The following is a 96,225-nucleotide window of genomic DNA, read 5'->3' on the forward strand; positions in this document are numbered from 1 at the left end:
GACAGCCTGGGCGTGTACCGCCTGCTCAGCCTGGTCCCCGACTCGGCCGAACTGACCAGCTTCATGCGGGAGACCCTCGGCGAACTCGCGAGCCGCGAGGACGAGGAGACCACCGATCTGCGCACCACCCTGGAGGTGCTGCTCGACACCAACCTGAACGTGGCCGAGACGGCCCGGATCCTGCACTTCCACTACAACACGCTGCGCTACCGGATCGGCAAGCTCGAACGGTTGCTCGGCGCGTTCACCACGGATTCGCATCTACGGCTCAACATCATGCTGGCGCTCCAGGTGCGCCGCATGCGCGGGCTGTAGCGTAGCGCGCACGTACGGAGAGACCCTTGGTTGTTCATCCATACGCCGAGACGAGTCGGCAACAAACCTTGGGTGAATTTCACAACACCACCAGGCCGGATCTGTCAGCTATCACCCAAGCCGCAGTGTCCGACCCGTCCATAACCTTCCCCCAACCTCGTGGCGAGAACGGCGAACATCACCGGATCGCGCTCACCGTGCCGGGTCGTGCGACAACGAATCGCCCTCGCACCCCCCTACGCCTGGAAGGCGGCTGAACATGGCACTCGGCTTGGGATGGAAGCTCTACGGGGACGGCAGCACCCCACCTCCGGGTGAGGTCGTACGCCCCGACGAACGACTCTCGTGGGGTCGGACCATCGGTCTGGGCGCACAGCACATCGTCGCGATGTTCGGCGCGACATTCGTATTCCCGGTGGTCATGGGTCTGGACCCCAACCTGGCGATCATGATGTCGGGTCTGGCCACGGTGGTCTTCCTGCTCATCGTGCAGGGGAAGATCCCCAGCTACCTCGGCACCAGCGCCGCGTTCGTCGGCGCGGTCGCCACCATCCGCGCCTCCGGCGGCTCCAGCGCGACGGTGACCGGAGCGATCCTGGTCGCCGGCGCGGTACTCGCGCTCGCCGGCGTGCTGATCCACCTGCTCGGCGCCGAACTCGTCAACAAGGCGCTGCCGCCGGTGGTCACCGGCGCCGTGGTGCTGTTGATCGGCTTCAACCTGGCGCCCGTGGTGGCCGAGGTGTACTGGCCGCAGGACCAGTGGATCGCCATCCTGACGATGACCGCGGTGATCGCGATGACCGTGCTGCTGCGCGGCTTCTGGTCCCGGATCGCGATCTTCCTCGGCCTGGTCTTCGGCTACGCGATGTCGTGGCTGTTCGACAAGGGCTTCGGGCAGATCACCTCGGCCCAGCCCGGTCAGCACGACGGCAAGGAGTTCGCGCACGACCGGGTCGACTTCTCCGGTGTCACCTCCGCCGACTGGTTCGGGCTGCCCTCCACGCACGCCCCGGACTTCAAGACCTCGGCGATCCTGGTCGCGCTGCCCGCCGTGATCGCGCTGATCGCGGAGAACGCCGGCCACGTCAAGGCGGTCTCCGAGATGACCGGCGCCGACCTGGACGGCAGCCTGGGCAAGGCGATCACCGCGGACGGCCTGGGTACCGTGATGGCCAGCGCGGTGGGCGGCTCGCCCACCACCACCTACGCCGAGAACATCGGCGTCATGGCGGCCACCCGGGTCTACTCCACCGCCGCCTACTACGTGGCGGCCGCCGTCGCCGTGTTGTTCGGCCTGTGTCCCAAGTTCGGCGCGCTGATCGCGGCCACCCCCGGCGGCGTGCTCGGCGGCATCACCGTCGTGCTCTACGGCATGATCGGCCTGCTCGGCGCCAAGATCTGGATCGAGAACAAGGTCGACTTCGCCAACCCGATCAACCTGGTCCCGGTCGCGGCCGGCGTGGTGATCGGCATCGGCGGCGTCGCGATCAAGTTCAACGACGACTTCACCATCGAGGGCATCGCGCTGGGCACCATCGTCACCCTGGTGATATACCACGCCCTGCACGCCCTGGCCCCCTCGCACATGCGCGACCCCAAGGCCCCCGCCGACGTCGAACTCGAGGGCGGCACCGCGCTGTCCCTGGGCACCGTGGAGGAACACCGGCCCGCGGAGCAGCCGTTGACCGGCTCCACCGCCGCCGCTCCGCCGCCGAAGACGCCGTCCAGCTGACGCCGACACACGAGGCGCACCACCGCACGCGACACCAGGAGGAGACGACACCGTGAAGCCGCCGGCATTCCGATATCACGCACCGACCGATCTGGCCGAAGCCCTCGACGTCCTCGACGGCGTCGGCCACGACGGAAAGGTCCTCGCCGGCGGCCAGAGTCTGATCCCGATGCTGAACATGAGACTCGCGGCCCCGGCCAACCTGGTCGACATCAACGGGCTCGCCGAACTCTCCTATGTCCGCACCGACCCCGGCGGCGTCGCGGTGGGCGCGCTCGCCCGGCACGCCGAGGTCGAGGCGGACGAGGCCGCACACGCGGTCGTCCCGCTGCTGCGCCAGGGCCTGCGCCTGGTCGCCCACCCGGTGATCCGCAACCGGGGCACCACCGTGGGCAGCCTCGCGCACGCCGACCCCTCCGGTGAGATGACCGCCGTACTGGCCCTGCTCGGCGGCTCGATGACGCTGGCCCGCAAGGGGGCCACCCGCACCGTGCCCGCCGAGGACTTCTTCGTCGGGCCGCTGGAGGCGTGCATCGAGGCGGGCGAGCTGGCCGTGGCCGCCTACTTCCCCCGGCTGCCGGGCCGTACCGGCACCGAGTTCGTGGAGATCGCCCGCCGACACGGCGACTACGCGATGTGCGGCGTCGCGGCGGCGGTCACCGTCGACGACGACCTGCGGATCGTCTCCGCCCGGGCCGCCTACCTCTCGCTCTCGCCGGTGCCGCTCGTGCTCGACCTGACCGACGCGCTGATCGGCCGTACCGCCGACACCGCCGCCTGGCAGGACGCGGCGACCCTCGCGTCCTCGAGTCTGGAACCCGAGCCGGACATCCACGCCACCGCCGAGTACCGCGCGCAGTTGGCCGGCGTACTCACCGTCCGTGCGCTGCGCACCGCCACCGAACGCGCGGCCCTGGTCGACCCGAACCCCAACGCAGCACGCGACACCGGCACCAACGAGCGGAGCGCCCGATGACCGAGACGCAGATCCCCACCGAACAACGCCTCGACATCCGGCTCAGCGTGAACGGCGTGCTGCACACCACCCCCGTCACCCCGCGCCGACTGCTCTCCGACTGCCTGCGCCACGACCTGGGCCTGACCGGCACCCACGTGGGCTGCGAGCACGGCGTGTGCGGCGCGTGCACCATCCAGGTCGACGGCAAGCCGATGCGTGGTTGCCTGATGTTCGCCGTCAGCGCGCAGGGCCACGAGATCACCACGGTCGAGGGACTGGCCGACGCCGACGGCACCATGCACCCCGTGCAGCAGGCCTTCCGCGAGTGCCACGGACTCCAGTGCGGGTTCTGTACACCCGGCTTCCTCACCGTCGTCTCCGCCTTCCTGGAGGAGAACCCGACGCCGACCGAGGAGGAGGCGCGCGAGGCGATCTCGGGCAACCTGTGTCGCTGTACCGGGTACCAGAACATCGTGAAGTCGGTGCTGCGCGCCGCCGAGATCACCAGCGAACGCCGGGCCGACGAGCAGTCCGAGGGGGACGCCCGATGACCACCAAGATGTTCGGCGCACCCGTGCAACGCACCGAGGACCTGCGCCTGTTGGTCGGCAACGGCCGCTATCTCGACGACCTGGGCGAGGGCTCCTACGAGGCCGCGTTCGTACGCAGCCCGCACGCCCGCGCCAGGATCACCGGGATCGACGTCACCGGCGCGCTCGACGTCGACGGCCTGGTCGCCATCTACACCTACGAGGACCTGACCGGCCGGGTCGCCGAGCCGCTCCCGCTGCTCATCCCGCACCCCGCGCTCACCCACGGCCGTACCGCGTACCCGCTGGCCAAGGAGTTCGTCAACCACGTCGGCGAGGCCGTCGTGATGGTCGTCGCCCGGGACCGCTACCTGGCCGAGGACGCCTGCGAGCGGATCACCGTCGAGTACGAACCGCTGCCGCCCGTGGTCGGCATCGAGAACGCCTTCCGCGCCGACCGCCTGGTGCACGAGGACGTGCCCGGCAACTGCGCGGCGCACTTCGTCCAGGAGGTCGGCGACGCGCCCGCGGCGATCGCCGCCGCGCCGAACCGGCTGGAGTTGAAGCTCGACATCGAGCGCAGCGCGTGCATGCCGATGGAGGGCCGCGGGGTCTACGCCCGCTGGGACGCCGCCGACACGAGCCTACGCGTGTACACCTCCACGCAGACCTCCACCGGCGTGCGCGCGGCCGTCGCGGCCAAGCTGGACCTGCCGCTGGACCGGGTCGAGTGCGTCACCCCCGACGTCGGTGGCGGCTTCGGCGTCAAGATCGTGCACCCGTGGCCGGAGGAGATCCTCGTCCCGTGGGCGGCCCGACTGCTCGACCACGAGGTCAAGTGGACCGAGGACCGCCGCGAGCACTTCATCTCCGCCGCGCACGAGCGCGGGCAGTTGCAGACCGTACGGGTCGGCTTCGACGACGACGGCCGACTGCTCGGCCTGGACGTGGAGATCCTGCACGACAACGGCGCCTACACGCCGTACGGGATCATCGTGCCGATCATCACCTCCACCCAGTTGCTCGGCCCGTACAAGCCCGGCGCCTACCGGGTGGACTTCCGCAGCCTGTACACCAACACGGTGATAGTGACCCCCTACCGCGGCGCCGGGCGTCCGCAGGGTGTGTTCGCGATGGAGCGCGCGATGGACGCGATCGCCGACCACCTGGGTCGCGATCGCACCGAGGTGCGCGCGGTCAACTTCATCAAGCCCGAGGAGATGCCCTACGACCACGGCCTGCTCTTCCAGGACGGCCGACCGCTGATCTACGACTCGGGCGACTTCCCCGGGTCGTTGGAGGCGCTGAAGAAGCTGGTCGGCTGGGACGAGTTCGAGGCGTACCGCGCGCAGGCGCGGGCCGAGGGCCGCCGGGTCGGAATCGGCGTCGCGTGCTACGTCGAGGGCACCGGCGTGGGTCCGTACGAGGGTGGTCACGTCCAGATCGAGACCACCGGCAAGGTCAACGTCGCCACCGGGTTGACCAGCCAGGGCCAGGGCCACCAGACGGTGTTCGCGCAGATCGTCGCCGACGAACTGGGCGTACCGCTCGAGGACGTCACGGTGACGACCGGTGACACCCGCCGATTCCCGTACGCGGTAGGCACGTTCGCGTCGCGGGCGGCGGTGATGAGCGGCAACGCCATCGCGCTTGCCGCGCGCAACGTCAAGGCCAAGGCGCTGCGGATCGCGGGCGAGGCGCTGGAGGCCGATCCGCGCGACCTGGAGATCGTCGACGGTCGGGTGCGGGTCAAGGGCAGCCCGGGCTCCTCGGTCGCGCTCGGCACCGTCGCGGTGTTGTCCAACCCGCTGCGCTACGCCTTCGACGAGGCGTCCCAGGCGGCCACCCAGCTCACCGGCGCCGCCGACTTCTCCAAGCTGCCGGTCCCCGAGGGCGAGGAACCGGGCCTGGAGGGCCGCGACTACTACTCGCCGCCGACCGCCACCTTCGCCAACGGCATGCACGCGGTGATCGTGGAGACCGACCCCGACACCGCCGAGATCCGCATCCTGCGCTACTGCGTCGTGCACGACTGCGGGCACCTGATCAATCCGATGATCGTCGAGGGCCAGGTGCACGGCGGCGTCGCGCAGGGCGTCGGTGGCGCGCTGTACGAGCGCATGGAGTACGACGAGCACGGGCAGTTGGTCAACGCCTCGTTCATGGACTTCCTGATGCCGTACGCCAGCGAGGTCCCCAAGATCGAGATCGACCACCTGGAGACGCCCTCCCCACTCAACCCGCTCGGCATCAAGGGTGCCGGGGAGGCGGGCGTGATCCCCGCGGCGGCCGTGTTCGCCTCCGCGATCGAGGACGCCGAGGGCTTCCCGATCGTGCGGATGCCGATCCAGCCGTCCGAACTCTTCCACCTGCGCAAGCGGTTCGCCGCCGGCGAGATCCCGGCCCTGCGCCGCGGCGCCGACCATGCCGCCGGCACCCACCGTTAAGGAGCACGTCGCACCATGAAGGTCCAAGGAAACGCCATCCTGAACGCGCCGGCCGACAAGGTCTGGGCGGCGCTGAACGACCCGGCCGTGCTCACCCGCACCATCCCCGGCTGCGAGAAGCTCGAGGAGACCGGCCCCGACGCGTACCGGATGACGGTGACGATGGGCGTCGCCTCGATCAAGGGCACCTACCTGGGCAACGTGCAGCTCACCGACCAGGTGCCGCCCGGCTCGTTCATGCTCAAGGCGTCCGGCTCGGGCGGCCCGGGCACGGTCAGCGCCGAGGTCAAGGTCACCCTGGAGGACATCGACGGCGGGCGGACCCGGCTGGAGTACGACGCCGAGGCCGTGGTGGGCGGGGTGATCGGCGGGGTCGGGCAGCGCATGCTGACGGGTGTCGCCAAGAAGACGGCGGGCGAGTTCTTCAAGTCGGTCGACAAGATCCTGACCGGGCAGACGCCGCTCACCCCGGTGCCCGCGGCGGTCAACGGAACCGCCGTGGTGGCGCAGGCCGATGGCACCGTCGCGGCCGCGCCGGCGGGCGGGTACGCGGCCCCGGCGGCGGCCTCGTCGTTCGGCGGCGCCGACTTCGCCAAGGGTGCGCTGTTCGGCGCCGCGGTGGCGCTGCTCGGCGCGATCGTCGGCGGCGTGATCGCCCGTCGTCGCTGATCCACTGATCGGGAACCGATCGCGAACCGATCGGGAAAGGGAGTTACCATGCGTGCGTTCACGGCGGCGGCCGTCCAGGTCGTGCCCCGGCCGGGACCGCTCACGGCGGCGGTGGTCGAGGCGAACATCGCCCACGCGCTGGACTGGGTCACCCGCTGCGTCGAGTCCACCGGTGCCGAGTTGGTCGTACTGCCGGAGAGCGTGACCACCGGCTTCACCCCGGCGCTGAGCGCCGAGGAGTTGTGGGACCTGGTCGACGACGTCCCGGGCGCGCTCACCGAGCCGTTCCAGGAGCGGGCCCGGGAGTTGGGCGTGCATCTGGTGTGGGGCACCTACGAACGCGGGGACGACCGCGGGGTCGTGTACAACTCGTCCGTGCTGGCCGGGCCGGACGGTCGGGTGCTCGGCGTCTACCGCAAGACCCACCCGTTCGGGCCCGAACTGCGGTCGCGCGGCGGGTGGGTCACGCCGGGCGAGTACGTCAGCGTGGTGGAGACCGACCTCGGTCGGATCGGCATGATCATCTGCTTCGACGGCGACTACCCGGAGCTGAGCCGGATCCAGGCGGTGCACGGCGCCGAGGTGATCTGCCGCCCATCGGCCCTGCTGCGCTCCGCCGACCTGTGGGAACTCACCTGCCGGGCACGGGCGTACGACAACCACGTCTACGTGATCGGCGCCAACGCCACCGGCAGCGACCCGGCCGGTGTGCTGTACTTCGGCAACTCGATGATCGTCACCCCGGGCGCCGAGGTGATCGCGCGCGGCTCCTCGCACGAGGGTTGGGTCTCCGCTCGTCTGGACCCGGAGCGGGCGTTGGCGTCGCTGACCCCGGGGTCGAACGTGCCCCAGGTCTTCGACCACCTGGCCGACCGCAACCTGGACCTGATCGCCAACTACGCGGACGACCTGGTCCGTCCGGCGAAGACCACGTTCCCGCACGGCTGATCACCGCACGAACACGATGCCCCGGCCCGGCGGATCGGGCCGGGGCATCGTGCACGCGGTGCCGCGCGCTCACCCGGCCGCTCGCCCGGGTGTGCCGCCCGGCGCCGACGGCGGCTACTTGCCGAATCGCCGTTCGCGACTCGCGTACGAGCGCAGCGCGCGCAGGAAGTCCACGTGCCGGAACGCCGGCCAGTAGCAGTCCACCCAGTGCATCTCGGCGTACGCGGATTGCCAGAGCAGGAAACCGGACAGCCGCTGCTCTCCCGAGGTGCGGATGATGAAGTCGGTGTGCGCGGCGGTCGGCGAGTACAAATGCCGGGAGATGTCCTCGATATCGAACCGTTCGACCAGTTCGGCCGGGTCCCCACCGGCCGCGATGTGTGCCTCGAAGGCGCTCTTCACCGCGTCGACGATCTCGCGTCGGCCGCCGTAGCCGACCGCGACGTCCACTCTCAGCCCACCGCGCCCCTTCGTCGCGGCGGTGGCCGTCTTGAGCACCCGGGCGGCGGCACCGGGCAGCATGTCGAGCGAGCCGATCACCCGCACTTCCCAGGGCCGGCCTTCGGCCGTGATGTCCCGGACGGTCTCCTCGATGATCTCGATCAGCGGGCCGAGCTCTTCCGCGGGTCGGCCGAGGTTGTCGTCGGAGAGCATGAAGAGGGTCACGTGCTCGATTCCCGCGGCGGTGCACCACCCCAGGAACTCGGTCGCCTTGGCGCCACCCGCCCGGTACCCCTCCCGGACGTCCGCGTGCCCCGCCTTTCGGGCCCAGCGCCGGTTGCCGTCGAGCATGATCCCGACGTGCCGTGGGCGCGGCAGACCTATCAGGGTGGCGGCCAGTCGGCGTTCGTACACCGCTTCGATCGGCCGCCGCAGGAACAGCGGGAGCAGCTTCATGCACCATCTCCATCGCGTGGCAAAACCCTCGGCGGACCCTACCAGGGACGTTCTCACCGGGTCGGCGAGCGCGCTCAACGGCTTTACCACTCGGGCCACTTGCACACCGGTCGCCGCTCCGGGCCGCCGTGTCGCAGGAGCGGCTTCGCCCCGGCGCCCCGCCTGTGCCGGGGCGCCGGGGCGAAGGGACCGCGTTCAGCCGGTGTTCTCGCGCCGCCGGCGGCGGAGGACGACGGCACCGCCCGCGAGTACGAGTGCCGCGCTCGAACCGCCGACGATCAGTGGCGTCGCCGACGACGAGTCGTCCGCCGTGTCGGCGGTGGTGTAACCGCTGGACACGCCGTTGGTGTCGTAGTCCGAGCCGGGCAACTTGTCGGCGTAGCGGGCCTTGACCAGCTTCTGGTAGTCGCCGAGCGAGAGTGAGGACTGCCCGCCCAGACCCTCCTTGGCCTGGTCGTTGAGTGGCTCGACGGTGGTGACCTTGAGCCGGTACCACGCCTGCAGCTGGGGCTCGGTGAACACCAGGGCTCCGACGCCGGCCTTACCGGCGTACGTGGTGTCGCTGTCGCCGTCGCGGACGGCCGCCAGGTGCCAGCCGCCGCCCTGGGTCGGGGCGAGCATGACGGTGGCATTGCGGCCGTTGACGGTGACATCCAGCGAGGACACGAGATGGCTCAGCGCGATCGCCTGGGTGGCGATCGGCAGGGCCGTTCCCGCGACGAAGCCCGGCGTGATCTGGTTCACCACCAGAGGGTCCTTCACCGTGAACGCCGGCAGGCCCTCGCAGGGATCGGCCTTGTCCGGAATCGTCACCGGCGCCGCCCCGGGGCCGCCCTCGGGCAGCGGCACGCCGAGGAAGCGACAGACGGCGTCGTGCACGCCGGCCGACTTCACCAGATCGAGCGCGGCCTGCTGATCGGGGATGTCGACCGCGCCGGCCGGGCCGATGGCGGTGAGCAGTGCGGATGCGCTCACCGCCACAACGGTGGACAGGCGGGAGAAACGATTTCTCTCCCGTGTGGTGGACGTGCCTCGGTTTTGCATGTCGCCCGCCTTCTACTGGGAGATGTTGATCCGGGAGTGGGTCCACTTGAACGAGTTGTTGCTCACGTAGTCGTTGTAGTTCCACCACGTGTAGGTGGTGGTGTTCGGCCACGGGTCGCCGACGGCGATGGTGTTGTTCGACGTGTCGTAGCCGTAGACGACGTTCATGTGGCCACCGCCGGACGCCCACCCGATGCGGGCGCCGATCGGCCGGGCCGCCTTGACGTCGGTGCTCACCTGGTTGAACGAGGCGGCGCTGGAGAGGCCGATGCCGGTCTGCTTCATGCCCAGGCTCGCCCAGCCGTTCGCCATGTCCTGGAGCGTCGCGGGCTGGTTGTCGCAGCTCAGATTGCTGTTACGCCCGGCGGCCCGAGTGCAGAAGTCCGTTTGGGTGGTGCCGTAGCCCTGGTACTTGGCGATGGTGAGCCCGGAGGCGACCCAGCACCACTGGCTCTTCTCCTGCTTCAGCATGGTGATCTGGTCGTAGTTGGCTTCCGCCCGGGCCGTGCCGCTCGCGGCCAGAAGCAACCCCGAAGTCGTCAACGCGATGGCCGATGCGGTTTTCGCAAACCCGAATCTGCTCATACTCCTGCTTTCCCGTGTGGATACGACGAGTTTTGAGCGATCTTGCAGCTGCATGACAGCGCAAAATGATCACCTCGCCCGGGAGCCACTCGGAAAGCATTCGGGAACCACCCTGAAGGAAGGAGTCGGCGTATAAGCGTAGAAATATCCCCATGATTCCCTGCGCGGCAATGACTCGCCGTGACGGGATAAGCGTCCCGAGGCAGCCGTGGGGTCGATGCCGTGCACCGGGTCGAGGGCGGCACGGGTTGATCGACAGGGCGGGCGGGCTCCCGTACTGTGCGTGCCGACGACGGCGTGACTCATGGGGGATCGACATGGAGTACCTCTTCTATTGTCGCGACAAGCCGGGAACCAGGGCCCTGCGTGACGAACTTCAGGAAGCCCATTGGTCGTTCATGGACGAGTACGCCGAGGGGATGATCGCCCGCGGGCCGACGTTCGCCCCCGACGGGGAGACGGTGACCGGCAGCGTCCACATCGTCGACCTGCCGGACGCCGAGGCCGCGCGTGTGTTCGCGTTCGCGGAGCCGAACCACCGGGCGGGCGTGTACGAGGCAGAGGTGCTGATCCGGCGTTGGCACAACACGCTCGGCCGGAAAATGTGGGATTTCGAAGGGAGTTCGGAGGGCCACCCGCGATTCCTGATCCTCGGCCACGCCAAGGCGGGCATGACCGCGACCCGTGACCGACTGCGGGCGGAGCAACTCCGCCGGCTACTCCACGGCGACTACCGGGAAAACCTGATCGTCTGTGGGCCGTTGCTCTCCGACGACGACGCCCAGGACTGGCTGGGCACCGCGATCCTGGCCGAACTACCGGACCGCGCCGCCGCGGAGGACCTGTTGGCCCAGGGACCGTACGCGCGGGCCGGCCTGTACCGGGACATCGAAGTCCACGACTGGTGCTTCGGCGGCCGCTCGGAGGACTAGGTCCCGTCCGAGTCCGGGGTCCGTCGCTCCGGTCGAGCGGTCCGGTGCCGAGGCCGAGGTCGGCGCCGACGCTCGCCACATGCCGCCGGCCACCGCCCCGGGACGAGGGGGCGGTGGCCGGTGGAGGGGTTGCGGGGTGGGTCAGTCCATCCGCACGATGGCCGCGACCGGCCCGCCGCCGGAGGGGCCCTGGTGAACGGCGGCGACCGAGACGAACACGGCCGGGTCGCCGGTGACGGACGCGGTCACGCCGCCGACGGTGGCCTTGATCTGCCGGTGCCAGTGCACGTCCGAGTCGTCGAGCATGATGTTGCGCCGCCCGCGCACGCTGCCGCTCGGGTCCGCCTCGCACTTGAGGAACACGTTGACCAGCCGGTCGCCGAGGTCCGAGGTGTGCGGGCGCTCCGGCAGGTCGATGCCGGCCGAGCGGATCGCGGACCAGATGCCGTCCGCGTCCAGCGCGTCCTTCATCACGTCGTGGCCGACCCGGAACGGACCGCCGACGCCGCGCACGTTGCCGACCACCACGATCTGCGCGCAGTCCAGCTCGACGCCGGAGGAGCAGGACGCCACCGACGAGTACAGCGACAGGTCGCGGTGGATCTGCTCGGCGGTCGGCAGCTCGATCTCGCCGAGCGCCACGGCGATGCCCAGCGCGGTGGTGGAGTTGGAGACGTCCATGGACTTGAGGGTGTCCTCGGTCCACACGTCGAACCCGCGCGCCTTCGCGTCGTTGATGGTGTCCAGCACCAGCAGCGGCGTCTTGGTCTGCACGTAGTGCACGTCGGCCGGGTCGGTGATGCCCGCGACGGACATCGCCTTGCGTACGCCCGCGGCGACCTTCTCCACCATCGGCACACGGCCGATGTCCTCGGGCAGGATCTGCTCGCTCATCGCGACGCCGACCGACACGCGCGGCTCGTCGGTGGGCTGGTAGCGGTTCTCCGGCGCGTACGCGAAGACCGTCGCGTGGGGGGAGATCACGCCGTCGGTGCCACCGGACCACACCAGTGGGACCTGCTGCGCTTCCTCGGCCGAGCGCTTGCCCTTGGCGACCAGCACCTCGCGGAAGGCGCGGTCGGCCAGAATGCGGGTGTAGTCGTTGACCCCGCCGTTGCCCTCGGTCTTCCCGATGACGGCGAGCACATCATCCGCGGCGAACACGCCGTCGTCGATGAGCTTGGCCAATCCGGACGCGTCGGTGACGCTCTCGATGGCGACCTTGTGAACCTCGATCGGCCTGGGCACTCGTTCCACCTCGTTCATTGGAGTTCGTTGAGTTCTTTGTACTTCGTCGACCACGTGGGAAACCGCCGACGCCCCGTCAGGCGCCCGGCTCCACGACCGTCCCGGACTCGCCCGCCACCGCGGCGGTGATGCGATCCAACGACGTGATCACCGAGCGCCGGCCGCCCTTCTCGACGAAGCGCACCGCCGCCTCGACCTTGGGCCCCATGCTGCCACCGGCGAACTGGCCGGCCGCGGCGTGCGCGCGCAGTTCCTCGGGGGTGACCCGGCCGATCACCCGCTCGTTCGCGGTGCCGTAGTCGAGCATCGCGTTGGGCACGTCCGTGGCGATCACCAGCACGTCCGCGTCCACCGACGCCGCGAGCAGGGCCGCGGTGAGGTCCTTGTCCAGGACCGCCTCCACGCCGCGCTCGGCGCCGTCCGCGTCGCGCACCACCGGGATGCCGCCGCCACCGGCCGCGACCGTGACGAAGCCCGCCGCGACCAGGGTCGAGATGGCCGGCGCGTCGACCACCTCCAGCGGATCGGGCGAGGGTACGACCCGTCGCCAGCCCTTCGCGCCCCGGTCCTCCCAGTGCTGGCCGAGCGCGACGAAGCGTTCCGCCTCGGCCTGCGGCAGATGCCGGCCGACCGGCTTGGTGGGGTGCTCGAACGCCGGGTCGGCGGCGTCCACGAGCGTGCGGGTGACCACGGCGGCCACCGGCGCCGCCTGCCCGCGGCGGCGCAACGCGGCCTCCAACGCGGAGACGATGGTGAAGCCGAGGGTGCCCTGCGTCTGCGCGCCGCACCAGTCCAGGGTCACCGGGGGCACGACGTGCGCGGTGAGTTCGTTCTTGACCAGCAGGTTGCCCACCTGTGGTCCGTTGCCGTGGGTGAGCACCACCTCGACGCCGGAGGCGATCAGGTCGGCCACCGCTTCCATCGCCACCGCGACGGCGGCCCGCTGGGCGTCGGGAGTGGCACTCCCATCGGGTCCCGTCATGGCGTTTCCGCCGAGGGCGATGAGTACTCTCCCGGTGCGGGGAGTTGGCATGTGTCGAACTCTCCTGTTCCTGTCGTACGCGGGAGTCCCGGCCGTCCCGTCCGGGACTTGGGACTCTAAGCGGGTGACCAGGTCGATGGCTTGGGAGCTTGTTGACCACAAAACCCAATCGATCTGGCAGAACTTGCCGAGCGGTACGCACCGCCCGCGGGCCTCAGCAGCCGAGCCGCGCGTACCGTCCCAGCCGTGCCGCACGCCGCTCGACCGTCGGTCGGCGCAACAGTCCGACCAATTCGTACTCCAACACCTGGGCCAGTCGGGCCAGGAACGCGACCGGCTCGTCGGCCGCGTCGGGCCGCTCGGCCACGATCCGGTCCACCACCCCGTCACGCAGCAGGTCCAGCGACCGGATGCCCTGCGCGGCGGCGATCTCCGCACCCCGGGTGGGGGTGCGATAGCGCAGCGCCGACGCGCCCTCGGGCGGCAGCGGGGACAACCAGCCGTGCTGGGCGCACAACACCCGGTCGGCGGGCAGCAGGGCCATCGCGCCGCCGCCCGCGCCCTGCCCGAGCAGCAGGCACAACGTCGGCGTGGGCAGGGTGACCAGTTCGGCCAGGCACCGGGCTATCTCGCCGGCCAGCCCGCCCTCCTCGGCCTCGCGGCTGAGTGCCGCGCCGCCGGTGTCCACCACGCTGACCAGCGGCAGGTCGAGCTCGGCGGCCAGCCGCATGCCGCGTCGGGCCACCCGCAGACCGGCCGGGCCGAACGGGCCGTGACTGGATTGCCGGGCCCGGTCCTGGGCCAGGACCACGCACGGCGCGCCGCCGAATCGGGCCAGCGCGAGCAACAGACCCGGGTCGCTCTCACCTTGACCGGTGCCGTGCAGCGGCACCACCGCGCTCGCCGCGTGGCGCAACAAGGCGCGGGCACCCGGGCGTTCGGCGCGACGGGAGAGTTCGACCGAGGTCCACGCCGGAACGTCGGCCAGATCCTCGACCGGCAACGGTGCGACGTCGGGCAGGTGTTCGCGCGGCGCGGTGACGATGTCGAGGACGCGTGCGGCCACTTCGCCGAGCCGATCGGGCTCGACGACGGCGTCCACCAGACCGTGCGCGTACAGGTTCTCCGCGACCTGGACACCCTCGGGGAAGGGTTGCCCGTGCAGAGCCTCGTACACGCGCGGGCCGAGGAAACCGATCAACGCGCCGGGTTCGGCGGCGGTGACGTGGCCCAGCGAGCCCCACGAGGCGAGCACACCACCGGTGGTGGGCCCGCGCAGGTAGACCAGATACGGCAGACCGGCGCTCTTGTGCGCGGCGACCGCGGCACTGATCCGGACCATCTGGAGGAAGGCGACGGTGCCCTCCTGCATCCGGGTGCCGCCGGAGGTCGGCGACGCGACGAGCGGCAGCCGCTCGGCCGTGGCGCGTTCGACCGCGGCGACCAGGCGCGAGGACGCGGCCACCCCGATCGAGCCGGCCAGGAAGTCGAATTCGCAGGCCACGACCGCCACTCGGCGGCCCTGGATGCGTCCCTCACCGGTGACCACCGACTCGTCCACGCCGCTCTTGGCTTCGGCGGCGCGCAGTTCGTCGACGTAGCCCGCGTCCAGGCGCTCCGGGCGATGCGGTGCGGTGTCCCAGCTCGTCCAGGTGTCGGGGTCCAGGACCAGGCCGATCAGCGCGTGCGCGCCGACGCGGGTGCGGCGGGTCGGTGCGGGTACCGGTGCGGGCGTGGACGCGGTCGCCGGCACGGGCGCGGTGCTCATGCGCGCCGCGCGGCGTGCAGGGCGCGGGCGTCCTCGGCGTCGAGCCACGCCTGCACGCTGTCCGTGTGCTGGCCCAGCGTCGGCGGCGCCTCGTGCCGGCGCCGACCGCCGTCCGCCGTGTCGCCCGCTCCGTCCAGCCGAATCGGCGGGCCGGGCAGCGTGATCGGACCGAGGGTGCTGTGCATGACGTCGAGCAGCAGACCCTGCGACTTGGTCTGGTCCCACTCGTAGACCCGGTCGATCGTGCGCACCTCGCCGGCCGGTATGCCGGCGGCGGCCAGTTCCGGAAGCAGCTCGTCCACGGCGCGCTCGCCGAACGCGGCGTTGATCGCGTCCGCGAGTTCGGCCCGATTGACCACCCGGTCGGCGTTGACCGCGAAGCGCGGGTCGTCCACGGCCAGGCCGACCATCGGCGCGAACTTGGCCCACAACTTCTCGCTGCCCACCGCGACCTGGATGATCGCGTCCGCGCAGCGGTAGGAGCCGTACGGCTGGAGCGAGGGGTGCAGGTTGCCCTGCGCGTGCCCGACCTGGCCGGCCACGGTGTAGTTGGTGCCCTGGAAGGCGTGTACACCGACGATCGCGGCGAGCAGCGAGGTGCGCACGACCCGGCCCAGGCCGGTGCGCTCACGCTCGTGCAGCGCGGCGACCACGCCGTAGGCGCCGTACATCCCGGCCAGCAGGTCGCCGATCGGCACGCCGATCCGGGTGGGGTCGTCGGGACCGGGGCCGGTCAGACTCATCAGGCCGGCCTCGCCCTGGGCGATCTGGTCGTAGCCGGGCCGGCCGCCCTGCGGGCCGTCGTGGCCGAAACCGGTGATGGACAGCACCACCAGGCGCGGGTTGAGCCGGGTCAGCTCCTCCATCGGGAAGCCGAGTCGATCGAGCACGCCGGTGCGGAAGTTCTCCACGAGCACGTCGCTGTGCCGGATCAATCGGGCCAGCGTCCGCCGGCCCTCCTCGGTCTTCAGGTCGAGGACGATCGACTCCTTGTTGCGATTGCAGGACAGGAAGTACGTCGACTCCCGTGCGTCCTCGGCCCCCACGAACGGCGGACCCCAGCCGCGGGTGTCGTCCCCACCGTCCGGGTTCTCCACCTTGATGACACGGGCCCCCATGTCGCCGAGCATCATCGCGGCGTGCGGGCCGGCGAGGGCGCGGGAGAGGTCGAGCACGACGAGGTCGCAGAGCGGTCCGCTCACGTCGAAACACCCCTTTCTGCAGGTATGCGGCGTTGCGCGTCCGTCCATCCGGGCATCCGTGCGGTGTACGGGTGTGGTGCGTGACGCGTGGTGGCAGTGCGTATGTCGGTGCGTGTATGCGGTGAGTGCGGTGCGTGTGCGCGAGGCGGGTGTGCGGTACGTATGGCCGAGCGTGGGGCGCGGTGCGATCTGCGCTCCGACTCCGAATGCGTCCAAGCTAGGCCGCTCGCGGGCGTTGCTCGCCGTCAGTTACTGCCCAACGAATCGCGCTCACTTGGCAATACTTGGTGTTGGAAGCCCGGCGCGTAGTGCGCGTCGTCGGGCCCGAACACCCGGCGGGCGAAGTCCGCGAAGCGGGTCGGCGCACGATCGAGCAGCGCGGCGAGGGTGCGCGGGTTGCCGGTCAGGCCGTGCCGGTCGTAGAACGCGAACATCGCGGTGAGGGTCTCGAGCGGGTAGCCGGACAATCCGCCGGCACGGGCCTCCTCGTACCAGTCCCGCGGGTCGATCCGGCGCGCGGTCACCGGGCGACCCAGCACCTCGGCCAGGTGCCCGGCGATCAACCGAGGGGTCAACGCCTCCGGGCCGGCCAGTTCGTACACCGCGTCCTCGTGGCCGTCCTCGCACAACACCACGGCCGCCGCCTGCGCGACATCGCGCAGGTCGACGGCGGCGAACGGCGCGTCCACCCGATACGGCACGGCGAAGTCGCCGATCCGCACGATCGCCTCGCGCGCGTCGAGCGTGTTCTGCTGGTACGGCCCCGGCTGTAGCACGGTCACCGCCAGGCCCGACTCGAACAGCGCCTCCTCGACCCGCGCCTTCGCCTCGTGATGCGGCATCGCGCGCAGTTGCGGGCGCAGCACGGAATGGAAGACGAATCGCTCCACGCCGGCCCGCTGCGCCGCCGCGATCACCGCCCGGCCGATGGCGGGTTCGTCCGGATGTACGTTCGGCGCGATGTGGTAGATCGCCGAACACCCACGCAACGCCTCGTCCAGATCCGCCGGCTCGCCCACATCGCCCACCACGGTCTCGCTCGCCCCGGCCGCGACCGCCACCGCGACCTGCTCCGGCCGCCGCACGAACGCCCGCACCCGAGCCCCACGCTCCGCCAACGCCCAGGTCAGCGCCCGCCCGGTCTTCCCCGCCGCACCAGTGATCACGATCATGCACTCACGCTAGGCAGCCGACCCACCCCCATCACCGTCCGCCCTCGCCAACACCCACCCCCGAAATCGGGCACATCCTGCCGAAGGCAGAGTCCCCCAGCGAGTCGAGCACAACGCCCGCGCCCCTCACGCCGTCGATCGCCAAGTGAACCCTTACAGCCAGGGAATCCCGGACCGGATCACTAGACTGCGCACCTGGATCCCGGCGAATCCGGACATGCTCCCGACGTCCACGACCCCGACTACATCGCCTTCGTCGCCGGCCGCATTCTCGACCACGTACGCGAGGTGCCGGAGCTTGCCGCGTTGTCCGAACCGGTGACCTTCGAGTCGACGCCGCACGGCATCGTGATGATGACCGCTCCCGACGCGCCGCACGGTGACATTCTGGACGACCTGCGCACCTTTCTCACCGGCCTGCCCAGACACGGCACCACCGCCTGGGCGTTGCGCGAGAACACCTCGGTGGAAGTCGGTGCGTCAGAGCGCACCCCGGACCTGGTCGTGTTCGATCCCTCCCGTCGCGTCCTGGTCAGAGCCGGCAGGGCCATGTCCACCACCGGGATCCTCCTGCTGGCCGAGGTGACGACGAACTCCACCCGGCGCGAAGATCTCGACCGTGACGACCCGGCCGCCAAACCACGCCAGTACGCCGCCGGCGGGATCCCGCTGTACCTGGTCGTCGACCGTCGCAAAGCCGAGGTGCTGCTCTTCCGGGACGCGACCAACGGCGTCTACCCCGAACCCGCAGTCTTCCGGGTCGGCGAACCGGTCTGGCTTCCGAAACCCTTTTCCGCGGCCTGGCCCACCGAATTCATGAAAGAACTCCTGTAGGCAGCCGGCCGGCGAGTACTGCGACACGCCGGGTCGGTCAGGTCGGGTGCGGGCCTCGGGTGGTCAGGAGGGCTCGGGCGGTGAGAGCCGCGCGCAGGGGGCCCTGGCGGTCGGGGGCGTCGGGGCTGACCCGGAGGAGGGATTCGATCAGGGCCAGGCGTTGGTGTACCGACTGGCGGCGCAGGAACAGGACGCCGGCGGTTTCGGTCTTGGAGCAGCCGCAGCGCAGGTACGCCTCGAGGGTGTCGACCAGGCCCGTGCCGCGTGTGGAGTCCGAGGCCAGGAGGGGGCCGAGTTGGTCCTCGACCAGGTCGGCGAGGTCCTCGGGGGTGAGCCGGTCCAGCACCCGTTCCAGCGCCCAGGCGTCGGCGAGCACGGTGTCGGCGACGGGCTCGGGGCGCACCGACCGGACCCGCCGGGCCAGCCGCAGGGTGTCCCGCGCGGCCCGCAGGCTGTGCCCGACCCGGGCGACATCGCGCACCAGCGGCCCCAGCGCGGCGGTCGGCTCGTCCCCCGTGGCCGCGGGCAGACCCAGGCGGGCGGCGAGTTCGGCCACGTGCGTGTCCCGGTCCAGCGCGATCAGCGCGTACGCACCGTCCGGCCCGTCGCTGACCAGCCCCCGGCCGCCGCACGCGCGCAGCCCCTCGTACAGCACCGTCACCGCACGCACCGGATCCGGCAGTTTCAGCGCGACGCTCGCCCAGGCCGCCGTACCGGCGGGGACCAGGCCGCACACCGTCAGTCGCGCCGCCACCTCGCGCGGCGGCAACGCGTCCCGCAGCAGTCCCTCCACGAGTTCGCGCCGCTCGCGCCCGACCCACCCGTCCCGATCGGCCAGCCGCAACAGCGCCGGCGCGAACACCCGCGCCGCGTGCTCGGCCACCTCGTCCGCGAGCCCGATGGCCGCGCCCGACCACGACCGGACGGACGCGCGGTCCTCGGCATCGTCGCCGGTCACCCCCGCGGCACCGCCGGCCTGGGGAGCGACACCCGTCCACGCCGCCGCGCCGGATCCGGTCGGCCCCAGCAACAACCGCCCCCACAACGACCCGCGCAGTTCGACGCCGGCGCTCGCCGCCGGCCTCGCCGCCACGTGACCCGGGGTGTCGGTGCCCGCCCACGCGGTGATCGTGCCGTCGATGCCCGCGAGCACCACCGGTCGGTCGGTGAGCCGGGCCAGGGTGCGGGTCAGTTCGTCCACGCCCGCGCCGCGCGCGAGCACGCCGGACAACACCCGGACGATCTCGTTGACGTGCCGCAGCCGGGTCACCGCCGAGTCCAGGATGGCCGCGTTGACCGCCTCGGCGATCTCCACGAACGGCACGATCCCGCGGAGCACGACCAGCGGCAGTCCCACCTCGGCGGCCACCCGCAACACGTCCGCCGGCACCTCACCGAACGTACGTCCGACCTCCAGCGCCACCCCCGCGACCCCCGCCTGCGCGAGGTCGACGACATAGCGCCGGCGCTCGCCGGCGTCCCGCCCGGCCAGGCCCAGACCGGTGGTGAGCAGCAGCTCGTCGCCTCGCAGCAGCGGCGCGATCTCGTAGATCTCGCTGGAGTGCACCCAGCGCACCGGCCGCTCCAGATCCGCCCCCGGGTCCGGCACGACCGGGTCGGCTCGGCGCATCACCGGGTGGTCGAGGACCTCTCGTAGTCCCAAGGTCATGGACACTCCGTCCGGAAGATGCGCCAGTATCCCGGTCACCGTGTCCGTTGTCACGACCTCCCGGGCCGAGGAACCTTCGGTGATCACCCCACATCACCGACCCGTCCCATCCTCGACACCGCCCCACTCCAGCCCACCGCCGTGCTCCGCTCCGCCCCACCGGAGGTCTCCGTGGCAATCCTCGAAGAACCCGCGCAACCGGCCCGACCCACACCAGCCGTCGACCACACCCAATCCCTGGAACCCGTGCCCGACGAGGCCCGCGACTCGACCCCCGCGCACCAGTTCTGGATCTGGGCGGGCGCCAACATCGCACCGATCAACTGGGTGCTCGGCGCGCTGGGTATCGTGCTCGGCCTCGGTCTGCTCGACACCGTCCTGGTCCTGGTCGTGGGCAATCTGGTGGGCATGGGCGTCTTCGGCCTGTTCGTGCTGATGGGCCAGCGCACCGGGGTGACCCAGATGGTGCTGGCCCGGGCCGCCTTCGGCCGGCGCGGCGCGTATCTGCCCGCCGCCGTCCAGGGGGTGATCTCGGCCGGCTGGTGCGCGATCAACACCTGGATCGTGCTGGACCTGGTAATGGCTTTGCTGGACAGCGTCGGCTACGTCGGCGGCAACGGCACCAAGGTCGTGGTCGTGCTGGTGGTGATGGCCACCCAGATCGCGATCGCCGCGTCCGGCTTCGGCGCGATCGCCGACTTCGAGCGCTGGACTGTGCCCGCGACCCTGGTGGTGCTGGCCGCGATGACCGTGGTGGCCTGGACCCGGCTGGACATCGACTGGGGCCACGCGAGCACGTTGAGCGGCGGTGACCGCTGGTCGGCGATGAGCACGGTGATGACCGCGATCGGCGTCGGCTGGGGCATCACCTGGTTCGCCTACGCGTCGGACTACTCCCGCTTCGTGCCCCGCGCCACCTCACGACGCAGGTTGTACGCGGCCAGCGTGCTCGGCCAGTTCCTCCCGGTGGTCTGGCTCGGCGTGCTCGGCGCCTCGCTGGCCACGGTGAACGCCAAGGCCGACCCGGGACGGCTGATCGTCGACTCGTTCGGCGGCCTGGCCATCCCGGTGCTGCTGCTCGTCCTGCACGGACCGATCGCCACGAACATCCTGAACCTGTACAGCTGTTCGTTGTGTGCCCAGACCCTGGACATCAAGGTCTCCCGGCGCGTGTTGTCCTGTCTGGTGGGCGCGTTCGCCACGGTCTTCACGCTGTTCCTGGTGTTCCGGGCGAGCCTGGCGCACACCCTCGACACCTGGCTCGCGGGCATGGTCACGTGGGTCGCGCCGTGGGCGGCGGTGATGCTGGTGCACTTCTACGTGTTCGCCCGGCAGCGCATCGACGTGCCCGCCCTGTACGCCGAGCCCCGTCGCGGCCTGTTCGCCGACGTGCGCTGGTCGGCGATCGTCGCACTGGTGTGCGGAATGGTCGCCACCTGGTGCTTCGAGTACGGCGTGCCGCAGGCGCTGCGCGGCCCGGGAGCCCGGGCGATCGGCAATGTGGACCTGTCCTGGCTGGCCGGCGCACTGGTCGCGGGCGGCCTGTACCTGCTGCTCGGCCGCCGCGAACGAGCAGCGCGCCAACCGAATCCCGCCGAACGCTGAACTCCTGGAGCGATCCGACATGCAGGACAACACCCTCACCGTGACCGACTGCCGGATTCCCGGCCGCACCGAACCCGTGGACATCGCGGTCGACGCCGGCGTCGTCACCCGCATCACCCCCACCGGAGCCACTCCCCCGGTCGGACCCGTGCTGGACGCGGCCGGCGCCCTGGCCACCCCGCCCTACGTCGAGCCGCACATCCACCTCGACACCGCGCTGACCGCCGGACAACCCCGCTGGAACATCTCCGGCACGCTGTGGGAGGGCATCGAACGGTGGGCCGAGCGCCGGGCCCTGCTCACCCGCGAGGACGTACTGGCCCGTGCCGAGCAGGTGTTGCGCTGGCAGGTGGCGCACGGCGTACTGCACGTGCGCAGCCACTGCGACGTCACCGATCCCGAACTGACCGCCCTGCACGCACTGGTCGAGTTGCGCGAGCGGGTGCGGGACGTGCTCGACCTGCAGATCGTGGCATTCCCGCAGGAGGGCATCGTCTCCTGTGCCGGCGGTGAGCGCCTGATGGCCCGTGCCGTCGACGCCGGCGCCGACGTCCTGGGCGCGATTCCGCACTTCGAGGACACCCGCGAGGACGGTGTGCGCTCGTTGCGGATTCTCTTCGAACTGGCCGAGCGGCACGGCCTGTTGGTGGATGTGCACTGCGACGAGATCGACGACGAGCAGTCCCGCTTCGTCGAGGTGGTCGCCACCCTGGCGCACCGCACCGGGCTGGCCGGCCGGGTGACCGCCAGCCACACCACCGCGATGGGCTCGTACAACGGCGCCTACAGTCGCAAGCTCCGCCGGATCGTGGCCCGTTCGGGCATCCACCTGGTCTGCAACCCGATGGTGAACCTGACCCTGCAGGGCCGCTTCGACGACTATCCCAAACGACGCGGCCTCACCCAGGTCAAGGAGATGCTGGCGGCCGGGGTCAACGTCGCGTTCGGCCACGACGACGTGATGGATCCGTGGTTCCCGCTCGGCACGGCCAACCCGATCCAGGTCGCGCACGCCGGCGTCCTGGCCGCGCAACTCTCCGGGCAGGACGAGATGGACGAGGCGTTCGCGATGGTCACCGAGCGGGCCGCCCGGGTGCTGAACCTGGGCGAGCGGTACGGCCTGGCCGTCGGTCGTCCGGCCGCCTTCCTGCTGCTGCCCGCCGATTCGCCCTTCGACGTCCTGCGCCGCCAGGTGCGTCCGAGCCACGTGATCTCCCGAGGCCGCGTGGTCGCCGAGACCCCCGCCGCGCCGACCCGGCTGACCTGGCCGAACCGCGCGCCCGAGGACGTCGACTTCACCCGCCGCTGAGGACACACCCGAACCACCGACGGCACACGACGAAAGGCCGCGCCTCCCGATCGCGAGGGAGGCGCGGCCGGTTCGTGTGCCGCTACAGCAGGTCCACCGCCGGGTAGGCCTCCCCGCCGGACAACCGCGCGTAGCCGGGACCCCGGTCGAAGAACGGCTCGACCTCGGGCCGCGCCGCGCGCACCGACGCCCGCAGTGCGGCGGTCGCCGCCTCGTCCACCGCGAGGTCGTCGCCCTCGCCGGTGAGCACGACGCCGTAGTCGTCGGTCGCCGCGCCGCGCGAGACCTTGCCCCAGCGCACGTCACGCAGCACCGACTCGGTCTTGCGGTCCAGCGGGTCGCCCCAGCCGCCACCGCCGGTGGTCCGGATCCGGATCACCTCGCCGGCCTTGACCGGTTCGTCGTCGACCAGGCCGTCCATCTCCCGCTCGTTCGGGCCGCCCGGGTCGATCACCACTTGGAAGGAGCGCCCGGCCTTGCCGCCCTTGACACCCCAGCAGGACAGGATCGAGCGGTCCGCGATGGACATGAAGGACGCGTCGAGCAACATCCGGATGTGCTTCTCGTAGCCCAGGCCGCCGCGGAACTGTCCGGGGCCGCCCGAGTCGGTGGCCAGACCCAGCCGCTCGACCAGGAACGGGAAGCGCGACTCGGTGAACTCGGTGGGCAGGTTGCGCGAGTCGGGCACCACGTGGATGGTGTCCTCGCCGTCCGCGTAGTAGCGCCCACCCGAGCCGCCGCCGAGCACCTCACGCATCAGGTACGAGCGGCCGTCCGCGTCGTGCCCGTACACGCCGGTGTAGCGGATCGTCTCCTGGTCGGCGGGCATCTTGCCGTCCACCGCCTTGGCCAGCACGCCGGAGAGCACGCCGAGCAGGCGCAGGATGACGAACGTACGGGCGTTGGTCGGAGCCGGGAAGATCGGCGTGAGCAGCGTGCCCTTCTCCGGGAACTTCATCTCGATCAGCGGCACCACGCCCTCGTTGACGTCGAGTTCGGCCATCCGCTCGGGGGTGTCCGCGAGGTTGCGCAGGATCGGCGCGAGCCACTTCTTGAGGAAGTTGCCGTCCGCGTAGTCGCCGCAGTGGTTGATCGGGCCCTTGGCCTGCTTGGACGTGCCGGTGAAGTCGATGACGATCTTCTCGGGCGTCTTGGTCAGGGTGATCCGCTGCGTGTGCAGCATCGGCTCGTCCACGCCGTCGTGTTCGGCGTAGTCCTCCCACACGTACTCGCCGTCCGGGATCTTGGCGAGGATCTCGCGCCGGTAGGTCTCGGTGGTCTTGTCCAGGATCGCGTCGAAGCACGCCTCGACCGTCTCCCGGCCGTAGCGCTCGAAGAGTTCACCCAGTCGTCGCGAGCCCATCAGGCACGCCGAGCACTCGGCGTCCAGGTCGGCGGCGAGCGAGTCGGGCATCCGGGAGTTGCGGGTCATGATGCGCAGCGCGGCCTGGTTCGGCACGCCCTGGTCCCACAGCTTGATCGGCGGGACCATCAGGCCCTCTTCGTACACGCTGGTCGCGCCCGAGGGCATCGATCCGGGGCAACAACCACCGATGTCGTCGTGGTGACCGAACGCCTGCACGAAGGCGACCACTTGCCCGTCCGCGAAGACCGGGACGGTGACGCACAGGTCGGGCAGGTGGCCGATGCCGCCCTCCGACTCGTAGACGTCGTTGTGGAAGAACACGTCTCCGGGACGCATCGTCTCCAGCGGGAAGTCGCGGGCCACCGGGTGTACCAACGCCGAGTACGAACGGCCGGTGAGCTTGCGCAACTTGCGGTCGTGGATTCCGGCGCGGAAGTCGTGCGCGTCGCGGATCATCGGCGAGCGGGAGGTGCGACCGATCGCGGTCTCGACCTCCATCTCGACCGAGGCGAGCGTGCCCTCGACGATCTCCAGGAGCACGGGGTCCACACCGTGCAGCGCGTCCTGCGGGGTGGTGGCGGTACCGGCGCTCATGTCAGGCCCCCTTCGAGGTGGTGTCGCGGGTGACCACGACGTTGCCGTAGGCGTCCACGCGGGCGGCGAAGCCCGGGTGGATCGGGATGGTGGAGCCGAACTCCTCGATGATCGCCGGGCCGGCGACCAGGTCGCCCGGAGCCAGTTCGGCACGGGCGTACACGGCGGTGTCCACGTAGCCGTCGCGGTCCACGAAGCAGACCGGGCGGGTGCCGGTCCGGGCCCGCTCGACGTCCTTGTCGCGGGCGGGCAACTCGCGCAGTTCCGGGCGGCGGATCGGGCCGACGCCGGTGACCCGCAGGTTCACCCATTCCACGGGCTGGCTCGCGTCGCCGCGGAAGTTGTAGCCGTACAGCTGTTCGTGCGCGGCGTGGAACGACTCGGCGACGGTGTCCGCGAGCGCGGCGTCGAACGGGCCGTCCGGCACCGGCACGCGCACCTCGAAGGCCTGGCCGAAGTAGCGCAGGTCGGCGGTGCGCACGTAGCGGTGGTCCTCGGCCGCGAAGCCCTCCTTGTCCAGGGCCTCGCCCGCCTTGCCCGCCAGTTCGGCGAAGATGCCCGCCACCTTGGCGTGGTCGAGATCCGGGTGCCCGCCGACGGCGGTCTGCACGTAGTCGCAGCGCACGTCGACGGTGAGCAGGCCGAACGCCGAGACGTTGCCCGGGTCGCGCGGCACGATGACGCCGGCGAGGCCGAGGATGTCGATCAGGCGGCACAGGAGCAGCGAGCCGGAGCCGCCGAAGGTGGCCATCGTGAAGTCGCGGACGTCCAGACCGCGCTTGACGGTGATCTGGCGCAGCGCGTTGGCCTGGTTCCAGGCGGAGATCTCCAGGATGCCGGTGGCGCACTGCTCGACGCCGATGCCCAGTTCGGCGGCGAACTTGGTCAGGCCCTCGCGAGCCGCGTCCACGTCCAGCGGAATCTCGCCGCCGAGCAGGTGCGGGGGGATCCGGCCGAGCAGCACGTGCGCGTCGGTGATGGTCGGCTCCGTGCCGCCCTTGCCGTAGCACAGCGGGCCGGGGTCGGCGCCGGCCGAACGGGGCCCGACCTTGAGCGTGCCCTCGGGCGAGATCCAGGCGATCGAGCCGCCGCCGGCGCCGACGGTGACCACGTCGATCATCGGGATCTTGGACGGGAAGCGGCCGATCGAGCCCTCGGTGGTCAGCGTCGGCTCGCCGCCCAGGACCACCGAGACGTCGGTGGAGGTGCCGCCGCCGTCGCAGGTGAGGACCTTGTCGAAGCCGGCCTTCTGGGCGATCAGCGCGGCACCGAGGGCGCCGGCGGCCGGGCCGGACAAGACCGTGGTGATCGGCTGGTGCACGACCTCCTCGGCGGAGAGCACGCCGCCGTTGGACTTCATGATCGCGAACGGGACGCGGCGCGCGGCCTCGCCGTCGGTGGTGAACGCGTCCAGGCGGCGACGGATGCCGCCGACGTAGCGGGCCACGCGCGGCTTGACGGCGGCGTCGACGAGGGTGGTCATCGAACGCTCGTACTCGCGGTACTCGCGCAACACCTCGGAGCTGATCGACACGATCGCGTCGGGGTGCTCCTCGCGCAGGATCTCGCGCATGCGCTCCTCGTGCGCCGAGTTCGCGTAGGAGTGCAGCAGACAGACGCCGATGGTGAGGATGCCCTGGTCACGCAGCCGACGGGCGGCGACCCGGGCGCCCTCCTCGTCGAACGGGCGGACCTCGTTGCCCTTGTGGTCGAACCGGCCGCCGACCGTGTGCACCAGGTCGACCGGCACGATCCGGTCCGGCTTGACCCAGAAGTAGGAGTTGCCGTAGCCGTCCGGGACCGCTTGGCGGGCGATCTCCAGGATGTACTCGTAGCCCTCGGTGGTGATGAACCCGAGGCGGTCGATCTTGTCCTCGAGGAGCTGGTTGGTGGCCACCGTGGTGCCGTGCGCGACGGCGGTGACGTCGGCTCCCGTGCAACCGAGCAGGCCCAGTACCTTGTCGATGCCGTTCATGAAGCCGTCCGCCGGGTCGGCGGGAGTGGACGGCGTCTTGGTGGTGACGAGCTCGCCGGACTCCTCGTCCAGGGCGACCACGTCGGTGAAGGTTCCGCCGGTGTCGATACCGATCCGGATCCGTCGGCGGGGTCCCGCCGTCGCGGCAGGCGTCATCAGCGCGCTCCAATCGGAAGGGGCAGGGAAATCGCGTTCGCGGAGGGCGGGTCGCCCGGCTGCTGACAGCGATTCAACTTCGCAGCGCCATGCCACGGAATCGGCAACATCTGCCAAGGGACTCGGCAACACTTGGTGATTCCCGTGAGCAGGCCCGGCAGGTCCGGGTACGACCCTCGCCCCGGGCCCTGCGAGCCCGGGTACCGCCCGCCTTCGGAAGGTCTGGACCAATCCACCGATTCCCTCCCGAAGAGCGGTTCGCTGCGAATCGAACTCATGGGTAGGGAACGGAAGTTGCCGGAAATCGAGGAAGGCTCGGATAGGGTCGGCGCACACGGATGTCACAGCGGGTGACTCCACGACACCGCGATCGAGGGGCAGCCGTGGGTGAGCGCGAGCAGGACGAGTGGGGCTTTTCGGCCCCGCCGGCGGGCGAGTCGCCGGAGGATTGGGCGCCCACCGGCATCGATGTCACGGTGCCCAGTGTCGCCCGGGTCTACGACGCCATCCTGGGTGGCAAGAACAACTTCGCGGTGGACCGGGCGATCGCCGACGAGGCGCTCCAGGACCTGACCAACGAGGGCGCCTGGGCCAACCGGCACATCCTGGCTCGGGGTGTGCGCTACATGGCCGCCGAGGGCATCGACCAGTTCGTCGACCTCGGATCCGGGCTGCCGACCGTGCAGAACACGCACGAGGTGGCCCAGTCGGTCAACCCGGACGCCTCGGTCGTCTACGTGGACAACGACCCGATCGTGCTCGCCCACGGCCGCGCGCTGCTCGCGGAGAACCACCGCACCCGCGTGGTCACCGCCGACCTGCGCGACCCGGCGGACGTGCTCGCCCGCCGGGAGCTGCGCGAACTCGTGGACCTGAAGCGGCCCGTCGGCCTGCTCCTGGTGGGCGTCCTGCACCACCTCGGCGACCACGAGGACCCGGCCGGTGTGGTCCGCGCCTACCGTGACGCGCTGCCGCCGGGCAGTCACATCTTCATCACCCACTTCTGCGACTCCACACCCCAGGGACGCGCCCTGGAGAAGATCTTCCTGACCCGGCTGGGCAGCGGACGCTTCCGCGCCCTGGAGGAGATCGAGGGGTACTTCGAGGGCCTGGAACTGATCGAGCCCGGCGTGGTGCTGCTGCCGCTGTGGCGTCCGGACGCGCCGGTGACCGAGCCGCTCACCCCCGAGGGCCACCTGTCGGTCGGCGGCATCGGCCGACTGCCCCGATAGCCTCGCCCCCTGGGCCCATCGCCGCAGCCGCGCGGCTCGATCCCCTCGGGAGCACCATGAAGATCGCCGTCCTCGACGACTACCAAGACGTGGCCCGGGGCCTGGCGGACTGGGATTCGTTGGGTGCCGAGATCCGCGTGTTCACCGAGCCGTTCGCGGGCGAGGCGGAGGTGGTCGAGGCGCTGGCCGGCTTCGAGGTGATCGTCGCGATGCGCGAGCGCACCCGGTTTCCGGCACGGGTATTGGCAGGACTGACCGGCCTTCGGCTCCTGGTGACCACCGGACCGGTGAACGCGGCCATCGACGTGGCCGCCGCGCGTGAGCTGGGCGTGGTGGTGTGCGGGACCGGATACGTGGCGTATCCGACCGCCGAGCTGACCTGGGCGCTGATCCTGGCCGCCGCCCGCAACCTTCCGGCCGAGTGGGGCTCGATGCGCGCGGGCGGCTGGCAGGTGGGCCTGGGTGTCGGGCTGCGCGGCAAGGTGCTCGGCCTGCTGGGCCTGGGCCGGCTGGGCACGGAGGTGGCTCGGATCGGGCAGGCGTTCGGGATGGAGTGTGTGGCCTGGAGCCACAACCTCACCGCCGACCGGGCCGGCGAACACGGCGTGACCGCGGTGGGGCGAGAGCAGTTGTTCGCCCGCGCCGACGTGCTCTCCGTGCACACGGTGCTCAGCCGCCGTACCCGGGGCCTGGTCGGCGCCGCCGAACTGGCCCTGATGAAGCCCTCGTCGATCCTGGTCAACACCTCGCGCGGACCCGTCGTGGACGAGGCCGCGCTCGTGGCCGCGCTGCGCGCGAGATCGATCGCCGCCGCGGCGCTGGACGTGTACGACATCGAACCGCTGCCCGCCGATCACCCGCTGCGCGACCTGGACAACGTCGTACTCACCCCGCACATCGGCTATGTCACCCGCGAGTTGTACGAGATCTTCTACCGCGACGCGGTCGAGGACATCGCCGCGTTCCGCTCCGGCCGGCCGATCCGGGTGCTCGGATAGGCCGACACGGCGGTTCGGTCACCCGGCCCGGCGGCACCGGCTCGATCACCCGTCGGCCCCCTCGGCCGCCTCCGCCGCCTCGATCACCGCTCCCGTCCCGGGTCGTCCGGATCGATGGCTCGATGGTCGGGAGCGTCGGTGGCCCGAGGATGGTACGCACGGGTCCACCCGTGTACGTGGGTGGGATGCGCCCGGTGCGGCACATGCCCGGCGCCCGCACCGTCCCGGCGCCACCACCGCAGATAGGCGAAAACCCCGATCACCGACAGCGCCGCCACCGTGACGTAGATGGCGGCCGACGCGACGATCAGGTCTCCCCCGAGCACTGCGGCGACCAACAGTCCGAGCGCGGCGCCGGACAGGCCCACGGCTGTCCACTTCGATATCGCCGTCCAATCGGGTGCGCGGATACCGACGCGACGGCGGCGCCGATCCGGTTGCGGTATCGGGTCCTCGAAGACGCGCAGCAGTTCGGCCAACTGCTCGTCCTCCGCGAGGGATTCCTCCAGTCGCGCGAGGGTGCGGCGTTCCCGTCCCGAAAGCGACGGTCCGTCCACGACGTCCACCTCCCACCCGGGACCGCGGAACGGGGCCGAGAGGCGAGGTGCGCCGGGCGATATCCACCGAGGCGAACCGTTCGCCGGTGGGACCGACCGGCGGCCCGGTCTTGGGTTCGGATCACTCAGACTTCGGATGACTCGGATCGGATCACTGATTGATCGGATCGCTGGTTCGAATTGCTCGGATTCGGATCGTTACAAGCGGCGCAACCCGACGACACCTCGCAGGGCGAGGATGAGTGCCATCAGGCACGCCACGCCACCCACGATCACGTTGCTGGTGATGGTGCGGGTGGTGTCGACGGCGCCGGTCACGGCCCACGGCGCGACGATCGTCCAGGCGCCGATGCAGAACGCGGCCCAGCTCATCGCGTGCGTGCGTTCATAGGCGGAGACGAAGCCGCCCATCAGGAACGCGAGCGCGACACCGGTGATCAGGTTGGCCGTCGCCAGGGTCGTGAAGTTGTTGAACCCGACGATCCACGGGGAGGCCGCCAGGTAGACACCGCACAGGACACCGAGTGCTTCCGCCACCTGCGCCACCGGGCCGCTAGTGGCCCGCTCGGAGCGAGCTCGCAGGTCCATGAGGTCGGGGTGCTTTTCAATCGATGACGCTGTCGACGAGGACACGTCCACCACCCTCTTTCCAAGGAATCGCGGTCCCTTGGTTGATAGCCGTCGCACCTGTGACTAACCCGCATATTCCCGAATATTTACCGCATATTTCTCCGACTGTGCGCCCGATCCGATCGCGGGTTGACACGGTCCTCACATATCTAGAAAACTAGATCCGATTCGCATCGCATCCGCACCGTGTTCGCACCACACAGGGGCTTCGCACACCCCGGGAAGGCAGCCCCGTGGACCCGCTGGCCGTACACAAGGCACTCGCCAATCCGGCCAGGCTCCGGTTCATGCACTGGCTGAAGGACCCGGCGAAGTACTTCGACGAGGACTCCTACCGGCAGCAGGGCCTGAGCTTCCATATCGGCGTCTGCGTCGGTGACATCCAGGCGCGGGCCGGACTCGCCCAGTCGGTGGTCTCCGGCTATCTCCAAACGCTCAAGGACGCGGGGCTGCTCGACTCCGAGCGCATCGGCAAGTGGACGTACTACCGCCGCAACGAACAGGCGATCGCCGACTTCGCCGAATACGTCCGCACGGAGCTCTGACCGGACCGGACTCCGGCTCCGAGCGGACCGGGCCCGGGCTCCGACCAACCGGGACCGGACGCGGTTCGGCTTGGGCCGGCCCACGCCCACACGGGGCGTCCCCACGCCCCGATGCATCTACATATCTCGATATGTATCACAGACGGTTCGGCGGGCCCGCCCCGGCCGGACCCCGAAAGGCGACGATGAAGAACACCTCCCTCACGATCACGACCCTCGCCCTGGGCGTGTTCGGGATCATCACCACCGAGATGGGCATCGTCGGCGTCCTGCCCCAGGTCGCGGCCGAACTCGACGTCAGCCCCTCGACCGCCGGCCTGCTCGTCGGCGTCTTCGCCCTGGTGATCGCGGGATCCGGGCCGTTCATGACGCTGCTCGCGTCGGGGATCAACCGCAAGACCGTGTTGGCGACGGCCATCGCCGTGTTCGCCGTGTCCAACGCCGTATATGCGCTGACCACCCGGTTCGAGGTGATGTTCGCCTTCCGGATCATCCCCGCCGTGTTCCACCCGGTGTTCTTCTCGGTCGCCCTGGCCACCGCGGCCCGACTGGTGCCCTCACGCGACGCGACCCGGGCCACGACCCGGGTGTTCGCCGGCGTCACCGTCGGCTTCGCCCTCGGCGTGCCGTTGACCTCATACCTCGCCGAGCACCTGTCGCTCCAGGCGGCGTTCTGGTTCGGGGCCGCGGTCAACCTGATCGCGTTCCTGGGCATCCTGCGCTACCTCCCGGCCATGCCGGTGGAGCGACGACACACCTACGGCGCCCAGGTCGATGTGCTGCGCAGCGGCCGGATGTGGCTGACCATCCTGTCGGTGGTCCTCGTCTTCGCGGCGATGTTCTCGGTCTACGGCTACTTCGCCGAGTTCCTGGGTGAGGTCACCGGCCTGGACGGCTCCTGGATCAGCGCGCTGCTGATGGCCTTCGGCATCGTGATGATCCTCGGCAACTTCGCGTTCGGCGCGCTGCTGCGCCGTGCCGCGATCCGCACGGTGTTGCTGTTCCCGGTCCTGTGTCTGGCCGTCTACGTGCTGCTCTACGCGGTCGGCCCGTACGCCGCGGTGATGGTGGTGGCGGTACCGATCTGGGGTGCGGTGCACTCCGGCGGCCTGATCGTCAGTCAGTACTGGCTGAGCCGCGAAGCCCGGGATTTCCCGGAGTTCGGCAACAGCCTGTTCATCTCCTTCTCGAACCTGGGCATCACCGTGGGCACCACCGTCGGCGGCCGGCTGCTCGGTGCGGCGGGGCCGCGCGGGCTCGCCTGGGTCGGGGCCGGCTTCGCGCTCGCCGCACTGGTCACAATGCTGCTGCGGCTGAACCTGGACCGAGTGGAGCGGCGCCGGCGGTCGCCGGAGTCGACGCAGGCGCCGACTCCGGCCACCCTGGCGCCGGCCGAACCGGCCTGACGTCCGAGCAAGGCGGTGCGGGGGCCGCTAGGGTCTTCGATCCCCCGCCGAGCTCCACGACGGGGGATCGAAGACACGCTCTCGGCCGGCTCAGGGGGTGGGATCGGCGAGCGCGGCGATCAGCGCGCGGTACTCGTCCTTCATCGGCAACTCCCGCTCCACCCGCACACGCCGCCGGGTGGCCGAGACCTCGATCTCGCGGACCGGGTCGTAGCCGATCCGCTCGAAGCTCTCCCACCAGACCCCGACCCCGCGTCGCTGCCACGCGGGCAGCTTGTCGAAGTTGACGCCGTGCGCGAAGAGCAGTTCGTTCTTGTCCGCCTTCGACAACCGCGCCAAATCGTGGGTGGCCGCCCGGGCGGACCTGCCGTCCTTGCGCAGCGTCCAGTAGCACCAGCCGTTGAGCGCGCAACGGGCCGCGTCGGCCTGGCGCCAGGAGAAGTAGTCGACCACATCGGAGACACCCGTCCCCATCCAGATCCGGCTGTCGAAGTGGGCCGGGATCCCCGTGCGGTGGGTGAACGTCGCCGACGCGATCCCGGCGGTCACCGAGACCAGCTTCTCCACCTCACGGCCGAACATGTCGAAGGACGGGTCCAGCAGGATCGATATCTCGTCGCTCTCGGTGTACGCGTAGCGGGCGTCCAGCTCGGTGAACAGGGCCTGCGCGGTCTCGCCCATGAGCGCGGCGAAGCGCTCGTCGAAGGGCTTGTCGAAGTGCTGCTCGGTGAAGCGGGAGAAGGACCGGCCGTCCACCCGGATCACGGTCCACGCGCCGGGCAGCAGCACCAGCGAGTGGAACCACTCACGCGACCGTTGGCTCGCCTCGAACCGGTCGGCATCCATCCCGAATCACCCCTCGCTCAGCGTCTGGACCACGAACCCGCCGGCGCCGTCGAACCGCACGACGTACCGGGCATCGAACCCCTCGTCCGGGCCGGGCGCTCGCAGCCGGGCCAGCGTGGCACGAACCCCCACCTCCGGGACACGGGTTTTCCCCTCCCGCACGGCATTGCGCTCCAACGGGCCGACCGGATCGGGCGGAAACCAATAGGCGACCACCTCGGCCCCCCAGGCGTGCGCGAGTTCGACGATCGGCCGCCGATCCTCCGGCGCGGGGTTGGTGTTGTCCACGGCGACATCCCGCCCGGCCGCCAACGCCTCCTCGATCAGCCGTTGTTGGCGGCGCTGCCGGTTCCGCGCGCGGGGAAAGTGGTCCTTGCTCACCTGCACATGCGTCCCGGCCAGGACGGCCCGATAAAAACTCGACTTGCCCGCGGCCTGAAGCCCGATCAGCACCGCCACCCGCATGCCCGCTCCACTCCCGCCGCCACCGACGGGAGGCCGGCGGATGGCCCGAACAGTAGCCACGGTCAGCGGTGTGGGACGGTCCGGCGGCGATCCGGTTGGGTCGTTCGGGCTTTTGGTGAGGGGGCGTGTGCACACTGTGAGCATGGAAAAGCTCTCCTTGGATGCTCAGGTCCGCGAACTGCTCAAGCTCGCCGCAGCCGCGTCGACGGGGCGTAGTGCCCATACCGTGTACGGCGGCCACGAGCACATGCTCCGGCAGACCCTGATCGTGCTGACGACGGGCACCGCGCTGGCCGAACACGAGAATCCCGGGGAGGCGACCATGGTGGTGCTTCGCGGGCGGGTCCGACTGATCGCCGGCGAAACGTCGTGGGAGGGACGCTCCGGCGATTTCCTGGTCGCCCCGAAGGCGCGACACAGCCTCGAGGCGTTGGAGGACTCGGCGGTGCTGCTCACCGTGGCCAAACGCGACTGAACCCCGCGGATCCGCACGTCCCGGGGCTGCGGGCCGCCGGGCACGGAATGCGCGGCCGGACAGCGGACGGCGCGCCGGCATCATGGCGGTGCCGCATCGCCCCCGACCGGAAGACAGGCACCCGCGTGAGCAACCTCTTCGACGTCGAGTCGCTACCGGTCGGCCGGTGGCGCAACGGCGGCGGCGACACCCGCGAGATCGCCACGCAGGCCGCGGCCGACCCGGCGGACTTCGACTGGCGCGCGAGCATCGCGACGATCTCCGCCGACGGACCGTTCTCCGCCTTCCCCGGCGTGGACCGGACGATCACCCTCCTCGCGGGCGGCGGCGTGCGGCTGGTCGGGGACGACGGACTCGACAACCGGCTGGACCGAACCGGCGAACCCTTCGCGTTCTCCGGCGAGTCGGCCGTTCGGGCCACCGTGCTCGGCGCCGGTACCCGAGTGCTCAACATCATGACCCGGCGTGGGCGATGGGCCGCGCGGGTGCACCGGATCGCCGCGCCGGTGGCGGCACCCGCCGGTCACGCCGGTGTGCTGTACGTGCTGTCCGCACCGGACGCGCCCGACACGCCGGCAGGAGACGCGCCCGCGCCGACGTTGCGGGCCGGGCAGGGGTTGTGGTGGGCGAGCGGCGCCGCCGTGCCGACGGCGCCGCTCGCGACCGGTGCGGTCGCGCTGTGGGCGGACCTTCGTCCGCTGTAGCTGTAGTGGCGTGGTGCCGAGTTGCCGTGGTCCTCGAAGGGAGTGACCCGGTGTGCGGACGGACGGCGTCAGGGCATCGTGCGCAAGTGCGCCGAGATGGAGTTGGCCAGGCCATAGCCCGCGGTCGCGTCCCAGTTGACCGACCACGTCATCGCGCCCCGGATGCCGGGCCAAGTGGTGGTGGGCCGGTAGCTCCCGCAATTGTTGCCCAGGGCCAGGCAGTCCAGCGCGTTGTTCACCACGCCGGGCGGGACGTACCCGCTGCCCGCCGCGCGCCCGGTGGCCGGGACGCCCAGGGCCACCTGATCGGGGCGCAGCCCGCCCTGGAGTTGCATGCAGGCCTGCGCCGTGAGGAAGTCGACGCCGCCCTGCGCGTACAACTTCTGGTCGCAGCCGAACATGGTTCCGGAGTTGTAGTACTGCATGTGCACGATGGTCAGGATGTCCTTGATCCCCAGGGCGAGTTGGAAGTACGCCGCCTGGTTCGACTGCATGTCCAGCGTCTGCGGGGCCATCGTGATGATCAGGCTCGTGCCGATCTGCGCCCGGATGGCGCGCAGCGCGGTCGCCATGTAGGTCGGGCTGACACCGTTCTCCAGGTCGATGTCGACGCCGTCGAACCCGTATTCGCGCAGCAGTGCGGTGGTCGTGCTCGCGAACATGGCCGCGGAGGCGTTGTCGCCGACCCAGACCGCGCCCAGTTCGCCGCCGACCGACAGGATCACCTTCTGGCCGCGGGCGTGCATGGTCGCGATGTCGGCCTTGAGGTCGGCATTGGTGTACCCGCCGAGTGCGGTCGACAGGCCCGGGTCCACTCCGAAGGTGACCGCGCCCCAGCGGGTGCGGTCGGCCTCGGCGAACGCCACCGCGACCAGGTTGTAGGACGTGGGGACATCACGCAGGCGCAGGTTCGTGGAGCCGTTGACGAAGTTGTGCCAGTAGCCGGTCATCACCCGTTTGGGCAGGCCGGTCGGGTCCTGGCCGGTGGGGCCGTCGGGACCGGTGGTGGCGGTGACCGGGGCGGAACGCGCGGACGTCCCGGCGCTGTTGCCGGCGGCGACGGAGAAGGTGTAGGTGGTCTCGGGGGTCAAGCCCGGGATCTCGGCCGTGCTGCCGGTGACCGTGGCCACCTTGGTGTCGGCGCGGTAGACGTCGTACGCGGTCGCACCGGGCACCGCGGTCCAGCCGAGCGAGACGCCGCGTGCGGTGGTGCCGGTCACGGCCAGTCCGGTGGGTACGGCCGGGATGGTGGTGCTCCCGCCCGGGCCGACCAGCGAGACGTCGTCCGCGAGGTACGCGGGCTGTCCGTACCAGCCGTTGAGGTGGATGGTGACGCTGGTGGTGCGGGCGCCGGTGCGGAACGTGGTGGTGAGTTTTTGCCAGCCTGCGGCGGAGGACGTCCAGGTGGAGACGTCGGTGGTGCCGGTGCCGGTCGCGCCGAGGTGGATGTACGAGCCCTGGACCCACGCGGTCTCGGTGTACTCGGAGTCGGGTTGCACCGCGACGGTCTGGCTGCATCGGGCGTTGTCGCCGCCGACCGGGGTGGCCTTGAGCGCGCCGGTACCGCTGTGCACGGGGCTGGTGACGGGGCTGCCGGTGCCGCCGGAGCAGGTCCAGCCGGACAGGCCGGACTCGAAGCCGCCGTTCACCACGAGTTCGGCGGCGGCGGGCGCGGGCGCGGCGAGCGCGATCAGACCGGCCGAGGCCATCGCGCACGCGGTGAGCAGGGCGGTGACGAAGCGGCGCGGGGTGCGCCTGCCGCGCGGAACGGCCTGCGCCGCGCGGGTGTTCGGGGGACGTTTCGGTGCCATCGTGGGGTGTTCCTCCCGTACCGGCCCGGGCGAGTGCCTGCGGGCATGGGCGTGCCTGGAAGGGAGGGTGGACCCGGGTCGGCACCGCAACGCCTGATGGGACGTCAGGCTGCCTCGGCGCAGGGCGTGCGCAGGCCGTCCGGGCGCACCCGAGGGTGCCGGGGGTGCCTGTGTGCAGGACGAGTTGACCGCCGAGGCGAGCGAACTGTCAATAGGTCTGGACCAATTGCCTCACCCCGAGGAGCGGCACGCGCCGGTGCCGGTCGCCGGGCGGCGTGGTGGGCTTGTGTGTGGATGGGGGCCGATGGAACGCTGCCGGGGTGTGTGGTGTCGGAGCGGTGCCGGTGCCGGCGCCGTCCATGGCGGAAGGACGGGGACGATGGTGGATCTCGTGGCCGTCCTGGCCGATCTCGACGCGGAGGGCACCGCGTTGGACCGGCTCGTCGGCGAGCTGACGTCGGACACGTGGGCCACGCCCACCCCCGCACCCGGTTGGACCATCGCCCACCAGATCGCCCACCTGGCCTGGACCGACGACCAGGTCGTGTCGGCGGCGACCGATCCGGACGGCTTCGCGCTCGCCGTCGCGGACGCCGCGGCCGACCCGGACGGCTTCGTCGACCGCGCGGCGAACCGCGCCGCGGCGGCACCGCCCCAGCGCATCCTGGCCGGCTGGCGAGCCGGTCGCCGCACCGCGTCCGCCGCGCTGGCCGCGCTCCCGACGGGACGGCGGTTGCCCTGGTACGGCCCGCCGATGAGCGCCGCGTCGATGGCCGGCGCCCGGATCATGGAGACTTGGGCGCACGGCCAGGACGTCGCCGACACGCTCGACGTGCGCCGCCCGCCCACCGCCCGACTCCGATACGTCGCCCGCATCGGCGTACGGGCCCGCGACTACGCCTACGCCGTGCACGGTCTGCGGCCACCCGAGCGGGAGTTCCGGGTGGAGCTGACCGGCGGGCCCGAAGTCGGCGGCCCATGGACGTACGGCCCCGAGGACGCGGCCGAGCGGGTGACGGGACCGCTGCTCGACTTCTGTCTCCTGGTCACCCGGCGCCGGCACCCGGACGACCTGGCGGTCCGGGCGCACGGCGCCGAGGCCACTCGCTGGCTGGGCATCACCCAGGCCTACGCCGGACCACCCGGCCCGGGCCGCACCCCCGGCCGGCGCGACTGACCCGACCTGCCGCGCGCCCCACCCGCTCTCCACCCGCCCTGCGTCGATCCGCCCGTCTCCCGCCCGCACGACCCGCATGGCCCGCCCGGCCCGCCGCACACCGGAGCCCGCCGCGCACGAGCCCACCTCGCCCTCGATCCGCCGCACGCCGGACCCGCCTCGCGCCCGGTGCGACACACACCCCATCCGTCTCGCGCCCGACCCACCCACTGCGCACCCGACCCGCACCACGCCCCACCCGCCTCACACGACCGGTCTCGCGTTCGACCCGCCGCACGCCCCACCCGCCTCGACGCGGGGAAGCGGGCGCGGACAACATCCCTCGGCGCGCGCCGAATTCACCTGAAGTAGCCGGTGGATCACGCGTAGTATGTACCGCGTGGTTGGGGAGAGCGGGTCCGAGGTAGTGCGTGTCGTGATCGTCGACGACCATCCGTTGTTTCGGGCGGGTTTGCGGGCCGCCCTGGAGAGTGCCGGCGACATCTCGGTGGTGGCGGAGGTCGAGACGGCCGCCGCAGTGCCCGAGGTGATCGCCGAGCGGCGTCCCGATCTGGTCGTGATGGACCTGTCCCTGCCGGACGGCTCGGGGATCGAGGCCACCCGCCGGATCGCCGCCGACACGCCCCGCGTTCCGGTCCTGGTGCTGACCATGTCCGACGACGACGGCAGCCTGCTCGCGGCTATGCGCGCCGGGGCGGGCGGCTATCTGGTCAAGGGCGCCGGGCGGGACGAGGTCCTGCACGCGGTGCGCACGGTCGCCGCCGGCGGCGCGGTGTTCGGCGCACAGACCGTGCCCCGCCTGACCGCGTTGCTGGCGAGCGGCGCGCCACGCGGTGCGGAACGGGTCTTTCCCGAGTTGACCGATCGCGAGTGCGAGGTGCTCGACCTGCTCGCCCGCGGCCTGGACAACCGGAACATCGCCCGTCGGCTGTTCCTCGCCGAGAAGACGGTGCGCAACCACATCACGCACATCTTCGAGAAGTTGCATGTCGGCACCCGCGCGGAGGCGGTGGCCCACGCCCGCGACTTCGGCCTGGGTGCCGACTGAGCCGGCCGCCGAGCCGGCCGCGCGGCGCGCCCCGAGCGGACCCGCCCCGAGCCCGACTCGGGACACCGTCCGGGTACGCTTCAGGACCTCGATGGGACCGGTGCCTCGTGCCCTCGGGACCGGGCCCCGGCCATTCTTGGATGTCCGAACCGCGCCGGCCCGTCCGCACCGGGATCACACCGGCGTGGTTCGGTCCCCCCGGCTCCACTCGTTCGCGCCGTCGTCCGACGACGTCCCGTGAGGAGGCGCCACATGCCCATCGGCATCCGAGAGCAACGCTCCGGCCTCGACCGGGCCTACGCGGTATGCGGCATCTCGCTGGTCGCCGGACTGATCACGCTGATCCTGCTGATCACCCACCTCGACGATGCCCGGATGCCGCCGCGGCCCGCCCTGATCGGCGTGTCCACGCTCCAGGGCATCGCCTTCGCGCTCTCCGGGCTGTTCGTGATCGCGCGGCGCTCGATGCCCGGCCTGGGTTGGGTGTTGTTGTGGACGGGCCTGGCCTATCCGCTGTCGAGCGCGGTGTTGTTCACCGCCGTGTTCGCGGGGGCCGGCCCCGGCTGGGCCGCCTTCGCGATCTCGCTGTGGCTGGTCACCGACGCGGTGTTCCTGTTCGGGATGTACGCGCTGCCGCTGTGGCTGCCGCGCGGGACGCTGCCCGAATCCTGGTTCGTACGGGCGTACGCGGTGCTCGTGGCGCTGTGGAGTGTCCTGCACGCCTACAACGACTACGCCGAGTCGTCCTGGTACGGCCTGCCCAGCTTCCTGCGCCACGGCGCCTGGGCCGCCGTCCAGCGATGGCTGAACGAGTGGCTGACCCCGCGCCTGGAGCTGATCCCGCCGCTGGTGATCCTGGCCAGTCTGCTCGTGATGACGGTGTGCTGGGTGCGCCTGCCGGGGCCGCAGCCGATGCGAGTCCTACCGCTGTTGCCCTACCTGTTGTGGCTGGCCGTGCTCTTCCTCGGCTACCACCTCGAACTCTCGGATCTGCTCTATGAATTCCTCCTCTACGCGGGCGTGCTGGTGTGGCAGCTCTGCTTCGCGTACGCCTTCGCCCGGGACCGGCAGTGGCACCTCGACCGGTCCACGCGCAAGGTGCTGGCCGCGTTCTCGCTGGCCGCGGTGCTGATGGGCGGCTACTTCGCGGTGGCCGTCGCGCTGTCCGCCGTACTGCCCGGCGCGCGCACCGCCGGCGCGTTGGTGATGGCGGCCGGCGCGCTGGTCATCGGCGCGCTGCTGCGGCCGACCATCGGGTGGGCGATGCGGGTCGTCGACCGCTTCTACTACGGCGAACGGGCCCGGCCCTATCAGGTCGTACGCGACCTGTCCGAACGGCTGAGCCGGGCGGTGGCACCGGGCGCGGCGCCGACCCTGCTGTGCCAGACCGTCGTGTACACCCTGGGCCTGCCCGGCGCCGGCGTGGTGGTGGACACCCGGCACGGCGAACGCGAACTCGCCCGGATCGGCGACCCGGACGCCGACCGGGTCGACTTCCCGCTCACCTACGAGGGCGTGGTCATCGGCCGGCTCTCCGCGCCGCCGCGCGCCGGGCAGGACACGCTCGACCGCCAGGATCTGGAGGTACTGCGCTTCCTCGCCGACCAGGCGGCGCCCGCCATCGCGTCGCTGCGCCTGTACGAGGAGCTCCAGGAGACCCGCGAGCACATCGTGCTCGCCCGTGAGGAGGCCCGCCGCCGGTTGCGCCACGACCTGCACGACGGCCTGGGCCCCGCGCTCTCCGGCACTCGGCTTCAGGTCGACACCGCGCGGGCCTGCGTACCCGTGGGCACCCCGGCCGAGGGGACCCTGGCCATCGCGTCGCGCAGCATCGGCGAGGCGATCACCGAACTGCGTCGGATCACCGACGGCCTCGCGCCCGCCGCACTGGCCCGACTCGGCCTCGCCGACGCGCTCCGGGAGTCCGCGTCCCGGCTCGACGGCGGCGACGGCGCCCACCCGCGGATCAGGGTCACCTTCGACCCGGACCCGCCGCCGCCGCTGCCCGCCGCCCTGGAGGTCGCGGTCTACCGGATCTGCGGCGAGGCGCTGCACAACGTCGTCCGGCACGCGCGGGCCCGAAACGCCACCCTCGGCGTCCGGGTCTCCGACACCCGGGTCACCCTGGAGGTGGTCGACGACGGCGTCGGACACCGGGACCGCGACCGCACCGCGGCCTCCGACGGTGTCGGCCTGGCCTCGATGGCCGAACGCGCCGAGGAACTCGGCGGCAGCTTCACCGCCACCAGCGACGAACACGGCACCACGGTCCGTGCGGTCATCCCCCGGCCCGGGACCGACACCCGGGACCAACCCGGGACCAACCCGGGACCGTGACCACATGCGGGCATGGTCGGGCCGAGCGAGAGTGGAGGAGCGGTGATCGAAAACGGTCACCTTGTCCCCTTCGAAGCACGGAGATCGAAATGTCGACGAACCCACGCCCGAAAGGTGGCAACCCGCCGCCGGGATCGCATGACCCCGATCGGCCGCTCGGCTGCCACCCGCCCAACAATCCGTGCGACAGCGTGGAGCCCGCTCCGCCGAAACCGGACGCCCCGGACGGCGGCCACCCGCCGCATCGGGCCGACGCCCCCGGTCCCGGTCGCCCGGAAGAACCGGACACCCACCACCCGCCGATCGCCTGAAGCGATCCCAACCCCATATCGGCCCGCCGCCCCCACCGTCCCCGACGGCGGGGGCGGCGGCACACCCGGGCGCACTCGGGGCGCGGGCGCGGGCGCGGGGACGCGGGGCGGGCCGGCCGGGTCGCGGATGCGAGCCGGTGCTCGTCTGGTCCCATCACCCCCTCGCAGCCACTTGGAGACGACGCCACCCATCGGACGGCGACCCCGGAACGGCAGCGTGGTCATGCCCCTCGCAACGACGAAACGGACCGACCAGGGCCACCGGCGCAGCACCGCTGCCGATCACGTCCGGTCGCCCACGCGCGGCAAGCCGCGGACGGCAGCCCCCACCGGACGGCAACCCGGGAGGCCGGCGGATGGTCGCGGTTTTCGACGGTGACGGGGCGGGTCGGCCCGGGTCGCGGATGCGCAGCCGGTGCCCATTACGCCCAACCGCCCACTCGTGGCGGTATGGGGACGATGGCAGCCGCCGGGTGGTGTGACCCGAGTGGGGCGGTAGTTGGCCACGCGCCTCGGCGGTGGCGGGCCGGGGCGACCACGGCAGCGGACCCCGCGCCGGTGCCGGTCACATCCGCCCGCCCGCTCGCGGCGATCCGAAGACGGTGGCACCCACCGGACGGCAACCCGGGCACGGCAGCGCAACCGCATCCTTCGGCGGTGGCGATGCGGGGCAACCAGGGCTGCGGAGCCGGCGCCGGTGCAATCACGCCCACCCGCCGTGGCGACCCGTACGCGCAGGACGGTGACCGAGGCGCGGCGCGCGGTCACGCCCTTCGGCGGTCGTGGGCCGGGGCAACCAGGGCTGCGGACGCGGCGCCGATGCAATCACGCCCACCCGCCGTGGCGACCCGTACGCGCAGGACAGTGACCGAGGCACGGCGCGCGGTCACGCCCTTCGGCGGTCGTGGGCCGGGGCAACCAGGGCTGCGGACGCGGCGCCGGTGCGGATGACGTCGGAGAGGGCCTGTAGTTGGACGCGGATCCGGGCGGCGACCAGCGGGTCGGCCGGGCGTACCGAGCCGTCGGCGTCGCGGGTCAGCGCCTCGGGCGCGCCGCCCACCACCACCTCCGGATCGGGGACCACCAGGTTGCCCAGCCCGGTCAGGATCCGCACCGTGTCGGTCAACCCGCGGAACCCGTGCAGCCGACTGGCCGTCACCACCATCACGGCGATGCCCTTCCCGCACAGGGACGCGTCGCCGCGCGGGCGCGAGGCCCAGTCGACCGCATTCTTCAGGACCCCGGGAATCGAGTGGTTGTACTCCGGCGTGGCGATCACCAACCCGTCCGCCCGACTGATCGCGGTGCGCCACCTCCGCACCGCCGGCAGCGCCGGATGCACGTCCAAGTCCTGGTTGTACAACGGCAGTTCGCCCAGCGTCGGATAGACGTCGAAGGACATGCCCGGTGGCGCGAGCGCGGGCAACGCGGCCAGCAGTCGGGTGTTGGCCGATTCCGCGCGCAGCGAACCGGAGATCGCCAACACGCGGGCGGGCGACGGGGGCATCGGAGTGGTCCCGAAAGCGGACATGGCACGCGCCTTTCTTCAGGGTGCGGTACGGCGGTCGAGCAGGGTCGTGTCGTGGCGTCCGGCTCGGAAGTCCGGTTCGTCCAGCACCTCGGCCAGCAGCGGCGCGGTGGTGTGCACACCCGGGCCCTCGACCCGCAGTTCGCGCAGCGCACGCCGCATCCGGGCCAGCGCCTGGTCGCGATCCGGCCCCCACGTGACGATCTTGGCCAGCAGCGAGTCGTACTCCGGCCGAGCCCGGGCTCCGGGAAACGCGTGGGTGTCCACCCGGACGAACGGACCGGCCGGCGCCTCGAACGCGGTGAGCGTGCCCGGGCAGGGCGCGAAATCGCGCGCCGGGTCCTCGGCGTTGATCCGGCACTCCACCGAGACCCCGCGGCGGTGCACCCGATCCTGACCGAAGTCCAGCGGTCGGCCGGCGGCGATCAGCAACTGCTCGCGGACGATGTCGATGCCGGTCACCGTCTCGGTCACCGGATGCTCGACCTGGATCCGCGAGTTCACCTCGATGAACGCCGCGTCCTCGCCACGCACCAGGAACTCGAAGGTGCCCGCTCCCCGATACCCCACCGCCCGGGCCCCGGCGACCGCGTGCGCGGCCAGCCGTTCGGCCAGTTCGGCGGGCAGGCGGGCGGCGGGCGACTCCTCGACGAGCTTTTGGTGTCGGCGCTGTACCGAGCAGTCGCGCTCACCGAGATGCACCACGTTCCCGTGCGCGTCGGCAAGGATCTGGATCTCGATGTGCCGGGCGCCGGCCAGGTACTGCTCCAGGTAGACGCGGTTGTCGCCGAAGGCCGCCTGGGCCGTGGCGCGCGTGGCGCGGAAGGTGGGCAAGAGCGCGCCGGCGTCCGGCACCACCGCCATGCCCCGGCCGCCGCCACCCGCGACCGCCTTGACGATCAGCGGGAACCCGATCGCCCGCGCCACCTCGGCGGCCTCGTCGGCCGTGCCGACCGGCTCGCGCGAGCCGGGCAGCACCGGGAGTCCCGCGTCCGCCATGATTCGCCGGGCCGTCGACTTGTCGCCGAGCCGGGCCATCACCTCCGGGGCCGGACCGACGAAGACGATCCCGTTCTCCGCACAGATGGTGGCGAAGTCGGGGTCCTCGGACAGGAATCCGTAGCCGGGATGAATCGCCTGCGCGCCCGTGTTGCGGGCCGCCTCGATCACCGCCGGCGCGTACAGATAGCTGCGATGCGGGTCGGCGGGGCCGATGTTCACGTGGTGGTCGGCCGCGCGTACGGCGGCCGAGTCACGGTCCGCGCCGGAGTGCACCACCACGGTGGCGATGCCCATGTCCCGGCAGGTTCGCACCACGCGGAGCGCGATCTCACCGCGGTTGGCGATCAGTACGGTGTCGAACACGGCGGGTCACCTCGCAACGTCGGAGTCGGCATCGGGTTCTGGTTCGAGTTCGAGCAGCGGTTGGTCGTACTCGACGCCCTGGCCGTTGTCGACCAGCACCGCGGTGACCCGGCCGTCGCGGTCCGCCTCGATCGGGTTCATCAGCTTCATCGCCTCGATGATGGCCACCTGTTGGCCGGCCCGGACCACGTCGCCGACCTCGACGAACGCCGCCGCCCCGGGCTCCGGCGCGCGGTAGAGGGTGCCCACCAGCGGGGCGCGGACGAGATGGCCCGAGGATTGGCCCGCCGGCGCGGTCTCCGCGGGCCGGTCCGGTTCGGCCGCCCTCGCGGCAACGGCAACGGGCTCGGAATCGGACGCGGCCGGCGACGGCCCGGGCGCGCCCGACGGGTCGGACCACGCGACCTCGATACTCTCCCCTCCGGAACGCACCACGATCCGCGTGGGCGGTCGCGGGGCATCGTTCAGGACGTGGCCCAGCGCGCTGCGCAGCGCGGTCAGGCTTGCCGCGCGGCCTTCGCCGTCGGTGCCGGTCATGCCGATTCCTCCTCGAAGTCGTAGGCGTTGCCGTCGTCCGGGTCGCCGGCGCCGGCCGGCCGCACGGCGGGCAACCCGAAGGCCCGAAACCGCCGCCGGCGCAGCACGACGCGCTCGGCCGGTTCGACCGCCGCGAGTTCGGCCACCGTCTCCAGGACCGCGTCCCGCAGGGCCAGGCTCGCGGCGGCCGGATCGGTATGCGCGCCGCCCTCGGGTTCGGGGACCACCCGGTCCACCACGCCGAGTTCGAGCAGCGAGCGTGCGTCCAGGCCGAGCGCGCGGGCAGCCGCCGGGCTCTGCTCCCGGGTTTTCCACAGAATCGCCGCGCAACCCTCCGGACTGATCACCGAGTACAGCGCGTTCGCGCTGATCAGCACCCGGTCGGCGACACCGAGCGCGAGCGCGCCGCCACTGCCGCCCTCACCGGTGACCACGGCCACCACGGGCACCCGCAGTCCGGCGAGCACGCGCAGGCATGCGGCGATCGCCCCGGCCTGGCCCTGCTGTTCGGCCTCGATCCCCGGGTGGGCACCGGGCGTGTCGATCAGGGTCACCAACGGCACGCCGAGCTTCTCCGCCAGACGCGCGAGCCGGACCACCTTGCGGTAGCCGGCCGGCGAGGCCATCGCGAAGTTGGCCCGGACCAGATCGGCGGTGGTATGGCCCTTCTGGTGCCCGAGCACCAGCATCGCGCGGCCGTCCACCAGGCCCAGGCCGCCGACGATCGCCGGGCAGTCGCCACCCGCCCGGTCGCCGCGCAGCTCGACGAACGCGTCCATCCAATACGCGAGATGGTCACGCGTGGTGGGCCGACCGAGGTCCCGCGCGGCGGCGACCACCTCGTGCGCCGGACGAACGGGCGGCTCGACGGGCGCGGGACCCGACATCGGCGTCGACGGGGCGCCGCGCGCCGGGTCGATCCGACGGCACGCGAGGGTCGCAGAGGGCGACCCGGTCCCGGTCCCGTCGGATCGATCGCACGCATCCGCCCCATCCGCCCCGTTCGGCCCATTCGACCCACCCGACCCATTCGACCCACCCGACCCATCCGACCCACCCGACCCGTCGAAGACCTCGGCCCGATCGGGCACGCCCGACCGTTCCTCCGCCTCGACCCGCTCGGGTGCACCCGCTCCTTCGCGTTCGCCCGCCCCATCGCCCCCGCCGGCCCGCTCCGCCCCGTCCGCCCCCCGTGCCGACGCCAGCAGGACCGCGAGCGTGCGGCGTAGCTCGCCACGCGGGCGGACCGCGTCCACCAGGCCGTGCCGCAGCAGGAACTCCGCCGTCTGGAAACCCTCCGGCAGCCGCTCCCCGATGGTCTCCTCGATCACCCGCGGTCCGGCGAAGCCCATCCGCGCACCCGGTTCGCACACCACCACATCGGCCAGCGTGGCGAACGACGCGGCCACGCCGCCGTAGGTCGGGTCGGCGACGACGGTGACGGTGAGGATGCCGGCCTCGTCCAGTTCGGCCATCGCCGCCGAGGTCTTGGCCATCTGCATCAGGGCCAGCGCGCCCTCCTGCATCCGGGCCCCGCCGGAGGAGGTGACCAGGATCAGCGGTACCCGCCGGGCCAAAGCGGCGTCCGCGGCCGTGGTGACCGCCTCGCCCGCGGCCACGCCCAGGCTGCCGCCCATGAAGGCGAAGTCCATCACGGCCAGCACCACCGGGTGCCCGACCACGGTGCCGAGCGCCACCCGGACCGCGTCGTCGTGTCCGGTCGCCACCCGGGCGGCGGCCAGGCGGTCCGGGTACGGCTTGAGATCCTCGAAGCGCAGGGGGTCGTGCACGGTCTCGGTCGGGGTCAGCGGCCGGGCACTGCCCGGGTCGAGCAGCGCGTCGAGCCGCCGGCCCGCGTCGAGCGGGGTGTGCGTGCCGCAGCCGGGACACACCCGGTCGGCGCGCTCGAAACGTTTGCGGTAGACCAGCGCCCGGCAGCTCGGACAGGCCAGCCAGTCGGCCGGCGCCGGCTGCTCGGCGGCGGGTACGGAAGCGGTGTTCATCGCGGTCTCCCCTGGTCCGGGTGCGGCGCGGCGCTCGATCCGGTACCGGGTCCGGCCCCCGATCCGGCCCTCGAACCGGCACCGGGTCCGGCGCCCGACCCGGGACCGGCGATGCCGCCGGCCCTCGGCGACGCGTGCCGCAGTGGGGTGATCTGTTGGACGTCGTAGTTCTCGCGCAGTCGGGCCACGCGCTCGGAGTCGACCCGCTCCCCCGCGCCGAAGATCTCGATCAGTTCCTCGAAGTAGCGTTCGTGGTCGGGCGCCGGCGTCGACTGGAACAACATCCTGGCCGGCCGTGCGGTCGGGTTGGCGAACGCGTGCGGGCAGCCCGGCGGTACGAACATGCAGCTCCCGGCCCCGGCCCGGACCGGTCCCCGGCCGGTTTCCGAGCGCCAGCCGCGCCAGTCGTCGCGGGTGCGCCGGCGGGGTTCGAAGGCGAGCACGTCGAGTTCGCCGTCGAGGACGTAGAAGAACTCCTCGCCCCGCGCGTGCACGTGCGCGCCGACGTCGAAGCCGGGTGGCACGACCACCTCGAAGGTCGAGGTGTGTCGGGCATGCGCGCCGGTCACCTTGTAGGTGACCTCCTGCGCGGCGGTGACCAGTCGTCGACCCGCTCCGGGCGGCATGATCAGGCCGTCGACCATGACGGCACCTCCTCGTTCGTCGGCCGCCGGACCCCGACGCCGGCCGGTTCGCCGGCGACCCAGGTGCCGAGGGCCATCTCCGCGGTGATCCCGGGGCCGAAACCGGCCACGATGCCGCGTCCGCCGACGGCGGGTCCGCCCGCCGCGTACAACCGGTCCAGGGCGTCGAAGACCACCGCGCTCGCGATGTTCCCGTACTCGGTGAGGGTCGCCCGGCTGTGTCGAAACGCCTCGGGAACCACTCCGAGGAACCTGCTCAGGTCGTCCAGGATCCGCGGCCCGCCGGCGTGTACGACGTAGAAGTCCAGCGCCGAGGCGTCCCATTCGTGTCGGGCGACCAGTTCGTCGATGACCGGCGCGAGCGGCGCCATCGTGGTGGGCACCCGCTTGTCCAGGCGGAAGTGGAATCCGGTGTCCTTGACCGCGTAGGAGATCCAGTCCTGGGTGTGTGGGATGAGGTACGAACCGTTGCGTTCGAGCCGCACGCCGGTACCGCCCGCTCCGCGCACCACGGCCGCGGCGACCGCGTCGCCGAACAGGCCGTCGGAGAGCAGCGACCCGATGTCGGCGTCGTCGGGCTGGTAGCACAGCGAGCAGAACTCGCACGCCACGATCAGCGCGTTGAGCTCGGGATACGCGGTACAGAAGTCGTGCGCCCGATTGATCGCGGCGCCACCGGCCGCGCAGCCGAGCTGGGCGATCGGCAGTTGGCGGGTATCGGAGCGCATGCCCAGTTCGTTGATCAGCCAGGCGGTCATCGACGGCATGCTGAACCCGGTGCACGAGACGTAGATCAGCAGGTCGATGTCGCGTATCTCCACCTCCGCGTTGGCGAGCGCCCGGCGGATCACCGGCGGCACGCGCAGCTTGGCCTGTTCCTGATAGAGCAGGTTGCGGGCCTCGAAGCCGGGGTGTCGCAGGGTCCGCTCGATCGGCTGGACGAGATGTCGTCGGCGGACACCGGTGTTCGCGATCAGCCGCAGCGCGAGCGGCAGCCGGGGGTTGTCCGCGTGCAGTCGCCGGGCGATGTCGAGCGACTCGTCCATGGTGATCACGTTTTCGGGGACGGCCACGGCGGGCCGGCACAGAGTACTCAAGAGCTGTCTTCCTTGCCTGGTCCGGAGCCTTCGCGAGGATCCGGAGCTACGGAGGGGTGATACATCCGGGGGTCTTCGGGAGTCGGCTCCCGAAGACCCCCGGATCGCTGTTCGGCGCTTCCGCGCTTCTGCTCTTCGGCCCTTCGGTCCTTCAGCGCCTCGGCGCCTCGGCGCCTCGGCCGTCCGCCTATCCGGCGGCTTCCATCGACATCGCCCGGGGACCGCACACCCGATGCGGCGCCTCGATCGCACCGTCGGGCAGCAGCGCGCCGGTGTCCTCGAAGATCACCACGCCGTTGCACAGCAGGCTCCAGCCCTGTTCGGGATGGCTCTGTACGACGTGTGCCGCCAGGTGGTCGGAGGCCGATGCGGCGGGACATGGGGGAGAATGCCGGCACATGGTCCTGGTCCTTCCGGGAGTGCCGTGGTCGGCAGCGGGTTCACGAGCTGCCGGGTGGTCCGTCGGCTGGTTGGTCACATGCCAACGGTGCGCCGCCCACCGTCCCGGGCGGATGAGCCCACGGCCCCGATTCGCCGGCCGATGTCCCGAGTCGCCCGGGAGGGCGTCGGCGGCACCCGACGCGGCGCGACGCCCCACGGATCCCGGGCATCGCCGACGGGCCGAAGCAGCTCGGAGGGAGCCGGTACGGACGTTCGATTGCCCGGCGCAGGGTGGCCGGTGTGTGGGACGACGACGAGCCGGTGTGCAAGCGGGACAGGTGGGGGACGGACCGCTACACCTACAACGTCCGCGACCCCATCGGCTTGGCACTGACCGTGCTCACCGTGATCCTCGTCGTGGTCGCGCCGGCCCCGATGAACAAGCGCGCGGGCCCGTTCGCCTCACCGAACCCGCATGAGAGCCGGCCGGACGTCCGGGAGTGGCGCCCGCCGACACCGTGGTCGACGTCGGCTCCGTCCTCGTCGCCGACCGCAGTCCCGACCTCGGCGTCGGCAACCGCTTCGGCGCGCCCCACGAGCCCGTGACCTCCGACGGCGCCCGCCCCGAATCGGCGCGTGGCCATCGAACTCCATTTCGCAGAGCCTTAGTTCCGGTCCAGACCCTCCTGCTCGTCACGCAACCGACGTGCCCTCAGCACCAGTTCCAGTTCGAAGCGGCGATCGGGCTCGTCCATCTCGTCGCCCAGCAGTTCGCGGATCTGCCGCAGCCGATACCGCACGGTCTGCGCGTGCACCCCGATCCGGGCCGCGATCTCCGGTGCGCCGCCGCGCGTCTCCAGCCACGCGAGCAGCGTCTCGGCCAGTCGCCGGGCGTGCGTAGGCGAGCAGTTGTCCAGCGGTGCCAGGCAGCGCCGGGCCAGATCCTCGATCAGCTCCTCCGGCGGCAGCAGCACCAATGCCTCGGTGTGCTCGGTACAGCGGATCACCCGCCCGTCCGGCAGGTGCCCGCGCTCCATCAGGCGCAGTGCGGTGCAGGCCCAGTGCAGCGACTTGGCGGCGTCGGCGAGCGGGACGGACGGGCCGATCGCGCCGGTCCAGCCGGTCATCGCCCGGCGCAGCAGTTCGGGCCGGCCGGCCGCGTCCGGGTCGGGCACGATCATCCGTGGTCGTTCGCACTCCATGTCCAGGAGTACGTCCCGGCCCACCGCCGGGGCAACCGCGTCCGGTGCGGGACGCAACAGCACTCCCACGGCCACCTGTTCGGGTAGTGGCCAGCCGATCCGGGCGGCGTGCTCGGCCAGTGCGCTCGCGGGTTCGGTGCCGTATTCGGTGAGCATCATCTTGATCAATCGCTTCTGCGCCCACAGGCGTTCGCCGACCTGCCGGGCGGCGGCCTCGGCGTAGCCGTGCACGGACTGGGCGACCAGGCCGTCCAGGTATTCGAATCCGGCCTCGGCGAGTTCGTACATCGCGGGCGGCGGGATCTCCACCTGCTGGCCGATCTCGGCCAGTCGCCGCCACGCGAGTCGTACGCCGAGCCGGTAGACGGCCTGGAGCGAATCCAGGCTTCGGCCCTGGAGCACCTCGACGCGGCCGAACAGCTCGAACAGCTCCAGGCGTTCGTGCTGCCGGTCGTCGGTGTCCAGCAGGTGCTCGACGAAGTCGACCAGGGCGCGCCGGATGGCGACCAGCGCCATCGGCTCGCCGGACTCGTCGGGCACGAGCGGCAGTCCCGGGTACTCGACCCGGATGTCGCGCAGGATGTCCTGCGCCAGGTCGGGGATCTCGGCCATGGCCAGATCGGCGAACCGACACAGTCGCGGCCGAGGCACGTCCCGCCAGGCGGTGCGCACCGTCATGTCGCCTTTCCCTCGCGGCCGGCGCTCGACACCGTCGCCGGGGCCGTGCGCCCGTGACCGGACCCGTTTGCCTGCCGGCGGCGCCGGCATCAGGGCTGCGCGTTCGGCGCCGTCGGGTCGGTGCGGAAGGACACGAGTGGGACGTTGGGTTGGTCGGGCGTGGCGTTCAACGCGGCGACGATGCCGAGCGCGGCGGCCACGGCGAGGGCGGCGGCAACGATCGCGGTCAAGCCGGCGGCGAGCAGTCTGCGCATGCTTCGACGAGCCTCTCGATCGGAGGGCACCCCGCCCGTTCCCATGCACCGGCTCTATATCAGCACAGTGTGCGAGGTGTATTGACACTCCGTCAAGGGTGCGCCTACGGTTCCCGGCCTGAGACAGACGTGCACGTCCCCGAGGCCCTTTGCCGTCAGGAGTGCCGGATGCGCCGCGCCATTTCCTCCCGTTCCTCGATCCTCTCCCTGGCTCTGCTCGGAGCCGGGGTCTTCCTGCTCGTGCTGGCCGCGATGCTGGCCTGGTACGTCGAGCCGCACGCCAAACGCACCCCCGTCGACATCGACGACACCGTCGTGTTCGCCGGTACCGGAAGCTATTTCGACACCGGCTCGCTGCGGCCGGTGCACGGCGAGACGCTCACCGTGACCCGCCGCGTGGTGGGCGATGTCGCGGCTGCCGAGCGCAGCGGTCGGGCGGTGTGGGACGTGTCGACGACGATCGACACTCCGGCCACGCTGGCCGCGCACGACCCGCGTCGGTCCTTCCAGTGGACGCTGGCCCGCTGGGTGACCGACCGGCGTACCAACGCGCCCGTGCACTGCTGCGGGGAGACGCCCGCGATCCAGGGCGAGGCGTTCCTGAAGTTCCCGTTCGACCTGGAGAAGCGCCGATACCGCTGGTGGGACGAGACATTGGGGGCGGCGGTACCGCTGGACTACCGCAGCACGGTGAAGGTCCGCGGGCACCGCGGCTATCGCTTCACCGGCGTCGTCCAGGACACCCGGGTCGGCGGCCGGCAGGTGCCGGGCACCCTGGTCGGCCTGCCCGCGCAGCCGCAGGTGCTCGCCGAGGAGTGGTACGCCAACGCCGGCGTCGACCTGGTCGTCGACCCGCGCACCGGCCGGGTGATCGACGCCAAAATCGCCCCGCGCAAGACCCTGCGCGCACCCGGGGCGAACTCCGCCTCGGTGGTGCTGCTGGACAGCGACAACATCCGGTTCACCGAGGAGACCCGGCGCCGGCAGGTGGACTCGGCCGAGGAGGACGGCGCCAAACTGGAACTGGTCGGCGAGACCGCCCCACTGGCCGCGAGCGCGCTCGGGGCCCTGCTCACGGCGCTGGGAGTGCTGCTCCTGGTCCGCGGAGCCGGCACCCGTCCCCGCCCCGAACCCGACGCCGAGCCGGGGCACGAGCCCGCCCCCGAGCCGGGGCACGAGCCGGGTGCCGATCCACACCGGCGCGCCCGTTTCCGTTGGTTGCCGCACCGCCGTACCGGGCCGATCCGGCGGCGCGACTCGGGCAGACCGGCACCGAACTGACAATTCTCCGGTCGTGCGGAACGTCAAAGTTGTCACCTGGGTGAGTAGCTTCGGCGCACTTGGTGGCGAAAACTACGAACTCACCCCGCACATCCCGCACTTCCCGTGCACCCTTCCGCGTTCGTTCCAGGCCCGCTACGAGTTGGAGCTCACATGCCCCAGCACGTGCCTTCCGCGCTGCGTCCGGTGACCGGCCCGGCACCGTTGCATTCCTCACCGCGCGGTTCCGCGTCCGACCGGACCCCTCACCCTCGCCGCATCGTCTTCCTGGCCCGCCGCGACCTGGCGAACCCGGCCGCGGGCGGCTCCGAACTGCTGGTCGATCGATTGGCGGACGGTCTCACCGCCCGGGGTCACCAGGTGACCCTGGTCTGCGGCGGACCGGCCGCCGACCGCGACTACCGCGTGGTCTCGGCCGGCGGCGACGCCGACCACTACCTGCGCGCGCACCGCGCCCTCGACCGTCGGGTCGGCGGTTGCGACCTGCTGGTCGAGGTCTGCAACGGCATGCCGTACCTGGCTCCGCTGTGGCACCGGGGCCCCACCCTGTGCCTGGTCAACCACGTCCATACCGACCTGTGGGGCATGCGGTTTCCGAGCCCCGCCGCGCGGCTGGGCCGACGGCTGGAGCGTTGGGGGCTGGCCGGCGCGCATCGGGACAATCTGATCGTCGCGGTGTCCGGCTCGACCGCCGCCGCGCTGCGGGCGATCGGCGTGCCGCCGGATCGCATCCGGGTCGTGCACAACGGCGTCGAGGAACCCGCCCCCAGGGTTCCCAAGTCGCCCGAGCCGTTGTTCGTGGCGGTGGGGCGCCTGGTCGAGTACAAGCGCATCGACCTGCTCCTGCGCCTGTGGGATCGGGTCCGGCCGGTCACCGGTGGCCGGCTGGTCATCGTCGGCGACGGGCCGGAAGGCGATCGGCTGCGCGCCTCGGCCGGGCCGGGCGTACATTTCGCCGGCCGGGTGTCCGAGACCGAGAAGCACCGACTGCTGTGCGCGGCCTGGCTGTTGCTGCATCCCTCGCTGGTCGAGGGCTGGGGTCTGGTGGTCACCGAGGCCGCGGCCCGGCACACGCCGGCCATCGGTTTCGACATCCCGGGCCTGCGCGACTCGATCGACGACGGGGTCACCGGCGTGCTGGCCCGCGGCGAGAGCTCGTTCGCCGCCGCGTGGTGCGCGCTGGCGCTCAGCCCCGAGCGCCGCGCGGCGATGAGTGCCGCCGCCGGACTGCGCGCCGCCCGGTTTCGCTGGGCCCGCACGGTCCACCGGTTCCGGGCCGTGGCCGCCGAGGCCGCGCCCGCCCCGGTCCCCGGACGCGGCACTGGGTGGTGACCGCGTGAAGGACCCGTCCCTGCGCCGGTCGATCGCGCTTTTTCGCGCCTTTCGGCAGGAGCCGCAGGACCCGGACCGGTGCTACGGACTGCTCGCCCGCGACGCCGCCGATCAGGTCGAACGGCACATGCGGCTCCGCGGTCGGGTGGTGGTCGACGTGGGCGGCGGCAGCGGGCACTTCACCCGCGAGTTCCGCCGACGCGGCGCCAACGCGTACCTGTTCGAACCCGACCCCGCGGAGCTGGCCGCGCGGGGCACCCCGCCCGTGGGTGCCGTGGTCGCCGACGGGTACCTGCTGCCGCTGGCGGACGGGGTCGCCGACGTGTGCTTCTCGTCCAATGTGCTGGAGCACGTGGCGGATCCGCAGACCTTCCTGAGCGAACTGGTCCGGGTCACCCGCCCGGGCGGGTTGATCTACGTCTCCTTCACCAACTGGTACTCCCCGTGGGGCGGTCACGAGTGGGCGCCCTGGCACTATCTGGGCGCCGAACGCGCCCGTACCCGGTACGCGCGGCGCACCGGGCGGGCCGCCAAGCACACCCTGGGCGAGAACCTGTTCGCCGTGCACATCGGGCCCACCCTGCGCCACGTCCGGGCCCGTCCGGACGTGGTGGTGGCGTCGGCCCGCTCGCGCTACTGGCCGTTTCTGCCCGGCGCGGTCACCCGCGTTCCCGGGTTGCGCGAGGTCATCACCTGGAACCTGCTCCTCATTCTTCGGCGGTGCCCGTGACGGCGCCATCGCCCGACGCGTTCCTCGATCCCGCCGCCGGCGTCCCGGCCCCCGGGCATCGCGCGCGCTCCGCAGGAGGCACTCGTGACTGAGACGACCCTGTCCCTCCCCCCGGCCCGGCCCGGCCGGCCGCCCGCCGAGCCGGCGCCGGCCGAACCACCGGCCGACCGGTCGCGCCGGCGGATCCGGCTGCCGACCTTCTGGGCAGTCGTCTTCGTCGCGTTCCTGGCCGTGTCGCCGGGAAAGATGACCTTCGAGACCAAGCTGGGCGTGGTCACCGATCCGTGGGGTTTCATCGGCGACCTGGGCAACCTGTGGCACGACCGGGCCGGCTTCGGCGGCATCGCCGACCAGTACATCGGCTACGCGTTCCCGATCCTGCCGTTCTACGCTCTCGCCGACCTGATCCACCTGCCGATCTGGCTCGCCGAGCGGTTGTGGCTCTCGCTGATCGTCACGGCCGCGTTCTGGGGCGCGCTGCGGCTGGCCGAGCGGCTGCGCGTGGGCACCGCGCGCAGCCGACTGCTGGGCGCGGTGGCGTACGCGCTGTGGCCGACCTTCACCATCGTGATCGGTTCCACCTCGGCCGCGGTGTTGCCCGGCGCCCTGCTGCCGTGGGTGCTGCTGCCGCTGACCTCGCCGCACCTGAACCCGCGTACGGCCGCGGCCCGTTCGGCACTGCTGATCCCGTTCATGGGCGGGGTCAACGCCGCCTCCACGCTGGCCGCGCTGCTGCCGGTGGGGCTGTATCTGCTCACCCGCCCGGCCGGGCCGCGCAAGTGGGCACTGATCGGCTGGTGGATTCCCGGGGTGCTGCTGGCCACCGCGTGGTGGGTGATCCCGCTGCTGTTGCTCGGCGTGTACGGCGAGAACTTCATGCCGTACATCGAACAGGCCGAGACCACCACGAGCACGATGTCCGCGACCGAACTGCTGCGCGGCGCGGGCGACTGGGTCGCCTATCTCAACTTCGGTGAACCGTGGTTGCCGGCCGGCTGGACCGTGGCCACCGCCGTGGTCACCGTGCTCTGCTCGGCGTTCGCCGCCGCGCTCGGCCTGGCCGGGCTGGCCCGTCGCGACCTTCCCGAGCGCCGCTGGCTGATCCTGACCGTGCTGATCGTGGCGCTGATCGCCCTTGCCGGCTACGGCGGTTCGTTCGGCGCGCCGTTCCACGGCACGGCCCGCGACTGGCTCGACGGGTGGCTGCGTCCGTTCCGCAACATCTACAAGTTCGAACCCGGACTGGCCCTGGCGCTGGTGCTCGGGCTGACCCATCTGGTGGGCACGGTGAGCGCGAACGAACCGGCGCTGCCCCGACCCGCCCGCCGGTTCGCGCCCGCGCTCGCCGCGCTGCTGATCCTGCCCGGCCTGGCCTGGCCGTACCTCAACGGCACGGTGCTGCAATCGGGTGCCTTCACCAAGCTGCCCGACCACTGGCGGCACACCGCCGACTGGCTGGACAAACACTCCCCGGACAGCCGGGCACTGGTGGTCCCCGCGACCGCCCACGGGCTGTACACCTGGGGTTCGCCGATCGACCAGCCACTCGATCCGTTGGCCGATTCGCCGTGGGCGCAGCGGGACTTCGTCCCGTTCGGCACGCCCGGCGCGCGGCGGATGACGGACGCGGTGGAACAGGCCCTGCTCACCGGCGGCCAAGTGCCCGGGCTGGCGGACTTCCTGTCCCGGGCCGGCCTGTACGCGGTGGTGGTCCGCAACGACCTGGACCCGGACCAGATCGGCTACGTGCCGCCGGTCACCGTCAAGCGCACCCTGGAGGCCTCCGGCTACCACCGGGTCACCGGTTTCGGGCCGTTGATCACCGGCGGTCGAATCCCCGAGGGCACGCCGGTCCAGGTGCAGGGGCTGTTCACCCGCCTGCAGGCCGTCGAGATCTACGAGCCCGCCCCGGGCACGCCTCGGCCCGGACGGGTCGGCGGTCGGGCGGTCGCCGACACCGCGCTGCTCAGCGGCGGCCCGGAGGCGCTGCTGCAACTGTCCGCCGATCCCGGTCTACGCGACCGACCCACCGTGCTCACCGGCGATGCCCACCCCGGCATCGACCGGCCCGGCACGCAGTTCGTCGCGGACGGACTGCGCCGCGCGGACACCCGCTTCGGCCTGGTCAACTCCAACACGTCCTACCCGTACACCGCCGGCGAGCGGAACCCGCCGGACAGCACGCAGAACCCCGGATCCGCGCCGAATCAGATCCTGCCCGTCGACGGGGCCGCCCACCAGAGCACCGCCGTGCTGCGCGGGGCCGCGTCGGTGACCGCGTCCAGCAGCGGCAACTGGCTCTTCCATCTGCCGCAGTACGACCCGGTGAACGCCTTCGACGGCGACCCGGCGACCGCGTGGGCCGAGGGCAGCCCCGGCACCCCGGCCGGCCAGTGGCTCGAGGTCGCCTTCACCGCGCCCACCGAGATCCCCGCGTCGCTCTCGCTCACCCCACTGCCCGGCGACGGCATGCGTGCCGCGCCGACCCGGGTGCGGATCGCAACCGATCGCGGCTCCCAGGAGAGCCTGTTGCGCCCCGAGGGCACGCCGCAGCAGGTCAAGGCGCCGCAGGGAGCGGCGAAGTGGCTCAGGGTCACCATCCTGGACGTGCGGACCGCGCGATCCGGACTGTCCGGCGCGGGCTTCACCGAGGTCGCCATCCCCGGTGTACAGGTGTCTCGGCTACTGCGTCTGCCCACCGACGCCGACCGCTCCGACGCGGAGACCGGGGTCTACTCGATGCACCGGGACAACGACCCCGGTGGGCTCTCGCCGGTGGCGGCCGAGGACGGGCTGCACCGCCGCTTCGAGACTCCCAAAGGCGGTGACTTCGCGTTCGACATGCGCGCCGTCGCGGTGCCCGGCCCGGAGTTGGACCGACTGGTGGTGGGCGCCGCGCCGGACCAGGCCAAGCACATCACCGCCACCGCCGAGTCCACCGGCCACACCGGCCGCTCGCTCAGCGCGCGCAATCTCGTGGACGGCGACCTGACCACCGCGTGGATCGCCGGCGACCGACCCGTGGTCCACCTGAACTGGCCCGATCGCACGAGTATCGACGAGATCGTGCTGGGGGCGGCCGGCGGGTTGTCCACCCGGCCGGAGGAGATCCGGATCGACTCGCCCAACGGTTCGGTGACCGTCGCCGTGGACGAGAACGGGCTGGCCCGGTTCGGGCCGATCGACACCGACCGGATCACCGTCACGATCACCCGCGGCGCGCCGCTGACCGTGCACAACCCGCTCGCCGACAAGCGCTTGCAACTGCCGGTGGGGTTGAGCGAGATCCACATCCCGGCGTTGGCCCGGCTGCGCACGCCCCCGCCGGACCCGAGGGTGGCGTTCTCGCTGCCGTGCGGGCAGGGACCGCCGTTGGCGGTGGACGGCGTCATGCACGCCACCAGTGCCTCGGGCACGGTGCGCGACCTGCTCGAACGCCGGTCCGTGGCGGTGCGGTTGTGCGCCGCCGAGTCGCCGGGCGGCGTACTGCCCCTGGGCGCGGGGATGCACACGGTCGAGGCCGGCAACCAGGGGCCGGTGCAGATCACCGACGTGACCGCGATCCGAGGGCAACTGCGGCCCCCGGCACCGCAGTCCGCGCGATCGGCCACCGCCGCGGACTGGAACGGCGACCACCGCTCGGTGCGGATGGGCGCGGGCGAGGCCACCTACCTCCAGATGTACGAGAACCGCAACTCCGGTTGGAAGGCCACGCTGCACGGCAAGGAACTGCGCCCGGTCCGGATCGACGGCTGGCAGCAGGGTTGGCTGGTGCCCGCCGGTGCGGCCGGCACCGTCGAGCTCGAATACGAGCCGGGTGGGATATACCGGGGCGGACTGATCGGCGGCGCGGTGGCCCTGGCCGCGCTGATCGCGCTCGCCTTCGTCCGGCGCCGGAACCGGGACTCGGCCGGGAGCGACGCACCGCCCGCCGCACCGCCGCCGCCCGGCCCGATCCTGGGCGTGCTCGCGCCGACCGTGGTGGTCGCGATCGTGGCGGGGCCGATCGCGCTGGTGGTGCTCGCACTCGCGGTGCTCGCGCACCTGCGGCACCGGCTGCTCACACCGATCGCGCTGGTGGCGATGGCCGGTGCCGGGATCGCGGCGGCGATCGGGGCGGGCGAGCCGATCGCCGGCGGCGAGGGCTCCTTCGGGCCTGCCGCGCAACTGCTCGCGCTGATCGCGCTGTGCGCGGCACTGGTGACGGTGGGCGGGCCCGATCCCGGCGGCCCACGCGTGGCGACTTCCGGTCCCAGGCACGGGCGTTCGCCGTCCGCGCCGCCGCCTGCGTATCCGCCTGCGGGCACATCGTCCGGCCCGCCGCCCGAAGCCGCGGCCCCGCCCGTGTCGATGACCAAACCGGCGCCGACGGACCGGGATCCGGCCACCGAACCCTCGATGGTCAACGACCGGGCCCCGGAGGCCGACACCGCGCCGCTGCCGACGGTGCGGCCGGACGGCGGGAAGCCCGCGCCGACCGATCCGGAACCCCCGTCGGACGGCAGGACGAAGGAGATCGAACACCCATGAGCGCAGTGCGCCCGGCTCGGCGCGAACACCCGGTCGAGCCGGCCCTCGCCCGGATCCCGTTCCCACACGTCGACGAGATGTCCCGACAGGGTCAGCGGCCCGGTGAGCCGATCGCGGTGCACATGGAGATCCGGCTGCCCGGGCAGCCGGATCCGGCCCGGCTGCGCGCCGCGTTCGGCGCCGCACTGCGCCGGCACTCGCGAATCCTGGTCCGCGAGGCGCCCGGTCGGTGGTATCGGCGGCGCTACGAGTGGGAACTCACCGGCGCCCCCGACGTCGAACCGGTCGGCTTCCCGCCGCCCGGTCCGGACGCCTTGGCCCGGGCCCGGGCATTCGCCCTGGCCGAGGCGCCACCGCTGACCCTGTCGCCGCCGGTGCGGCTGGACGTGATCCGCTCGTCGGCGACCTCCGGCGGATGCGTCCTGCTGTGCCGCATCCACCACACCGCCCTCGACGGGCCCTCGTTCCTGCGCGTGCTGGCCACCGCGGCGGAGTTGTACGGCGGGGCCGGCACCGGGCCCACCTCGGACCGGGCCGCACCGGCCGGCACCGAGGACCCGGAACAGGCCATCCTCGACCCGGGCCCCGCCCTGGCCCGTTCGGCCCGGGTCGCGCCGGCCCCCGCGCGCGGGGCCGAGCACCGCGCCGGCAACGGCCTGGTGCTCGGCGAACTGCCGCTCCCCCCGCGCCCACCCGGCGCCGCGTACACCGTCAACGACCAACTCCTGGTGGTCACCTGCCTGATGATCGCCCACTGGAACCGGCTGCACGGCGCGCCGACCCGGCCGATCCGGATCACCATGCCGGTCGACGACCGCCCGCGTGGTGTCGAGATGCCCATCGGCAACGGCACCCGACTGGTCGACGTCGCGTTCGGCGCCCGGGAGTACGGGCAGGAACCGGACCCGGAGGCGATCCTTGCCCTGCTCCGGCGCACGGCCCGCCGGACCAAGGCGCTCAGGGCCGCTCCCCGGCCCCCGCTCGGCCGCGGCGCGGCGCTGCTGACCGCCCCGCTCCTGCCGGTCGACCTGCGGGCCTCGATCACCCGCGGTCTGGGCCGCGCCCTCGGGCCCTGGACCTCGACGACCCTGCTCAGCAACCTCGGCCGGATCCCCTATCCGCTGGACTTCGGCGACGCGGGCCGGGCGAACGCGGTCTGGGTCTCGGCGCCCACCCGGATGCCCCGGGGACTGACGGTGACCACCACCGGCACCCTCGGCCGCCTGCATGTGGGGTTGCGCTGGTCGCGCGCGCTGCTGACGGACGCGGCCGGCCGGGAGCTGTACGGCCTCTTCGAGCACTACCTGTCCGCCGTCTCGGCGGCCGCGCAATCCTCGGCCGTCGTCGCCGACCCGATCGCGCACGAGGGGGGTTCGCGATGAGCGACACCTCCCCCGCCGGTCTGCGCGCGTTCTACGAGAACCCGGCGGTACCGGTCGCCTCCGGCCCCGAGCGCAGTCGGCGCCAGGCCAGGATGCTTGCCCGGGCGTTGGGCCCGGGGCCGGCGGTGGTGGTCGACATCGGGTGCGGCGACGGCTCGGCGGCCTCGTTCGCCGGTCCCATGCCGGCCGGACACACCCTGGTGGGCATCGACTGGTCGCAGGACGCGCTGCGCCGGGCGAGCAAGCACATGCCCCACCTGGTGCGCGGCGAACTCACGGACGGCGGACTGCCGTTGGCCGACGCCGGCGTGGACGCCGCGGTGTTCGCCGAGGTGCTGGAGCACCTGGTGGATCCGGACGCGGCGCTGGACGAACTGCGGCGGGTGCTCAAGCCGCGCGGCCACCTCATGCTCTCCACGCCGAACCTGGCCGCGTGGTACAACCGCGTGCTGCTCCTCGCGGGCGTGCAGCCGATCTTCTCCGAGGTCAGTCTGCGCGGCATCCACGGCCGACCGGGCTCGCAGGTGGTCGGCCACCTGCGGCTGTACACCGCGCGCGCCCTGCGCGAGCTCCTCACCGCGTCCGGCTTCGAGGTGGTGCGCATCGCGGGGGCGCCGTTCCACGGCGTGCCCCGGGTGCTCAGGCCGCTGGATCGGGTCGCGTGCGCGGCCCCCTCGCTCGCCTCGATCCTGCTCGCGCACGCCCGGCGGGCCTAGCCGTGTGGTGGGGAGTGGCCGCGGCGCTGCTGGCCAACGTGCTCTACAGCACCGGATTCGTGCTGGAGAAACGGGCGTTGGGCAACCTTCCGGCATTGACCGCCGGTCGGCCGCTGCGACTGATCCGGTCGCTCCTGGGCAGCCCGGCGTGGCTTGCCGGCTCGCTCGCGCTGGCGGCCGGGTTCGGTGCCCAACTCGCGGTCTACCGCGCGCTGCCCATCGCCGCGGCGCAGGGTCTGTTCGTCGCGGGCCTGGTGCTGCTGCTCCTGCTGTCCTCGGTGATCCTGGGCGAACGGCCCACCGTACGCGAACGGATGGGCGTGCTCGCCGTGCTCGCCGCGCTGGCTATGGTCGTCGCCTCGTTGCGCGACGCGGACCCGGTCGGCGACCACGCCCCGACCGGCCGGCTCCTGGCGGTCTGTCTGCCGGCGCTCGCGGCCGGGCTGTGGCTGTATCTGGCCGCCGGTCGTCGGGCCCGGGACCCGACCCGCCCGCCGGCCACCGGCGTCGAGTACGGCGTCGCGATGGGCCTGCTGTACGGGGTGAGTTCGCTGGCCGTCAAGGGCGTCTCCGGTCGCCTCACCGGGCGCGGCGTCGGCGACACGGTGCTCGCCCTGCTCCGAACGCCCTACCCCTATCTGCTCGTCGGCACCGGCGCGGCCGGACTGGTTTTGTCCCAGGCCGCGTTGCAACGCTGTCGGGCGTCGCTGATCGTGCCGGTGTGCACCACGGTGTCCGCGCTGTTCACCGCCGTGCTCGGCAGCCTCGCCTTCGGCGAGTCGCTGCCGCACGACCGGCTGCGGCTGATCCTGCGCCTGGTCGGTGGCACGCTCGCCGTCGCCGTCCTGATCATCCTGCCCCGGCACGACGAGCCCCCGGCCGCGCCGGCCGAAGTCCCCGCCCTGGTTGAGGAGTCGCCCGATGGAACCTGACGATCCGCTACTGCGAATCCTGGCCTGCCCGCTCGACAAGGGACCCCTGACCCTGCTGCTCTCGGAGGACGCCTTGTACAACCCGCGACTGCGCCGCCGCTACCCGATCGTCGACGGCATCCCCCAGCTTCTCCCCTCCTCCGGCGTCCGCGTCTGCGACGACGAGCACGCCCGGATCAGCCTGCGGATCGACCGATGACGCTCGCCGCCCGGCTCGCGCCCCGGGTGTCGCCGAGGTTGGTCCGCACCGCGGTGGATGTGCTGTACCCGCGCTTCGAACCCGAGTTGCGGCGGATCGCCGACTTCGTGCCGCGCGGCGGCACGGCGGTGGACGTGGGCGGCTGGTACGGGCCGTGGTCGCGGCGCCTGGCGCGGCGCGCGGAGTCGGTGGTGACGGTGGAGCCGGTGCCGCGTCTGGCCAGGCTGTTGGACGCCGGTACGCCCGCCAACGTGCGGGTGGTGGCCGCCGCCGCGGGCGACCGGGGCACCGGCACCGTCGCGCTGTGGCTTCCCCCGGGGGATCAGGGTGATCGCGGCGTCTCGTCGCTGGTCCGCAGGGACATCCACGATCGCGCACTGGACGTTCCGTGCGTGCGGCTGGACGATCTCGGGTTGACCGGGGTCACCTTCGTCAAGATCGACGTGGACGGCAGTGAGCCGGCCGTGTTGCACGGCGCCCTGGAGACCGTGCGGCGCGATCGCCCGGCGCTGTTCATCGAGGTGGAGGCGCGCATCCAGTCGCCGCAGCCGGTGCTCGATCTCCTGGCGGAACTGGACTACCGGGGCTGGGTGTTGCCGGGCACCAGTTGGCTTCCGCTGGCCGACTTCGACCTCGCCGGTCACCAGGCGGAGACCGCGCATGTCGCCGAACGCGGCTTGTTGCGACGCACGTTGGCGCCGTTCAGTCGACGCTATGTCAACTCGGTGCTGTTCCTGCCGGCGGCACGTCGCCCGGGCCCGGCCGGACGCGGGTCGCCCGGCTGAACCCCCGCGCGGCTCCCCAGGCGGGTTCGTCGGTCGGGGGCGGCGGGCATGACGCCCCCGACCGGCGGGCTCACAACAGGCCGCGGTCGTGCGCGTAGATCGCCGCGTGGGTGCGGTCACGCAGGCCCAGGCGGGCCAGGATCCGCGAGATGTGGTTCTTGACCGTGCCTTCGCTGAGGAACAGGCGGGCGGCGATCTCGCGATTGGTCGATCCGGTGGCGATCAGTCGCAGTACCTGTCTTTCCCGCTCGGTCAGCACGTCGGCATCCGGACCCGGCGTCGGCCCCGGTTCGCGATCGCTGTTCGACGCCTGCCCGTCGGGGCGCCCCGGCTCGTCGAGGCGCCCCGGCCCGTCGGCACGCGCCGGGTCCGGGCGGATCGGGCCGGCGGCCAGGCGCCGGATGATCGAGGCGTCCAGTTGGGCGACGCCGGCGCGGGCCAGCCGTACCGCGGCGGCCAGTTGCGCCGAGGGCAGGTTCTTGAGCAGGTAGCCGACCGCGCCCGCGCGCAGCGCGTCGGCCACGTACTCGTCGTCGTCGAACGTGGTCAGCATGACCACCCGGCACAGCGGCGCGCGTTCGCTCAGCAGCGCGACCGCGGTGACGCCGTCCATCACCGGCATCCGGACGTCCATCAGGATCACGTCCGGATGCTCGGCGCACGCGGTGTCCACCGCCTGACGACCGTCCGAGACCGCGCCGATCACCGTGATGCCGGGCTGGATGCCCAGCAGCGAGGCGATACCCTCGCGCACCAGTTCCTGGTCGTCGACCACCAACACCCGGACCGCTTCCTCCTCCTGGCCGCTCATCGCGTCGACGCCCCGGCGCGCACCGGAGCGCGCGGCACGGTCACGGTGACCACCGTGCCCCGCCCGGGTGCGGCGTCGACCTCGACCCGGCCGCCGAGCAGGTCGACCCGTTCGCGCATCGCCCGCAGGCCGAAGCCGTCCCGGGTACCCGGCACCCGGTCGCCAAGGTCGTCGCCGGGCGCGAAGCCGCGTCCGTCGCCGGGCGCGAAGCCGCGTCCGTCGTCGGCCACCACCAGCCGTGCCTCGCGTTCGCCGTACCGGGCGGACACCGCGACGTGTGCGGCGCCGGCGTGCCGATGCGCGTTGGTCAGTCCCTCCTGCGCGGCGCGGTAGAGCGCGGTGAGCGATTCGACGTGGTAGCCGCGCTCCTCGCCGGTCACGTCCAGGGTCACCCTGGCCGGCCCGCCGTCGACGTGCCGGACCAGGTCCGCGAGCGCCGCCGACAGTGAGAACGGCTCGCCCTCGTCCCGCAACGCCCGTACCGACACCCGGACTTCCTCGAGCGCTCGGCCTGCCGACCAGCGCGCGTCGGTGATCGCCCGCTCGGCGACCCTGGCGTCCAGGTCGCGGAACGCCGACGCCTTCTCCAACTGAATTGCGATCGCGGTGAGATGGTGGCCCAGTCCGTCGTGGAACTCGCGGGCCAGCCGATTGCGTTCCTGAGCCACCGACAACCGCTCGACCCGCGCCGCGTAGTCGGCCAACCGCGCGTGCGAATCCCGCAGTTCGCCCAACGTGTCCTCCAGTCGCACCCGACCCGCCTGCTCGCCCACCGCGATCGCGGCCATGGCGACGGCCAGCACCAGGCCCAGGCCGGACATCAGCAGGTCGGTGACGATGTCGGTGCGCAGATACCACTCGGGCACCCGCAGCAGGGTGCCGAGCAGGATCATTCCCACGCACACCGCGCTCAGCGCCACACCGACCCGCCGGCCGAAGGCGGAGTAGGCGGTGATCGGCACCAGGACGAACAGCGCCCGGGAGACCCCGGAGCGGTCGAGGCCGGCCGCCACCGCGAACAACGCGAGTCGGCCGATCAGCAACCACACGGCCGGCTGCGGCGGGGTGCGGACCGGGTGGCGGTGTACCTCCCACCGATCCAGGGCGATCAGGAGCAGCAGACACCCCACGAACCCGGCCGAGCGCAGCGGTCGGATCGGGCCGGCCTCGATCACCGCGCCGTACAGTCCGCCGATCAGCACGACGGCGTACACCGTGGGCGGCACCCAGGGCATGGGCCGGGACAACCCGGTGGGCGGGGCCGGCGGTGACGACGCGGTCATCTGGGTACCCCTGTTCGATCCCGGTGCGGTGCGCCGAACGATACCCGCGGCCGGCTCGCCCGGGACCGGCGCGGCGCGGGTCGTGCCGAACCTTGGCCGAAGGTCATGTGCCGTTCGGCCGGCCCCCGCGTACCCCCTGCCGGGGTTGTGCGCGTCGTGGCCACTCGGCATCTGTGGCCCGGTGCCCGGCCCTTCCTAATCTCGCATTGCCGACTCCGGCTCCCCACCCCCTCCCTCCACGAAGGGCAGTTCCTTGCTGAAGACCACCCGCCCACTCGCCGTCGCCGCCGCGCTGCTGATGGCCGCGACGCTGGGCTCGACGGCGGCGAGCGCGGTGCCCGAGTCCGATTCGATCGCCGCGTCGCCGTGCAGGGTGCGCGTACCCGGCGCGGAGCGTGTGATCGGCGCATGCCTGGCCGATCTGACCACGGCCGGCACCGTCGCCTCCGGACACACCGACCCGAACGACTGGGCCGGCCTGGAGGCGCCCGGCACGGTCAACCCGTCGGGCGTCGAGGGCGTCCAGCTCGACGGCTACTTCCCGGACACCTCCACCACCAACACCAACCACGGTTGGAACCAGGACAGCCAGTTCGTGATCCGGCTGCCGAAGAAGTGGAACGGCGGCCTGGTCGTCGCCGGCCCGCCCGGCCTGCGCGAGCAGTACGCCAACGATCGGCTGATCTCCGACCACGTGCTCGCGCAGGGCTTCGCCTACGCGGCCACCGACAAGGGCAACACCGGCGAGCTGATCTACCGGGACGGCCGACGCCCCGGCGACGCGATCGCGGAGTGGCACCGGCGGGTGGCGCAGTTGACCGTGGCCGCCAAGCGGGTCGCCGCGCGGCACTACGGTCGGCGGCCCGCGACGACCTACATGGCGGGCGCGTCCGCGGGCGGCTATCTGGTGCGCTGGCAGTTGGAGAACAACCCGGGCCTGTTCACCGGCGGCGTCGAATTGCACGGCGTGTTGTTCACGCCCGACTCGCCGAACATCCTGGACACCGCACCGGCCGCGCTGCGCGCCTACCCGAAGTTCCGCGACAACGTGCCGGGCGGCCTGGAGGAGATGCACGCGGCCGGCTACCCGGTCGGCTCCGAGAAGATCTGGGAATTCCACTACCGGAACCTGTGGGACTCGCTCCAGCGCACCATGCGCGAGGAGGTCGATCCCGGCTACGACGGCCCGAAGGAGGCCGGCACGCCGTTCTGCCCGCCGAACACGATCAAGGGGTGCGACACCGACTACGTGTACGCCGATCGCCCCGCCGCCGTGCACGAGGCGATCGAGAAGGTGTCGCTGACCGGACGGATCAAGCGTCCGCTGATCAGTCTCCAGGGCACGCTCGACGCGTTGTTGCCGATCACCAGGAGTGGTGACGTGTACGCGCGGATGGTCGACGACGCCGGGCGCGGCGGGATGCACCGCTACTACCGGGTCACCAACGGCACCCACGCGGACGGCCTGTACCGGGCCATGCCGACGGTGGTGCAGTCGATGTCCCCGTGCTTCGCCACGGCCTTCGACACGCTGGCCGCATGGACCCGGAACGGCACCCCGCCACCGGCGAGCCGCACCGTCCCGGCGGCGCCGGAGCAGGCGGACCGAATCAACGACTGCGGGTTGTGACCCCAGCCGGCACGCCGCCACCCGCGACCCGCCTTCGGCGCGGTCGCGGGTGGCGGTGCCGCGCTCAGTGCGCCGTCGCCACCGGCGCCCCGGGAGCCCGCTTGTCGATCGAGACTCCACCGGCGGCGACCGCCGGCTCCTCGACCGGCGCGGTCGCGGTGATCGCGTCGACCAGGTCACGGGAGGCGAGCGGCTCGACCGGTTCGCCCGCCAGCACCTTGCGCGCCCGGTCCCGGTCCAGCACACCCTCCCACGAGGCCACCACCAGCGAGGCCACGCTGTTCCCGCACACGTTGGTCAGCGCCCGGCACTCGCTCATGAACTTGTCGATGCCGAACACCAGCATGATCCCGGCCACCGGCACGTGTCCCACCGTGGACAACGTCGCGGCCAGCACGATGAAGCCCGATCCGGTCACCCCGGCCGCACCCTTGGAGGTCAGCAACAGCACCGCCACCAGGCTCAGTTGTTGCCCCATGGACAGCGGGGTGTCGGTGGCCTGCGCGACGTAGAGCGCGGCCAGCGTCAGGTAGATGCAGGTCCCGTCGAGGTTGAACGAGTACCCGCTGGGCACGGTCAGACCGGCCACCTGCCGGGGCACGCCCAGGTTCTCCATCTTGGTGATCACCCGGGGCAACACGGTCTCGCTGGAAGAGGTGCCCAGCACGATCAGCAGTTCGTCCTTCATGTACCGCAGCAGGTGCAGGATGTTCAGCCGGATGGCCGCCATCACCAGGCCGAGTACCACCAGGACGAAGAACAGGCTCGTCCCGTAGAAGATCGCCACCAGCTTGCCCAGGCTGGTCAGCGTGTCGAGCCCGTACTTGCCGACGGTGAACGCCATCGCGCCGAACGCGCCGACCGGCGCCGCGTACATCACGATCCGCAGCACCGCGAACAGCACCCGGCCGGTGCGCTCCACGCCGATCGCGATGCCCTGCGCCGGGCGCCCGACCAGCTTGATCGCGATGCCGAACAGGACCGCGAAGAACAACACCTTGAGCACGTCGCCGTCGGCGAAGGCGCCGACCACACTGCTGGGCACCAAGTCGGTGAGGAAGTGCCACCAGGACTGCGCCTCACCCTTGTCGATGTAGCCCTGGGCGGCCTCGGAGACCTTCATCGAGCCGACGTCGGCGTGCACCCCGTCGCCGGGACGCAGCACGTTCATCACCACCAGGCCCAGGATCAGCGCGATGGTGGTCAGCGCCTCGAAGTAGACCAGCGACTTCCAGCCGATCCGGCCCGCGCCGCGCAGGCTGTCCACGCCCGCGATGCCGGTCACCACGGTGACGAAGATGATCGGCGTGATGATCATCTTGATCGCGTTGACGAACGTGTCGCCCAGCGGGCGAAGCTGCTCACCGGTGTGCGGCCAGGCGGCGCCGACCACGACACCGGCGACGATGCCGACCAGGACCCATACGTACAGCAGCGTGTACCAGGGGCGGCGCGCCGGCGCCTCGTCGGGCGGTGGGCCGGACGCGCCGGCGGCCTGGTCGGTGGTGGTGACCTGGGACATGAGGGGCCTCCCGGGGAGGATGTCGGGTCGAGCGGACGGGAACGCTGCGACACCGGGGCCTGGCCCGGTCGGGCGGGCGGCGGAAACATCGGCGAAACAGCGCGTTACGCGACGTAGATTGGCGTGGCACCGGTGTCCGTCGTCGATTACGCGCATTACGCGCACGATTGGATTCCCGCCGAATCGCCGGAAACCGGGTGAAATGCCGCCAGTGGCTCTCTTGCGGCACGGCCCGGGCGTCCGGTGATAATTCGCGCATGGCCAACCAGAGCATCGCTCGGCAGGTGCTGCTGTGGCAGCTCGCCCTCGTCCTGCTGCTCGTCGCGGCCGGCTCCGGTGTCGCGGTGCACGCCGTGCGCCGGTCCGGCGCGGAAACCGCCCGGGAGCGCGCGCTCGACGTGGCGCGCACGCTCGCCCGTGCGCCCGGCCTCGCCGAGGCCGCGACCGCCGGCGACCCGACCGTCCGGCTCCAGCCGATGGCCGAGGAGATCCGCAAGGAGAACGGCGTCGACTTCGTGGTGGTGATGAGCGTCGCCGGCATCCGCTACACCCACCCCGACCCGGCCAGGATCGGGCAGACCTTCCTCGGCCACATCGACGCCGCGGCCCACGGGCGGACCTCGACGGAGACCTACACCGGCTCGCTGGGCCCCTCCGTACGCGCCGTCGTCCCGGTCGCCGGCGCCGACGGTCGCCCCGTCGCGCTCGTCTCGGTCGGCGTCACCAATCGCCGCGTCGACGCGCTGGTCGGCGAGGACGTCCCACTGGTGCTCACGGTCGCCGCCGGCGCGCTGGTCGTGGCCTGCGCGGCGAGCGTGGCGGTGCACCACCGGCTGCGCCGGCAGACCCTGGGCCTGGGACCGGTCGAGCTGCGGCGCGTGTACGAACACCACGACGCGGTTCTGCACGCCGTGCGCGAGGGCCTGATCGTGGTGGACGCCGACGGCCGACTGGTGCTGGCCAACGACGAGGCCGTGCGGCTGCTCGCGCTGCCCACCGCACCCGAGGGGCGGCCCGTGCAGACCCTGGGCCTGGACGACACGCTGGCCGAAACACTCGCCGCCGGCCGCACCGTCACCGACGAGATCCACCTGTGCGGCACCCGCGCGCTCGCCGTCAACATCAGCCCCACCGGCCGGGACGGTCGGATGGTGGCCACCTTCCGCGACCACACCGAACTGCGGGCGCTGGTCGGCGAACTCGACCAGGTCAAGGGCTTCGCCGAGGCACTGCGCGCGTCCGCGCACGAGGCGGGCAACCGGCTGCACACCATCGTTGCGCTGGTCGAACTCGGCCGCGGCGAGGAGGCGATCCGGTTCGCCACCGGCGAACTGGCCGCCGCCCAGGACCTGGCCGACGAACTCACCGCCGCCGTGCACGAACCCGCCCTGGCCGCACTGCTGTTCGGCAAGCACGCGCAGGCCGCCGAACGCGGCGTGCAGTTGACCGTGACCGGCGGTCCGGCCGGCGCGGACGAGGCGGACCCCCTGGACGCGCTCGCCGCCCGATTCGAACCGCGGGACCTGGTCACCGTGTTGGGCAACCTGGTCGACAACGCGATCGACGCCGCGGTGTCCGCGCCGCCGCCGCGCACCGTACAGGTCACCATCGGCACGGATCCGGACGCGGCGGGCGCCCTGCTGTTGCGCGTCGCGGACAGCGGTCCCGGGATCGACGAACCGCTCACCGCGCGCGTGTTCGAGCGTGGTTGGAGCACCAAGGAGGGCTACGGATCCCAGGGCCGCGGCCTGGGCCTGGCCCTGGTCCGTGCCACGGTGGCCCGGCACGACGGCACCGTGGACGTCGACCGCGGCGACACCGGCGGCGCGGTGTTCACCGTCCGGCTGCCCGCACTGCCCGCCCAACGCCCGGGGGAGGAAGCGTGATCCGCACCCTGATCGTCGAGGACGACCCGGTCCTGGCCGAGGCGCACGCGGTCTTCACCGGCCGCGTCCCGGGTTTCACCGTGGTCGGCGTCACCGGCAGCGGCGCCGAGGCACTGCGCCTGCTGTCCACCCGGCCGGTCGACCTGATCCTGCTCGACCTCTACCTCCCGGACCTGCACGGCCTGGACCTGTGCCGGAGCATGCGCGCCCAGGGTCACGACGCCGATGTCATCGCCGTCACCTCGGCCCGGGACCTGCGGCTGGTGCGCTCGGCGGTGTCACTGGGCGTGGTGCAATACCTGCTCAAGCCGTTCTCGTTCGCCGCGTTCCGCGAACGCCTGGACGGCTACGCGGAATACCGCCGCCGGATCGGCGAGCCGAGCGCCGCGCCGACCGCCACCGGACAGCAGGAGGTCGATCAGGCGTTCGCCGCGCTGCGCCGGACCTTCGACGCGCCGCCGCTGCCCAAGGGCCTGGCCGCCGCGACGTTCGAGGCGATCGTCGCGCACCTGGGCACCGGCGCGGTGACCTCTGCCGCCGACATCGCCGACGCCCTCGGCATCTCCCGCCCGACCGCGCGCCGTTATCTGGACCACCTCTCCGCCCGCCGCCTGGTCTCCCGCGAACCGCGCTACGGCGGCGCCGGGCGCCCCGAGTACGTCTACCGCTGGCACACCCCACAACCGACAACCTCCGAACCACCGACACCGGGCTAGACCCGCCGAGAATTCCCCGGCCGACGCGGTCGACGCGGTCGACAGCTGTCGAACGGCGCCGCTCGCGGGTAGTGCGGTCACCCGTCGGTCAGGACTTGGCGGCGTCCGAGAGGCGGACGAACGTGTAGCCCTGCTGCAGGAGTTCGGGTATGGCCAGGCGGATCCCGGCGGCGGTGCCGCCGCGCGGGAGGTTCATGTGGCCGATCACGACCGAGCCCGGGCGTATGCCCCGCATCGCCTTGCGCACCTGTTCCGGGGTGAAGGTGGCGCCGCCGTCCGCGTTGACCTGGAAGCCCGCGAAGCGTTCGCCGACGTCGGTGACGATGCGCGCCGCGACATCGTCGCAGTAGGCCCTCCCGGAGCGGAAGAACCACGTGGGCCGGCCCAGCAGTTCGGTGGGCTTGGTGCGATTGCCGCAGATCTCGTCGTAGACCTCGCCCGCGTCCTTGGTGCCGGGAATCCCGTAGGCGGAGCGCCCGGACACCGACAACGGCAGGTGGCGGGTGCCGTGGTTGGCGATCTCGATGTGCGGATCGGCGGCCAACTGCTCGAGCGTGGAGAGGTTTTCGTCGACCCATCGGGAGTTTACGAACAGGGTCGCCGGTATCGAGCGTTCCCGCAGGAGGTCGACCAGTGCCTTGTCGTACTCGCTGCCCCCCTTTGCCGCCGCACGCGTCGAGGTGAGCGCGGCCACCTTCGCGGTGCCCGGCAACCCGAACAACGCTCCCGGCACCTCCAGGCCCCAACCCGGTGGGCGCCTGCCGGCCGTACCGGGCGATGATCTCCGCCCGGGTGGAACCGACGGGTGGCGGGCCGGCGGTGCGGCTCGGGTCCGGATCCGCGGGCACGGGTCGAGCCGCCGCCGGGACCGGCGGTGCCGTCGTCGTCGGCGACGCGGACTTGCCCGACTCCGAACACCCCCACCAACAACCCGCCCAAGGCAGCCGCCAACACCGCACGTCGGCCCACGTCCATCGTGCCGTCCTCCGCATCCGCACGGCGCCGGCCGTCGTATGAAGAACACCCTGGAAGATCATCGCCCCGGCCCGAACGACCGCGTGGCGGGGCGACGGTGTCCGCGCGGCGGGTTAGGGTCCGGGCATGGCAGCACACATCGATCTGACCCTGGATTGCACGAACGCACCGCTCCTGGCGGCCTTCTGGAAGACCGCTCTGGGCTACATCGACGAACCGCCGCCGGCGCCGTTCGAGACCCGCGAGGAATGGTTCGCGCAGTTCGATCTGCCGGAGGACGAGTCGGTGGACGACGCCGCGTGGTTGTGCGACCCGGACGGTGTGGGACCACGGTTGTCGATCCTCAAAGTCCCCGAACCCAAGACCGCGAAGAACCGCCTGCACCTCGACATCCGGGTACCCGGACACGGTTCCCCGCAGGAGCGCTGGGAACGGATCCGGATCGAGTCCGCGCGGTTGGTGGCGGCGGGCGGCAGCGTCCTGTACGAGGACACCGACCACCACATCGTGATGGCCGATCCCGAGGGCAACGAATTCTGCGTCGCCGCCGGCCCGGCGACAACCTGACCGACACCCCACCCGGCCCCGACGCGGCCCCGCCCCGACACCGACGCGGCGGTCGGGGCCGGAAGCAACCCGTTCGACTGTCACTACCGGTCAGTGGCCGGTTACCGATGGTTGACGAGGCCGGCGCGGCCGGGGTTTCATGCACCGGTGGGAGAACGTGTGCATGCCGACATATGGGGGCTCGCAGAGGCCATGGAGTTCATCGAACGAGGGCCGGAACTGGGCAGGTTACAAACCGCGTTGAAGGAGTGCGCCGCGGCGCAGGGCGGCATCGTCCTGGTCGAGGGAGCGGTCGGATGTGGCAAGAGCGAGACGCTCGCCTGGGCCGCCGAACAGGCCGCGAACGCGGGTGCGACCGTGCTGTCCGCCACCGCGCCGGCAGGCGGCGACGCTCGACCCCTGGCGCTCCTCGGCCAGTTCCGGGACGGTTCGGCCGTACCCCCGCGCCTTGCCCTCGCCCTCGAGCGGCTGGTCGACGACGGGGAAACCCCGCGTGCGGCCCGGCGATTGACCACCGCAGTACACGAGGTCGCGTCGCGCCGACCGGTGCTGGTGTGCGTCGACGACGTGCACCACGCCGATGTCGCCTCCGTGCAATGCCTGTTGCATCTGGCCCGGCACTCCGGCCGGACACGCGTGCTCGTGCTGCTCGCCCGCTCGCTCGACTTCGCCCTGCCGGACCCGCAGTCGGACACCGAGTTCCTGCGGTTGCCCGCCCTGGGCCGAATCCGGCTCGGCCCGTTGAGCCCGACCGGTGTGGCCGGCCTGCTGGCCGAGGGGTTCGATCCCCCGGGCCCGGAAAGGGCCGCGGAGTTCCACGAACTCACCGGCGGCAACCCCCTGTTGCTGCGCGCACTGCTGGCCGAGTCCCGGTCCTCGGGCGGATCCGGGGCAACTCCCGTGCCGGCGCCCGGCGGCCCGTACGGCCGAGCCGTGCTGACCTGCCTGCGTCGCGGCGGCACCGGGATGTGGCGGGTGGCCAAGGCCGCGGCAGTGCTGGACTCCGACGCGTCGGCGGAGGTACTGGGCCGGCTCGCCGGCACCACCCCGGAGGCCACCGCTCAGGCAGTGGGCGCGTTGGCCGGCGCCGGGCTGCTGACCGAGGGCCGCTTACGCCCCGCGGCCGCGAACGCGCTGTCGAACAGCCTGGATCCGGCCGAACACGGCGCGCTGCACCGCCGCGCGGCGAGCGTACTGCGGCACGAGGGCGCGGCGGCGGCCCGGATCGCGACCCATCTGCTCGCCGCCCGTGAGGTGCCCGACGACGACGCGTGGGCGGTGCGCGTGCTGCGCGAGGCCGCCGAGGAGGCCCTGGGCCGGGACCGGGCCCGCCGAGCGGTCGCGTGCCTGGAACTGGCCGCCGAGCAGTGCCGCGACCCCGCCCTGCGCGCAGAGACGCACGTGCGGCTCGCCGAGGTCACCTGGCGACTCAGCCCCGGTGCGGCCGAACAGCGCTGCCTGGGCGAACCGTTGACCGCGCTGGCGGTCGGCGACCTGCCGGTGTCGAGCATGACGCCGCTGGCACACCAGTTGCTCGCACACGGCCGACTCGACGCGGCCCGACAGGTCCTCGACCGGCTCAGGGAACGCACCGACCCCGGCGCGGAATGGGTCGACCACATCGACTCCGATCTGCCGCTGCCATGGGTTTCCCCCGCGCGTCCCGCCGCGCCGCCGCGCGATCACGCCGACCGTCTCGAGGCGGCCGAGCGGCGGTTGCGCGTGTCCGGGTTGACCGACGTCACCCTCTCCTCCCTCGTCGCGGCGCTGCGCCTGTTGATCGAACACGATCGCGCGGGCGTCGCGGAGGCCCACGGCCGGTCCCTGCTGACCGAGTCGCTCCGCCGAAAAGCCCCGGGCTGGCAGGCCGTGTTCGGGTCGGTATGCGCGGAGGCGGCGCTGCGTCAGGGCCGGTTGCCGGATGCCGAGACCTACGCCCTCGATGCGATGGACGCGCTGCCCGAGCGCGCCGGAAGCCTGTTCCTCGGCGGCCCGTTGGCGAGCCTGATCTGCGTGTACACCGCGATGGGCGACTACGAGGCCGCCGCGCGCCACGTGAACCAGCCGGTCGGCAAGGCCCTGTTCGCCGGCTTGCCCGGGCTCGCCTACCTGCGCGCCCGGGGCCGCTTCCTGCTGGCCACCGACCGGGTCCGGGCCGCTCTCGCCGACTTCCTCCAGGTGGCGTGGTTGGCCCACGCCTGGGACGTGGACCAACCGTTCCTGGTGCCCTGGCGCACCGATGCCGCCGAGGCCCTGCTGCGCCTCGACGAGACCGACCGTGCCCGGCAGTTGGTGGCGGAGCAACTACGCCTGTGCGGTCCCGGTGGCGGCCGGGTACGCGGCACCACGCTGCGACTGCGCGCGATGACCGTCGACGTCGCCGAGCGCCCGGCGCTGCTCGCCCAGGCGGTCGAGGCGCTGCGCCGCTCCGAGGACCCGTTGGAACTGGCCCGCACCCTGGAGGCGCTCGCCGAGTCGTACCGGGCACGGGCCGAGCCGGCCCGGGCGGCCACGCTCCAGTCCCGGGTCTGGCACCTGACCCGGGAGTGCGGCGCGCGCCCGCGCTCGCGCAACGTCTCGCACGCCTACGCCGACCTGATCGCCGGCAACGCCGGCGCCGCCGCGGCGGACCTGAGCGAGTCGGAGAAGCGCGTCGCCGCGCTGGCCGCGTCCGGGTACAGCAACCGGGGCATCGCCGAGGAGTTGTTCATCACGGTCAGCACCGTCGAGCAACACCTGACCCGGGTCTATCGCAAACTCGACATCAAGAACCGCCGGCAACTGCCCGGCCTGCTGCGGTCGAACCCGGATCGGTATCGACCCGGGCCGTGCCCGCACATCGCCACCACCACCGACCGAACCGGCTCGGATCTCGCCGGCTCAGACGCGCACCGGTAGCCCCATCGCCCGGGCGAGCAGGCCGCGACGCAGGTCGCCGCCGCCGCCGAGGCTCTCGGTCGGCGCCTCGCGCAGTCCGTGTCCGAACACCCCCTCGGCCGTCGTGCCCGTGCCCAGCGCGGCGGCCGGACCGAGCAGTTCGAGCACCATCGCGCCGAAGTCCGCCGCCAGTTCACCGCCCAGCGCGCCCGCCGTCAGCGCGTGCAGGCGCGCCGCGCCGTCGTCGGCGCCCGGCGTGCACACCGCTGCCGCCGCCAACAGGCGTACCGCCTGGATCCGCACGGCCAGTTCGGTCACCGCCGCCCGGGCCGCGGACCCGCGCGCTCCCGCCGCCGAGGCCGCTCCCGGTCCCGCGCGCAGCAGCGCGAGCAGGTCGACCAGTCCGCGATGCAGCGTGGCCGCGACGTCGCCGGCCACGGCCGAGTCGGCGGCGAAAGTGTCGGTGATCACCTCCCAACCACCGTGCACGGCACCGATCCTGGCGGTGTCCGGGACCCGGACCCGGTCGAGCAGGACGTCGCTGCCCGCCTCCCCCGCCGCGGTCCGATATGCCCGCACCCGTACACCCGGCGCGTCCAGCGGCACCAGGAAGACCGTGACGGCGGCCCGCAACGCCGCGGCGCCCGGTTGCGTACGCGCCGCCAGCCACAGGTACCGGGCCCGATGCGCGTCGGCGGTCCACAGTCGGTCGCCGGTCAGCGTCCAGTCGCCGGCGTCGTCGCGCACCGCGTCGACCCGCACCGCGGCCGGGTCGAACTCCTCGCGCACGGCCCGGTAGGCCGGCGCGATCCGCAGCGCGCCCCGGCGGATCGCGGGCAGCAGCCGCTCGCGCTGTTCCGGCGTACCGTGCCGGGCTATCGGCCCACCGAACAAGGTCGCGGTGGCCAGCGCGTCGACGACCGGCAGGCGATGCCGGCAGACCTCCTGGCGCAGCGCGAACCGCTCGGCGGGGGTGCCGCCGCTGCCGCCGTGCGCCGCGGACCAGCCCAGTGCGAACCAACCGTGTTCGGCCAACTCGGCCACCGCGTCGGGGTCGTCCCCCGGGTCGCCGACGGTCGGTGGGCAGGTCTGCCGACCGACGACCACCTTGCTCAACGCCTTGCGCAGGGCGTCCCCGTCCGGGCCGAGTCGCGGTTCCGGAAGTTCCGCCCCGGTGTGCGGGTCGTCGTCGAGCAGGCGATCGGCGACCTCGCCGCCGGGCGAGCCGAATCCGCCCAGGCAGGCCAGGTCGGCATGTACCCGCCGGAACAGCCACGGTGCCTCGTGTTCGTCGCAACAATCGGCCGAGAGCGGCGGGTGGTGCACGTCCGCGCGCAGGCGCGGGGCGATCCGGCGCACGTGTGCGACGGCCAGTTCGACGGCGATCACCCAGTCGGTGCCGCCCTCGGCGTACCGGCGCACCGCGTCCGCGATCAGCAGGTCGCCCGCGTCGAGTTCGATCCGGCCGTTCACGGCCCGCTCGCGGACCGCGCCGAACGCACCCACCCGCGCGTCGAATCGGGTGCGCGCGCGTGCGTGGGCCAGTGCGGACGTCGCGGCCCGCTCGGCGGCGCCGAACGCGCGTACGGCCAGGCCCAACCGCAGCAGGGCCACGACCCGGTCGGTCCGGTCCGCCGAGATCGCGCTGTACGCGAGCGCCGGACCGAGGCGGGCCCGGGACCACCTGGGCATCGCCAGTCCCTCGACCGGTTCCGCCGCCATGATCCGATACAGCCCCACCGGGCCGCCGCCGAACGGCAGGCGCATGACGTGCGTCGCCGCGTCGCCGGCCTCGATCAGGCAGTCCGCGCCGACCTCGGCCTCGTCCGGGCCGCCGCCCGGAAGCGCGGTCGCCACCCGGATGCCTCCGTCCCCGATGGCGCCGGCCAGGCCGATGTTGGCGGCGAACAGCCGGGTCGCGACGAACGCGTCCAGCACCGGCAATGGGCAAGCGGCCCGGCCCAGTTCGCGTGTCACGGCGACCGCGGCGGCGAGCGCGTCGGTGCCGCCGAGGTCGAACCAGCCGTGCACGGCGCCCACATCCCACAGCCGGTCCAGTTCCCCGGTGGGCGCGGCGCCGGCCCGACCCCAGTGCCGGGCGACCAGGGTCGCCGCGTTCCCGGCGAATTCCGCGACCTCGTCCCCGTACGACACGTCCATGGCGCGCTCCCTTCGGCGGTGTGTCCCGGGCGCGCGTTCGAGCCCGGATCCCCTCCGGCGGCCCACGCGAACGCCTCTGATCCGACCGGGAATCGCCGCGTCGACGCTGGGCACGTCGACGCGGCGGTCAACCGGTTGGCGTGATCAGCCTATGAACACGCAACGTAGTTGGAGAACCCCTGACTGTTACCCCTATCGGGCTGGGGTCGGCGGTCGGCACGCCGAAGACGGCCTGTGCCCGGCGACATTCGTCCGTTGCCGGAATCTTCGCCGCACCCTGATCCGGCCCGGGGCCGTCGCGATCGGGTCAGGTCCCCACCGGACTCGGGCAGACCCGGTTCTCCAGGCGCCGAACCGTCGTGGTCACCGACACCGGCGTCTCGGCTCCTCCCGACATGCCGCGGCTTGCGGCCGCCGCCGCGGTACACACGAGTTGGTCCAGCGCACTGTCGGCGAGCGAGTCGGAACCGGCCAGGTCGATCCGGATCGTGCCGCTCTGCACCGTCACCCGCGCGGGTCCGGCGTTCGCCGGGATGGTCGTTGTCACCCCGTTCCCGACCTCCTGCGCCGTGGGCCCCGCCAGCAGCAGGTCCAGCGCGGCCTGCGGACCGGCACCGGCGAGCGAGGTGCGCAGCGTGGGGCGCAGCCGGTGATCGGCGACCAGGTAGATGTACACACTGCCGGGATGCTCCGCGTCGGCGGGCGCGATCATGCCTGTGGCGGGCTCCCCCGCCTCCACCACGCCGGTGGTGGGAATGCCGCAGCCGACGCCGACCGCGAGGAGCAGCGCCGCGAGCAGTGGGTATCGGGCGGCCATCACGTATCCACTTCGGTTCGGGCCCGGGCGTACCGGGGCAGTTCCACGGTGAACAACGCTCCACCGTCGGGTCGGTTCGCCGCCCGGATCCGTCCGTCGTGCAGTCGCACGTTCTCCAGCGTGATCGCCATGCCCAGGCCGCTGCCGGCCGAGCGCGCGCGGGCCGAGTCGGCCTTGAAGAATCGCTCGAAGACCCGGTCCAGGATGTCGGCGGCGAGACCGGGGCCGCGGTCGGCGACCCGCAGCACGACCCACGGGCCGTCCGCCCGCCGCTCGCTGCTCAGGCTCACCTCGACCGGCGGCGCGCCGTGCCGCAGCGCGTTGCCCACCAGATTGGCCACCACCACGTCGAAGCGCCGGGGGTCGACCTCGGCCCGGATCCCGTCCGGCAGGTCGGTGACCACCGCGTCCGACCACGCCCGCGCGGCCAGGCAGCGGCGTACCGCCTCCGCCACGTCGAGTTCGTCCACGTTCAGCGCGGCGGCGCCGGCGTCGAAGCGGGAGATCTCCATCAGGTCGTCCACCAGCCGGGTGAGCTTGCCGGTCTCGGTGGAGACCAGGCGCAGCGCGGCGGCGGTGTCCGGATCCAGCTTCTCGGCGGCGGCGTCCTCGTCGAGCACGTCGATCACGGCGGCCATCGCGGCCAGCGGAGTGCGCAGTTCGTGCGAGACGTCGGCCGCGAAGCCGCGTGCTCTGGCCTCCATCGTCCGCAGCCGCGCCTCGTGTTCCTCCAGAGCCGCCGCAGTGTGGTTGAAGTCGCTCGCCAGTTCGGCGAGTTCGTCACCGCCCTTGACTTCCAACCGGGTGTCCAGGCGACCCTGCGCCAGGCGCCGGGTGGCCCGCTGGAGGGCGCGGACCGGCCGCAGTACGCCGCCGGCCACGATCAGGGCCGGGACCAGCGCGAGCAGGACCGCGGGGATCGCGCCGTTGCGCGCCGCCCGGACAAGGGCCGCCTCCTCCTGGACCTGGACGACCATCGAGGTGAATACGTAGACCTGCACTCCGGAGGCGACCCGGCCGTCGCGGTTGGCGAAGGTGATCGGTACGCCGACGGCGAGCGCGAGCATGCCGTGGTCGTCCACACGCTGGAACGCGGTCGAGACGTGGTCGGTGACGATCCTGCGCAACTCCCGCGGGATCGCGTCGGGAGTCGTCATGGAGTCGCTGGCCGCCCACAAGTCCCCGAACCTCACCAGGACGGTCCAGTGGTCGGTGTTGCCCCGGGTGTCCACCAGCGCGACGATCCGGTCGATCGCCGCCTGGTCCGGGGGGAAGGGCACGGACGGTGCGACCGCCTCGACCCGGTCGCGCACCGAGCGCACCACCGAGTCCTGGGTGCGTTGCAACATCGCGGTACGGGCTTCCCGATAGGTCAGCGCGGCCGTCGCGAGCGCGGCGAACGCGGCGACGAGCAGGCAGGCCGCGGCCAGTCGTACCCGTAGACCGCGCAGCCAGGCCAGCGGCCCGGTCACAGCGGCCCGAAGCGATAGCCGAACCCGCGTACGGTCTGGATGTAGCGGGCCGGCCGGTCCGGCTCCTCGATCTTGATCCGCAGCCGCTTGACGCACGCGTCGACCAGCCGACTGTCGCCGAGGTAGGGGTGTTCCCACACCGACTCCAACAACTGCCCACGGCTGAAGACCTGGCCGGGGGACGCCGACAGGGCGAGCAGCAGCCGCAGTTCGGAGGGGGCGAGGGCGACCGGCTGCCCGGCCTTGAGCACGGTCAGGGCGGTGCGATCCAGGGTCAGGTCCCCGTAGACCTCGCGCCGCCCGGCCGGGACGGCGGATTCGGTACGGCGCAGGACCGCGCGGATCCGTGCCTCCAGGACCCGGGCCTGGACCGGTTTGACCACGTAGTCGTCGGCGCCGGCCTCCAGGCCGACCACGACGTCCATGTCCTCGTTGCGCGCGGTGAGCATGATCACCGGCAGGGTGCCGGCCCTGCGGATCCGACGGCACACCTCGAAGCCGTCGATACCGGGCAACATCAGGTCGAGCACCACCAGGTCGGGAGCGAATCCGGCGACTCCCGCGAGGCCGTCCTCGCCGGTGTGCCGCACCTCGGTCGTGTGGCCCTGCCGGCGCAGGCCGATGGCCAGGCCCTCGGCCACGGCGGGGTCGTCTTCGATCAGGAGCACACGAACCATTGGTTCAGTATCGATCAGGCCGACCGTGCGAACAGCCGTCGAGGAAGCGATCGGGCCGGTTGTGACAGAACGGTCTTGTTCTCGGCCGACTCCGGTCATCCCCGCTCGCCATGGTCAAAGCCATGACGAACCACTTTTCGCTCCCCGTGCGCCGTCCCCGCTCGGCTAGGCCGATCGTGCTCGCCGTCGTCGCCGCGCTGTTGGCCCTCGTGGCGGGGTGTGCCGGCGAGGCGGGCCGGACCGACCCGGCTCCCGCGGCCACCCTCTCGGGCCGGCTCGACCTCCCGCAGCCGATCAGCCCCGCATGGCCCAAGGACGGCCAGGCGGCCGTGTCGGTCGAGGGCGCCCGGGACCCGATCGTGTCCGGCGCGGCCAAGCCGACGCCGACCGCGAGCCTGGCCAAGGTGATGACCGCGTACGTGTTCCTCAAGGCCAAGCCGCTCGTGCCCGGCGCGGCGGGGCCGACGTTCACCGTCTCGGCGGAGGAGGCCCATCGCTATGCCGAGCGCCTGCGCCGCTTCGAGAGCCTGACCCCGGTGACCCCGGGCGAGGCGTTCACCCAGCGCCGGGCCCTGGAGGCACTGATGACGATATCGGCGAGCAACATCGCGCACGAGATCGCCCGCTGGGTGGACGGGAACGAGGCGGCGTTCGTGGCCCGGATGAACCGCACCGCCCGCGAATTGGGCATGCGCGACACCACCTACACCGATCCCTCCGGATTCGACCGGGCCACCGTGAGCACCGCCGCCGACCAGGTCCGACTGTTCACGGTGGCGATGCGCGACCCGGCCTTCGCCGCGGTCGCCGGCGTCCGCGACTACACCGACTCGGCGCGGATCACCAAGCCCAACAGCAACACCCTGCTCGGCCGCGAGGGCGTGCTGGCGGGCAAGACCGGTTTCACCACCCCCGCCGGCGCCAACCTGGTCTTCGCCGCCGAACGCCACGTCGACGGCAAGCCGCACCTGGTGGTCTGCGCGGTCATGGCCCAGCGCAAGGGCAGCACGGCGGCCGCCGCGATCAACGCGAGCGAGACGCTGATCCGTTCGATCGGGGCACCGTGACGGATGCGGGCGGGGTCGGCGGCGCGGGTGGCACCGGGCTGCCGCCCGCGCGTCCCGGCGTCCCTCGCGTTCCTCGGGTCGCGGGCTCCCGCTCGTCCCGCCCCGCCCGGCCCGACCTCCCGCACGTCCCGCACGTCCCGCACGTCCCGCCTCCCGGAATTCCCGTCTCCCGCTCGGTCCGCCGCGCGACGCCGGGTGGCCGCAGGGGTGGCCGACCGGGTCGCCGGCGGCCGAAATTCGATGGCCCGCCGCGCGGCCCGCTCCTACAGTGACCGAGGATCCGCGCGCAATGCTCGGTCGCAGCGGGACCGGGCCGGTGATCGGGGAGGGGACATGCGTACGCACTATCCCCGCACCCCGCATGTGCCGTGGTCGCCGGGTGCCGGCGCCGACGACGTGCGCGCCGGCGACCTGTCGGGACTGCGCGGCCTGGAGGTCGTGGTCACCGAGAAGCTCGACGGTGAGAACACCACGCTGTATCCGGACGGCCTGCACGCGCGGTCGTTGGACTCCGCGCACCACCCCTCGCGGACCTGGGTCAAGGCGCTCCAGGGCCGGATCGGCGCACGGATCCCGCCCGGGTGGCGGATCTGCGGCGAGAACATGTACGCCCGGCACTCGATCGGCTATGACGCGCTGGCGAGTTGGTTCTACGGTTTCTCGGTGTGGGCCGGTGATCGTTGCCTGGACTGGGACGAGAGTGCGCGTTTCCTGCGTCGACTGGGCGTGCCGACGCCGCCGGTGTTGTGGCGCGGGGTGTTCGACGAGCGGGAGTTGCGCGCGATCCGGCTCGATCCCGCACGCCGGGAGGGCTTCGTGGTCCGGTCGGTCGAGGGCTTCGAGCGCGCGGATTTCGGCCGACGGGTGGCCAAATGGGTGCGGCGCGGACACGTGCAGACCGATACGCACTGGATGCACGCCGAGGTGGTGCCGAACGGTCTCGGGCCGAACGCGGCACTGTGGGCCGTGCGTTCGGGCGCGAAGCCGGACCTGCCGGCCCTGCTCGCGTTGCTGAACCCGACGGATTCACCGGCCGCCGAAGGCGAGACGGTCGCCGGAGCCGACGCGATTTCCCGTGCCGAGACGGTTGCCGTTGTCGAGACGGTCGCGGACGCGTGCGCGCGGCTGGACGTACTGGGTCGCACCGGCGACGCGCGGCTGGCCGGGGTGCTGGCCGCCGCGCTGCATGCCGAACGGCGGGCGACGCTGACGCCCCGACTCGTCCCGGCGCTCGGGTTGCCCACCGCGCGCCGTGTCGCGGACCTGGTCGGGTTGCAGGCACACCTGCGCCGGCCCTTCCCGGATGACGAACGCCCACGCGGCCTGGCCCGGTTGGCGGTCGCCGCGGATGTGGGCGTGCTGCACGCGGTGGCCGCCGCGACGCTGACCGGGCGCACCGGTGCGCAGGCCGACGCGGAGCGCGAACAGGTGGAGTGGTCGGCGCTGTTCGCGGCGGACGCGGGCCTGCTGGAGGAGGCCCCGCTCGCGGCTCTGCGCGCCCGGGCCGCGGACGCGTTCGCGGGCCTGGACTCGGAAGTGGCCGACCGCTGCTGGGCGGAGTTGCGCGCGGGCCACGCCAAGGGGTGGTCGATGCCGCCCGAGGCCACCCGCCGGTGGTGGAGCGGCGACTTTCCCCGGTTGATCCAGACGATCGGCCGCTCGGGCAGCGGCAAGAGCACCTTCGCCCGCGAACTTCCCGGCGTCGACACGCTGATCAGCCTGGACGAACTGCGTGCGGCGCGCGGCTCCCGGACCGACCAGAGCGCCAACGGCGAGGTGCTGGGCCGGGGGTTGGACCGGCTCGACGCGGCGCTGGCCGCCGGCGGGACGGTGGTGTGGGATGCCACCTCGCTCACCGGCAGCCAGCGCATGCCGGTACAGGCCATCGCACACCGCCGCGACGCGCTGATCACGCACGCCGTACTGCTGGTCGGCGAGGACGAGTTGGCCCGGCGCAACGCCACGCGCGAACACGCGGTCCCACCCGCCGTACTCGCCGCGCAGGCACGGCGCTTCGCGCCGCCGTATCCCGGACAGGCGCACCGTACCTGGTACATCGGCGCGGGCGGCGGCCTCGACGACGTCGCCGGCTCGCTGGACGCGGAGGACGCGTGATGCGCACGAGCGAGGAGATCTACCACCGAGTGCGCTGGGATCCCCGGTTCGATCCCGCCCGCTTCGTCCTCGAGGTCAGCCGACGCGGCGCGGACCCCAAGCGCATCCCGTTGCCCGCGTTCGTCCCGGGTGGCGAGATCCCGTGGCATCGGGTGCTGCGGATCGAGGCGGACGGCGAGGTGGTGTGGGATCGGGCCGCGCGCGTGGACCGGATCGAGCACTGTGTCGCCGGTCGGGCCCGGGATCCGCGCCGACTGCGGGCGCCGTTCTTCACCGCGCGCGAACCGCACACCTTCGACCCGTCGACGGGCCGCTGGCGACCCGCGACCGCAAGCGGCGCGGACCCGATCGGCCTCCCGGACACCGCGCGGATCCGCGTGCTGACCTGGAACACGCTGTGGGATCGCTACGACGCCGATCGTATCGACACCGCACGCCGGCGGCCGATGTTGCTCGCCGCGCTCGCCGCCGCCGACGCCGACGTGATCGCGCTCCAGGAGGTCGAGCCCGAACTGGCCCTGCTGTTGGCGGCCCAACCGTGGGTGCGCGCCGCGTACACGATGGACACCGATCCCGCCGGCCGCGATGTACCGGCCACCGGGCTGTTGTTGCTGAGCCGGCTGCCGGTGCGCGAGGCCGGTCGGCACGCGTTGGGGCCGTACAAGGCGGTGGCCGCGATCACCGTGGCCGGGCCGGCCGAGCCGCTCGTGCTCGCCGTCACGCACCTCACCAGTGACCACACGCAGGACGGCGCCGGGCGCCGCCGGATCGAATTGGCCGCGCTCGCCGCCGGGTTCGCGGGCATCCCGGGCGACCTGGTGGTGGTCGGCGACTTCAACGACGGCACCACGGGGCCGGCCGCCGCGCTGGGGTTGACGGACGTATGGACGGACGTACACGGCGCCGACGACCACACGCCGACGTTCGACCCGGGTGTCAACCCGCTCGCGGCGATCGGCTCGCTCACCGGCCGCGCCGCCCGGCTGGACCGGATCCTGTCGCGCACCGGCTCCTGGCGGGCGGGTACGGCGGTACTGCGCGGGGACACGCCCGGGCCCGACGGCCTGTACGCGTCCGACCACTTCGGGGTGCAGGCGGATCTGCTCCCCGCCGCGAATCCGCCCGCCGGCGATGTCCTGGACGTCGCGCCTAGCGCGCGCACCGCGCTGGCCTGGCTGCCGCCCGGGCGTCTGTGGCCCGCGCTGCAACGGGCCCGCCGCGCGCACGATCCCCAGGTGGACCGCTGGCCGCCGCACGTCAACGTGCTGTTCGGCTTCGTGCCGGAAGCCGACTTCGACCGGGCCGCGCCGCTGCTGGCCGCGGCCGCCGCGCGAGTGACACCGTTCACCGCCGAACTCGACGGCGTACACACCTTCGGCCATCGCGAGGACGCCACCGTCTGGCTCGACCCGGCAGCCGCCGACGAACTCCCGTGGGCCCGGATGCGGGAGGCCTTCGCGGCCCACTTCCCCCGCTGCCTCGGCCGGACGAGCGGCTACACCCCGCACCTGACCCTGGGCCGCGGCACCGATGCACAGCGCGTCGCCGCCGCGTGCGCACGCGAACTGGAGCCGATGACGGCTCGTGTCGGGGAACTGGTCCTGCTCTCCCGCCGAGGCGACGAACCGATGCGCCCGCGAGCCGTCCTCACGCTGGGCACGGGCGAACTGCGCGAGCTGCCCGATCCGGATCCGGTAGCAGGTACCGACGCGACCGGGAGCCGCGAAGGTTCCGTCGCCGGGGGTCGGGCACGCAAACCCTCGGATCGGGTACGGGAGCCGGTCGGCGCCGAACGGGAAGGAACGGCACGGGCACCCCTCGCCACCGACCCGGGCAACGACACCCGGGAGCACCGCGCCGCCGATCCCGAAGGCGATGCCCACCTCCGGCCCCGCTCCGACCGCCCGGGGGACACTCGGGCGCCCCGCGCCGACGACCCGGACGGCGATGCCCGAACCCGGCGGATCGCCAGGCGTGTTTCCGCGGCGTTGGGCGAGGGCGTCGTGTCGGTGGTCGGCTCGCGTCGGATGGGCTGCGCGTCGCCCGACGCCGACCTCGATCTGGTGGCAGCCCTGCCCGGCACCGTCGACCCCGCCGACATCGCGGCGCGGATCGCGGCAGCGCTGCCCGAGGCCGGCGGCATCCGGCCGGTGCTCGGCGCGCGGGTACCGGGCCTTCGGTTGCGCGTCGACGACTCGCCCGTCGATCTGGCCCTGATCGGCACCGGGCGGATCGCCCCCGCCGACGCGGTGGCCCGGCGCGCCGAACTGGGCGAGCCGGCCGCGGTGACCCTGAGCGCGGTCACCGACGCGGACGCGATCCGGGGCACGGTCGGCGCGGACCACGAGCGCTTCGCCGACCTGGCCCGACGGATCAAGGCGTGGGCGCGAGCGCGCGGCCTGGACGCGGCCCCGTTCGGCGGACTCCCGGGCCTGGCTTGGTCGGTACTCGCGGCCCGGACCACGCGCGAGGCCGCGCACGTGGCCGACGAGGACCTGCCGGCGTACTTCTTCGCCGGCTGGGCCGCGTGGGACTGGCGCGTACCGGTGGCCCTGGACGACGACACCGCCCGCGCGGGCACGGTCACCGGCGGGCCGGTGTCGATTCTGACGCCGACCCACCCGGTGCGCTCGTGTACCGAGCAGGTCGGCCCCGGCGGGCGCGATCTGCTGGTCGACGAGCTGTACCGCGCGTGGGAGTTGCTCACGCCGGGCGAGGCTTCCGAACGGGACGATCGCGACCCGTGGGCCGCCCTGATCGAGCCGCCGCCCCTGCACCGCCGGCACGCCGCATGGGCGGTGCTGACCGTACTGCCCGCCTCCGCCGAGGAGTGCGCGGCCACCACCGGACGGTTGCGCGGTCGCATCCGCGGCCTGCTCACCACCTTGCAGGAGGCTGGTGTCCAGGACGCGCACGCGTGGCCCCGCCCGTTCGTGTCCGACTCGCGCACCCGCTACGCGATCGGCCTGGGTGCCGACCCGCCGAGCGCCACCGACCTCGCCGAGCTCACCGAGCGATGGCGCAGGAGCCTGCCCGGCGTCGAAACGACCTGGGCCGACGGCGGCTCCGTACCGACTCTGCGCTGATCACCCGACCGCGCCTTGGACGACCGTGAGTCCAAGGCCACGGCAGAACGCCGCCGATCCCCGGACCGTGCGTCGGACCCCACCCGGCAATGCCCGGCGATCGGTGTACGTCGCCCGGCCACGGGGCGCGCGCCCGCGCCAGGGAACCGGCGCGGCTTGCGCACCGCGCGCACGAGCCTCGCGGATGGGCGCGCGATCAGGCCGGCCTGGTCGCCGATCGAGGCAAAGCGCCGGTCGCCCCCGCCGACGGTGTTGTCAGGACGCGGAACCAGGCGTAGAAGAAGGGGCATGCGGCCCCGCCGGGGTCGGGTGTGACGCGCGAACACGGCCGCGCCGTGCGCCTCGCAGGCGCGGTGGCCACTCTGCACGTTCCCTCGAGGAGAGCCTCGCATGTCGGCAGAACCCCAGCACCGATGTCCCGTACTCGATCCCACCGCCCGCGACGCACACGCCGAGGCCGCCGCGCTACGCGCCCGGGGTCCGGCCGTCCTGGTCGAACTCCCGGGCGGGGTGCGGGCCTGGTCGATCACCCGGCACAAGGTGATCCAGGCGCTGACCACCGACCCCCGGGTCTCCCGCGACTTCCGTCGGCACTGGCCCGGTCTGGCCGAACTGCCCGACGGCTGGCCGATGGCACCGGTCGCGCTCCAACAGGGTTTCGTGAACACGTATGGCGAGGAGCATCGCCGATTGCGCGCACGGGTCGCGCCCTCGTTCGCCCCGCGCCGGGTGGAGCGGCTGCGCCCGCGGATCCAGGCCACGGCGGATCGCCTGGTCGATGTGCTGGCGGCGGTGCCGCCCGGCGAGAGCGTCGACGTACGGCAGATGTTGTCGTTGCCGCTGACGATGACCGTCATCTGCGACCTGCTCGGCGTGCCCGAGGCACTGCGGCCGGGGTTGGGCCGGGCCATCGACGCGGTAATGGACACCACGATCGACGCCGCGGAGGCGATCGCTCGGCGGATCGAAATCCAGTGCCGGCTGGTCGAGTTGCTGGAGCACAAGCGGGCGAACCCGGGCGCCGACCTGACCAGTGACCTGCTCACCGCGGCCGCGAGCGTCGGGACGACGCCCTCGGAACAGGAATTCCTCGACTCGCTCTTCCTGATGCTCGGCGCCGGCTACGAGACCTCGGTGAACCTGATCACCAACGTCCTGGCCGAACTGCTCGCCCACCCGGATCAGTTCGACCGACTCCGCGCGAACGCCATCGACTGGGCGGACGTCATCGAGGAGACGCTGCGGGTCGAAGGCCCGGTCATGCATCTCCCGTTGCGCTACGCGATCGAGGACATCGACCTCGGGGAGGGTGTCGTCATCGGTCGGGGCGATCCGATCATCATCGCCTTCGCCGCCGCCGGCCGCGATCCCGCGCGACACCCGGAGGCCCCCGACGCGTTCGACGCCACCCGCGCCGACAAGAGCCACCTGGCCTTCGGGTACGGCCCGCACTTCTGCCTCGGCGCGCACCTGGCCAGGTTGGAGACCCGGATAGCGGTGACCACCCTGTTCGACCGTTTCCCCGACCTCGCGCTCGCGCACCCCGAACAACCGCCGACGCCCATCCCGTCGTTGATGGTCAACGGCCCGAGCCGGCTGGACATCGTCCCCACACCACCGGCCCACGCCCGACCCGAGACCCCGGCCGGTGCCCGACCCGAAACCCCGGGTCGGCGCCCGCCCGCCGTACCCGCTGTCCCCGGCTTCGGGGAGAGGTGAACCGGCGCGGGTCACCTGTCCATCTCCCGAACGTGTCCTCCCGGGCCTCGCCGCCCTCGCCCTCCGAGGTCGCGTACCGAACCACCGACATCAGCCCGGGGCCACCCCATCGGGGCGACTCGATCCCGCGCGGTTCCTGCGTGCGGTGACCAACGCGAAGGAGAGGAACTCCCCACCGTCCGTGGTGAGCATGTCGATGACGGCCCGGTTCGCGCTTGGTCCGTCCGGCTGATGCTCGGCCCCTGCCCGAGCCCACAACAGCCAGTCCCGCCAGGCGTCCTGCTGCAACCGCGCGGACGTGACCTCGACCAGTTCGGTGATCTCCCAGTGGAAGCGCCACCACTGCGCCGTGTGCCAGGCGATCGCTTCCCAGCCGACCACCTGCTTGATGTGCGGCGGGATCGCCCCGATCTCCCGGACTTCCCGGGTCATCGCGGGAGTCGCCATGCCCAGTTGTCCGCCCGGACGGAGAAACCCGACCAGATAGGGCAGATAGTTGTCCGCCGTGCCGAAATACTCGAACGCGTCGACGCTCACGACGGCGTCGAAGCTCTCCTGCTCGAACGGCAAGGCGTGCGCCTCGGCGCGAACGGCCTCCACCCGGTCGCCGACACCCGCGTCCGCGAAAACGGCCGCCGCGTCCTCGGGGGCGATCCACAAGTCGGCAGCGACGACTTGCACGCCGTACTCGCGAGCCAGGAACACCGACGTGGCACCCTTGCCGGAGCCGAGGTCGAGAACCCGCATCCCGGGGCGCAGGTCGAGGTCCCGGGCGAGGTCCTCCAGCAGCCACAACGGGTTCGGCCCCATGTCGAGGTCGAGCAGCCAGGCGGGGTCATAGCGGGAGGAGCGCGGATAGCGGTCCGGACGCACAAGATCATTCAGGGCACTCACGAGCACGAACCCAACCCGATCATCCGCCCGAGCGCAACCCGAATTCGCCGCCTCGCCCGGCTGTCACCGGAGTCACCGGAGCCGCCGTCGTTCGGTGATCGACCGCGATCAGCGGATCACCGGTGAGCGGGTGGTCGAGGATCACCGCACGGATGCCGAACACCTCGGCGAGCAGTTCCGGAGTGAGCACCTCGCGCGGCGACCCGGACGCGCGCAACCGGCCCCGGTGCAGTACGTGCAGCCGATCGCACACCGAGGCCGCCGCGTTGAGGTCGTGCAGCGCGATCAGCGTCGTACGATCCTGGGCGCGCAACAGCGCCAGGAGTTCGACCTGATGCCGCACATCGAGGTGATTGGTCGGCTCGTCCAGCACCAGCACGTCCGGTTCCTGAGCCAACGCCCTGGCCAGCAGGACGCGTTGGCGTTCACCGCCGGACAGGGTCGAAAAGCGCCGGCCCTGATGTGCCTCGACTCCGGCCTGGACCAGCGCGATCAGCACCGCCGCCCGATCCGCGGCGCTGTCCCCGGCGAACGCCTTCTGGTAGGGGGTCCGCCCCATCGCGACCACCTCGCGCACGGTGAAATCGAAGTCGTTCTCCCGCTCCTGCGGCAGCGCCGCGACATGTCGGGCCGCCGCCGCCGGGGTCATCGCACGCAGGTCCCGATCGCCGAGCAGGACCCGGCCGGCCTGCGGCTTCAGGTGTCGGTAGATCGTGCGCAGCAGGGTGGACTTGCCGCTGCCGTTGGGGCCGACCAGGCCGGTGATCTCACCACCCGCCGCGATCAGCCCGACCCCGGTCAGGATGTCCCGGCCGGAGAGGGCGACGCGCAGATCGTGCACGGTGATTCGCGTCCGCTCGGCGCCCACGCCGCGCACCTCCTCGCCCGGCCCGCCATCCGCGCGATCGCCCACGCCGCCGCCCGTCATCGTGTCTCCAGCCGTCGATCGAGCAGGAGCAGCAGGACCGGGGCGCCGAGAACAGCGGTGACCACGCCGATCGGCAACTCCTGCGTACTCACCGCCGTCCGGGCCACGGTGTCCACCGCGACCAACAGCACCGCGCCGAACAACGCCGACACCGGCAGCAGTCGGCGGTGGTCACCGCCGATCAGCAGCCGGCAGACATGCGGAACCATCAGTCCGACGAAGCCGATCGCCCCCGACACGGCGACCAGGACACCGGTCAACACGCTGGTCACCGCGAACAGTTCGCGCCGCAGTCGGGCCACGTCCACGCCCAGCCCGGCGGCCGTCTCGTCGCCCATCAGCAACGCGTTGAGCGCCCGGGCCCGGGCCTGCAACCCGATCAGCCCCGCGGCCACGGCCGCGGCAGGCAGGGCCAGTTGCTCCCATTGCGCGCCGCTGAGGCTGCCCATCAGCCAGAACAGCACGCCGCGCGTCTGCTGTTCGTCACCCGCCTGAAGTACCAGGAAGCTGGTGAATCCGGACAGGAACTGGCCCACCCCGATCCCGGCCAGGACCAGGCGCAGCGGGGAGAACCCGCCACCTCGTCGGGCCAGGGCCCACACCAGGGCGAACGCCGCCAACGCACCGGCGAACGCCGAGGCGGAAAGGCCGAGTCCGAGCAGGCCACCGGTGCTCGCGCCGAGCACGATCACCGCGATGGCGCCGAGCGAGGCGCCGGAGGAGATGCCGAGCAGGTACGGGTCGGCGAGCGGATTGCGCACCAGCGCCTGTACGGCGGTGCCCACCAGGCCCAGCCCGGCGCCGACCACCGCCGCCAACAGGGCACGCGGCAGCCGGAGTTGCCAGACGATCAGGTCGCGCGTACCGGCCTCGGGCGGCTCGCCGGTCAGCCGGCGCCCGACCACCGACCACACCTCACCGATCGGGATGTCCACCGAACCCAACGACACCGCCGAGGTCAACGCGACGACCAGGAGCACGGCCAGGACGGCGACCACCCACGCGGTGCGCGCCGGGCGGGCCCGCTCCTCGTCGGCCGGCGGCGGCGCCGCCCGGTCCCGACGGCGGGTCGTGCGCTCGGATACCGACAACACCGGGCCTACCCCGCGGCCGGTGCGGGCCGGACCAGGTCCGGGTGGATCGTGCTCGCGATCCGCCGCACCGTCTCGGCGTTGCGGACCCCGGCGATCGTGGTGCTCTCCGAGCCGATCCGGACGAACCTGCCGTCCCGGACCGCGTTCAGGCCCTTGGTCGCGTCGAAAGTGCGCAGGAATCGCTCGGCGTCGTCGAACGCCTTGGCGTTGGCCTCGGCGCTGCCCTTGTTCCGGACGCCGAGCTGGATCCAGTCCGGGTTCTTGGCGACCACGTCCTCCCACGCGACGGGCTTGAAGTCGCCGGCGCAATCGGCGAACACGTTGCGCGCCCCGGCCTGGGTGATCACCGCGTTGGCGACCTGCTTGCCGCATACGGCGATCGGCTGCTTGGTACCGGCGTCGAAGTCGAAGAAGAAGTAGCTCGGCCGCCGATCCTGCGGCAGGCCGGCGAGTGCGGTGCGCACCGTGCCCACGGTCTGTTCCATGCCCGCGACGAGTTCGTCGGCCCGGGCGGACGTCCCGGTCACCGCCCCGAGTTCCTTGATGTCCGCCTCGACCGCGCTCAGGTCCTGCTGCGGGCCGGGACGCTTGGTCGCGCACGCGGTGGACTTGAGATAGATGTGCTTGATGCCGGCGGCGGCGAACTCCTTGGCCGAGGGCCCCGACCCCATCGCTCCCATGCCGCCCATGTCGGCGAAGGTGTCGATGTACAGGTCGGCGCCCGAGCCGAGCAGTTGCTCCTTGGGGATCACCATGTCGCCGAGCACCCGGACCTTGTCGGCCTGCGCCGCGAACTGCGCCGGCATCGTGCCCTTGCCCGGAGGGAAGCCGGTGCCGACCACCCGGTCCCCGGCGCCGAGCCAGAACAACATCTCCAGGCTGGAGGCGTTGCTCGTGACCACCTTCTTCGGCGCCTCGGTGAACGTCGTCTCGGCACCGGCGCAGTCCGTCACCTTCACCGGGAAGCCCGACGCCCCGCCTCCGCCCGCTCCCGTCGCGGACGCGGTCGGGCCCGAAGCGGCGGTGTTCGTGTCCTTCGAGTCACCCCCACACGCCGTCGCGAACAAAACCACCACGGCGGCCATGCCACACACCTTGCTGCCCCGCACAGTTTCGCTCCCCGGAAGTGCCGACGGTCGGCCCGCGAACGCGAACCCGGACACTCAGTCGGCCGAGACCCCGGGTAAGTTCCCACCGAGGTCGGGTTCCCGCCTCTCCCGCGGACCGAGCCCACCGAGCCCACCGGCCCCCACCCGGAACGCCCGTGCCGGACTCCGCGGATGAACACCGGAACGGGTACGGTCCGCATCCGGTGTCCGGGGAGCGTCCGGGGAGGTCAGCCGGCCGCGCGATCGGTCACCGGGCGTCGGCGCAGGGCGGTGCGGGCCAGCGCCGGGTGGGTCCACGCGCCGTCCGGGTGATACGTGTTCGTGCCCGGCGCGACGATCGTGTCGATGCGGTCCAGCGCCGCGTCGTCCAGGGTGAGCGTCGCCCCCTCGACCAACGCGTCGAGCTGCGCCATGGTGCGCGGCCCGATGATGACCGAGGTGACCGCCGGGTGCGCCGTCGGGAAGGCCACCGCGAGTTCGGGCAGCGTGCAGCCGATCTCCTCGGCCAGTTCGACCAGTTGCTCGACGATGTCGAGCTTGGCGGCATTCACCGGCAGGCTCGGGTCGAAGCGTCCGGGGTTGAGGCCGGCCCGACCGGAGGTCAGATCGATCGGGCCGCCCTTGCGGTACTTGCCGGTGAGGAAGCCGGACGCCAGCGGGCCCCAGGTCAGCACGCCCATGCCGAGGCGCTCGCACACCGGCAGCAGCGATGCCTCGATGCCCCGGGCCAGGATCGAGTAGGGCGGCTGTTCGGTCCGGAACCGCTGCAATCCGCGCCGCTCGGCCACGTGGTGGGCCTCGACCACGTCCTCGGCCGGGAAGGTCGAACAGCCGAACGTGCGGATCTTGCCCTGCCGCACCAGGTCGGTCAGGACGGAGAGGGTCTCCTCGATGTCGGTCGAGTCGTCCGGGCGATGGACCTGGTACAGGTCGATCCAATCGGTCCGCAACCGCCGCAGGCTGTCCTCCACCGCCGTGGTGATCCAGCGCCGCGAGTTACCGCCCCGGTTGACCCCCTCCCCCATCGCGAAGTGCACCTTGGTCGCCAGGACCACGTCGTCACGCCGACCGCGCAGCGCCTTGCCGACGATCTCCTCGGATTCACCGGCCGAGTACATGTCGGCCGTGTCGACGAAATTGATCCCGTGATCCAGCGCGGCGTTCACGATCCTGGCGCAGTCGTCGTGGTCGGGATTGCCGACCGCGCCGAACATCATCGTGCCCAGGGCCTGCACGCTCACCTGGATGCCGGTGCGGCCGAGGGTGCGGTAGCGCATGTTCGTGCTCCTCTTGTTTCGGTGTTCCTGCCGGCGCCGATGCTCGAACCGGCGTGTTCCACCGGCCTCGTGGTGCGGGCGTGTGCGTGTGTGCGCTCGAGTCCGGGCATGGCCCTGCGAACGTGTTCGACGATGGTCCGCGGGTTGGCCGGTCGCGTGCGACACGACCCCGGCAGCCCGACGGGAAGTGCTCCCGCCCCCGATCCCGGCGGCGTTCCCGACCGGAAATCTACGAGCTGGACCCGACTCCAGGTCAAGTCCCATCCTTGGACCCGTGACAGACACCCACAAGGACCTGACCATCGGCCAGGTCGCGACCCGTACCGGCCTGAGCATCGACACACTGCGCTTCTACGAACGCGAAGGCATCCTGGCCAACCCGGTCCGTCGCGACCCCGGCGGCCGACGCCTGTACGCCGAGCACGACATCGCCTGGCTCAACATGTGCGTGATCCTGCGCGGCTCCGGCATGCCCATCCCCGCCATCCGCCATTACACCGAACTGGCCCGCACCGGCGATGGCACCGAACGCGAGCGCCTGGCCATCCTGCGCGAACACCAGTCCCGCATCCACGCCCAGATCGCCCAGCTCCACAAGTGCCTCGACCTGATCGGTTACAAAGTGGGCGTCTACGAGGACTACCTCGCCGAGACGGAACCCGAATCCGAACCCCACCGAGGATCCGAACCCGAACCCGATCCCGAACCCGAATCGAACCCGGACCCGGACCCGGATCCGGCACCCGCGCAGCGAGAAATACCGACTCCGTAGCGCGCCGACCCACCCGCTCCCCCGTCGGCCCGCCCCGACCCCGACGACATCCCCACCAGCGACCGAGCGCGGCTGCTATTCTTAGAGTGATCAATCGGTTATCGAATCGGAAGGCAGCCCCGTGCCCCGCACCGTGGACGCCGCACGAACGGCCCGGCGGCGTGAGGCCATCACGCTCGCCGCCGCGCGGCTGTTCGCCGAGCAGGGGTTCGAGCCGACGACCGTCGCCGACATCGCCGGGGCAGCCGGCATCAGCACGGCCGGCGTCTTCTACTACTTCCCGGACAAGCGGGCGGTGTTCCGCGCGATCTTCGAACGCGATCTGCCGCTGTCCCGCGACCTGGTGACCCGTTTCGCCGACGCCGAACACCCCGTCGAGGCGATCGTCGAACTCACCACCGCTCTCGCCGCCGACGCCCGGGACCCGAGCGCGGTCGGGCTGCTCGTGGAACTGCTGCGCCAGGTCGACCGCGATCCCGAACTGGTCGACGTGGTCACCCGCACCGCCCGAATCGTCCGGGACGGTCTGGCCCACCTGATCGAGCGCGGCATCGCCGACGGCACGATCGACGCGACGCTCGACCCGATCGAGGCGGCCGAATGGCTCCAGACCGTCGTGGACGCCGTGTACCTGAACGCCGAACCGTCCCGCGACGCCACGCCCGCGTTGCGCCGCACCGTCGCGCGGTACCTGGCACCCGCCCCGAGCGAGAAACGGGACGAGGCACACGACCGAACGCCGAACGCGAACCCGGACCACAGACCGAAAGCGACACCGGACGAGCCATGGGGGCACGATGGGCAGCGCAGCGACGGATAAGCAGACCGTCACGGTCCGGATGCCACCGGTGTGGCTCTGGGTGATCGGAATCGGCGCCACCCTGCTCGGCCTCGGCACCGGCTTCGCGGTCGGGCCGCTCGTCGACTGGCTGATCGACCGGGTCGGCTCGGCACCCGGCCCGCTTCGACTCGCCGCACGACTGCCCACAGTCTGGGCGGTACCGATCGCGACCGTGCTCGGCGCGATGACCGGCGCGTGGCTGATCACCGAGGCCCTCCGGGAAAGCCCCGTGGTGACCGTGGCCGCCGACCACGTCGCGATCCACCGGGACGGCTCCGGCCTGCACGTACGCCGGGACCGGATCGACGCCGTCTTCACCGACGGCCGAGACCTGGTCGCCCTGGACGGGGCCGAGTCCGAACTCGCCCGGGTCCGTGCGACCGACCTGCCGACGCAACGACTGCGCGAGGCCTTCGCCGGATTCGACTACCCGTGGCGCGGTACGACCGACCCGCGCGAGACGGAATTCGGCGCGTGGGTCGACGGCACCCCCGACCTCGACCCGGCCGCGCACACCCTGCTGCGCACGCGCAAGCGGGCACTGGCCGACAAGCGGACCGGCGCGGCCGAGGAGGCCCTGGACGGGCTGCGCGAACTGGGCGTCACCGTCCGGGACCGCCACGGAGCCCAGCAGTACCGCCGGCAACCACCCGGGCACGGCGACGACACCGACTGACCCGACCCGGGAGCCTGTCCGCGGATCTCGGCGGCTCGACCGAAGGCACGCCCAAAAGGCCCGCCCACAGGTCCTGTCCGCCGGACAGGGCCTAGCTGAGCCGTTCGAGCACCATCGCCATGCCCATGCCGCCGCCGACGCACATGGTCTCCAGGCCCCACTGCTTGTCGTGCCACTGCAGCGAGTTGATCAACGTGCT

Annotated in this window: 80 protein-coding genes and 1 pseudogene (1 of these 81 only partly in view); 42 read left to right on the top strand and 39 right to left on the bottom strand. The window is 72.2% G+C overall.

The genetic code is table 11. The annotated features are described in order from the left end of the window. The 7 genes from ACIRL2_RS34225 to ACIRL2_RS34255 form a co-directional block, all read left to right on the top strand. Positions 1-315: the 3' portion of a PucR family transcriptional regulator ligand-binding domain-containing protein gene (locus ACIRL2_RS34225; RefSeq protein ID WP_331770560.1), read on the top strand. It extends 1,341 nt beyond the left edge of the window; only the last 315 of its 1,656 coding nucleotides appear in the window; the start codon falls outside the window, past its left edge; the stop codon is at positions 313-315. 259 nt (positions 316-574) lie between these two features. After that, the gene (locus ACIRL2_RS34230; RefSeq protein ID WP_395870181.1) at positions 575-2,047 is read left to right on the top strand and encodes a uracil-xanthine permease family protein; all 1,473 of its coding nucleotides are present in this window, start codon (positions 575-577) and stop codon (positions 2,045-2,047) included. Positions 2,048-2,099: 52 nt separating this feature from the next. Then, positions 2,100-3,023: an FAD binding domain-containing protein gene (locus ACIRL2_RS34235; protein WP_395870183.1), complete on the top strand. Its 924-nt coding sequence runs from the start codon at positions 2,100-2,102 to the stop codon at positions 3,021-3,023. Continuing rightward, positions 3,020-3,556, top strand: coding sequence for a (2Fe-2S)-binding protein (locus tag ACIRL2_RS34240; protein ID WP_402237389.1), 537 nt, complete (start codon positions 3,020-3,022; stop codon positions 3,554-3,556). The genes ACIRL2_RS34235 and ACIRL2_RS34240 overlap by 4 nt, the downstream gene beginning before the upstream one ends. Continuing rightward, positions 3,553-5,982 carry an aerobic carbon-monoxide dehydrogenase large subunit gene (cutA, locus tag ACIRL2_RS34245; RefSeq protein ID WP_402237392.1) on the top strand — a complete coding sequence of 810 codons (2,430 nt, stop codon included), beginning with the start codon at positions 3,553-3,555 and terminating at the stop codon, positions 5,980-5,982. The genes ACIRL2_RS34240 and cutA overlap by 4 nt, the downstream gene beginning before the upstream one ends. A 15-nt stretch (positions 5,983-5,997) precedes the next feature. After that, positions 5,998-6,651, top strand: coding sequence for a carbon monoxide dehydrogenase subunit G (locus ACIRL2_RS34250; RefSeq protein ID WP_395870188.1), 654 nt, complete (start codon positions 5,998-6,000; stop codon positions 6,649-6,651). Between the two features lie 48 nt (positions 6,652-6,699). Further along, complete coding sequence (locus ACIRL2_RS34255; protein WP_395870190.1) at positions 6,700-7,599, top strand: carbon-nitrogen hydrolase family protein; 900 nt, start codon at positions 6,700-6,702, stop codon at positions 7,597-7,599. A gap of 114 nt (positions 7,600-7,713) precedes the next feature. On the opposite strand, the gene ACIRL2_RS34260 is transcribed toward ACIRL2_RS34255, so the two are convergent. The 3 genes from ACIRL2_RS34260 to ACIRL2_RS34270 form a co-directional block, all read right to left on the bottom strand. Then, positions 7,714-8,496: an isoprenyl transferase gene (locus ACIRL2_RS34260; RefSeq protein WP_395870192.1), complete on the bottom strand. Its 783-nt coding sequence runs from the start codon at positions 8,494-8,496 to the stop codon at positions 7,714-7,716. A 195-nt stretch (positions 8,497-8,691) separates the two neighbouring features. After that, positions 8,692-9,471: an LPXTG cell wall anchor domain-containing protein gene (locus tag ACIRL2_RS34265; RefSeq protein ID WP_395870194.1), complete on the bottom strand. Its 780-nt coding sequence runs from the start codon at positions 9,469-9,471 to the stop codon at positions 8,692-8,694. A gap of 81 nt (positions 9,472-9,552) precedes the next feature. Continuing rightward, positions 9,553-10,125, bottom strand: coding sequence for a papain-like cysteine protease family protein (locus ACIRL2_RS34270; RefSeq protein ID WP_395870196.1), 573 nt, complete (start codon positions 10,123-10,125; stop codon positions 9,553-9,555). Between the two features lie 317 nt (positions 10,126-10,442). Here ACIRL2_RS34270 and ACIRL2_RS34275 point away from each other — a divergent pair, with 317 nt between their 5' ends. Next, positions 10,443-11,057 (top strand): YciI family protein, encoded by a 615-nt coding sequence (locus ACIRL2_RS34275; RefSeq protein ID WP_402237397.1) that lies wholly within the window; start codon positions 10,443-10,445, stop codon positions 11,055-11,057. 141 nt (positions 11,058-11,198) lie between these two features. On the opposite strand, the gene ACIRL2_RS34280 is transcribed toward ACIRL2_RS34275, so the two are convergent. From ACIRL2_RS34280 to ACIRL2_RS34300, 5 genes are all read right to left on the bottom strand, one after another. Beyond that, positions 11,199-12,323 (bottom strand): ring-opening amidohydrolase, encoded by a 1,125-nt coding sequence (locus ACIRL2_RS34280; protein ID WP_402237400.1) that lies wholly within the window; start codon positions 12,321-12,323, stop codon positions 11,199-11,201. Between the two features lie 58 nt (positions 12,324-12,381). Further along, positions 12,382-13,338, bottom strand: coding sequence for a carbamate kinase (locus ACIRL2_RS34285; protein WP_402237403.1), 957 nt, complete (start codon positions 13,336-13,338; stop codon positions 12,382-12,384). A gap of 163 nt (positions 13,339-13,501) precedes the next feature. Beyond that, on the bottom strand, positions 13,502-15,055 hold the full coding sequence (locus tag ACIRL2_RS34290) for a carboxyl transferase domain-containing protein (RefSeq protein WP_402237406.1): 1,554 nt from the start codon (positions 15,053-15,055) through the stop codon (positions 13,502-13,504). Continuing rightward, positions 15,052-16,257: a CaiB/BaiF CoA transferase family protein gene (locus ACIRL2_RS34295; protein WP_395870206.1), complete on the bottom strand. Its 1,206-nt coding sequence runs from the start codon at positions 16,255-16,257 to the stop codon at positions 15,052-15,054. The genes ACIRL2_RS34290 and ACIRL2_RS34295 overlap by 4 nt, the downstream gene beginning before the upstream one ends. 245 nt (positions 16,258-16,502) lie before the next feature. Continuing rightward, positions 16,503-17,429 carry an SDR family oxidoreductase gene (locus ACIRL2_RS34300; RefSeq protein ID WP_402237409.1) on the bottom strand — a complete coding sequence of 309 codons (927 nt, stop codon included), beginning with the start codon at positions 17,427-17,429 and terminating at the stop codon, positions 16,503-16,505. Between the two features lie 288 nt (positions 17,430-17,717). Here ACIRL2_RS34300 and ACIRL2_RS34305 point away from each other — a divergent pair, with 288 nt between their 5' ends. Further along, positions 17,718-18,263: a Uma2 family endonuclease gene (locus ACIRL2_RS34305; RefSeq protein WP_402237412.1), complete on the top strand. Its 546-nt coding sequence runs from the start codon at positions 17,718-17,720 to the stop codon at positions 18,261-18,263. Between the two features lie 37 nt (positions 18,264-18,300). Here the strand turns inward: ACIRL2_RS34305 and ACIRL2_RS34310 are convergent, their stop codons facing one another. Then, complete coding sequence (locus tag ACIRL2_RS34310; RefSeq protein WP_402237415.1) at positions 18,301-19,932, bottom strand: PucR family transcriptional regulator; 1,632 nt, start codon at positions 19,930-19,932, stop codon at positions 18,301-18,303. A 171-nt stretch (positions 19,933-20,103) separates the two neighbouring features. Here ACIRL2_RS34310 and ACIRL2_RS34315 point away from each other — a divergent pair, with 171 nt between their 5' ends. Together ACIRL2_RS34315 and codA are read left to right on the top strand one after the other, a co-directional pair. Next, the gene (locus ACIRL2_RS34315; RefSeq protein ID WP_395870213.1) at positions 20,104-21,537 is read left to right on the top strand and encodes a purine-cytosine permease family protein; all 1,434 of its coding nucleotides are present in this window, start codon (positions 20,104-20,106) and stop codon (positions 21,535-21,537) included. Between the two features lie 19 nt (positions 21,538-21,556). Beyond that, positions 21,557-22,846, top strand: coding sequence for a cytosine deaminase (gene codA, locus ACIRL2_RS34320; protein WP_402237418.1), 1,290 nt, complete (start codon positions 21,557-21,559; stop codon positions 22,844-22,846). 82 nt (positions 22,847-22,928) lie between these two features. Here the strand turns inward: codA and ACIRL2_RS34325 are convergent, their stop codons facing one another. Next, complete coding sequence (locus ACIRL2_RS34325) at positions 22,929-24,806, bottom strand: hydantoinase B/oxoprolinase family protein (RefSeq protein WP_331770580.1); 1,878 nt, start codon at positions 24,804-24,806, stop codon at positions 22,929-22,931. 1 nt (position 24,807) lies between these two features. After that, on the bottom strand, positions 24,808-26,937 hold the full coding sequence (locus ACIRL2_RS34330) for a hydantoinase/oxoprolinase family protein (protein WP_402237421.1): 2,130 nt from the start codon (positions 26,935-26,937) through the stop codon (positions 24,808-24,810). Between the two features lie 383 nt (positions 26,938-27,320). Here ACIRL2_RS34330 and ACIRL2_RS34335 point away from each other — a divergent pair, with 383 nt between their 5' ends. After that, positions 27,321-28,169 (top strand): SAM-dependent methyltransferase, encoded by an 849-nt coding sequence (locus ACIRL2_RS34335; protein ID WP_395870218.1) that lies wholly within the window; start codon positions 27,321-27,323, stop codon positions 28,167-28,169. 56 nt (positions 28,170-28,225) lie between these two features. Next, on the top strand, positions 28,226-29,167 hold the full coding sequence (locus tag ACIRL2_RS34340; protein ID WP_402237424.1) for a D-2-hydroxyacid dehydrogenase family protein: 942 nt from the start codon (positions 28,226-28,228) through the stop codon (positions 29,165-29,167). Between the two features lie 83 nt (positions 29,168-29,250). Here the strand turns inward: ACIRL2_RS34340 and ACIRL2_RS34345 are convergent, their stop codons facing one another. Both ACIRL2_RS34345 and ACIRL2_RS34350 read right to left on the bottom strand, forming a co-directional pair. Continuing rightward, on the bottom strand, positions 29,251-29,724 hold the full coding sequence (locus ACIRL2_RS34345) for a hypothetical protein (protein ID WP_402237426.1): 474 nt from the start codon (positions 29,722-29,724) through the stop codon (positions 29,251-29,253). Between the two features lie 198 nt (positions 29,725-29,922). Next, positions 29,923-30,312 carry an SPW repeat protein gene (locus ACIRL2_RS34350; protein ID WP_402237429.1) on the bottom strand — a complete coding sequence of 130 codons (390 nt, stop codon included), beginning with the start codon at positions 30,310-30,312 and terminating at the stop codon, positions 29,923-29,925. A 275-nt stretch (positions 30,313-30,587) separates the two neighbouring features. On the opposite strand from ACIRL2_RS34350, the gene ACIRL2_RS34355 reads away from it, so the two are divergent. After that, positions 30,588-30,899, top strand: a complete 312-nt coding sequence (locus tag ACIRL2_RS34355) for an ArsR/SmtB family transcription factor (protein ID WP_402237431.1) — start codon at positions 30,588-30,590, stop codon at positions 30,897-30,899. Between the two features lie 185 nt (positions 30,900-31,084). Then, positions 31,085-32,305 (top strand): MFS transporter, encoded by a 1,221-nt coding sequence (locus ACIRL2_RS34360; protein ID WP_402237434.1) that lies wholly within the window; start codon positions 31,085-31,087, stop codon positions 32,303-32,305. Positions 32,306-32,395: 90 nt separating this feature from the next. Here the strand turns inward: ACIRL2_RS34360 and ACIRL2_RS34365 are convergent, their stop codons facing one another. Together ACIRL2_RS34365 and ACIRL2_RS34370 are read right to left on the bottom strand one after the other, a co-directional pair. Then, positions 32,396-33,151, bottom strand: coding sequence for a tRNA(His) guanylyltransferase Thg1 family protein (locus ACIRL2_RS34365; RefSeq protein ID WP_402237437.1), 756 nt, complete (start codon positions 33,149-33,151; stop codon positions 32,396-32,398). Between the two features lie 6 nt (positions 33,152-33,157). Beyond that, positions 33,158-33,616 (bottom strand): AAA family ATPase, encoded by a 459-nt coding sequence (locus ACIRL2_RS34370; RefSeq protein WP_402237440.1) that lies wholly within the window; start codon positions 33,614-33,616, stop codon positions 33,158-33,160. A gap of 142 nt (positions 33,617-33,758) precedes the next feature. Here ACIRL2_RS34370 and ACIRL2_RS34375 point away from each other — a divergent pair, with 142 nt between their 5' ends. Then, positions 33,759-34,091 carry a cupin domain-containing protein gene (locus ACIRL2_RS34375; protein WP_395870233.1) on the top strand — a complete coding sequence of 111 codons (333 nt, stop codon included), beginning with the start codon at positions 33,759-33,761 and terminating at the stop codon, positions 34,089-34,091. Between the two features lie 125 nt (positions 34,092-34,216). Then, entirely contained in the window at positions 34,217-34,795 is a 579-nt protein-coding gene (locus ACIRL2_RS34380; RefSeq protein ID WP_402237443.1) for a HutD family protein, read from the top strand. Positions 34,796-34,863: 68 nt separating this feature from the next. On the opposite strand, the gene ACIRL2_RS34385 is transcribed toward ACIRL2_RS34380, so the two are convergent. Continuing rightward, positions 34,864-36,606, bottom strand: coding sequence for a chitinase (locus ACIRL2_RS34385; RefSeq protein ID WP_395870237.1), 1,743 nt, complete (start codon positions 36,604-36,606; stop codon positions 34,864-34,866). A 379-nt stretch (positions 36,607-36,985) separates the two neighbouring features. Between ACIRL2_RS34385 and ACIRL2_RS34390 the strand changes: the two genes are divergently transcribed. The 3 genes from ACIRL2_RS34390 (at position 36,986) to ACIRL2_RS34400 (ending at position 41,168) form a co-directional block, all read left to right on the top strand. Further along, a complete protein-coding gene (locus ACIRL2_RS34390) occupies positions 36,986-37,783 on the top strand; it encodes a TIGR03084 family metal-binding protein (RefSeq protein ID WP_402237447.1) in 798 nt (265 codons plus the stop codon). A 406-nt stretch (positions 37,784-38,189) separates the two neighbouring features. After that, on the top strand, positions 38,190-38,831 hold the full coding sequence (locus ACIRL2_RS34395; protein ID WP_395870336.1) for a response regulator: 642 nt from the start codon (positions 38,190-38,192) through the stop codon (positions 38,829-38,831). 252 nt (positions 38,832-39,083) lie between these two features. Then, positions 39,084-41,168 (top strand): GAF domain-containing sensor histidine kinase, encoded by a 2,085-nt coding sequence (locus ACIRL2_RS34400; RefSeq protein ID WP_395870240.1) that lies wholly within the window; start codon positions 39,084-39,086, stop codon positions 41,166-41,168. Positions 41,169-42,365: 1,197 nt separating this feature from the next. Here ACIRL2_RS34400 and ACIRL2_RS34405 read toward each other — a convergent pair. From ACIRL2_RS34405 to ACIRL2_RS34435, 7 genes and pseudogenes are all read right to left on the bottom strand, one after another. Further along, positions 42,366-43,010: an NADPH-dependent FMN reductase gene (locus ACIRL2_RS34405; RefSeq protein ID WP_395870242.1), complete on the bottom strand. Its 645-nt coding sequence runs from the start codon at positions 43,008-43,010 to the stop codon at positions 42,366-42,368. Positions 43,011-43,025: 15 nt separating this feature from the next. After that, entirely contained in the window at positions 43,026-44,372 is a 1,347-nt protein-coding gene (locus ACIRL2_RS34410) for an acetyl/propionyl/methylcrotonyl-CoA carboxylase subunit alpha (RefSeq protein WP_402237450.1), read from the bottom strand. A gap of 6 nt (positions 44,373-44,378) precedes the next feature. After that, positions 44,379-44,909, bottom strand: a complete 531-nt coding sequence (accB, locus tag ACIRL2_RS34415) for an acetyl-CoA carboxylase biotin carboxyl carrier protein (RefSeq protein WP_402237453.1) — start codon at positions 44,907-44,909, stop codon at positions 44,379-44,381. Beyond that, on the bottom strand, positions 44,906-46,912 hold the full coding sequence (gene accD, locus ACIRL2_RS34420; RefSeq protein ID WP_402237454.1) for an acetyl-CoA carboxylase, carboxyltransferase subunit beta: 2,007 nt from the start codon (positions 46,910-46,912) through the stop codon (positions 44,906-44,908). Before accD ends, accB begins: the two co-directional genes overlap by 4 nt. Positions 46,913-47,046: 134 nt before the next feature. Beyond that, a pseudogene (locus ACIRL2_RS34425) lies at positions 47,047-47,556 on the bottom strand (cupin domain-containing protein); the annotation flags it as partial. Further along, on the bottom strand, positions 47,541-48,653 hold the full coding sequence (locus ACIRL2_RS34430; RefSeq protein ID WP_402237457.1) for a type III polyketide synthase: 1,113 nt from the start codon (positions 48,651-48,653) through the stop codon (positions 47,541-47,543). The gene ACIRL2_RS34430 and the pseudogene ACIRL2_RS34425, both read right to left, overlap by 16 nt. A gap of 187 nt (positions 48,654-48,840) precedes the next feature. Beyond that, positions 48,841-49,053, bottom strand: a complete 213-nt coding sequence (locus ACIRL2_RS34435; protein WP_331770600.1) for a DUF5999 family protein — start codon at positions 49,051-49,053, stop codon at positions 48,841-48,843. A gap of 281 nt (positions 49,054-49,334) precedes the next feature. Here ACIRL2_RS34435 and ACIRL2_RS34440 point away from each other — a divergent pair, with 281 nt between their 5' ends. Further along, positions 49,335-49,640, top strand: a complete 306-nt coding sequence (locus tag ACIRL2_RS34440; RefSeq protein WP_395870251.1) for a hypothetical protein — start codon at positions 49,335-49,337, stop codon at positions 49,638-49,640. 59 nt (positions 49,641-49,699) lie between these two features. On the opposite strand, the gene ACIRL2_RS34445 is transcribed toward ACIRL2_RS34440, so the two are convergent. Beyond that, positions 49,700-50,914: a helix-turn-helix domain-containing protein gene (locus ACIRL2_RS34445; RefSeq protein ID WP_395870253.1), complete on the bottom strand. Its 1,215-nt coding sequence runs from the start codon at positions 50,912-50,914 to the stop codon at positions 49,700-49,702. Between the two features lie 89 nt (positions 50,915-51,003). Then, positions 51,004-51,168: a hypothetical protein gene (locus ACIRL2_RS34450; RefSeq protein WP_395870255.1), complete on the bottom strand. Its 165-nt coding sequence runs from the start codon at positions 51,166-51,168 to the stop codon at positions 51,004-51,006. 180 nt (positions 51,169-51,348) lie between these two features. Between ACIRL2_RS34450 and ACIRL2_RS34455 the strand changes: the two genes are divergently transcribed. From ACIRL2_RS34455 to ACIRL2_RS34495, 9 genes are all read left to right on the top strand, one after another. Further along, complete coding sequence (locus ACIRL2_RS34455; protein ID WP_402237515.1) at positions 51,349-52,449, top strand: porin PorA family protein; 1,101 nt, start codon at positions 51,349-51,351, stop codon at positions 52,447-52,449. Positions 52,450-52,602: 153 nt separating this feature from the next. After that, complete coding sequence (locus ACIRL2_RS34460) at positions 52,603-53,781, top strand: glycosyltransferase family 4 protein (RefSeq protein ID WP_395870259.1); 1,179 nt, start codon at positions 52,603-52,605, stop codon at positions 53,779-53,781. Between the two features lie 4 nt (positions 53,782-53,785). After that, positions 53,786-54,511 (top strand): class I SAM-dependent methyltransferase, encoded by a 726-nt coding sequence (locus ACIRL2_RS34465; RefSeq protein WP_395870261.1) that lies wholly within the window; start codon positions 53,786-53,788, stop codon positions 54,509-54,511. An 84-nt stretch (positions 54,512-54,595) separates the two neighbouring features. Continuing rightward, positions 54,596-59,041 (top strand): alpha-(1->3)-arabinofuranosyltransferase family protein, encoded by a 4,446-nt coding sequence (locus ACIRL2_RS34470; protein ID WP_402237461.1) that lies wholly within the window; start codon positions 54,596-54,598, stop codon positions 59,039-59,041. Then, positions 59,038-60,423: a condensation protein gene (locus ACIRL2_RS34475; protein ID WP_402237463.1), complete on the top strand. Its 1,386-nt coding sequence runs from the start codon at positions 59,038-59,040 to the stop codon at positions 60,421-60,423. Before ACIRL2_RS34470 ends, ACIRL2_RS34475 begins: the two co-directional genes overlap by 4 nt. Beyond that, the gene (locus ACIRL2_RS34480) at positions 60,420-61,139 is read left to right on the top strand and encodes a class I SAM-dependent methyltransferase (protein WP_395870267.1); all 720 of its coding nucleotides are present in this window, start codon (positions 60,420-60,422) and stop codon (positions 61,137-61,139) included. The genes ACIRL2_RS34475 and ACIRL2_RS34480 overlap by 4 nt, the downstream gene beginning before the upstream one ends. 2 nt (positions 61,140-61,141) lie before the next feature. Further along, complete coding sequence (locus ACIRL2_RS34485; protein ID WP_402237466.1) at positions 61,142-62,071, top strand: hypothetical protein; 930 nt, start codon at positions 61,142-61,144, stop codon at positions 62,069-62,071. Then, complete coding sequence (locus tag ACIRL2_RS34490; protein ID WP_402237469.1) at positions 62,061-62,270, top strand: Trm112 family protein; 210 nt, start codon at positions 62,061-62,063, stop codon at positions 62,268-62,270. The genes ACIRL2_RS34485 and ACIRL2_RS34490 overlap by 11 nt, the downstream gene beginning before the upstream one ends. Beyond that, positions 62,267-63,055, top strand: coding sequence for an FkbM family methyltransferase (locus tag ACIRL2_RS34495; RefSeq protein ID WP_395870273.1), 789 nt, complete (start codon positions 62,267-62,269; stop codon positions 63,053-63,055). The genes ACIRL2_RS34490 and ACIRL2_RS34495 overlap by 4 nt, the downstream gene beginning before the upstream one ends. Positions 63,056-63,125: 70 nt before the next feature. On the opposite strand, the gene ACIRL2_RS34500 is transcribed toward ACIRL2_RS34495, so the two are convergent. Next, a complete protein-coding gene (locus tag ACIRL2_RS34500; protein WP_395870274.1) occupies positions 63,126-63,866 on the bottom strand; it encodes a response regulator in 741 nt (246 codons plus the stop codon). Beyond that, positions 63,863-65,149, bottom strand: a complete 1,287-nt coding sequence (locus tag ACIRL2_RS34505; RefSeq protein ID WP_402237472.1) for a sensor histidine kinase — start codon at positions 65,147-65,149, stop codon at positions 63,863-63,865. Before ACIRL2_RS34505 ends, ACIRL2_RS34500 begins: the two co-directional genes overlap by 4 nt. Positions 65,150-65,402: 253 nt before the next feature. Between ACIRL2_RS34505 and ACIRL2_RS34510 the strand changes: the two genes are divergently transcribed. Then, positions 65,403-66,779, top strand: coding sequence for a tannase/feruloyl esterase family alpha/beta hydrolase (locus ACIRL2_RS34510; RefSeq protein WP_402237475.1), 1,377 nt, complete (start codon positions 65,403-65,405; stop codon positions 66,777-66,779). 64 nt (positions 66,780-66,843) lie between these two features. Here ACIRL2_RS34510 and dctA read toward each other — a convergent pair whose 3' ends face one another. After that, on the bottom strand, positions 66,844-68,301 hold the full coding sequence (gene dctA, locus ACIRL2_RS34515) for a C4-dicarboxylate transporter DctA (protein WP_395870280.1): 1,458 nt from the start codon (positions 68,299-68,301) through the stop codon (positions 66,844-66,846). Between the two features lie 257 nt (positions 68,302-68,558). Between dctA and ACIRL2_RS34520 the strand changes: the two genes are divergently transcribed. Further along, on the top strand, positions 68,559-70,187 hold the full coding sequence (locus ACIRL2_RS34520; RefSeq protein ID WP_402237478.1) for an ATP-binding protein: 1,629 nt from the start codon (positions 68,559-68,561) through the stop codon (positions 70,185-70,187). Next, a complete protein-coding gene (locus tag ACIRL2_RS34525; RefSeq protein ID WP_395870284.1) occupies positions 70,184-70,903 on the top strand; it encodes a response regulator in 720 nt (239 codons plus the stop codon). The genes ACIRL2_RS34520 and ACIRL2_RS34525 overlap by 4 nt, the downstream gene beginning before the upstream one ends. 88 nt (positions 70,904-70,991) lie before the next feature. On the opposite strand, the gene ACIRL2_RS34530 is transcribed toward ACIRL2_RS34525, so the two are convergent. Continuing rightward, positions 70,992-71,624, bottom strand: coding sequence for a polysaccharide deacetylase family protein (locus tag ACIRL2_RS34530; RefSeq protein WP_402237481.1), 633 nt, complete (start codon positions 71,622-71,624; stop codon positions 70,992-70,994). Between the two features lie 380 nt (positions 71,625-72,004). On the opposite strand from ACIRL2_RS34530, the gene ACIRL2_RS34535 reads away from it, so the two are divergent. Beyond that, a complete protein-coding gene (locus ACIRL2_RS34535; RefSeq protein WP_395870288.1) occupies positions 72,005-72,445 on the top strand; it encodes a VOC family protein in 441 nt (146 codons plus the stop codon). 159 nt (positions 72,446-72,604) lie between these two features. Then, a complete protein-coding gene (locus tag ACIRL2_RS34540; protein WP_402237483.1) occupies positions 72,605-75,343 on the top strand; it encodes an AAA family ATPase in 2,739 nt (912 codons plus the stop codon). Here ACIRL2_RS34540 and ACIRL2_RS34545 read toward each other — a convergent pair. From ACIRL2_RS34545 to ACIRL2_RS34560, 4 genes are all read right to left on the bottom strand, one after another. Continuing rightward, positions 75,326-77,482, bottom strand: a complete 2,157-nt coding sequence (locus ACIRL2_RS34545; RefSeq protein ID WP_402237486.1) for an acyl-CoA dehydrogenase family protein — start codon at positions 77,480-77,482, stop codon at positions 75,326-75,328. The genes ACIRL2_RS34540 and ACIRL2_RS34545 overlap by 18 nt on opposite strands. Positions 77,483-77,789: 307 nt before the next feature. After that, positions 77,790-78,299 carry a GerMN domain-containing protein gene (locus tag ACIRL2_RS34550; RefSeq protein ID WP_395870294.1) on the bottom strand — a complete coding sequence of 170 codons (510 nt, stop codon included), beginning with the start codon at positions 78,297-78,299 and terminating at the stop codon, positions 77,790-77,792. After that, positions 78,299-79,771 carry an ATP-binding protein gene (locus ACIRL2_RS34555; protein WP_395870296.1) on the bottom strand — a complete coding sequence of 491 codons (1,473 nt, stop codon included), beginning with the start codon at positions 79,769-79,771 and terminating at the stop codon, positions 78,299-78,301. The genes ACIRL2_RS34550 and ACIRL2_RS34555 overlap by 1 nt, the downstream gene beginning before the upstream one ends. After that, positions 79,768-80,448, bottom strand: coding sequence for a response regulator (locus ACIRL2_RS34560; protein ID WP_395870298.1), 681 nt, complete (start codon positions 80,446-80,448; stop codon positions 79,768-79,770). Before ACIRL2_RS34560 ends, ACIRL2_RS34555 begins: the two co-directional genes overlap by 4 nt. Before the next feature lie 122 nt (positions 80,449-80,570). Between ACIRL2_RS34560 and ACIRL2_RS34565 the strand changes: the two genes are divergently transcribed. The 4 genes from ACIRL2_RS34565 to ACIRL2_RS34580 all read left to right on the top strand — a co-directional run bounded on the left by ACIRL2_RS34565 (position 80,571) and on the right by ACIRL2_RS34580 (position 88,435). Continuing rightward, on the top strand, positions 80,571-81,515 hold the full coding sequence (locus ACIRL2_RS34565) for a D-alanyl-D-alanine carboxypeptidase family protein (protein WP_395870300.1): 945 nt from the start codon (positions 80,571-80,573) through the stop codon (positions 81,513-81,515). 333 nt (positions 81,516-81,848) lie between these two features. Continuing rightward, positions 81,849-83,630, top strand: coding sequence for an RNA ligase family protein (locus ACIRL2_RS34570; RefSeq protein ID WP_402237489.1), 1,782 nt, complete (start codon positions 81,849-81,851; stop codon positions 83,628-83,630). Next, positions 83,630-86,716, top strand: a complete 3,087-nt coding sequence (locus ACIRL2_RS34575; RefSeq protein WP_402237492.1) for a poly(A) polymerase — start codon at positions 83,630-83,632, stop codon at positions 86,714-86,716. The genes ACIRL2_RS34570 and ACIRL2_RS34575 overlap by 1 nt, the downstream gene beginning before the upstream one ends. A 390-nt stretch (positions 86,717-87,106) precedes the next feature. Then, complete coding sequence (locus ACIRL2_RS34580; RefSeq protein WP_402237494.1) at positions 87,107-88,435, top strand: cytochrome P450; 1,329 nt, start codon at positions 87,107-87,109, stop codon at positions 88,433-88,435. 90 nt (positions 88,436-88,525) lie between these two features. Here ACIRL2_RS34580 and ACIRL2_RS34585 read toward each other — a convergent pair whose 3' ends face one another. From ACIRL2_RS34585 to ACIRL2_RS34605, 5 genes are all read right to left on the bottom strand, one after another. Beyond that, positions 88,526-89,329 (bottom strand): SAM-dependent methyltransferase, encoded by an 804-nt coding sequence (locus ACIRL2_RS34585; protein WP_395870307.1) that lies wholly within the window; start codon positions 89,327-89,329, stop codon positions 88,526-88,528. Between the two features lie 19 nt (positions 89,330-89,348). Further along, positions 89,349-90,257, bottom strand: a complete 909-nt coding sequence (locus ACIRL2_RS34590; protein ID WP_402237497.1) for an ABC transporter ATP-binding protein — start codon at positions 90,255-90,257, stop codon at positions 89,349-89,351. Continuing rightward, on the bottom strand, positions 90,254-91,255 hold the full coding sequence (locus ACIRL2_RS34595) for a FecCD family ABC transporter permease (RefSeq protein WP_395870338.1): 1,002 nt from the start codon (positions 91,253-91,255) through the stop codon (positions 90,254-90,256). The genes ACIRL2_RS34590 and ACIRL2_RS34595 overlap by 4 nt, the downstream gene beginning before the upstream one ends. 101 nt (positions 91,256-91,356) lie before the next feature. Beyond that, entirely contained in the window at positions 91,357-92,436 is a 1,080-nt protein-coding gene (locus ACIRL2_RS34600; protein ID WP_402237499.1) for an ABC transporter substrate-binding protein, read from the bottom strand. 251 nt (positions 92,437-92,687) lie between these two features. Then, positions 92,688-93,737 carry an aldo/keto reductase gene (locus tag ACIRL2_RS34605; protein WP_395870313.1) on the bottom strand — a complete coding sequence of 350 codons (1,050 nt, stop codon included), beginning with the start codon at positions 93,735-93,737 and terminating at the stop codon, positions 92,688-92,690. 274 nt (positions 93,738-94,011) lie between these two features. Here ACIRL2_RS34605 and ACIRL2_RS34610 point away from each other — a divergent pair, with 274 nt between their 5' ends. The 3 genes from ACIRL2_RS34610 to ACIRL2_RS34620 all read left to right on the top strand — a co-directional run bounded on the left by ACIRL2_RS34610 (position 94,012) and on the right by ACIRL2_RS34620 (position 96,026). Further along, on the top strand, positions 94,012-94,509 hold the full coding sequence (locus ACIRL2_RS34610; RefSeq protein ID WP_402237502.1) for a MerR family transcriptional regulator: 498 nt from the start codon (positions 94,012-94,014) through the stop codon (positions 94,507-94,509). Positions 94,510-94,630: 121 nt separating this feature from the next. Then, positions 94,631-95,329: a TetR/AcrR family transcriptional regulator gene (locus tag ACIRL2_RS34615; RefSeq protein WP_402237505.1), complete on the top strand. Its 699-nt coding sequence runs from the start codon at positions 94,631-94,633 to the stop codon at positions 95,327-95,329. Further along, positions 95,307-96,026, top strand: a complete 720-nt coding sequence (locus tag ACIRL2_RS34620) for a hypothetical protein (protein WP_395870319.1) — start codon at positions 95,307-95,309, stop codon at positions 96,024-96,026. Before ACIRL2_RS34615 ends, ACIRL2_RS34620 begins: the two co-directional genes overlap by 23 nt. Before the next feature lie 91 nt (positions 96,027-96,117). On the opposite strand, the gene ACIRL2_RS34625 is transcribed toward ACIRL2_RS34620, so the two are convergent. Next, the coding region (locus ACIRL2_RS34625) for a hypothetical protein (RefSeq protein ID WP_402237517.1) at positions 96,118-96,225 on the bottom strand (108 nt) is incomplete at its 5' end.

This window comes from Embleya sp. NPDC127516, from assembly GCF_044765325.1.
In the GTDB taxonomy this organism is placed as follows: Bacteria; Actinomycetota; Actinomycetes; order Streptomycetales; family Streptomycetaceae; genus Embleya.

What these genes read in the sequence shown, in the direction of transcription:
- ACIRL2_RS34230 (WP_395870181.1), top strand. Translation starts at nt 575, where the DNA reads ATGGCACTCGGCTTGGGATGGAAGCTCTACGGGGACGGCAGCACCCCA.
- ACIRL2_RS34240 (WP_402237389.1), top strand. Translation starts at nt 3,020, where the DNA reads ATGACCGAGACGCAGATCCCCACCGAACAACGCCTCGACATCCGGCTC.
- cutA (WP_402237392.1), top strand. Translation starts at nt 3,553, where the DNA reads ATGACCACCAAGATGTTCGGCGCACCCGTGCAACGCACCGAGGACCTG.
- ACIRL2_RS34250 (WP_395870188.1), top strand. Translation starts at nt 5,998, where the DNA reads ATGAAGGTCCAAGGAAACGCCATCCTGAACGCGCCGGCCGACAAGGTC.
- ACIRL2_RS34255 (WP_395870190.1), top strand. Translation starts at nt 6,700, where the DNA reads ATGCGTGCGTTCACGGCGGCGGCCGTCCAGGTCGTGCCCCGGCCGGGA.
- ACIRL2_RS34260 (WP_395870192.1), bottom strand. Translation starts at nt 8,496, where the DNA reads ATGAAGCTGCTCCCGCTGTTCCTGCGGCGGCCGATCGAAGCGGTGTAC.
- ACIRL2_RS34270 (WP_395870196.1), bottom strand. Translation starts at nt 10,125, where the DNA reads ATGAGCAGATTCGGGTTTGCGAAAACCGCATCGGCCATCGCGTTGACG.
- ACIRL2_RS34275 (WP_402237397.1), top strand. Translation starts at nt 10,443, where the DNA reads ATGGAGTACCTCTTCTATTGTCGCGACAAGCCGGGAACCAGGGCCCTG.
- ACIRL2_RS34280 (WP_402237400.1), bottom strand. Translation starts at nt 12,323, where the DNA reads ATGAACGAGGTGGAACGAGTGCCCAGGCCGATCGAGGTTCACAAGGTC.
- ACIRL2_RS34285 (WP_402237403.1), bottom strand. Translation starts at nt 13,338, where the DNA reads ATGCCAACTCCCCGCACCGGGAGAGTACTCATCGCCCTCGGCGGAAAC.
- ACIRL2_RS34290 (WP_402237406.1), bottom strand. Translation starts at nt 15,055, where the DNA reads ATGAGCACCGCGCCCGTGCCGGCGACCGCGTCCACGCCCGCACCGGTA.
- ACIRL2_RS34300 (WP_402237409.1), bottom strand. Translation starts at nt 17,429, where the DNA reads ATGATCGTGATCACTGGTGCGGCGGGGAAGACCGGGCGGGCGCTGACC.
- ACIRL2_RS34310 (WP_402237415.1), bottom strand. Translation starts at nt 19,932, where the DNA reads ATGACCTTGGGACTACGAGAGGTCCTCGACCACCCGGTGATGCGCCGA.
- codA (WP_402237418.1), top strand. Translation starts at nt 21,557, where the DNA reads ATGCAGGACAACACCCTCACCGTGACCGACTGCCGGATTCCCGGCCGC.
- ACIRL2_RS34325 (WP_331770580.1), bottom strand. Translation starts at nt 24,806, where the DNA reads ATGAGCGCCGGTACCGCCACCACCCCGCAGGACGCGCTGCACGGTGTG.
- ACIRL2_RS34330 (WP_402237421.1), bottom strand. Translation starts at nt 26,937, where the DNA reads ATGACGCCTGCCGCGACGGCGGGACCCCGCCGACGGATCCGGATCGGT.
- ACIRL2_RS34340 (WP_402237424.1), top strand. Translation starts at nt 28,226, where the DNA reads ATGAAGATCGCCGTCCTCGACGACTACCAAGACGTGGCCCGGGGCCTG.
- ACIRL2_RS34350 (WP_402237429.1), bottom strand. Translation starts at nt 30,312, where the DNA reads ATGGACCTGCGAGCTCGCTCCGAGCGGGCCACTAGCGGCCCGGTGGCG.
- ACIRL2_RS34360 (WP_402237434.1), top strand. Translation starts at nt 31,085, where the DNA reads ATGAAGAACACCTCCCTCACGATCACGACCCTCGCCCTGGGCGTGTTC.
- ACIRL2_RS34365 (WP_402237437.1), bottom strand. Translation starts at nt 33,151, where the DNA reads ATGGATGCCGACCGGTTCGAGGCGAGCCAACGGTCGCGTGAGTGGTTC.
- ACIRL2_RS34370 (WP_402237440.1), bottom strand. Translation starts at nt 33,616, where the DNA reads ATGCGGGTGGCGGTGCTGATCGGGCTTCAGGCCGCGGGCAAGTCGAGT.
- ACIRL2_RS34375 (WP_395870233.1), top strand. Translation starts at nt 33,759, where the DNA reads ATGGAAAAGCTCTCCTTGGATGCTCAGGTCCGCGAACTGCTCAAGCTC.
- ACIRL2_RS34385 (WP_395870237.1), bottom strand. Translation starts at nt 36,606, where the DNA reads ATGGCACCGAAACGTCCCCCGAACACCCGCGCGGCGCAGGCCGTTCCG.
- ACIRL2_RS34390 (WP_402237447.1), top strand. Translation starts at nt 36,986, where the DNA reads ATGGTGGATCTCGTGGCCGTCCTGGCCGATCTCGACGCGGAGGGCACC.
- ACIRL2_RS34400 (WP_395870240.1), top strand. Translation starts at nt 39,084, where the DNA reads ATGCCCATCGGCATCCGAGAGCAACGCTCCGGCCTCGACCGGGCCTAC.
- ACIRL2_RS34405 (WP_395870242.1), bottom strand. Translation starts at nt 43,010, where the DNA reads ATGTCCGCTTTCGGGACCACTCCGATGCCCCCGTCGCCCGCCCGCGTG.
- accB (WP_402237453.1), bottom strand. Translation starts at nt 44,909, where the DNA reads ATGACCGGCACCGACGGCGAAGGCCGCGCGGCAAGCCTGACCGCGCTG.
- accD (WP_402237454.1), bottom strand. Translation starts at nt 46,912, where the DNA reads ATGAACACCGCTTCCGTACCCGCCGCCGAGCAGCCGGCGCCGGCCGAC.
- ACIRL2_RS34435 (WP_331770600.1), bottom strand. Translation starts at nt 49,053, where the DNA reads ATGTGCCGGCATTCTCCCCCATGTCCCGCCGCATCGGCCTCCGACCAC.
- ACIRL2_RS34445 (WP_395870253.1), bottom strand. Translation starts at nt 50,914, where the DNA reads ATGACGGTGCGCACCGCCTGGCGGGACGTGCCTCGGCCGCGACTGTGT.
- ACIRL2_RS34450 (WP_395870255.1), bottom strand. Translation starts at nt 51,168, where the DNA reads ATGCGCAGACTGCTCGCCGCCGGCTTGACCGCGATCGTTGCCGCCGCC.
- ACIRL2_RS34460 (WP_395870259.1), top strand. Translation starts at nt 52,603, where the DNA reads ATGCCCCAGCACGTGCCTTCCGCGCTGCGTCCGGTGACCGGCCCGGCA.
- ACIRL2_RS34475 (WP_402237463.1), top strand. Translation starts at nt 59,038, where the DNA reads ATGAGCGCAGTGCGCCCGGCTCGGCGCGAACACCCGGTCGAGCCGGCC.
- ACIRL2_RS34480 (WP_395870267.1), top strand. Translation starts at nt 60,420, where the DNA reads ATGAGCGACACCTCCCCCGCCGGTCTGCGCGCGTTCTACGAGAACCCG.
- ACIRL2_RS34490 (WP_402237469.1), top strand. Translation starts at nt 62,061, where the DNA reads ATGGAACCTGACGATCCGCTACTGCGAATCCTGGCCTGCCCGCTCGAC.
- ACIRL2_RS34495 (WP_395870273.1), top strand. Translation starts at nt 62,267, where the DNA reads ATGACGCTCGCCGCCCGGCTCGCGCCCCGGGTGTCGCCGAGGTTGGTC.
- ACIRL2_RS34500 (WP_395870274.1), bottom strand. Translation starts at nt 63,866, where the DNA reads ATGAGCGGCCAGGAGGAGGAAGCGGTCCGGGTGTTGGTGGTCGACGAC.
- ACIRL2_RS34505 (WP_402237472.1), bottom strand. Translation starts at nt 65,149, where the DNA reads ATGACCGCGTCGTCACCGCCGGCCCCGCCCACCGGGTTGTCCCGGCCC.
- dctA (WP_395870280.1), bottom strand. Translation starts at nt 68,301, where the DNA reads ATGTCCCAGGTCACCACCACCGACCAGGCCGCCGGCGCGTCCGGCCCA.
- ACIRL2_RS34520 (WP_402237478.1), top strand. Translation starts at nt 68,559, where the DNA reads ATGGCCAACCAGAGCATCGCTCGGCAGGTGCTGCTGTGGCAGCTCGCC.
- ACIRL2_RS34535 (WP_395870288.1), top strand. Translation starts at nt 72,005, where the DNA reads ATGGCAGCACACATCGATCTGACCCTGGATTGCACGAACGCACCGCTC.
- ACIRL2_RS34545 (WP_402237486.1), bottom strand. Translation starts at nt 77,482, where the DNA reads ATGGACGTGTCGTACGGGGACGAGGTCGCGGAATTCGCCGGGAACGCG.
- ACIRL2_RS34550 (WP_395870294.1), bottom strand. Translation starts at nt 78,299, where the DNA reads ATGGCCGCCCGATACCCACTGCTCGCGGCGCTGCTCCTCGCGGTCGGC.
- ACIRL2_RS34560 (WP_395870298.1), bottom strand. Translation starts at nt 80,448, where the DNA reads ATGGTTCGTGTGCTCCTGATCGAAGACGACCCCGCCGTGGCCGAGGGC.
- ACIRL2_RS34565 (WP_395870300.1), top strand. Translation starts at nt 80,571, where the DNA reads ATGACGAACCACTTTTCGCTCCCCGTGCGCCGTCCCCGCTCGGCTAGG.
- ACIRL2_RS34570 (WP_402237489.1), top strand. Translation starts at nt 81,849, where the DNA reads ATGCGTACGCACTATCCCCGCACCCCGCATGTGCCGTGGTCGCCGGGT.
- ACIRL2_RS34575 (WP_402237492.1), top strand. Translation starts at nt 83,630, where the DNA reads ATGCGCACGAGCGAGGAGATCTACCACCGAGTGCGCTGGGATCCCCGG.
- ACIRL2_RS34580 (WP_402237494.1), top strand. Translation starts at nt 87,107, where the DNA reads ATGTCGGCAGAACCCCAGCACCGATGTCCCGTACTCGATCCCACCGCC.
- ACIRL2_RS34590 (WP_402237497.1), bottom strand. Translation starts at nt 90,257, where the DNA reads ATGACGGGCGGCGGCGTGGGCGATCGCGCGGATGGCGGGCCGGGCGAG.
- ACIRL2_RS34600 (WP_402237499.1), bottom strand. Translation starts at nt 92,436, where the DNA reads ATGGCCGCCGTGGTGGTTTTGTTCGCGACGGCGTGTGGGGGTGACTCG.
- ACIRL2_RS34605 (WP_395870313.1), bottom strand. Translation starts at nt 93,737, where the DNA reads ATGCGCTACCGCACCCTCGGCCGCACCGGCATCCAGGTGAGCGTGCAG.
- ACIRL2_RS34620 (WP_395870319.1), top strand. Translation starts at nt 95,307, where the DNA reads ATGGGCAGCGCAGCGACGGATAAGCAGACCGTCACGGTCCGGATGCCA.